Consider the following 115,343-nt stretch of genomic DNA (forward strand, 5'->3'; position numbering starts at 1 on the left):
GGTAATGAGCCCACTATAGTCGTCAAATTCTCGTAATAAAAGTTTCAAAATGGCTGTTTTCCCTGAACCAGTTTTTCCAACGATTCCAAGTGTTTCACCTTGTTTTAAAGAGAAGTGAATATCTTGAAGTGCTGGTTTTGAATCGTCAGGAAATGTAAAGGAATCGATATCTACTTTTAATTCTCCCTTAGGGCGTTCATCGATAGCTTCTTCTACGTCTTGCACTTCTGGATCTACTGACAGTAAATTGCGAATCCGTGTATACGATGCATTTCCTCGCTCGACAATATTAAATAAGAATCCGAAAGCGAGCATCGGCCATGTGAGTAAACCGAGAAATGTACTAAATGCGACCATATCACCGATTGTCATTTCACCAGCTAAAATGAAACGAGTACCGAAGATGAATGAAAGAATGGTAGAGACTGCAAAGATTCCTCCGATTGTCGGATCGAATAATGCATCTACACGTGCGACGCGCATGTTTTTTTCTACAACTTCTTCAGATAGCTGTTGAAAATCCTTAATATCTTCCTCTTGTTGACCAAACGTTTTAATCACTTTTACTCCTGAAATACTTTCTTGCGTCTTATCGTTCATACTTGAAAACGCTTCTTGAGCTGTACGGAAATGTTTACGTAGTAATTTCCCGTAGAATCGTGTCATCACAATCATTAAAGGAATAGGTATGAGTGCAATTAACGTCAGTTTCCAACTGATAGTCAGAGCCATTGTTAAAATAACAAATCCGCCAGTTGAAAGTGAGTCAAACAATGTTAGTACACCCATGCCAGCTGTCTGTTGCACAGCACTTACATCATTGGTTGCATGTGCCATTAAGTCGCCTACGCGTCTTTTTTGATAGAAAGCGGGTGACATTTTTAAAAAGTGGTCATATAATTGCTTTCGAATTGTACGAGCTAATACGATGGATGAACCGTAAATCATGACTCGCCAAATATTTCGGAAGATATACATAAGCACTCCGGAAACAGCTAGAATCACAAGCCATTTCGTTAATTGCTCAGAAGTTAAGCTGCCTGAAGTAACGTCATCTACAATATATCCGATGATTTTTGGCGGCAATACTTGCAGCAGCGCAACAAAAATAAGCGTGACAATCCCGATTATGTACTGCTTTTTTCGTTGTTTGAAAAACCAACCTAGGTCAATGAGTATGTTCAATAATCTCCCCTGCCAATCTTATAGTAGAACTTTGAATAGTTTAGCAGAAATTTCGTCGTTCGGATAGTTATTGACTCGGAGTAATCAGATTTCACATACAATTTCAATATCGGAAAAAGATAGGATGCGTGCTACTCCGTTATGCGTCATCACTCGCAATCGGCTCTTCTCAGGTTCTAAGCAGTGAATATGAAGTTCTTCCGTTTCCGGTTGTCCAGATTGCCAGTGCGTGATTGTAACAGGCTGATGGGTTTCCATCGCAGCAGCAATGATGTAGTTCCACTCTTCCAATTGTTGTTCATCGGGTTCACGACGAACCCTCAACGAATCTTCCGCTTGCCATGAACGCAACCGCTCAACATGTTCGGGCAGCATTAAAGCAGTCCACTTAATCTTGCCGCGATCTTGTAACATGATGTTCCCTCCTCGTATATTTAAATAAGTCTCTCTATTTCACATGCCCCCCAATCAAACTGGCCCGATGGCGTGCTGTTCCTGCATCGGTATACGAAACTGCACGTAAAACGGCAGCAGATCCATATTTACTGCGGAGTTCATCCACCGTCTCGCCCAGCTTTCGTTTCTTCCATTTATGCTGATCAAACAAGCTGAGCTGCATGGAATGCTCTTCCACTAAATTGGATAAGGAGAGTGACAATTGCCGAACCGGCCTGCCGTCATGAAATGTATCAAACAGTTCGGTACAAAGCGCATAGATCTTCATCGTATCGTTCGTTTCTTCCGGGAGTGACTTAGAACGGCTGAAGCCGCCTCCTAGTGCGTTTTTTGAATACCCTACCGATAACTGTACCGTCCTTCCTGCACGGCGTGCTGTACGTGCGCGCATTGCCACGTCTTCACACATTTCAAGGACTACTGCGAGTACATCCTCTCTGCGTTTGTAATCTCTGAACAAAATCTGGCCTTTCCCATAACTGACTTGCCCTTCAATCAGGGGCGCCCCTAATTCAGACAAATCAATGCCATGGGCGTGATGATAAAGCTGATTTCCCATCACACCGAATTTCTCTTCCAATTGGGATAAAGAGGCATGCGCAAGGTCGCCTACGGAGTAAATTCCCAATTCATTTAACGTGTGTTCAGTTCTTCTTCCAATCCCCCACATTTCACTAAGCGGTGCGATTGGCCATAGTTTAGCCGGTACGTCCTCATATCCCCAATAAGCAAAGCCTGTTTTCTTTGCTTCCAGATCGAGCGCGAGCTTAGACAACAGCATGTTAGGCCCCATTCCACAAGCAGAATGCAATTGGAATTGGCTAAGCAGGTCACTTTGAATGCGCGCGACTGTCTCACGGGGCGGCCCCCAGAGTCGCTCAGTTCCTTCCAAATCGACAAAGCTTTCATCGATGCTATACACGTGAATCGCTTCTTTAGGTACATATTGGTTCAACAAATGAGTGATCTCCATAGAGACTTTGATGTAAAATTCCATAGTCGGTTCAATGAGCTGAATGGAAGGATCATCCGGAATTTCAAAAAGCCGCATGCCTGTCTTAATACCGAAACGTTTTTTCAGGGGAGGCGAAGCGGCGAGCACAACACCGCCTTTTCGCTCTTTGTTTCCGATAATTGCAATTGGCGTTTCCATTACGTCCAATCCTTCGATTGCAGCTGCGCAACTGGCATAAAAACTGCGCATATCCAGGCAGATAATTTTACGTTCGGGTAATTGGTCCATTACGTCCCCTCCTAAGAACATTTGTTCCCTTATTATATGTTGAACAAACCCGATATACAACAGCCATTCCTTTCCAATTGCAATGAGACGTTGAGATTCTGCGATGAAATTACTGGAAATTTTTTTGGAAAACGCGTTATCATCGTGATAGGACACGAAAATGCCATGCTTTCCTGCAAAAAACTGTTGACTTGACATACTGATAATGATTATCATTGAGAAAAAGCCGGAAAGTAGGAATTATCATATGAAATCTCATGCCTTACTCACTTCAATGCTCGCTACGGGTCTTATTCTTTCAGGATGTGGCGCTGACAAGACAGCAACTGAGAAAGAATCAGCCGAAGCCGTTGCTCCAACTGATCTTCAACAAGAAACAGATGCATACAAAGAATTTGCAAAAGAACAAATGGACCAATTCGTTGTAGAAACAGAAAAATTTGTCAATGCCGTGAAAGAAGGCAAGATTGACGAAGCTAAAGCGATCTATCCTCTCGCCCGCATGTACTTTGAGCGTTCTGAACCGATTGCCGAAAGCTTCGGAGATCTAGACCCCCGCATTGATGCACGTCTTGCAGATTTGGAAGACGAAGGTCAAGGAGAAGAACAATGGTCTGGTTACCATAAAATTGAATACGGTTTATGGGTCGACAAAACAACAGAAGGCTACGAAGACGTTGCCGATCAGTTGCTAAAAGACGCAAAAGAATTACGCGCACGTGTTGAAACGGTTGAAGTCGGTACAGATTTAATGATTACAGGTGCTGTCGACTTGCTAAACGAAGTTTCGACATCCAAAATTACAGGTGAAGAAGAGATCTTTTCTCACACCGATTTATATGATTTCAAAGCGAACGTGGAAGGTGCAGAAAAGATTTTCAGCATTTTCGAACCGGTCATTAAACAAAAAGATGCTACGCTTTCAACTGATTTAACGAAGAAATTCGGAACGTTAAACACACTTCTTGCTAAGCATGAAGATGGAAACGGCGGGTATATTTCTTACGAGGAATTGACGAAAGAAGATACGAAGGAATTAGCCGATGCAGTAAATCAACTTGGTGAACCATTAAGCATGATGGGCATCGTAATGGAGTGAGAATCTAATGGCAGAAGACAAATTATTTGAGAAGAAGATTTCCCGACGTCAAATGTTGAAGCTGACAGGCGCCGGAGCTGCAGGTGCAGCGATTGGCGTTTCAGGACTTGGCGGGCTTCTTAATGTATTTGGAATGACTGCTGAAGACGACAATCCAGAATCGAAAAACAAGGTTAACTTCTATGGAACTCATCAGTCTGGTATCATCACGCCCGTGCAAACGCACATCTATTTTGCGTCACTTGAAGTACTTGTGAAGTCTCAAGCGGAACTGAAAGAGTTGCTCCAGCAATGGACACCTATGGCCGTTCGTTTAATGAACGGCGAACCTATCGGTGAAGTTTCTTCCAATGGATTCATCCCAGCGAAAGATACGGGAGAAGCAGGCGGACTCGATGCATCAGGCCTTACGCTGACCTTTGGAGTTGGGCCTTCTTTGTTCGATAAAAACGAGTTGGGACTCTCGTCAAAACGTCCCGCTGAACTCAAAGACCTCCCCCACTTCCCGAAGGATCAGCTGGACCCAGCTTACACGGGGGGCGATATCGCCATCCAGGCTTGTGCAGAAGATCCGCAAGTTGCATTTCACGCAGTGCGCAACCTAATTCGTGCCGCTTCAGGGAAAGTACGTTTGAAGTGGTCACAGGCCGGGTTCAACTCCTTCCCTGAAAAAAATAAGAAACGGGAAACACCGCGGAACTTATTTGCGTTCAAAGATGGCACGTCAGGACCGGATGCTGCAAGCAAAAAAGCGATGAATGACGTAGTCTGGGTAGATAAAGGATGGCTGGCTGGTGGAAGCTATATGGCGGTCCGCCGCATTCAGATGCACTTGGAAACATGGGACCGGACAGCACTTAGTGAGCAGGAAGCGACATTCGGCCGTCATCGCGAAACTGGAGCTCCGCTTAGTTTGAAAAACGAACTTGATGAAGTGCCGCTTGACCAAAAAGATGCGTCAGGTGAACCGGTTATCCCTGTAGACTCCCATGTACGGCTTGCAAAAGAAGCGAAAGCACAAATCCATCGGCGCTCGTTCTCCTACTCATCGGGGACAATGGATGCAACAGGTGCTTATGATGCCGGTCTGCTGTTCATCTCTTATCAAAAGGATCCGCAGCAATTCATCGCCATCCAAAAAAGTTTCGGCCGTGCCGATAAGCTGAATGAATACATCACACACCGTGGCAGTGCCTTATTTGCCTGTTTCCCTGGTGTTCAGAAAGGAAGCTATATCGGTGAATCCTTATTCAAAACTTTGTAAGCAGGCACTGCTCATCGCAGTCCTGCTTTTGTCTCTTTTACCTGCCTCCCTTGCGCGCGCAGAGGCACCTTCTTACAGTGACTTGTACATCGCAATCGGCGATGCTATCATGGCGTCCAAGCAAGACGACACGACAGCCTCAGATACGGCATTGGAAGAATTCAAAGCTACATGGCAGCAAAAAGACCATCCCGCAAAAGAAAGCAAGCAAGTTGAAAGTGCGCTGAAAGATGCAGAGCAGGCGAAAGGATCTGCACAGCGTCTGGAAGCGTTAACTGTCCTGTCAAAAGCATTACATGCACTGGAAAAGGCTGAAAACCCTGTGGATGAACAAGCAGAAAGGCTCGCGTTTGAAAAAGCGGTCACTCCGGATCTGGAAAAATTAGGAGATGCTATTCAATCAGGGGATATAGAAGCAGTCCGTACTTCTGAAAAGAAGTTTCTAGCGACGTGGACGCGTAATGAACGTCCAGTGCGCGAACAAAGTATCTCAGCATATGGCACAATCGAAACGCAAATGGCCTTTTTGCGTATTGCATTAGCAGAAGACGCACCAAGTCAGACGGATCTGGAGCAGACGTATACTTCTCTCGAACAGGCAATTACTTCATTTGCAGCAGGCGAAATGGCGCAAGGCGCTGCGCCAGTCACGGACGATTCACTCGATACACTCACTTCCCTTTTAGCGGATAGTCGTGCGGCTCTTGCTGAAGGGGATGCAGATACTGCGGTCGCTGATCTTCGTGAATTCATCATGAGCTGGCCGAATGTCGAAGGTCAAATTCGTACAAAAGATGCGGCACTCTATACAAAGATTGAAAGCCAAATCCCTTTGCTTGCTGGAAAACTTACAAGCCCAAAAGCAGATAGTAAAAAAATATCGAGTGACATTGCCAGTCTGCAGCAGCAGATTGAACTCGTGAAAGAAAGCACATCGTATACGTTTTGGGATTCAGCACTTATTTTACTGCGGGAAGGATTAGAAGCGCTTCTCATCATTATCGGATTGGTGGCATTTCTGAAGAAAGCAGGACAGCCTCAACTTGCTAAATGGATCTATACAGGTTCAGCGGTAGGAATTACAGCAAGTATCGTTGCAGCCGTGCTGATGACAACCATTCTTAACTCCGTAACGATCGGAAGCAGCCGCGAAATTATGGAAGGTGTCATTGGACTCGCAGCAGCTGCCATGATGATCGGAATGGGCGCATGGCTGCATCGTAAATCGTCTGTTACTGCATGGAATGACTACATTGCGCGTCAAATGGGGACCGCGGTTTCTAGTAAAAGCGCTTGGGCAATCGGATTACTCAGTTTCTTGACGGTATTCCGTGAAGGTGCAGAAACCGTCGTGTTCTATGTTGGAATTGCACCGAACATGAACTTGTCCGAGTTTCTACTCGGGATTGCAGTGGCGCTCGTCATATTAGTTGCTGTTGCTGTAGTGCTATTGAAAGCTGGTAACCGAATTCCAATCCACCGATTATTTGCGGTGGCAACAGTTTTCATCTATATACTCGCATTTAAAATTATCGGTGTAAGTATCCATACACTTCAATTGACGGATATCTTCCCTACTTCTATTGTGGACGGACTTCCCGTCGCAGCAGCAATCGGATTTTATCCGACGTGGGAAACCCTTGCAGGACAGCTTGTGCTAGTAGTAACAGTAGTAGCAATGTTTGCTATCAAAAAACGATTGCCTGCTCGAAGTGCCGTTTCCTCTTAAAGGAAGCGGTATTTTCTATCTTCGACAAAATACGAGCATAGAAATTGACTGTAACTTCCAAACTAAGGTACACTTCGCTAAATACGCACTTATTACATAGGAATAGGAGAGAACCGATGTTATCGAAACTATGGCGTGGTTACCGGGATAGTTCATTTGTACTTAAAATGTCCATCGGATTTCTTGCAGGAATTGCAGGCGGTCTTGTATTTGGACAAAAAATGGCTATATTCCAACCACTTGGTACACTATTAATCAACCTATTAAGTCTCGTTGCCATTCCAGTAATATTTTTAACCGTTGTGCTCGCGGTAGATCAGATGAGCATGAAGCAACTTGGCAGAATGGGCTGGAAACTGATTCTCTATTACATGGCCACTACAGCGGCTGCTGTAGGAATTGGCGTCGGACTGGCTTTGCTGTTCCAACCAGGACAGTATTTAACACTTCCCAATACGAAAGTGGATACACCAGCTGCACCAAACTTCTCCGATGTTTTATTGCAAATGGTACCGTCCAATATGTTTGAAGCTTTTTCTGGCGGTAATGTAATGGGTATTATTTTCTTAGCTGTCATAATTGGTCTTGCAATTTCAGCAATGAAGTTTTCTACGGAAACAGAAATGCAGAAACAGGGGCAATTGTTGGACAGAATTATCATCGCATTGAAAGAAATGTTTTCAAAACTCCTTACAGGCGTCTTGCTTTATGCACCAATCGGCGTATTCGCAATTAGTGCAACCGCATTTGGCAGCCAAGGATGGGAAACCTTCAAGTCGCTGCTAACGTTCACAGGGGTATTCTACTTAGGAGTTATTCTGCTGTGGGTATTTGTTTATACTGCATTTCTCCGGTTATCTGGAAACCCAGTGATGAATTTCTTCAAGTCTACGAAAGAAGCTTACACAACTGCTTTTTTCACATCCAGCAGTATTGCATCGCTGCCAATTGCAATCAAGGCCGCGCAAAAAGCCGGCGTGTCTGAAAGAACAGCAAACTTTGCCCTCCCTCTTGGGGCGGTGTTCAATTCAGATGGCGGTGCCCTTCGGATGGGTGTCTCGATTGTCTTCGCAGCAAATATTACAAATTTAGAGCTTTCAGTTTCGAGCTTCTTCCTGATCGTTATTGTCGGAACGCTGCTCTCGATTGGAACGGCAGGTGTCCCTGCAGCTGGTCTTGTAACGCTTGCGGCTGTCTTGACGATGTTTGGTCTGCCTCTTGAAATTGTCGCTCTCATTGCGGGTGTCGATGCGATTATCGGTATGGGCGGAACCGCTTCAAACGTTGTCGGTGACATCGTGGGTGCAGTTGTAGTGGATAGTTCAGAAAAAAAGAAAGTGACGACGTGAATAGTTGAATAGAAACATGAAAACCGCCAATTCAAAGATGAATTGGCGGTTTTCCTTTTAGTTTGGCGGAGCTGTTTTATAAATATCATGAGAGACGTTACCTATCCTATCTTTGAGATAAATAACCGGCAATTGCTTGATTAAGATATTTTGGAATCTTCTCTTCCTTAATATGCGCAATCTGTTCAAACGTGTTCCCTTGTTCCAGGAGTGAATGAACAATTTCCCACCCAGCGTAGTATGCTTCCCGTTCATGACCCGTTGTTCCATTTCCGAATGTGAACTTAGTTACGGTTTCAGAAGAGGAGTCCGTTAGAAATGGAATAATGCCTAAAATGATTTCCCTTTTTTTCTTCGCACAAGACTGTAACCAACCCTTCTTGGATTCAATGTAGCATTCATCCGTTTTTCCAGGAATTACATATTTACTTAGCTGGGCAGCCAGCCCTTCTTGAAGTATTGTAGAAGCAATCGTTCTTTCCCACTCTGCCGTTAGATGAGCAGTACGTGCATGTACGACATGTGTAAGTTCGTGCACTAAAGTAATATCGGAGTCCCCATTTTCAATCGGCAGGCAGAGGGCTAACCTGTCTTCGTCGAAAGGAGCGACAAAAGCATTATTCTCGAAGCCGCCCACGAAGTAAATGACAACCAATTGAATTGGCAAATCATACCCAAGCACTTCTTTGACTTTCGTTAGGTGTGCTTTGACTTTTTCGATATCAGGTGACCACTTTTCTATAACAGACAAGTGCTGACCGTATTCTTTCCATGCATCCTCCAGCAATTGTCTAGCCATTGCCTGCCCCTGATCACCAGGAGGAACAGCGGCAAAATTATAATGCCCTTCCCACAGCTCCCACCTTGCAGTTTCGTCATGATCGGGTTGGTTTGCCAGTTCGTAGAAATTTAAAAAATTAGGCACTAGATTTCTAATTTCGATTTGATCCAATTATTTTCAATCTCCATTCTTATCCTGTTATGAGCCGTGTCCGTCAACCTTTAAAACTGTTTAACACCATTATCCGCCCATAATACGATTCGATCGGGCCAGTCCTTTTTCAGCTGTCGCCATCATTTCATCAAACAGTTCCTGAACGGTCGGAACGTCTTGAATCAGTCCGATGACCTGGCCGCCCCATCCAAAGCCGGCATTGTCATCGCCTTCATAGATGTAAGCCAGGTTCGCTTCCCCGCTGATCATGTCTTTCAGCTCCTCGTAAGCCGCTCCTTCGTTCTCTTTCTTAATAATACTCTCTGTAAAACGAGATTTCAGCACACGTCCCGGCGCACCGAGACTTCTTTTGATAATGACTGTATCCCTCTCGTTCCCTTCTAAAATTGCCTGCTTGTAGACCTCGTTCGCGTGGACACATTCCTGTGTGGCAATGAATCGAGTGCCCATTTCGATGCCTTCAGCTCCTAAAGAAAACGCAGCCAGTAAGCCCCGTCCGTCACCGATGCCGCCGCTTGCGAGGACCGGGATGGAGACAGCGTCAACTACACGCGGAGTCAGGACCACAGTTCCTATATCTTCCCGACCGATATGTCCGCCGCCTTCCTGGCCCACTGCCATCACCATGTCCGCACCGAGTTCTTCGGCTTTTTGAGCTTGCCGGACACCGGAGACAAGGACAAGGGTTTTGATAGACTCCCCTTCAAGCCTTTCGAAAACGGGCTGCGGGTTGCCGCCGGTAATCGAGAGGGCTGGCACTTTCTCTTCAATCGCCACTTCCAGCAGTTCTTTATAGTTGCCGTCATGCCTCGCAATCGCAAAATTGACAGCAAACGGCTTATCTGTCAGTGTGCGGACTTTCCGGATTTCCTCCCGCAGCCGATTCGGCGTCTTCAATGTGGCTGCCGTGATCTGTCCGAGTCCGCCGGCATTCGACACGGCAGCAGCTAGCTCCGCATAAGCCAAGTAGGCAAGGCCTCCTTGAATAATCGGGTAATCGATTCCTAGCATTTCAGTTACTCGTGTTTTCATATGACGAATGCTCCTTTTTTTCGTTTTGGGTATTCGTGTGTTGTGTTTTCAGATACGACATCATCAAAGCGCGTGGCAAACAAGACAAAATGTCCAGTTATCCCTCTTTTCTAGTGACATTGTCATTCTTTAGATTGTTTCGAGTGAAAATACCTAAGATCAAAGCAACTATATTTAAAACGAAAAATATAATGTGATAGGTACTTGGAGACCCCGCAACAAGATAGTATCCGTATCTTAATGTATTAAAGCTCAATACGACAATTAGAAAAACAAACAGCTTATTGCTCATAGTGCATCCCTCCCGCGATATGTATTATTCTGTTTTAACATTGTCCAAATCACTATCAAGAAAAGACTTTTTTTCTGTAGCTTACTCACCAGGAACTTCAGCTGACCGTCTGATGACCCGTCGATTAATACCATTTCAATTATTTTACGCAGGACCTTTTCTTTGGTTCCTGACATCCAAATAAAAATGCAAAATCAAAGAATGCATTCAAAGTTATTGCGGTTGTCTTTCCAGCATACTTGGCGTCACTTCTTCAGTGACAATTAAATAGGGTCTATTTTGAGACCAATTGACCGAAACCGGAACATTGTATGTTTCAGTGACAAGGTCGTTCTGCAAAACTTCTTTTTTAGGACCAGATGCAATGATCTTTCCTTCTTTCAACAGAAGCACATGTGAAATCTCTTTCACCAACTCTTCTACATGATGCGTCACGTAGACAATATGACAACCGTTTATCGCTACTTTTTCCAATGAATTTAAAAATTGTTCACGCGATAAAATATCCAGCCCTGAACACGGCTCATCCAAAATAAGCATATCTGGATTACTCATGAGCGCGCGTGCGATAAGCACCCTTCTTTTTTCTCCTTCAGACAGCAAATGGATCTGTGTCCCCTTTACATACGACAGCCTGAAATCGTTCAACAGCTGATTCGCTTGCTCCCAATCTTTCTCTTCCGTTTCTTCGTAAAGCCCGAAACTTGCATACTTACCGCTCACAATGACGCTTTCAACGGTTTCATTTTGAAAGTATTGGGAGAAACGTTCCAGTGAACTGCTGACAAATCCAATACGTTTACGCAGTTCGGGCAAATTCGTTTGTCCAAACCGGTTGCCAAGCACTGTCGCTTCCCCACTGGAAGGAAAATGATTTCCTGAAATGATATTCAGTAAAGACGTCTTACCTGAACCATTCAAACCAAGGATTGCCCAATGCTCGCCTTTTTGAATGTCCCAGTCGATTTGCTGTAAAATCGTTTTCCCGCCCCGTTCGAAATTCACGTTATGCAATGAAACTATGTAATTCACTTAAACCCCTCCTATTTAAAATCATCACAGTAGTTCAATCTTCATTGGAGCAAAAGCAATGGCTAGTTAACTATCCAACCTACCTAAAAACGTGAGTACCCGCTGCAGCAGCAGATCCGCTGAGTCGGCATCATAGTCTGGCAGACTGTCATCGGCAAAGAAGTGCTGGTCTCCTTTGTATACGAAAAGTTCTGCACATTCAGAAGCAGCGACAATCTCCTGTGCCGCTTCAAGATCTCCTTCTTCAGCGAAGAAAACGTCGTGATCCATGCCGTGGATTTGCACAGGAAGTTCAGACGGCCACGAAGTACCAAAAGCAGATGGCGGCGCGCAAGAAGAGATGAACACCGCCCCGCGTGCTCCTTTACGGTTCATCGCAAGGTTCTGAGCAGCCATGACGCCAAGTGAATATCCGGCATAGACAATTTCGCGCGGCAGCTTACTTGCCGTCTGCTCGGCTCTTTTTTGAAGTGTGTTAAAACCGATGTCTTCCACATAAGCGAACCCTTCTTCTACTGTTGAAAAGGTGCGGCCTTCGAAAAGATCGGCGACATGGACAGTGTGACCTGCCTGTCTAATACGCGCTGCAATGTGATGGATTCCTTCGGTGCAGCCGAGCACATGGTGAAATAAAAGGACTGTTTTCATCTGTTTCCCTCCCGGTTCTGCAAATTATTTCTATAAACAGATTGCCCGAAACTGTACGTTAGTCATTCCGATATTAATCTATTCATTGCGGCATTCTGGACTGACAATACATGAGTAGGCGGTGCCTTATTGATGGTTCTTATCAATTAAAAGGGAGGTCAAGCTGCCAGGAAACACCGAAACGGTCATTCAGCCAACCGAACTTCTTACTGAAACCATAGTCTCCTAAAGGCATGAGCGCTTGCCCGTCTTCGAGCAGCTTTTCATACAGCGTGTCAATTTCCGTTTCGGACTCACATGTGAGGAAAATGGAAATGGAAGGTGTGAACGTAAAAGCATGATTCACATGACTATCAATACACATGAATTCCTGGCCTTTCAGATTGAACAATGCACGGACCACAGTCCCTTCCTCCCCGGCTTCGTTGGCTCCGTAGCGGGTTATGCTCGAAATGCCTGAATCCTCAATGATGGATGTGTAATAGTTCATCGCTTCTTCAGCTTTTCCCTCTTGAAACATTAAAAATGGAGTGACTTTCTTCATTGGTCAACAATCCTTTCGTGTTTTAAGTATGCTTTCTGTTCTTATGGAACAAAATGGTTGTGAAAGTAGACAGATCCGGTACTCATTCCATTGTACTTGAATTATAAGAAAAGTTAGTAAGATATCTATGTTTTTCGTGGAAATTACAGTATTGACTATTCGATTTAATCAGTTATCCGTAACAAACCAAGGAAATTCCCCATGTATTGCCAACTACCTAACATTCACAAGACAAAACTGTAACATTACGCTATCCAGTGTAGAAAAGGAGTAGAGTGGAAACACATCAATTTCCTTGAGGTGCTTAATTATGAACATAAAACGTTTATCCTGGGTGGATGGCGCCAAAGGATTTTTAATGATCCTGGTTGTCATTGGACATTACCCCGGCCAGCTTGATTTCCCGTTAGTTAAATATATTTATTGGTTTCACATGCCTGCTTTCTTTATTTTAAGCGGGCTGTTTTTTAAGCCGGTGATTGAAAAAGGCTTAATGAAAGGCTCGGTTCATAAACGATTTATGCAATTAATTGTACCTTATTTGTTTTTCCTAGGAAGCATTACGCTGATCCGTTATGGGATAGAAATCGGTTCGGGCAACCTGGACATATCGTGGTATGTAAACGATTTTTGGACACTTGTTGTTGGCGGGCGCTTTGCTCGTGGTGCATACGGTGTTTTCTGGTTTGTTACAACGCTATTCTTTACACATTTGTTCTTCTTATGGATGACCAAATACTTTAGCCTTACGAAACAAATTATTATTTTGGCCATCTCCTATACGATTGCACACTATGAAAGCTTTTTTGCGATGAGCGTCATAGGAGGAGCACCAGATACTGCATCCCAAACGGTTCCGATGATTTGGAACATCGACGTTGTACTGATGGCAGTCGTCTATTTTTCGTTAGGTTATTATATGAAGAGTATATGGATGAACGTTTCGAGAAAGTGGTTAATCGTGGCATTAATAAGCAGTGTAACAGCCATTTCGCTAGATAGATTTCATGTAATTGATTATCATTTAAGTATGAAGTTTTTACGGTATGAACATTTCATTTTAGATTTAGTCATTCCGATAACCTTCACACTTGCACTAGTTGGCATATTCCAGTTCATGGCTGCCCAGCTGTCAGTAAAATGGCTGCAAACTATCGAGAAGCATTCCTTAACCATTATGTATTTGCATATCTTTACAGATATTTTGTTAAACGACTATTTCACGTATGGACTTGTTGGGTTCACAGCATTCGGCTTGGTTGTACCAATCGTTCTTTCGATTGTCATACAGAAGTTTATACCGCACGGAAAGCTCCTCCTTGGCGGGTTTAGACAAAAAAAGACTGCGCCCAATCCGGCAATTATGAATTAAAATCACTCAGCGGTATTCGACAGAAGAAACACCCGTGTGAGAAGCGGACTTGAATGTCTGATTCTCACACGGGTGTTTTGTATTTATTTATGATACGTTTTTAAAGGAAGAAATCTTAATGTCCAGTTTAAAAAACGGCTGTTGTTTAACAGTCATCTCCCTAGATTATAATGAAATTTCAAGTCATTTATTTACCGTATAACGTAATTCAACGAATTGATTAAAAGTTCTTGTACCTGCAAAAGTAAGATCCAGCTGATAATTGCCTGCCTTAAATAAAGGAATACCCTCTCCGATAATTGTCGGTGCGACAGTCACAATTAGTTCATCGATTAACTTTTCCATTAAAAATGTATGAAGTATATCACCACCGCCAACTATCCAGATATTTCTCCCATCTTCTTTTTTTAAGTCATTAGTAAAGTTAACGATATCTTCATTTACAAACTTCACTTCGTTTGTATCGTCGGATTGGGATCTGGAAAAAACGTAACAGTCCTTATTTGGATAGGGGAATTGACCTTTTTCTTGTTCCATAATCCAGTCATACGTTCTTTTTCCAATTAATATTGTATCGATTGTCTCGTAAAACTCTGAATAGCCATTATCCCCTTCCCCCTCAACTTTAAATAACCAATCAAGTGAGTCCTCTTTTGTAGCGATGTAACCATCCAAGCTTTGTGCAATATACAATACAATCTTTCGTTCTTTTTTCATGAAAAGTCTCCTAACTCTTTGTTGGCTTATTATTTCCTCATATATACCATGGTACTATATAATCCATCTGGTTTGGTTAGTTCATAATAAAACCATATTACAGACAGAGTATATTGTCTCCTTAACGTATATTAATATTCCTTATGCTATGATAGCGGGGTAAATTAAAACTTATCGGTGTAAGAGGTGAAAATCTCCAACCCGTAAATTAAATATATAAAACAGGAGGAATTCTAAAGTGATTATTCATCCAATCAAAGCTTTTTCTGATAATTATATTTGGTGCATTCAAGAAGAAACAGAGGCAGTTGTGGTTGATCCAGGAGAAGCGGGAGTTGTCCTTGATTACCTTGAAAAAAAGCAGCTTCGTTTGGCGGCCATACTTTTAACTCATATGCATGAAGATCATACCGGCGGGGTACGGGAGATTCTAGAGAGTCATCCGGAAATTCTTGTTTATGGGCCAGAAGAAACGATAGGTATGGTGAATCGTATTGTAAAGGAAGAGGACACCTTCGACTTGCTGGGTCAAACTTTCCAAGTCTACGAAACAGGTGGTCATACGCATGGCCATATCAGTTTTTTAATGGGAAATCATCTATTTTGCGGAGATGCCATGTTTTCAGCAGGATGCGGAAGGGTTTTTACCGGGGATTACGAAGCTCAATATGAAACATTGCAGAAATTTAAGCGCTTGGATGATACAATACATGTATATCCTGGACATGAGTATACCGAAACTAATTTACGTTTTGCATATAACCTATATCCAGAAAATAAAATAATCTCTAAATCATTAGAAGAAATTAAAGGACTGCGTGCAAAAGGACAACCCACACTTCCGACTACGATTGGAAGAGAGAAAGACATTAATCTCTTTTTGCAAGCAGAAACAGTGAAGGACTTTGTCGAATTGCGTACCGCTCGTGATGACTTCTAAAGCGAGTACCTTTATTCAAGCGCATCAAGTGTACTTATATGGTCACTATGATAAGATAAGGTCAATAAAATTACGGAGGATGATACCATGGACCAAGTGCTTGTTGAAATTTGTTTACGTGTGAGAGACATTGATGCTACTTTAGATTTTTATACTGAACTTTTTGATTTTGAAGTAGCCAGTCGCAGAGAATTCCCTGAGGATAAATTTGATTTAATCTATCTAAATGCTCCAGGTTCTTCAGTACAAATTGAACTTACTTATAATTATGATGCAGAGCCATATGTTATAGGAAATGGTTTCAGTCATTTAGGCTTAACAGTTAATGATTTAGAAAAAATGCATGAAATTTGTAAAGCTTCTTCTTATGAAACAGGAGAATTAAAAGGTCTTTCAGGTGGAACACCTTCTTACTTCTTTGTAACTGATCCTGACGGCTATAGAATCGAAGTAAAGCGTAAGCACTAAAACGATCTAAATACACAAATGATTATAAAAAGCCTACCTCTTAACTCTCTAATGTAAAACAGAGAAACGAGGATTAGGCTTTTATTTTATATTGACTATACTTTCCTCATAAAACTTCATTTTCTTCTGCCGCCATCTCGACTGCATTTTTTTGGTGCAAATCATTCAATTTTAGATATGAATTCCTCGATTTAGGTTTGCCTTTTCTCTGAATAGAATTCTTCATGTGTCGACATATGAAAAGTACCAAGTATAAGAACTTTCGCCTTTTGCTGTTACAAAGAAAATCTCCACTCTAACCCCTATTTCTTCTCTAATGTTAGCCTTTTCACTCTCATGTAGGTTATTTTTTCGTTAAAAGGATTAAGTTATAAATTCCACTCAAACCATCGGCCATGACCATCCGTAGCGCCAATTGTCTTTTTGTACTCCACCCCATTTACATAGTAGTCGAGGTGAAGCTGTCGATCCCACATATTGTTGTAAATATGAAAAACGTCTCTTACGCGTCCGATTTTCGTAATACTATCTAACAAGTCAACCTTCGATTCGTTTGGAATTTGGTTTGCGACATGTGTATGAAAGATACAAACTGCGGAATCTTCAGGCAGCGTTTCAATTATGTCTGAGAGTAAAAGTACTCCATCCCCTTCCACCAAATTTAGTGGATTTTCTTTTAGGCACTCAGCGGCACTGTCAAATAACTTCAAGCGTTCTTGGTGTTTTGGCCAAATAAGTGCCTTTAGCCATAAATAATCTTCCGGATTTGATAAATCACTTATGTTGAGATCCAGGCCGACTTTAGATGAAATCGGTGGGGGTTCAGTAGGTAAGAATGGAGCACGCTTCCCTCTGATTTCTGAAGTTACATGTACACTAGCCCCTTCACTGCCATACGTTTTTCCGGTTCCATAAGAATAGCTATAGTGATCCCACAGAAGCTGAAGGCCCGCGCTTGTTCCGATTTCAATAATCGACAAAGGTTTTTCCGCTTTGCTGTAGATCCATGAAAAGACTGGATAGAGATAGCCGCAGCGCCTAACTTCATTTGTTTGGACGAACTTACTCTCTAGTATTGGAACAATTTCATTTCGATATCTGTCACAGAAATCTTTGAAATTGCTGAAGGTCTCGTTGTCTATTTTCCTTTGCGGATTTGTAACACTTCTATAATAGTCTTTTAATGGATGTACAGTTCCTTTTAATAGAAGATAATGAACAGCCCCGAATAATAGATTAGGGACGGGCTGCCCTTTTGGAACTGCCTGGCATAAATCGAGCAGATCATCGTCTTCTGCAATTTTCACAGACAAAAATTCATAGATTTCACTGGAGCCTTTACACTCCATGTTTCCAAAGTTCATAAAGTTTTTGGCCATTTGAGAATCCAACATCAAACTGTCCCTCCCCAAAATTCGTCCATATCAGTGAACGATTCCATTTAAAATGCGATATGCAGATTATCATTGAATATAATTCATTCCAGGATAATTATATCATGTCGTTATCTGACAATACACTGTTCCTGGAAAACTTCGATAATGGACAACCCATCTTCTAATCTGTTCCTACTTAAAAATATAAATTTAAAAAAAGCACTGCTGCGAATCATTTGTAATGATGTGTTTATGTAGCGTTCATATTGCGGGAGTACACTGAAGGTAATCAATAGCGGAGGTGTTTTTCATGCAAATGGCGTGGAAAGAAGTTAAAAAAAGTAAAATGAAATTCCTGATACTCGGTTCAATCATCTTTTTGGTCAGCTTCTTGACTTTCATTATCTCTGGACTTGCAAATGGCTTGTCAGAAGACAATGCGGCTCTTATCAAAAATGTTCCAAACGGACAATTCTACTTAAATGATGATGCGAAACAAACGGTTAATCTTTCGAAAATAGATGTGGACCAGCAAGATCAGCTGCTTGCTGATTATCAAGGTGCAACTGCAATGTCTATTCAAATGGGGTTTGTGAACGATACAGAAGACAAACAGCACAGTGTCGCGTTTGTCACTTCTACTGATAGTGAACTGTTTCCGAATGTCAATGACAACGAAGTCGTGCTGGATGCTTCATTGAAAGACGAAGGGATTAAAGTCGGCGATACGTTGATGAACAACCAATTCAGTGGTGAGTTCAAGGTTACTGGTTTTGTAGATAAGCAAAAATACAGCCATGCTCCTGTCGCTTTCATCAGCATGAAAAACTATCAAGAAATTTATCGTGTAATGGAAATGCAGACAATCTACATTCCAGGGTCGGATGCCCCTGACTCCTTAAAAGGACTTGAATCATTCAACAATAAAGAATTCTTGAATACAATTCCGAGTTATGGCGCAGAACAGATGTCACTTAATATGATTATTTGGTTCCTCGTTGTCATTAGCGGTATGTTGTTTGCGATTTTCTTCTATATGATGAACGTTCAGAAAATCGGATTATATGGAATCTTGAAAGCAATCGGCGTGAAAACCAGTTCATTGTTCAGCATGATGTGGTACCAAATGCTTCTTATTACAGTGGTCTCACTCGTGTTGTCAGTAGCGCTTAGCCAACTGTTCACTATGGTGGCACCTGCAAGCATGCCGTTTAGCTTACCAATCGAGACAACATTGTTGTTGTCAGGTGTATTCTTAGTAATTGGGTTCATCGGTGCGACAGTATCCGGATTCCAAATCAAAAAAGTGGAGCCATTACAGGCGATCCAACAAGGAGAGATGTAAGATGGGGATTTTCACAATTGACGATGTTGAAAAAACATTTAAAACTGGGGATGTCAGTGAGAAAATTTTAAAAGGCGTGGATCTCGAATTGAACGAAGGTGAAATCACTGCACTCGTCGGGCCTTCCGGCTCTGGTAAATCGACAATTCTAACGATAGCTGCCGGATTGCAGAAGGCATCTGGCGGACAGGTGCTGTTCGACGGCAAAGACATGACGCAGATGAATCAGGAAGAAATCCGGAAGATCCGGTCAAGTGAATTCGGATTCGTCTTCCAATCTTCTCATCTTGTTCCCTTTTTAACGGTAGAAGATCAGTTGCTGCTTATGCTTGACGTTGCTGAGACAAGGTTGAATAAAAAACAACAAAAACAAGAAGTCTCAAAAGTACTTGACCTAGTCGGCATGTCACACAGGAAAGATGCGTACCCTTCTTCCTTATCCGGTGGCGAAAAACAACGCGTTGCGATTGCACGTGCAATCATTCATCAGCCGAAAATGCTGTTTGCAGATGAACCAACAGCCAGCCTGGATTCCAAACGTTCTAAAGAAGTGATGGAGATCATTCGAGATTTAACAAAAACACTTAAAATCACAACACTTATGGTGACGCATGATGAAGAAATGCTTCCCTATGCAGATCGTATCGTAACGATGAAAGACGGATTAATCGATTAACACCAATCACCCCTCATTCGAGCGATCTGAATGAGGGGCTTTTTGGGCAAACTAAAAACAAAAGTTGAATTAAAATTCAACACAATTTTACACAATTCTGGTAGGATGGATACAAACATTAGTTGAAAAGGAGGCGACTCGATGCGCAATATCTTTACGATTTTCAAACGGGATGTTCGCAATATCTCAACAAACTGGGTCGCAGCGATATTAATTGGCGGCTTGATTTTTTTGCCTTCATTGTATGCTTGGTTGAACATCTATGCTTCCAGCGATCCGTATGGCAGGACGGACAAATTACCAGTTGCTGTAGTAAATGAAGATGTCGGTGCAGATGTAAAAGATGAGCACATCAATACGGGGAAAGAGATTGTTTCGACCCTGAAAGAAAATCCTTCAATGGAATGGCACTTTGTCTCCCGGAAAAAAGCGCTGGACGGTGTAGAATACGGAGATTATTTTGCTGTCATGGTATTGCCCGATAACTTGTCTGAACAACTCGCTTCTGTAGTTTCAGGCAATCCTCAAAAAGCGGAAATCGATTATTACGTGAACGAAAAGTTAAACTCCATTGCACCTAAAATTACAGAAAAAGGTGCAACGGTCATTGTAGACAAAGTCAGCAGTCAGTTCGTATCGACTGTGAATGGCGTCATATTCGATATGATGAATAGACTCGGACTTGAACTGGAAGCCGACTTGCCTGACGTTCAAAAATTCGAGAACTACGTGTTTGACGCGGAAAAAAGTTTGCCTGAAATCTATAATCTCTTAAACCGTGGATTAGATGATGCAACAGACGCACAGGCCATCATTCATCAAGCGCAAGGCAAACTACCCGAAGCGAAACAAATTACAGATGATGGTCTTGGACAAATTAATCGGACTGTTAGTTATCTGAATGAAGCTGAACAAAAACTTAACGAAATGTCTCCTAAAATCAAGGCGGACTTAAAAAAAGTGAGTGACATTTCAAATGAAGCAAATGATTTCCTGAAACAGCTTCAAGGTGTGCAGTTGGATTTCACTGAACTGGACAAAGCCAAAAAGGCCCTGGACGACCGGGTGACAACGAGTATTGAACGAGTAGATGGGGTGCAGCAAGATCTCACCCGATTGCAGGAGTTAGTCCAGCAAATTCCGAGACCTGATGAAAAACCTTCACCTGGTACAGAAGAAAATCCCGATAATGGTGAAAATGCAGAACAGCGGCCGACCCCTTCCCTGCCCACACCAGATTTGTCAGGGAGATTGAACGATGCAATTACAAAAACGGAAGATCTTAAAAACTTGTTGATAGAAGCACAAACAAATGCAAGAACTGTTAATGCAGTCGTTCAAGGTAAAGCGGAAGAGTTGGATCAAGCTGTTGATGATTTACAAAAAATTGCAGGCAATACTTCAGTTGAATTAGATCGTTTTATGAAGGAATATGTGAATACAATTGAACCAACTGTTCTGAAAGAGATTTCTACAGCGAAAGGAACGTTAGGACAAGCTAAGGGGCTTCTGATAGAAATTCAGTCCACTCTTCCAAAAGTCCAAACAATTCTTGGGAATTCTGATCGAGAATTGACTGAGGGTAAAGGCACCATTGAAAAAGCGGTTGCAGAATATCCGTATGTCTCTGAAAAAGTGAATCAACTTGCGGATAAGATACGCAGCATCCAAGGAGAAACAGATATTAACGAAATCATCAAGCTGCTTCAAAACGATCCGAACGCTGAGAAAAGTTTCTTTGAAGAACCGATTCAATTAAAAGAAAATCGACTCTTCTCAATCGAGAATTACGGAACTGGGATGACACCATTCTATACCGTACTCTCGTTATGGGTTGGCTGTCTCCTTCTAATCTCGCTGCTGTCCACAGATGTCCATGGCGATGAGTTTACAAGACGGCAAGTCTATTTTGGCCGATTGCTGACATTCGGTCTTATCGGATTGCTTCAGACGTTTATTGTCGTCGGCGGAGATCTCTTACTATTAGACGTTCACATACGAGAGCCGCTTTGGTTTATTGTATTTGGTGTAATCATTAGTGTCGTTTTCATGTCGATCGTCTACACGCTCGTTTCAGTATTCGGAGATGTTGGTAAAGCGATGGCGATTGTCATGCTTGTCTTGCAAATCGCAGGCTCAGGCGGAACGTATCCCGTTGTTCTATTACCGGATTTCTTCGGAGCCATTAATCCATTCCTTCCATTTACGTATGCAATCGATGTCATGCGTGAAGCTGTTGGCGGTATAGTATGGGAGCGTGTTGCAAAAGATCTGACTTTCCTTGCGGTTTGTTCGGCTGCATTTATCTTATTTGGCGCGTTATTAAAAGAACGCATTAACAAAGGCACAGACAAACTTCTGAAAAAATCGAAAGAAGCAGGTATTTTCCATTAAACAAAAAGAGCACCTCCTGTTGTCATAGCAGACAACAGGAAGTGCTTTTTTATGTTAGCTGTATAGGTTTCGTCCGCAGTTCTAATTTGAAGAAAATTCCTAGGATTGCCCCGAAGAGAGCATGTCCAATTAGCCAATATAGAAGTGCAATGCCATCTGTGAGTTCAGGTGTACGTTCGGATAATGCAGTAGTTGGAAATAGCGCAATGCCGATTAGTATACTGACCGCTGTGCAAATCCTGATTGCCCGGAGTTTCCAGGATGGACGCAATCGGTACATAACGTAAAAACCAATTGCAACGGCAACTGAAACTACCAGATGGAATACGATTTCGATCCACTCAGGAAATGCGATCGTTCCTATTATGGGTATGTAATCGACGTTCAGCAAGAATGTATAGACTTTCTTGCCAGTGGCGAATTCAATCCATTTAAACAAAAAAGTTAAGATGAAGCCGCCGGCTAGACCATACAGTGAGGATAATGCAAGACTTCTGATACTCAGTTTCATGAGGATCCCTCTTTTTCACCTTTAATTAGGGCATACGCATCGAGTGCGCGTTTACGTGCAGTGGCGTGATCGACAATCGGAAAAGGATACGTTACACCAAGAACAATATCCGCTTCCTCTAAAACCTCTTTTGGTGCTGCCTGGGGTTCATATAAGTGTTTATCGGGCAATGCAGCTAATTCAGGAAGCCATTTCCGTATATACACTCCATGCTCATCGAATTTTTTAGATTGGGTGGTTGGGTTAAAAATCCGGAAATAGGGTGCCGCATCGAATCCAGAACCAGCCACCCACTGCCACCCGAGTGTGTTATTGGCGATATCGTAATCGACAAGAGTTTCTTGAAACCATTGTGCACCGATGCGCCAGTCAATAAGTAAGTGTTTAACTAGAAATGAAGCTGCAACCATCCGAACGCGGTTATGCATCGTACCTGTTTGCCATAGTTCGCGCATCCCTGCATCGACTAGCGGATAGCCCGTTTTTCCTTCTTTCCAAGCAGTCAAACTTTCAGAATCATCACTCCAAGGGAAATTGAGAAATTCTTTACGCAGCGGCTGATTCACAATATCCGGAAAATGAAACAGCTGATAATATGAAAATTCTCGCCATGCCAATTGCCGCAGAAACGGTTCAGGTTGTGCTGCATCTCCTTCCTGCTGAGCACGATACACAGCATGCCAAAGCCCACGAATACTCATGTTGCCTGATGCTAAAAAGCCCGAAAGTTTGGATGTCCCGTCAATTCCAGGATAATCGCGCAACATGACATACTTATTCAATATCTGATCTCTAAAGTGAGCCCATCGTTCAAACGATTCGGTTTCACCAGGCGTCCATGTTTCCTCAATTGTCTTATCCCAGCCCAGTGAAGAACGCAGTCCCGATTTCTCTAAAGGAATCATTTCACTATACTCTGCAATCCAGCATGACAAAGAAGTAGGGGCCGCTATTGGCCAAGGGATCGTCTGTTGCTGAAGTGACTTCCAGAACGCTCCAAAGACTTTGTACGGCTGACCTGCCCCGGTTTTCAAAGTATCGGGATCCAGCAACATATCCGGAGGGAAACGTCGAATATCTAATGAAGTACAGTTCAGGTTTTCAAGTAAAGAGGTTTCGGCCCTTCTAGAAACTGGATCGATTTGTCCGTTAAAAAATAACGCATCTGCATTGGTTTCTTGTGCAATTTTGCATAAGACATCTGCTGGCGACCCCTTTACAACTAAAAGTGAATTGCCTAATTCAGCAAGCTGCTGCTGTAATCCTAAAAGGGATTGAGATAGCCACCAGTCTGCGGCAGTTGGAGATGAATGATCTGGAAGGATGAATACTGGTAATACGTCTCCACACTCAGATGCTTCTTTTAAAGCAGGATGATTATGTAAACGCAAATCTTGTCTGAACCAAACAATCGTTTTCAAGCAATCCCTCCTAAAAAAGGACCGCACAAATTGCGGCCCTTGAATTATTTTCATTATACAGGTGACGGTGACGGCTTTCCAAAAAAGTACCCTTGGAACAACTCATACCCTCTATTTTTAAGCCACACAAAATCTTCTTCATTTTCAATCCCTTCAGCTAAAGGAACCGAACCGCTTTCCTTTGCCTTCATGAGAAATGATTCTGCATTCTCCTGTTTCTTTGCATCCGAGGATACACCATCTACAAAAGATCTATCCAATTTCATATAATGGGGCTGCAATTCAGCTAGCAGTTCTACAGTACTATACCCTTCCCCGACATCATCTAAAGCGTAATGGAAACCTTTTTCACGGTAATAGCGCAATATTGATTTTAAATGCTCTACGTCTTCTACTTCATCCGTTTCTACGACTTCAAAGACAAGTTGGAAAGGATCAATATTGTATTGTGCGGCAACTGCAACAGTGGACTGCAAGCAAAATTCTGGAGAATAGATTGAAGTCGGTATGAAATTGATAAACGCTTTTTTATTAACGAGTGGTGCCGCATGACGCACCGCAGTGATTCGACACAACCGATCCAATGCATAAAGTCTACCTCGTGTCCGTGCTGCATTAAACGCTTCATCTGGATAAATCATCTGGCCGTCAGGGGAGTGGAATCGAGCTAGTAACTCATAACCAAACACTTTACGTTCTCCGTCGACAATTGGCTGGTAATAAGAAATAACACGTTCGTTTTGTATCAGTTCATCTATCCATTCTGTCGAAAATACATTATGTACTTCAGTAAACGGACGCCAATCGACTTCCCCTGCGATACGAAAAGACAACAGGGACTGATCCAAATGATCGGCAGCAAAATCGACTAAGTCCCTGAGCCCAGCTTCTGAAACTGATAATAGTGTGCTCTCCTTCCCATAATCAGCTGTCAATTCATGATTCCGTTTCAACTGACTTACCAACAGTTCTCTTTGACTACTATCCGTGCTCATCACTTCAAACTGTAAATCTGTAATAATACATGCGGATCTACAACCCATTTTAAAGCCTCCGTCCTATTCCTATTACATAAAGTCTTATTTTATAGTATATTCTAATCGATAACTCCTAATAAATGCAATAGTTTACATACAAAGTGCCTATTCCAAAAACAAAACAACAGCATGCCCTTATGAACTAAAGGTAGCATGCTGTCTTAAAGAACCTATGTGAAATTAAGTAGATAACCCTGTTCCAGGAGTATCTGTGTGTTTACGTTCAGGTGGTTCTGTTGTCACTTCTTGTGTTGTATCGACTTCAGATTCAATCGTTTTACCAAGAATATAATATTCCGTTTCTTCTTGAGACAAACTATTATATTTCTTCTGGATGACCAAATAAAAGATCCCACCTAAAACTCCCCAACAAATGAGTAATACATATGAAGGTGTTGTCAATGAAGCTGGTGAGAATGGAACAAGAAGTAATAATAAGAATGCAAAGCTTGCAATCATACCGATTAACGCAAGTCCTTTTTTAACAGGAGCAATTTCACGATTCGCTTCTTCGGATTTCCATGCCAGTACTTTGTAAGCTGCAAAACATGTAAATAGATAAGCGACAGATACGCCTGTAGAAGACATATCGACAATCCAAGATAGCGCCTGACGGCCGAACCATGGAGTTGGCAGTGTGATTAGTGTCACAAACCAAATTCCCCATACTGGCGTTTGGTTCTTTTTAGAAATAGTTCTAAACATGTCTGGCAGTGCACGAGCACGAGCCATTGAAAAGAGCAGTCGGCTGGATGACATATAGAAGCCATTCAGTCCTGTGAAGATTCCCATCATGATTGCAACGGCCATGACGAGTAATCCGCCATATCCGAGTGCGGAGTTAACCACTTCACCCGTCAGCCAAAGACTGCCATCTCCTACATTCGAACCTGTCGGGAATGACCAGGCAGTTAGTCCAATCATAACGGCATAAATCAGGAACGAAGTGAAGAGTGATGCGACAATCAGCATTGTTGCTTTACGCGGGGAAAAGTTAAACTCTTCCGCAGCTTGCGGGACATTGTCGAATCCAACATACGCCCAAGGTGCAATTGCTAAAATGACTAAAATCGAAGTGATGATCGATTGGTTGCCACTAAACAATGGCTTCATATTTTCAAAAGGTGATTCTGTAATACCAAATGTGAAGACTCCAAGTAAAACTACGCCACTCACTAAAAGTACACTAAAGTAAAATTGTATACGTCCAGAGATATCAGTTCCTGTTGTGTTTATCAAAGCAAAGAGCAGAATAATGACAGAAGAAATGATAACTTCCGGCAAGTAGACATCCCATCCAGCTATACTATACAAATAGAATTGTTTCATAAATCCAGGTGCTAAAAACTTCAATAGCAGCGAAAACGCTGAAGCATTAAGTGCCACAATTGATATGTATCCTAAAGATAAAAACCAACCGCATATAAATGCCCATTTCTTCCCTGCTCCTATGAAGGCGTATGTAAAGCCTCCCCCAGAGACTGGGAATTTTTTAATCATTACACCATAGCTTGATGCGATGATCATCATAACAAGCGCTCCAATTAGCAAACCGATCATGGCGCCGAGTGGTCCGGATTCTCCTATCCAATCACCGGGAAGTATGAAAGCTCCCCATCCCACGGATGAGCCGAGTGCAATTGCAAACACCCATGACGGCTTTAGCGTTTTGGTTAATTTTCTGCGCTTCTGATGCGCATCTGTTTGGTCCATATGTAAGTTCCCCCTAAAAAATCTTTCTTGGAATTATTCCCTACTCAAGTAAATTGAAACCTCCATAACTAAAAATAAATTGAAAACGCTTTCAATCATTCTACGAGTAAGGGTTTTTCAAAGCAAGTAAAACGACCAAGTCTTAAAATGTTTCAGAAAAAGTGTCACGGGTATTCTCAAACTAGCAACGAAAACTGCTAACAAACCCTATAGGAGGCGTTTTAACATGGTAAAACGACAAGTAGTAGGCTATTATGACAGTGAAAACGATGCAATTCTAGCAATCGAAGATTTGAAGAGACAAGGTTTCTCATCAGACGAGATTTCAGTTATCAGTAAAGAACGTGAACAAGTAGATACAGTCGTTGAAGAAACAGGAACACATGCAACGGATGGCGCAGCTACAGGTGCCGCAACTGGCGGTGTCCTAGGTGGACTCGGAGGTGTTCTTGCAGGTATTGGTGCTCTCGCTATCCCAGGAATCGGGCCAATTATTGCAGCAGGACCGATTGTAGCAGGTATCACGGGAGCTGCAGCAGGCGCGGGTGTCGGCGGTCTGGCTGGAGCACTTATCGGAATGGGAATTCCTGAAGAGGAAGCGCATCGCTATAACGATCATTTCGATGAAGGTAAAATCTTAGTACTCGTGGATGGAGATTATCCACGCAGAAAAGATCACGATTTGGATGAATACAATCGTACTCTTTTATAATATGACCCCCCTTCCCCTTTTTCATTTGAAAAAGGGGTTTTTATTGTGTACATCGAAAATCAGCGTGACCCGTGTTATACTTAAGCAATGGCATGGAAAGAACGGAGGCGGAATGGAATATGCAATATAACCAACAAAAAATGGCGCAGCTTGTGAAAAGAGAGCCTGAGCTTTCTACACGATTAACTCAGATTATGAAAGAGCACGAGCTGGAGCGTGCTTTCGCGTTGAAAGCTTTGTATCATGCAGAAGTGAAAGATAGCGGAAGGTTTATGAAGCCATATCAAGAGTTATAAGAAGAAAAAAGCACGGACACCCCGTTATTGACGGAGCGTCCGTGCTTTTTCAATGTAGTAATGTTACCCATGTTCGTTAGCATGAGCCTATTCTTAATAGTAGGGAGAGATTAAGAGATAGACCAAAACACCAGTAAAGCTGACATAGAGCCAGATTGGCATTGTGAAGCGGACGATTTTACGATGGCGTTCTATTTCTCCGTTCCATGCACGGGCTACGCTTGTTAATGCAAGTGGCACGATGGCCGCAGCTAGGAGGATGTGCGTAATCAGTATGAAGAAGTAGAATCCTTTCATGAACCCGCTGCCGCCATAGACGGTCGATTCTGCCAAGAAATGATACATTACATAGGTGATCAAGAAGAAGAAGGTGGTCACAAATGCAGCGTAGATGAATCCTTTATGTACTTTGATATTGCGCTTTTTAATGGCGATTAATGCTCCAACTAAAAATAAAAATGTAAATGTGTTAAAGATGGCATTCATCATCGGAAGAATTGTAATATCGAATGCGTCAAAGTTTTTTGCACCTGGGATTCCTGACAGAACTCCGATAGCCCCGATTAAGATAATTGATACAATGATGATGAACGGTTTGTAATTCCGCTTCTTTATAGGCGTTTCAATTGTAGAAGACGCATTTTTCAACGCTACCACTCCATTGCTAGTAAATTGTCGTACTTTGCCAGTTTACCATATGAGCAAAGTACGAGCCACTTCACATCAGCCTAAAGTGCGCGCTAAGAACGCTTTTGTCCGATTTTGTGTCGGATTTGTTAACATCACAGCAGGAATACCTTCTTCGACAATTTGTCCATCTGCCATAAACAGTGCTTTTGTTGCAACATCTTTCGCAAACGACATTTCATGCGTTACGACAATCATCGTCATATTCTCTTCCGCCAATTTTTTCATAACTTCTAGCACTTCCCCAGTCAATTCCGGATCGAGTGCAGATGTCGGTTCATCGAACAAGAGAATTTCCGGTTCCATCATCAGCGCACGCGCGATTGCAACTCGCTGCTTTTGTCCGCCTGACAGATTAGCGGGATAAGCGTCGACTTTGTCTGCAAGACCAACTTTCGACAGAAGCTCTGTAATCCGTGACGCAAGTTTCTCTTTGGCTTCTCCTTTAACAAGTTTCGGAGCAAGCGCCAAGTTCTGTTTCACAGTTAAGTGCGGGAACAAGTTGAAATGCTGAAACACCATCCCAATCCGTCTGCCGATTTTACGGATTTCTGGAGTGCTTGCGTAAACTCCATCTGCTACTAGCGCTTCCCCGTCGATTCGGATGGTTCCGCCTTCAATCTCCTCTAGGTGTGCGAGACTGCGAAGCATCGTACTTTTCCCCGATCCTGAAGGACCAATGACCGCAACCACTTCGTTTTTCTCAACCTGGAAGGTAATCTGTTTCAGGACTTCAATATCTCCAAATGATTTTTTCATATCGACTACATCTATCAATGCCATTGCTCTTCACCTTCCTCATACATAATGGAATCTTCGTTCTAACCACTTGAACACAAGCGTCAATACCGCTGTAATCAGCAAATAGATGAGCCCTGCCATCACAAATGGAACGATCGTAAAGTCTCGGTTAACTGCCGTCTGCGCAAAGTGCAGTAATTCTGGGACAGCGACCGCATACAACAACGCTGTATCTTTTACGAGTGTCACGGATTCATTTGCTAGTGCAGGAAGCGCAATTCGAATCATTTGTGGAATGACAATGCGTGTCGTTGTCTGCCATTTGTTCAGTCCGAGCACTTGTGCTGCTTCATATTGTCCCTTGTCAATTGAGAGTAATCCACCACGGAAAATTTCGGCGAAATACGCTGCATAGTTCAGTACAAAAGCTAGTGCAGCCGCAGCAAAACGATCCATAACTAGGTATTCCCCAATGACCGGGATAAGTGGTAATCCAAACACGAAGAACAATAATTGCAATAAGAGCGGTGTTCCCCTCATGAGGTAGATGTACGTGTTGGCGAGCCACGACAACGGTTTAAACTTACTGTTAACCGCTAGTGTAAGTAAGAAACCGAGCGGGATCGAAGCAACGATTGCGATAACAAACAACAGAATCGTTGCTTTGGCCCCTTCAAGCATTGGTTTTAAAATCGATAATAAATAATCTGGCGACATGAATATCCCTCCAACCTAACTAGAAACCGTGACTTACTTCAGTACTTTGTTTTCACCAAACCACGTTTCGGAAATTTGTGCTGCTGTTCCATCTTCGTTCATTGTATCGAGCGCATCCTGTAATTTTTCCAATAAATCTTCATTACCTTTTTTCACACCAACACCGTATTCTTCAGGAGCAAGTGTTTCGTCAAGTACTTTAAACGTATCATCTTCTTTAGACATGTAATAGTCGATTACGACTTCATCGATAATGACGGCTTGCACTCGCTTACTTTTTAAATCAGACAGTGCCAAAACATTATCCGCAAATTCTGTTTTGTTTTTCACTTTATCCGCAATTGGATTTGCTTCTAACGCATCAGCTGCTGAAGACAATGCTTGAAGACCGACTGTTTTGCCTTCAAGATCTGCTAGGTTCTTAATATCCGAGTCTTTGAGTACAGCGACAACTTGTGCATTACTTAAATAAGGTTTTGTGAAAAGAACTTTCTTTTTCCGGTCTTCTGTAATCGTATACCCATTCCAGATAAGATCGATGCGTCCGCTTGCTAACTCTGTTTCTTTTGCTTTCCAATCGATCGGCTGGAATTTTACTTTCAACCCCATGTGCTGTGCGGCAGCTTTTGCATAATCGATGTCAAATCCGGTAAGCTCATTCGCTTCATCTCGAAATCCCATTGGTGCGAATTTATCATCCACTCCGATTACCAGTTCCTTTTCCCCGCTTGCATCTTCTTTTGAATCCCCACATCCAGCTAACAATGCAATAATTCCTAAACCTGCTAATGCAACTTTCATCTTCTTTATATTCATAATTGGTTCCTCCGCTTCATCGCTTTAGTCTGTTAAAGTAATAATAGAATATCATATAAATTGAAGAATGCAAAGCATAAACTACGTAAATTTCATCTCTTATTATTGAAACCGTTTCCAAACGTAATCGTATATACTTAGTACATAGGAGGTGGGATTATATGGACCCATATGGTAATTCGTTCTTGGGTGGATTCCCTGTATTTTTCGTCATCATTTTTGTAATCATTGCAGGTATGATTATTTTTACGCTCATTAAAGGAGCTGCAGAATGGAGTAAAAACAACAATTCACCACGAGTCACTGTTGCTGCTCATCTCAAAACCAAGCGAACCAAAACATCCGGCGGCAGTGGTGATTCTGCGGCAACTACTTCTTATTATGTGACGTTCGAATACGAAAGTGGTGATCGTCAGGAATTTAGTGTATCAGGGAAACAATATGGAATGCTTGCTGAGGGTGATATTGGCAAGTTAAGTTTTCAAGGTACACGTTTCTTGGAGTTTGAACGAATTCATTCTTAAAAAAACGGCTCTCCATGTGCTGGAGAACCGTTTTTATTATTGAACAGCAGGGCGTTTTGTACGGGCGAACAACAAGTAAAGAATAAGCGCTACGACAATCAGTCCCGCTAGAATCATATACAAGTCACGATAGCCATAAGCAGTTGCCACATTTCCTAAGAAGTATGGCCCGAAACCGAAACCGAAGTCCAAAAAGATATAGAATGTAGAAGTTGCAATTCCAATTCGTTTGATCGGAACGCCAATAAGAGAAATCGCTTGAGCACAGGATTGGAAGTTACCGAATCCTAGACCGATAATGGCACCGGCTACAAGCAAGATGAAACCAGTATGTGTTTGACTAAGAAGTAATAAACCTCCCGCAAACAAAACTAATGATGGCACGACGACAAACGTTCCGCCTTTCCTATCAAGCAATTTTCCTGAAAATGGACGGGAGAACAAAATTGCAAATGCATAAACAAGGAAGAAAAAACTGGCTGCATCGACAAGATCCGCTTCTTTTGCATAAAACGAAATAAACGACAAAACTCCTGAATATCCGATACCCGCAAGCAATGTAATGAAGGCAATCGGTAATGCGGACTTTTCGATATAATTCGCAATTCCTTTTGGTGCGTCTTTTGGTTCGACAACTTCTTGTGGTGCTTCTTCTGGACGTTTTTCGACAAAGAAGAACATTGCCAATCCAATAATACCAAGGACTAAACTGAAGATGAAGATCCATGTGAAGTCTACGTGCTGACTTAAGTAAATTCCAAAAAACGGACCGATTGCAGTTGCCAGAACGGTACTCAAACTGAAATACCCGATTCCCTCGCCCCGTCTAGATGGCGGAATAATTTGGGCAATTACAGTTCCCGTTGCGGTTGAGGCAATGCCGAGTCCAAGCCCGTGTATAAAGCGGACGATTAAAAGAACGGGCAGAGAATGTGCGATGAAATACAATGCAACCCCTACCACTGAAAGAATCAATCCAGCGAGTAAGATCCGACGGCTGCCGACACTTTCAATTACTCTGCCCGTAGCAAGACGGGCTAATAACGTACCAATGATGAATATTCCTGAAACCAATCCTGCCATACTTGCAGAAGCGCTGTATTCTTCAACTGCAAAGGGCGCGATAGTCACCATTAACATATACATGACAAGCATTAAGAAAAAGTTGATGATGGATATAAATATAAAGTCCTTTGTCCATAAGTTTTGTTTCTTTTCCATATAAAGACCCTCTCCGTTAGTTATTTAAATTGTTGTATGCGTGATCGAGCACCTGTTTTGCAGCGTGTATGTCCTTCTCAGGAATGTCTGCTAAAATTTGTTCATAAACCGGAAGAAGTTTTTCTTGAATTTCTTTTGTGATCTTCTGACCATCAATTGACAATTTCAATAACTTCTCGCGCTTATCTTGCCCTTGAGTTACGTCAAGATACCCCATTTCATGAAGTCGTTTCACTACTTTTGTAACAGACGGTTTTTCCATCATCTGTTCTTCAGCAATTTCTGCTGAAGTCATCTCACCTTTTCGTGATAACAAGCTCAGGATTGTCCATTGCGCGTTATACAAGTCGTAATGTAACAACAGCTTATTTAGCTGATTTACCACAGGTCGATACAATTTGACATAGCTCCTGAAAAATTGATGTTCAATATGCATAGTCTCGCCTCATTTCAAGTTTAAATGATTAGTTAGCCTATCTAATTATTTAAGTATACGCCTATATTTTTTGTTTGTAAACGATGTGGATTCAAAATATTTAAGGCATGTACACAAAATAATTTAACGATTCATTAAGCTATAGTATGTGGCCATTTAGGTTAATTAAAAGAAAAAACGACCACCATTAATAGGAAGTCGTTTTTTGTCACTAGATCGATCTTAGTAGGAAGACCAGCCGTTATCTGCCTGCATAATCACACCGTTTACGTAAGAAGATTCATCTGACGCTAAGAATAAAGCGATGTTCGCGATTTCTTCTTTAGTACCTGGGCGGCTTAATTGGATAACACCTTTCATCGCCTGTTCCATACCATGCTTGTCTGGCTGGACTAAGTTATTTGTAATATTCGTCGGAACGGTTGCAGGTGCAATTGCGTTACAGCGGATATTCAAATGAGCGTAATGAGACGCTACGTTTTTCGTCATCCCAGCAACTGCGTGTTTAGAAGCTGTGTATGCAAGTCCCCCGCGCCCGCCAGTCAGTGCAGAAATGGAAGCCATATTGACAATTACGCCAGCTTGTTTTTCTTCAAAAATGGAAAGCGCCTTACGCGTTGCACGCATGACTCCTGTTGTATTAATCGCCAATACTTTGTCCCACACATCATCAGTAATCGTCCCAGCAGAATACATGTTGTCCATAATTCCGGCGTTATTCACTAGAATGTCAAGTGTGCCGAACGTTTCAACAGCTGTATCGATCATGCGCTGTACGTCTTCTTCAACAGTAACATTCGTCATTATTGCAAGTGCTTCCCCGCCTGCTGCTTTAATCGTTTGAACGGTTTCTTCCGCACCATCCATATTCATATCTGCGATAACCACTTTTGCACCTTCACGTGCATACAGTTCTGCAATCTCGCGACCGAGTCCTGATCCTGCACCGGTGACTACTGCTACTTTCTGTTCTAATCGTTTCAACAAAATCGCCCCTTCAATTGTGATTGTATTTATTAGTTCAGTATACACTTTAATACTAAATTATTAAAATAATTGCATTCACCACAAAAAAAGCAGAGAGTGGTTGTCCTAATTGAAAGTTTGACGTATACTAATATAGTTAAATCCCAACTGTCTCAGTAGCTCAGGGGATAGAGCAACAGCCTCCTAAGCTGTGGGTCGCAGGTTCGATTCCTGCCTGGGACGTAAAGTTTCGAGATGCGGTTCCACCTAAATGTCAGTGTGCATCGGTTCGACCAGATTCATAATTAAAAAGCGGCAAAGGAAGACCACCGTCTTCCTTTGCCGCTTTTCTCTATGATTGAATCCATACTAATCTGGGGAAACTGGCTTTATAACTCATTTCCGGTTCCAAAAACGCTGCTGCGCAACGGCTGAGACGAGTTCATCACTAAAATTGGAATTACCAGTATAGAAAACAACTCCAGCCATATTGTTGTTTTCTGATCTTCTTAAATAAGAATTGCCTGTTGAGGCAATACCAATCGGTTTATAATGCTTATATGCAACAGTCAGGTATTCATTCACCTCATAATCGAAAATATCCTGGCGTTTAGCGGTTCCGCCTACAATGTAAAGTGAATCAAGCAGATATGGGCTAGTTGTCAAGAAAGTTTCATCCACTTTTAGTTGTGTTCCGTCACTTCCCGTCACCTTCCCTAATGTTTCACCGACGATGACAACGAACACCCCGTATTCTTCCAAAGTCTTCAATACGCTGGTAACCTCATTGCTGTCAAATCCATTCCCAACAAGGACCCCGACTCTTTGGGAGTAGGCATACTTAGGGGTATTTGTCTGACTAAGGGACGGATAGGCTGTCGAGGCAGGCACTTGGGAACCGCTAGGACGCTCGACGCCGATGTTATCGGCAACAATATACGCCATTTCTTCGTCGACATTCACTAATATATCTACGTTTTGCTGACGAACGGACTCACTTTTTACACTGCCGAGCTGATAACTAAGCGCTCCGATTGTATGCTGTTTTTCAACAGGGCTTAAACTATTCCAAAAGATCCGAGGTTGTGTAAAGAAATCATCAAACGATTTGCTTCTTGCTCGGATAACATGCCCATCCACTTTTTTCGGATAGGATTCATAGCCCCCCTCCTCAGGAGGAGTCGTGTACGGTGTATTATCCGACAGTGAATTCTTGTGATAGTTCGTCTGATCCACGTCAATCCGGTACCTCATAAACCCTTGGCGAGTATTATTATGGAAGGGACAAATCGGTCGGTTAATCGGCAGGTCTTGGAAGTTTGCACTGCCAAGCCGGTGGTATTGAGCACTCTGGTAAGCCATCAATCTGCCCTGGAGGACAGGGTCGTTCGAGAAGTCAATACCTGGCACGACATTTGCAGGATTAAACGCGACTTGTTCTAGTTCTGCAAATTCGTTATCAACGTTCCGGTTCAATGACATTTTACCGATTAATTGCACAGGGATCAGTTCCTCCGGCCAGAACTTCGATGGGTCAAGTATATCGAAGTCGTACTTGAATTCATCCTCCAAAGGGATTAGTTGCACTCCAAGTTCATACTCAGCATAAGCACCGCGGTCTATCGCCTCTCTGAGGTCCCTGCGGTGGAAATCAGGATCGATTCCGCCAATCTTCTGCGCCTCGTCTTGCAACAAAGAATGAACACCCAGGACGGGCTTCCAAACAAATCTAACGAAAGTCGCTGTGCCTTCAGCGTTGACGAAAAGATAGGTGTTGATCGACCAAGATTCCATCATACGGTAACTCCTCAGGATTCCCCGATCCGACATGACCCACAACACCATATGGAGAGCTTCCTGGTTGTTCGCCACATAATCCCAAAAATTATCATGCGCTCCAGCAGCTGTAGGCATCCCTGTACGCGGTTCCGGCTGATAAGCATGCAAGGCATCCGGGAACTTCATGGCATCTTGGTTGATCAGCACCGGCATTGCGATGGTCGTTAAATCATAGTTGCCTTCTTCGGTATAAAATTTCACACCTTTACAACGCAGATCCCTTGCTGTGTCCTTCGAACCCTTGCTGCCTTGTACCGTTGAGAAGCGGACAAAAACCGAGGTTTTCTTCCCTGCTTCCTGCAGAAATCCTGCTTTGGTGAATTCTTTCATCGACTGATAACATTCAAACTCTCCATGAGCCCCGTAACCTCTCGCATGAACTTTCCTTTCGGGAATGGGTTCATGCACAAAGTGAGACATCTTTTCAAAAAATTCAAAGTCCTGTCGTAAGGTTGGTCCTCGTACGCCTGCTTTCAACTGATCCGAATCGTTTGAGAGCTTTTTGGATTGATTGGTCGTCAGAGGTTTTCCCGCATTTCGGACGCGGAATTCCTCCAATTGTTCGTTCTTCTTATTCCCATCTGTCTTTCTATTATTCATAGAAGAGGATTCCACATGCATGCACCTTTCTATTATAAAATTTCTGACCACAACTATAATATGCCTAGATGCGAAGTATATTCATTTAATAGTCATAAAAGAAAAAAACGTCCGCTATGGACGCTCTTTCCAATTGCTCACAGTATAGTGTTAGTTCTTCATTTATGTATTTCAGAAAAACTTTGTCATGAAGACTTGGGAAACTGAAGTGTTTTCGAAACCACTTGCCAATAACGATGAAACGGCATGACCGTTTCCTTTTAAGAAGTTATAAGTTGTGCGTTGAACAGGTTGGTCATATTCCAAAGCGTGTGCCAGGAGTTTGTTGAGGGCGTCTTCATTCCCATTTTCCATCACTTGATATAATGTAATGCTTTCAGTCTTATTGCCAAATTCGCATTTTTTTCGAATTAGACAAGCCCCCTGTATCTCTCCGTCCTTTGAAATCATCATTGCTTCTCCGCCTATTTTTGAGATGCTGCTAGCCTCCGTTTGCCAAGGGACAATAGCTGGAAATAGATTTGAACCGATTAATTGGTCCGCAGGCATTCTTAATATTTCATAATCTTCAAGACTGGGTAACGTACTATGTAAAACATTGTCTCCACGTAAAAAGAGTAAATTATCTTCTACTTTGTAACCACACCGTTCATATAATGCTATAGCTGGTTTGTTTTCTGACAGTGACTCTAGTGTTGCGACTGTAACATTCTGCTCCTTTATGAGTTGTTCAGCTTCCGCCATTAAGGAACCTCCCAATTTCCTGCCTCTGTATTTTGGAATAATTCCAGTTCCGCCATTCCAGGAAATCTTTTGGCCATCCAATTCTTTAATTCCCTGAAGCACAAAACCGATGGGCTCTATTCCGTCATATGCAACGATAGACAATGCCGGAGATAATCCAGTATTCCCAAAACGGCTTACGAAAGCATCAAAAGACAAATTCATCGGAATTATATAGCCCTCAAACCCTCTATTAAATAGGACATGCGCGTCTTCAAAGCTTAATGAAGACATTATTTTATAGGTAATGTTCATATCAACACTCGCTTTCATGTTCATCTTCTATTCCTATCATGTTCATCTTCTATTCCTATTTTGTATATATAGTTCAAGAAAGACAAGCAGCAGTTATCTGCCAAAGTTAAATAATTTCATTTAACTGGTGCGGATATTGGATGTTTAGGTTTACTTGTAAATAAAAAAAGCATCAAGACTTCTGCCAAACTAAGCTGAAGTCTTAATGTTTCTTTATCTACGGTTTCACATTCACTATCGGCAACGACCAGTAACTGTGTTCAATTTGTATTCGCTAAATTACTAGCCGTTATGCTTTCGGAGGTGTCCCTTCAGCGTTTCCTACAACTGCATCTATCTGGATTAATGCGTCGTTAGGTAAAGCCGACACGCCTACTGTTCTTCTTGCAGGAATACCGCCTTGGAAGAATGTTTTGTACACTTCGTCCACAGCATCCATGTCTGTGATATTTTTAACGAAGATATTTACTTTAACGACGTCTTCCAAATTATGGCCGATACTTTCTACAATCGCCTTGATATGCTTTAAGCACTGTTCAGCTTGTTCTTTAACGCCACCCGCTACCAATTCACCCGTTTTTAGATCTAACGGCAATTGAGCTGAAAGATGATTGTAGTGAGAGAATGCTACGGTTTGGGTTGATAAAGAGCACTTTGGTGCATTTTCAGTATTATTTGCCCAGATCACGATTCCGTGTCTGTCTTCAACAGCTTGCGGTGGTGTGCCATCTCCATGAGATACTACTGCTTCCATTTGGACCAAGGCACCCATAGGTAAAGCTGAAGCTTCAACGGTTGTCCGTGCGGGTACATAGGCTACAGCTCGAGCGATTGCTGAAGCCGGGAAGAATGTTTTATACACTTCGTCTACAGCGTCTACATCTTGAATGTCCTTAACAAATACAGTGATTCTCACGATATCACTCATCACATGATCGATGCTTTCTACAATTGCCTGGATATTATTGAAGCATTGTTCAGCTTGTTCTTTTATACCGCCAGCTACTAATTTACCCGTTGTAGGTTCAATCGGTAATTGAGCCGAAAGATTATTGTAATGAGAAAAAGCTACGGTTTGTGAATACAGGCCGTTACCGCTTGGCGCATTTTCAATGTTTTTTGCCGATACTGCGTTGAAATTTGTCATATGAGTATTCTCCTTTAAAATAACTTTAATATACATATGCTGGGGGTATCAGAACATTTGGCACAACTCAAAGAAATAATGAACTTTACTTCTTTGAAAGTTGCTATCGGCTTTTTCACAAAAGTGAAAGTTTAAACAGATTGGTATCCAAAATTCTTCCACACTCTCGTAGCAATATAAGCTTCTATGTATTAAATTACCTTACCATGAACGTTTCTATAATTGTTGGCGTTTACGAAATTGCAAGACTATTCGACCTGATTTTAATGTTTTTAAATCCTATTCTAGAAAGCCTGAAGAATAACTGAAAAAGAATTTCTACAGGTATACAAGTAATCCACAAGTTCAATTTTGTTATATATACAAAGCATTCCTTGTTGTAAGCAAACAAAAAGAACGCCTCAATGGACGTTCCCTGTTAACCCTAATTAAAGGGTGTGTATATTTTTAATGTATTCCATGCCTTTCGCCGTTATGGATAAAACAAGACTATCCGATTCTCCGCCATTGTCTACTGCATATTCCTTTTCAATAAGAGAGTCAATAGCCAACTTACTAGTAGCATCCGCATTTAGCATTGCTTTTGGCAGAATGTAGCTTTCTCCATTATAAGCAAAATGGTAGTCATACAGGCTTTTTAATAACGTATCCGATAGTTTGTTCACTTCTTCATTTGTCATAAGTAACCCCTCCCAATTGAACATTTCGATAAAGAAGGAGCGAATCCTTCTTTCAAAAATAATCCCATATGCCCTATCACTTCATGAATGACGCAATATTTTCTTCTATTTCAAAAATTAAGAAGTCATCATCTTCTTCAACGACTGCTTTTTCATATCTAATTTCTTTGTCTAGTATCATTTCAAAGTAGTTCGTTTCATTATTCAATTCAAAAACTGGGCATTGATCAAATCTAACATCGCCTATAAAGATTGCTCTTATTTTTTTCAATGTCTTTTCCTTTCCATGCTTTGTAACTTGACTAGCCATTTAGCACTATGAATTCACTCATTTGCAGCAAAGTCTAATTCAACTGCCTGGACGCTTGTAACCATTGTTTTTGTTGTCTTTAAGATTTAAAAAAGCATTGTATCCAAAGGAAACCAGTAATCCGCTCCAGAAAATTATAGGTGAAGAGATTACGTTCTCATCCATTAACAAATAAGAAAAATAGTTAATAGCCGAAAACAACATATAGGTGAAAAAACCAAATATGGTCGCTTTTTTACTATTCAATATCTGTTTTTCAGTCATCCGTTTTAAAAAAGTCATTTACCTTCCCCGCTTCACAAAGTTATTATTGCTGAAAAGAAGATATTATACTCTTCACTATATTGTACCAAACCACTTGTGAATTATCAGACCTTATTTCATTCAGGAATCAAATGTCTTATATAGAAAATAACCTATGCTGTAAATGATTTACCGTATCTCATATAAATGACGAAACCCCAAGCCGTGTAAGTAGTTCTACTCGGCATGGGGTTTCATCATGTTAATTTACTTAAGCAGGGATTTGAAAGTCTGAGCACATTTTTTCATGCTATTTCTAGAATCTCATTTAAAGCTAAATCCTTAAGAATAATCATATTGTATCGCGCGGTGTCCAATATCATTTCGCCAAAATACGCCTTTTTTTTCTATCTTCTCTAATTCCTTATAAACGATCTTTTGCGCTTCAAGAAGATTCTTTCCTTTTGCTGAGGCAAGCAACACACGTCCGCCATTCGTCACATATTCTCCATCTTCATTCTTTAAAGTACCCGCGTGAACAAGTTCTACATCTGCACTTATCGTGTCTAAACCAACTAACGGAGTCCCTTTTATATACTCCCCTGGATACCCTTCAGCTGCAATTACTACGCCTAACACAGTTGAATCATCCCATTCAAGTTCGTAAGGTTCCTGTCCAAGAACTGCCTGAAGCGTTTCAGCCAAATCATTTTTCAACCTAGGCAAAACGACTTGAGTTTCGGGATCGCCGAATCGGGCGTTGAACTCGATAACTTTGGGTCCTTTATTCGTCGCGATTACCCCTGCATAGAGAACACCCGTAAACGGACGATCTTCTGCAGCCATCGCATACGCGGCAGTCTCTAAGATTAGTTCACTCGCATCATTGATCATAGCTTGAGAAATTTGCGGCACCGGAGAATAAGCACCCATTCCCCCTGTATTCGGGCCTATGTCGCCGTCAAATGCCCGCTTATGGTCTTGCGCAATCACCATGGGATAGACATTCTTTCCATTTACAAATGCCATTAATGAAAACTCTTCGCCCTCTAAAAATTCTTCCATGATGACAGATGCCGACGCTTTACCAAACTTCGATTGCACGAGCATCTCTCGCAGTGCTCCCACGGCTTCTTCCTTCGTTTGGGCAACGACGACCCCCTTTCCGGCAGCAAGTCCATCGGCTTTTATGACAATCGGAACGCCGACTTCATGTAAATAAGTCATAGCGGATTCTATATCTGTAAAACTTTCGTAGTCAGCAGTAGGGATGTTATACGTCTTCATTAACTCTTTTGCGAAGGTTTTACTTCCTTCAATAATGGCCGCCCGTTTGTCTGGACCAAACACTTGCAGACCAGCTGCTTTGAAATCATCTACAATCCCATTGACCAACGGTGTTTCAGGTCCTATGATCGTCAATGAAACGTTTTGTTCTTTAGCGAACGCGATAAGTTGTTTATGATCATCTTCAGAAATCGGTACGAGTTCCGCTACATCTTCCATACCCGGATTGCCTGGTGCTACAAATATAGTTTGGACATTTTTACTCATCGCTAATTTCTTCGCCAGTGCGTGCTCACGGCCGCCCCTGCCAATCACCAATACGTTCATGGGATCACCTCTAAGTTTAGTAGGAATATGTACGTAAATTTCTTGAAGAACTTAGTGTTTAAAGTGCCGTACGCCTGTAAATACCATTGCAATTCCGTATTCGTCTGCTTTTTTAATGGAATCTTCATCACGTACAGATCCGCCTGGCTGAATAATCGCAGTGATACCCGCTTTCGCTGCAGCTTCAACTGTGTCATCCATCGGGAAAAATGCATCGGATGCAAGTGCGGCGCCAGTTGCTTTCTCACCGGCTTGAGCTAATGCAATATTTGCAGCACCTACCCGGTTCATCTGTCCTGCGCCAATTCCATAAGTCATCTGTTCCCCGCTAACAACAATCGCATTGGATTTCACGTGTTTCACAACCTTCCATCCTAACTTCAATGCATCCCATTCTTTTTCAGAAGGTTCGCGTTTTGTAGGGATTGTAATCGTCGCCTGTTCGAATCCATGAGTATCTAAATCCTGCATCAGCAATCCACCTTGGATCGACGTCGTTTTTCGCTCGTATTTCAGTTCTCCATCAAAATCGACAGTCAATAATCGAATATTTTTTTTAGCTGTTAAGACATCTAACGCATCCTTTGTAAATGACGGCGCAATGATGATTTCTAAAAAGATATTTTTTAACATCGTTGCTGTTTCCAAATCCACTTGACGATTCAAGGCGATAATTCCTCCAAAAATGGAAGTAGAGTCCGCCTCGTATGCTTTTTTAAATGCTTCAGCAAGTGTTTCGCCGACACCTACTCCGCAAGGATTCATATGCTTCACTGCAACTGCTGCGGGTTGTTCAAAATCACGCACGATGAGTAATGCTGCATCAGCGTCATTGATATTGTTGTAGGACAGCTCTTTACCATGTAACTGATTCCCATAGGCTACAGAGAACGTTGAGCCTAATGGCTTTTGATAAAACGAAGCGCGTTGATGCGGATTTTCACCATAACGCAGGGATTGTTTTAAGTTATACGTAAGCGTAACGCTTTCAGGATTCTCTTCTTCTGCAAGTTGTGTCATATACTCGGAAATTACCGCATCATAAGCAGCTGTATGTCGGAATACTTTTGCCGCAAGCTGGCGTTTCTTCTGGCCGGAGACTTGTCCTGTTTCAGAAAGCCCGGCTAGTACGCTGTCGTAATCTGCTGGATCCACGACCACAGTTACGAATTCGTGATTTTTTGCAGCAGAACGAAGCATGGTCGGGCCGCCAATATCGATGTTTTCAATCGCTTCTTCGGGAGTGACGTCAGGTTTTGCAATTGTATGCTGAAACGGATATAAGTTCACGCAAACCAAGTCAATCGGCTGAATCTGATGCTCAGCTAATTGAGCGAGGTGTGCATCATCATTTCTTTTCGCCAATAATCCGCCATGGACATTCGGATGCAAGGTCTTCACTCTGCCATCCATGATTTCAGGGAAATTCGTTACTTCTTCAATTCCAACCACTTCAATTCCATTTTCAGCTAGGGTTTTCTTTGTCCCTCCAGTAGACACAATTTCAAATCCTGCCTCTTTTAGACCAATCGCAAACTCAACAATTCCTGTTTTATCTGAAACACTTAGTAAAGCTCGTTTCATTCGGTTTTTCCTCCCTATTTAAGCGCATGTAGTTCATCTGACTTGTTTTTATTTAAAATCAACGAACAGCATTAACACTATCTTTGGAAAACAGCTCTTGCAGGACTTCTGGGTAGCTGATGTGCTCCGCCTGCTGGATTCGTTTTTGTACGGTATCTCTAGTATCTTCAGACTGGATCTTTATTTCCTTTTGGAAAATGATCGGGCCGGTATCCATTCCTGCATCGACATAATGTATCGTCAAACCGCTTACCTGGACACCGGCTTCTATCGCCTGCCCAATCGCATCCTTTCCAGGAAAAGCAGGCAATAAGGAAGGGTGAATATTGACAATCGATTCGGGAAATTCCTTAAGAATCGTGGATCCGATAATCCGCATATAACCTGCTAATACGATAAATTCGATATCCCGTAATTTAAGCTGTTGGACAATTTCCTTTTCGAAGGCTGTTTTATCAGTGAAATTTTTAGGCGAAATACAATAACTTTCAATGTTGGCTTTTTGAGCCCTTTCCAGAACAGCAGCAGTAGGCTGATCGCAAACTAACAAACGGATATCCGCTTCAAGTGTACTAGCATTCACTGCATCAACTAACGCTTGGAAGTTACTGCCGCTCCCTGATGCAAATACGGCCACTTTCTTCATGATTCACCTATGAACATAACACCGGGTTCATTGACAACTCTCCCAATTCGATAGGCTTGTTCGCCGTGCTTTTCAAAAAAAGCAATTAGTGCATCGACAGCATCTTCTTTTACAACAAGGGCCATTCCAATTCCCATATTAAAGATATTGTACATATCTTCGCGCGGGATACTCCCTTTCTGCTCTAGAAACTTGAATATGGGTGGAATCTCCCAAGTACCTGACTCGATTTCCACGCCTAAACTTTCCGGCATCATCCGAGGGAAGTTTTCGACGAATCCGCCACCCGTGATATGGGCCATTCCTTTAATTTCATAGTCTCTCAATGCAGCTAAAATAGACTTCACGTAGATTTTTGTCGGTTTTAAAAGTTCATCTCCAAGTTTACAGCCAAGCTCTGGGATGAAGTCAAATAAATCCATCTCTGCATCTTCTAACAAAACTTTACGCACAAGTGAGTACCCGTTACTGTGAATGCCGCTGGAGGCCAATCCGATAATGCAGTCGCCTGCTAGAATTGTTTCGCCCGTAATCAGATCCTGTTTTTCACATGCCCCCACAGTAAAACCTGCTAAGTCATACTCTTCATCGCTATAGAGTCCGGGCATTTCAGCAGTTTCGCCGCCGATTAATGCACATCCGGCTTGCACGCATCCATCCGCGATTCCTTTGACAATACTTTCAATTTTTTCAGGCTCCGCTTTACCACACGCAATGTAGTCTAAAAAATAGAGGGGTTCTGCGCCTTGAACAACAATATCGTTTACGCACATGGCAACACAGTCGATGCCGATACTTTCATGCTTATCCATCATCATCGCAAGCAGCAGCTTCGTTCCTACACCATCTGTACCTGACACTAGAACCGGTTCACGTAAATTCAGCCCGGATAAGTCAAACATCCCGCCGAAACCGCCCAGACTGTTAAGTACTTGCGGGCGCATTGTTTTCTGTACATGTTTTTTCATGCGTGAGACGGCTTCGTAGCCTGCTTCAATATCTACTCCTGCCGATTTGTATGCATTAGACATGGTTCAAAATCTCCTTCACTCAGCATTTTATATAATCTATTTCTTGGTCAGAATAGATCTCCGTAGGATACTTGCCGTTAAAGCAAGCCAGACATTGTCCCCGGTTCTCCCCTTCAAACGGTCTGCCTATCGCTTCAACAGTACCTTCAACACTTAAAAAAGTGAGAGAATCCGCTCCAATAAGTTCCCGTATTTCTTCAACTGATTTTTTAGCGGCGATCAATTCATCTTTGTCGGACGTATCAATCCCATAAAAACATGGATTTTTAATAGGCGGCGAGCTGATCAGCACATGGACTTCTTTCGCACCAGCATCTTTCAACATCTGGACAATTCGCTTGCTCGTCGTGCCGCGGACAATGGAATCGTCCACCATAACGACCCGCTTGCCGTCTACAACCCCGCGAACTGGAGAAAGTTTCATTTTCACGCCTTGTTCTCTTAACGATTGAGAAGGCTGGATGAATGTCCGACCGACATATCGATTTTTCAGCAAGCCCATTTCATATGGAATACCGCTAGCTTCGGCATACCCGATTGCTGCGGAATTTCCTGAGTCCGGAACACCCGTGACAACATCGGCGTCAATGTATTTTTCAACCGCAAGCTGCTTGCCTAAGTTTTTACGTGCTGTATGGACATTGATGCCGTCAATATTGCTGTCGGGACGGGAAAAGTACACATACTCCATCGTACACATCGACCGCTGTTTGCAAGCCGCAAATCGTTCACTTACGATTCCTTTGTCATTAATAATCAGCAATTCGCCAGGTTCGATATCCCGTATGAACTCCGCTCCTACGATATCCAGCGCACACGTTTCAGATGCGACAACATAAGCGTCACCTAGTAACCCGAGCGATAACGGCCTGAGTCCGTTCGGATCCATCGCAACAAACAGTTCAGAATCCGTCATGATCAAGTACGCATAAGCGCCTTTTAACGAGTTAAGTCCATCTTTGATACGGCCCTTCAACTCCGCAGAACCGCCTTTTCGTATCAAATGCGCAAGTACTTCAGTGTCAGATGTACTATGGAAGATACTGCCTTGAGATTCCAGTTGAGATTTCAGCTGATCCGCATTTACGATATTTCCGTTGTGGGCCATCGCCATAGATTCACTTTGAAAGTTAAATAACAAAGGCTGGACGTTTTCAAGACCGCCACCGCCCGCTGTTGTATAGCGGACATGACCAATTGCTGCGTTTCCAGACAAGGTTTGCATTTTCTCTGCAGTAAGGACTTCGGTTACCAATCCTTCACCTTTTACGCTGGTCAATTTCTGTTCATTTGCAAGAACCATCCCTGTTCCTTCTTGCCCGCGATGCTGCAGGCTATGCAATCCGTAATAGGTGACTTGTGCAGCATCCGGGTGTCCCCAGATGCCAAACAGGCCACATTCCTCATTAAGTCCTTTTAGTTCAGCAAGCATGGAATCGCACCTTTCCAAGCTTGCTCTAATGACTGCACCGTTGTATCGATTAGAAGTCCGTCTTGTTCATGAGAGATTGTCAAAACACCATTATTTGTGACCGCTCCTATGCAACTTGCATCTCGGACGACTTTTTCAAAAGTTTCTCGGTGTTCAGGTGAAACAGAAACAACAAATCTGGATTGTGTTTCACTGAATAATTCCGTGACGGCTTCCATATCCACGATAATTCTGGCACCTAACTCTGTTCCAAAGAGGGATTCCGACAAAGCAACAGCAAGACCGCCTTCTGATAAATCGTGTGCTGATGCAACACATCCATTTTGAATCGCTTTTAATAACTGCTGCTGCCGTTGCTTTTCTAGTTCAAGATTAATAGACGGAGACTTACCGAAAATTTTTCCTTCTATCATCTTTTGCAATTCGCTGCCGCCAAATTCTGTTTTGGCGTTTCCAATAACAAAAATCAGGTCGCCTGGTTTTTTAAATTGTTGTGTTGTAATATGGCTGAGATTTTTTATAAGACCTACCATTCCAATAACTGGTGTAGGATAAATCGCTTCGCCATTGGTCTCGTTATAGAGTGACACGTTGCCTCCAATAACTGGTGTGCCTAACGTTTTGCACGCTTCACTGATTCCGTCAGCTGCTTTTTCTATCTGCCAGAAGATTTCCGGTTTCTCTGGATTACCGAAGTTCAAGTTATCTGTAACCGCTAGTGGTTCTGCACCCGAACAAATGATATTCCGAGCCGCTTCAGCTACTGCAATTTTGCCCCCAACTTCTGGATCCAAGTGTAAGTAACGTGCATTACAATCTGTTGTCATGGCTAGCGCCTTATTCGTTTCCCGAATTCGTACAACAGCCGCATCAGAACCTGGAGGAACAACGGTATTCGTCCGGACCATCGTGTCAAACTGATTGTAAGCCCATTCTTTGCTTGCAATCGTTGGCTGAGAAAGCAAACCAACTAATGTTTCTTTAAAGTCATCCACAACAGGTGCAACATTCGACATTGCTTGGAAATCACGGAAGTATTTAGGCTCGCTGGAAGGCTTGTAATAAACAGGAGCCTCTTCCACCAATGCATCCACTGGAACATTTGCAACAACTTCACCTTTATGAGTGAGTGTCAGAAGCTTCTCTTCTGTAACCATTCCAACAGCTGCAGCTTCAAGTCCATATTTCGCAAAAAGAGCTGCAATTTCATCTTCGCTTCCCTTTTTAACAACAATGAGCATTCTCTCTTGAGATTCTGAAAGCATCATTTCATACGCAGTCATTCCGGGTTCACGCTGAGGCACGAGGTCAAGATTCATCGTGATCCCCATCCCTGCTTTACACGCCATCTCTGCAGAAGAACTTGCAAGACCCGCTGCGCCCATATCTTGAATTCCAACGAGTGCATCATGCTGAATCAGTTCAAGGCATGCTTCCATCAAAAGTTTTTCCATGAAAGGGTCGCCCACTTGAACGGCTGGTCGATTCCCTTCTGAAGAATCCGTCAATTCTTCCGATGCAAAAGTAGCACCGTGTATGCCGTCACGACCCGTTTTGGCTCCAACGTGCATCACCACATTGCCAGCTCCATGGGCTTGTCCTTTTTGAATATCTTCATGATTGATCAAACCTACGCACATGGCATTGACGAGTGGATTGCCCTCGTAAGAAGGATCGAATTGAATTTCACCGCCAACTGTCGGGATGCCGATACAATTCCCGTATCCGGCTATCCCGGCAACCACTTCTTTGAACAAATACTTTACACGAGCAGTTTCCAATTCGCCGAAACGCAGTGAATTCAAAACAGCAATTGGACGTGCACCCATTGAAAACACATCACGGATAATCCCGCCGACTCCGGTCGCTGCACCTTGATACGGTTCGATTGCAGAAGGGTGATTGTGACTCTCGATTTTGAAAACAACGGCTTGACCATCCCCAATGTCTACAATTCCCGCTCCCTCTCCGGGTCCTTGAAGCACGTTTTCACCGGAAGTTGGAAACTTTTTTAAAATAGGTTTAGAATTTTTATAAGAACAATGTTCTGACCACATGACAGAGAACAAACCGGTTTCCGTATAGTTCGGTGTACGGCCCAACATGTTTTCTACCATTGTAAATTCTTCATCTGTAAGACCCATCGCTGCATATTCACGCTGTGATTTAATGATTTCCGGACTTGGTTCAAGTAGTAACGACATAACTTTCCCTCCAATTTCTTACGATTGATTGAAATAGCTTTAAACCGTCTTCACTTCCAAGTAATCGATCGACGGCACGTTCTGGATGAGGCATCATACCTAATACATTTCCGTTTTCATTTACAATTCCCGCGATATTCTCCAAGCTGCCATTCGGATTATCCGCATGGTACGAAAATGCAATTTGATGGTTTGCTTGTAACTGTGCCAATGTTTCTTCATCACAATAATAATTGCCTTCGCCGTGAGCAATTGGGAGAGTTATCAATTCACCTTTTTCATAGCAGCTCGTAAACATCGTTGTATTATTTTCTACTTTTAACTGTGTTTGTTTACAAATGAACGCGAGATCCCGGTTTTTTCGCATCGCCCCAGGTAACAGGCCAGCCTCCAGCAAAACTTGAAAACCATTACAAACGCCTAATACTGGAACCCCGGCATCTGCGGCTTTTACTACTTCTGGCATTATGGCTGAAAAGCGGGCAATGGCTCCTGTGCGGAGGTAATCACCATAAGAGAATCCACCTGGCAATAGAATACCGTCAAAGCCTTCTAAGCTGTCAGCAGTATGCGGAACGTATTCAACTTCTTCACCTAATTCATCCTGTATGGCATGAAACATATCGATATCACAGTTAGACCCCGGAAATACAATCACAGCAAATTTCACAGCGCGACAACCTCCTCGATTTCATAGCGGTAATCTTCAATAACTGTATTGGCTAAAAGCCGTTCACACATTTCTTTCACTGCATCGTCGATATCCTGGTCGGTCTTTTCAATTGTCAACTCCATGTATTTACCAATTCGCACATCACGAACAGCCTCAAACGACATACTGTGTAAAGCTGATTCCACGGCTGTCCCTTGGGGATCCAAAACATTTTCTCTAAGCGTGATAAATACCTTTACTTTATACATATTGACGCCCTCCCAGTTTTGAATAAATTGTTTTATATCCTTCAACCAAATTCCCCAAGTCACGGCGGAATACATCCTTATCGAGCTTTTCTTCTGTTTCAGCGTCCCACAATCGGCACGTATCCGGAGAAATCTCATCTGCCAGCAGAATTTCACCATCTTCAAGTTTTCCAAACTCTAATTTAAAGTCTATTAAACGAACTCCTATTTCAGCAAAAATACTTGATAAAACTGTATTCACTTCCAAGGCTCTTTGTTTTAAGAGTTGAACATCCTCTACTGACGCAAGGGCTAATTCTTGAATATGAGATCCAGTTAACAAAGGATCGCCAAGCGCATCATCTTTATAGTAAAATTCAACAATTGGTTTTTTTAATGGCTGTCCTTCTTTTATTCCAAGACGTTTTGAAAGACTTCCAGCAACTACATTGCGGGTTACCACCTCAAGAGGAATGATGGTGACTTTCTGGACGAGTTGCTCCGTATCTGAAATCTGTTCAATAAAATGACTCGGAATTCCAGCTTGGTGTAACTTTTTAAATAGAAGACTCGTAATCCCGTTCGTTAATACACCTTTACCTACGATTTCTTCCTTTTTCTCACCATTCAGTGCTGTTGCAGAATCTTTGTACTCTGCCCATACAACGTTCTGATCACCTGTTGCATAAATTCTTTTGGCCTTGCCTTCATATAGCAGTTCACGCTTTTCCATCTGAAGAACCTCCGAATTGAAGAATAATGTAATTTTCAAGATTAATGCGAAACGTCATATTTCAACTGGTGATTCCAAATACCACTTTGTTCAATCTCTGCAAGAGATTGATCTATAGTAGTTCGCAATACATTGACATGCCCCATTTTCCGTTTCACTAACGCATCTTTCTTACCGTATAGGTGAATTTTCCAAGTTACTGCTTCAGGAATCACTTCAAGAAGATCCTGCACATGCTCTCCGAGAATATTGACCATTACAACAGGACTCATCAAGTCCGTATTTCCTAAAGACCAATTGCACACTGCTCGGATATGTTGTTCAAATTGAGATGTTTGGCAGGCTTCCATCGTATAATGACCTGAATTATGGGGCCGCGGTGCCAATTCATTTACGAGAATCTCATCACCTTCAGTTACAAACATTTCAACCGCTAACGTACCGACTAAGTTCAGACGGTCGGCTAATTGTTCCGCTAGCTGAACCGCCTTGTGTGAGATTTCTTCACTAATTCGAGCAGGAACAATACTCGTGTGCAATATATTTTCGTGATGGATATTTTCCGCAACGGGGAAACACTTCATTTCACCAGTTGGTTTTCGAGTGATGATTACAGAAATTTCTTTTGTAAAGGGAATCCACTTTTCGATGACACATGTACCGCTTGCTAGAAGTTCAGAAGCCTGTTCAATGTCAGATTCTGAGTGAATGACAAGTTGTCCCTTTCCGTCGTATCCCCCACGAATCTTTTTCATCACACAGGGGTAACCTAGAGTTTTTACATTTTCATGAATGTCCAATGTGTTCTCCGCAACTCCGTATGGTGCTACGGGTACTCCCACATCGTTAATTGCAGCTTTTTCAGTGATTCGATTCTGAGTGATTTTTAATAGCTCTGCCCCTTGCGGCAAGTAACTATTTTCGTTTAACCACGCGAGTGCTTCAAAACTTACATTCTCGAATTCATACGTAATGACATCGCTCACTTCGGAAAGTTGTCGGATTGCATCTAAGTCATCATAGGCACCATTAATTTCAATATCCGCAACTTGGCCGCATGGACAACCTTTTGTCGGATCTAATACAGCAATACGAAATCCCATCGCTTTTGCAGATAGCGCCATCATTCGGCCCAGCTGACCGCCGCCAATAATTCCAATTGTTTGTCCTGGTAAGATTACTTTAGGTAAGTTGGTCATTACTGTTTAACACCTTTACTTTCGTTTCTTGTCTAAGTGATTCCAATCTTCCGGCAATTTCAGTATCAGAAATGCCAAGAATTTGTGCTGCCAATAACCCTGCATTCGTAGCACCTGCCTTACCGATCGCGACAGTTGCAACAGGCACACCGCCAGGCATCTGAACAATCGATAACAACGAATCCATTCCATTCAACGCTTTCGTTTGAACAGGAATGCCAATCACAGGTAATGTGGTTTTTGCAGCTGTCATACCTGGGAGATGGGCGGCTCCTCCAGCCCCGGCAATAACGACTTTCAACCCGCGGTCTCGTGCAGATTCTGCATACTCAAACACTAATTCAGGTGTTCGATGTGCGGAAACAATTTGCTTTTCATAAGGAATCCCGACTAGATCCAATGCTTCGCAGCAATGTTTCATCGTTTCCCAATCAGAAGCGCTTCCCATAATGACTCCAACTTGTGCGTTCACTGTTTTCCCTCCCACATTTGCATACGTAAATGACTCGTAGAAATAAAAAAACGGGCAGGGAACTTTCTCGAAAAAGAGAAAGTTCCCTGCCCTGGATAAGTAGCCTTTTACAAAAAAGGACAGACTGATCCTAAGTAAAGGGTGCACCTTCTCTCATAGTCCGATAATTTACGGTTATCGGGTAGAAACGTTCGGGCCATATTCCCGGAGATATATGAGAGATATAAGTAAGTTCGTAATCATCTTAACAATCGATTTCCATCACGTCAACAAAAAACCGTACGTTTTTATAAAACGAAATATAATAGTTCGTGTTTAAGCTTTTTTATTGAAGAAAATCCATCTATTCCAAAAGCAGTATTACCTTTATCGTCAAAAATCGACAAAACACGCTGTTCATGATCATCCCGATAAAACACCTTTTTGTGTAACATCGGATTTTTACATAGCCCAATTCCTTTCACAAGAAATATGATATGATTTAGTGATTTGTTATACACGGATTAGAACAGTTCTGCTATACTAATAATAGAACAGTTAGGAGGTGGCCAGTTGTTCATCCAAATCGAACCATCATCAGATATTCCAATTTACACACAATTAGCCAATCAGATCATAGAATTGATCGCACGTGGTCAATTAAATGGAGGCGATACTTTGCCTTCCGTGAGAGCTCTTGCTTCCGATCTCAGTGTGAATATGCACACTGTCAACAAGTCCTATCATGAGCTGGAGCAGAAAGGGATCTTGCGGATTGTGCCTAAATCCGGAGCTGTCATTAATCCTATAGTTCAAGAAGGGATCACACATGAAAACAGCCGCAAAATCATCGGGCAGCTCAAGCCTATTATCGCAGAAGCACTTGTGCTCGGCATGAGTCCTGATGAGATCAGGCAGCACGCTTCATCTATTCTTAATGACTTAAAGGGGGAATAACCATATGCCTTTAGCGATTTTTCTTATCACACTTGCTTTTCTTATTGTTTTGCAATCCGCCATGCCATTTTTGTTGAAACGCACAATTGTCTTTGGAGTTACCATTCCCGAAGAGCATGCAATGGATTCATCACTTGTTTCATTTAGACGCAAATACTCAGCAACGGTTTTAGCTATAGGGACAATTTCACTGATATTTTTAGTACTTTGGTCAGCCAATGCTTCAGTATCTGAGAACCAACTCGTGATCACAGGGTTAGCGATCCAAACTGGCCTTCTATTACTAAGCATGGCTTTGTATCTCTTTTTCCACGCAAAAACGACGAATTTGAAAAAAGTGAATGACTGGAATTCTCGTTTCACACAAATCCGTGTAGCTGATTTGCAAAGTCATGCAAAAGATTCTATACTGCCGAATTTCATGTATGTTCTTCCTATGTTCGTGACGGTCGAGCTTATCGTGTACACAGCGAGCCAATATCATTTACTGCCTGATCAGATTCCGACTCATTGGGGCCCTGGTGGAGAACCCGATGCGTTCAGTAAAAAAACTCCTTTCTCTTCGATTGCCTTATTGCTCATGCTCTTGGTTCTTCAAGCGATGATGCTAGGTATCAATGCAGCAGCTAAACTTTCTGGAGTTAAATTGAATGCCGGCAAAAAGAAATCTTCCCAGTTGCAGCAACTGGCATTCCGCAAGTACACCAGCTGGTTTTTACTGTTAACTACAATCCTTTTGACAATTCTATTTGGATTCCTGCAGCTAACTACCATTCATGGCGCATTACAAAACGATACGCTCATGATGGCACTGCCTCTTGGTTTTCTTGTCCTTATGCTGGCTCTCTCAGCGGTCTATGCGTTTAAAGTCGGCCAAGGCGGTTCACGTATTGCAGTCTCTATTGAGGAGGATGAAACTTCTTCTATTGCTGACGATGATATGGATGATCATTGGAAACTTGGTGTCTTTTATGTCAATAAACAAGATCCTTCTATCTTCGTAGAAAAACGTTTTGGAATTGGCTGGAGCATCAATTTTGGCAATCCAATTGGATATCTCGTCCTATTCGTTCCTATCGTGCTGATCTTGCTCATTGCCTTCTTTGTTTAATAACCATGCTGCGTCCTGGTCTTCCTTAAAAGTAGACGAGGATGTTTTTCTATTTCTATTCGGGCATATCTCGTGGTCGAAGATTGAAACAAGCATTCATAGATAATGATTGGTACTCGATAACAAGGGTATTGAACTATTTAATAGAAATAGTACTCAATCGAATTCTAGGAGTGATTTTATGTGTACAACTATCGGGTTTTCTTATAAGGAAGGTATGGTATTTGGCAGGACGTTAGAGGTTGGAATGCCATTAGACAATCATATTCTATTTGTTCCAAAGAACCTTGAGGGGTTCATTCAGACAATAGAAGGGGACCTCCCTTCAAAATATAGCGTTTTAGGGACTGGATTTTTTAAGCAGCCTTCGTTCGGTGATGGCATTAATGAAATGGGGCTAATGGGCTCGAATAATTTGTATCCAGGATACGCAACGTTTGCCGAGCATCCTGTTGAAGGTAAAATCAATTTAACAATTGCGTCTGCATTCAGTTATTTGTTAAGCCGTTGCAAAAATGTCGAAGAAATAAAAGAGGAGTCAAAAAGTTGGTCATCCTGGCACAAGGAAAATCGAAGGATGATGTTTCCACTCAGCAGCACTTTTTCTTCATGGATGCGGATGGCAATGGAATCGTACTGCAACCGAAAGACGGACTATTGTTAACTCATGACAACCCTTATGGCGTACTGACGAATGCACCTGAATTCCCTTGGCATGTGACCAATTTACGCAATTACATTCACCTGCAGCCTGAAAACGTTGATCAGAACATCATGAATGGCCTTTCGATTTCAAAATTCGGAGAAGGCAGCGGAATGGTTGGGCTCCCCGGTGACTTCACACCCCCTTCCCGCTTCGTTCGTGCGGCTTCGTTTGTATCGGCTACGCCAAAAGATTTGGAGCGCAACGCGGCAATCTTGCAAGGATTCCGGATTCTGTCCCAAGCGGACATTCCTACCGGTGCGGTTATAGACCCTGTTGAGAAACATCGCGATGAAACCCTATATACATCCATCATGGATACGAAGAAAAAAGCATATTTCGTTAAATTTCATGACAATATCAATATTCAGCCGTTCTATTTGGATGATTATAAGGATGAAAAAGAAGTGGTGTTCCTGGACATCCAAAAAACGATGAAACTTTAATTGAAACGGGATAGGTGTATTATGTTGAAAAATTATTACAAAATCACACAAAAAAGAGCCAACAGAACTGGAGTCATTCTGGACATCTGAATCTAACTTTCCGTGTATCATGGTAATTCGAGTGTTCGTTTAATGTCAAAGGAGGTACTGTATGAAGAAAACATTAATTCTTATTATTACGTGCTTAGCGATACTAGTGTCAGGTTGTACATCAAAGGAAGAAGAACAGCAATCACCTGAAAATGCTAATTTGGTTGCTTCCGAAAAGACATTGCCAAACGACTTTGAAAGTACTGCTGCAGTACAAGATCCCAAAAACCATGTTGCTGTTCGTGTCACTTATCAGAAAGACTATGAAGCCGCGTGGCAGCAATTTCAACTTGAAGGCGCGCTTCCTGAAGTCAATTTAAAAGAAAATGATTTGTTATTTATCGGAATGTTCGAGTCTAGCAGCTGTCCATATGAAATTGACACGATGAATGTTGAAGACGGATCAAAAGAACTGACCGTCAACTTTTCACCACTAGCTGAAGCATGTACTGCTGATTTGAGTCCAAGAAATTTTGTAATTGCAGTCCAAAAACAGGTCGCAAGTGAGCTTGGTTCAATTTTGTTAGTCTCCCAGGGACAAAAAACAAAAGTACCAATTCAACCTACTGAAGAAATACTAAAAAAGCCGTAACTCTTTCCACTAAGCAGAAGAAGAGAACACCAATCATGTTGGGTTCTCTTCTTCTTTTTCTATTCGATTTTTCATCTTTGTTGGAGTACTGCGTCTTCTCGTTTCCAAAACATAATAACTTACTCTTTCATTCGCAGATCAGTGTATGCCTACTTTATTTTAATCTCATTTCATATAAAGCATATTCATTTAAGCGTATGCTGTAGAAATTGCTGGACTTTTTCTTTATATTCATTGGGTTCTTTAGCATAGGATTCCCCGTGATTTGCTCCATCGACTAAGAAAAGCTCGGTGCTGCTTGAGGTTTTTTCATACAATTCAATCGCATTTTTAACAGGGACGAATGTGTCCGCTTTTCCATGAATGTAGAGAATTGGGACATCCGTACGCTGCACTTCCTTCAAAGCGCTTGCTTCCCTGAATAGATAACCCGCACGCGCTTTCGTAACAAGGCTCGTGCTGTCGAGCAATGGAAAAGCAGGCAAATGGAACATGCGCTTCATTTGATAGGCGAATAGCTGATAAACGGATCCATATGGACTGTCGGCAACGATTGCTTTCACTTCTTCTGGTAATTCAGATTTCCCGCTTGCCATTAGGACAGTTGCTGCTCCCATGGATAACCCGTGATAGACGACCTCTGTATTCTTCCCTAGTTTCTCAACAAGTAAGTCCGTCCAGTCAATCAAGTCTAAACGGTCTGGCCAGCCGAATCCATAATAATTCCCTTCGCTTTTGCCATGTCCCCTGGCATCAGGCATGAAAATGTTATAACCCAATTCTTGATAGTAAAAAATACCGAATAAGCCCATCTGTTTGGCATTACCAAGATAGCCATGTGTGAGTACAACAAGTTGGTTGGATGGCTTTTCAGCGGGTAAATAGTATCCTGATAATTTCAGACCATCGCGGGATGTCAGTGTAAGTGTTTCAAAGCTCTGCTCCGCAACCCATTTTGTCCAATCCCCATTGATATAAAGATCCATGGTATCGTCCGCCACTTCTAAATCTGCATTGTTTTGTAAAAACTCCTTTGGTCCGCGCTTAATGGCTAAGTCATAGAAAAAGATGCCGCCAATAACTTGAATACTGAAAAACAATATGACTGCTAATATTAAAAGTTTCTTCCAATTAATCTTGGTTTTTTTCATTGTATTACCCTCAGTTCGTTCGACTCGGTTTACTATTAGTATACAGGAGAACGGTTGACTGTATGTATTCGAGATTTTGGAAAAAGAGGGATTTCTTTTGAATGCAGTCAGCAATATGACTATCATATTCTTTTTGAAAAGCTAAAAAGCACTCTCCACAATTCCCGGAAAGTGCTTTTCGTATTGTACGTCGTAATGAAAACCGATTATGTAACTGCGGCACTGCTGGGTAATCCCCAGTCGGAATAGGCTGCGTATTCTTTACCACTTTCTGCCGAAAGTGCCCCAATCGCGGGACAGAGAGGTGCCGCGCCTCTGTGATTACTAGTATATGCGATACTCTATTCACTTATACGAAGTATGAACATTAAATTACTGACATAGATTATATATCTTACAATCATATTTTATTTCGGTTTAAGAACCTTCTTAAAGGGAACTATTCAAAAAAGAGTTTAAATGGAAAGGAAGTAAACGCATGATTCAGACAAAAAAAGCCCTTCTAGTCAAAGAGGATTTTCAAACAAGAAAAGATTTACCTAGCTGGCTATTGAAAGAATATAAAACCTTCCACAATACTGTGACAGATAAGACGTTTCCTTGTTACTTCGGTATGGGCGGTGAATTGAAAGGTGAATTGCGATACGCTTATATCACTCGCGATGACTGGAGTAATCTACCGGCTGCTTTAATAGATTTTCTAGCGTTATTCGATGATCCAAAACATAAACGACACGGTCTTTTTGTATTTGTTGAACCATTTGAAGAAGAAGGAACATTAGAGGAATATCGTCAGCAATTTTGGGATATTCTTCAGTACTTACACGAGCAGGACACTTTAGAATGGCCTGCTGAAAGCCCTCGTGATCCCGATCACTATTTATGGGATTTCAGATTCCATGGCGAACCCATATTTGCCTTCGGTAACACTCCCGCTTACAAGCGGCGGAAAACAAGGGATCTAGGAAATGCTATGGTAATAGGATTCCAGCCACGTAAAATTTTTGAAGGATTGAAAGGTACAGAAAAAGGCGGTGTGATGTCACGTGAAAAAGTAAGGGAGCGAGTCGAAGCATGGGATCACCTGCCGAAACATCCAGATATCAGCCACTTTGGAGATCCGGATCACAATGAGTGGAAACAATTTTTCATTGGCGACGATAGTGAACCAATTAAAGGTAAATGTCCATTCACACATAAAGAAATGTAAAAAAAGCCGTCCTGATAGACGGCTTTTCTATTGGAATTATGCTTGAGTTGTTTTATCTGCTTTAGGAATGTAAATGATTATTGGTGATCTAGAATCTCTTTTAATACTGTTGCTTGGTTATGTTTTTCATCCTTAGCTGCAAATACAAGCGTTAGTTTTTTATTGTGTTGTTTTGTCCATTTTTTCAATTGCTCCAACGCTTCCTTCTGTTCATCGTTACTTTTAAGTTCCTCTTTATACTTTTCTTTAAATTCATCATACTTTTCGGCGTCATGGTCAAACCATTGTCGAAGCTCTTTACTTGGTCCCACTTCTTTTGGCCATTCATCCACTCTCGCATCTTCTTTGCTTACGCCCCTAGGCCATACCCGATCCACTAGAACACGCAAGCCATCATCTTTCTTCGCTTCCTCATACACTCGTTTAATATTTACAGGCATTGCTACTCCCTCCAAATTCGTTGTACCTAATCAATACCCTACTTGGGGTTGAATGTAACAATTTAACAACCAAGAAGCAGCCATATGATGTCTGTCCTGCATTCGAGTTAAGATGGAATTACGTTGCAGTTATTACAAAACTGTTCAGAGAAAGAACGTCATCTTGTGGTTCATTCATTAACTCATAATAACTAAACAAAAATGGTTTCAAATGCGGTGCAGCTTCTACAAATTCCTCTTGGATAGTATTTGCATAATCAATTTCCCATTTCGCGTCCGGCAAAAATGTTGCATCCACTGTCATTTGTTTTTCAATATGGAAGCCCGCTTGCTCAAGAAGCTGCTGGATATGTGTTTTGTTAAATAACGTCTGTACATTCCCCTCATTTTCTACAAACTTCGAGTACAGTGCGAGTATTGATACTGCACAGAAATGTGATCTTTGCGGCATTTCCGTAAAGTGAAGATCCCATTCTGCAAAGCAAATCCGTTTTGTTACAAGGCGCAGTCTTTTGAGAAAACCTAGTAACTCATTGGGATTCTTAAAATACCATGAGGAGTGCGAGAACACAGCAACGTCAAATGGTGTTGAAACTTCAAAATCATTGAAATCCGTTTCTAAGTGAAATGAAATTCTTTTTCCTATAGAAGACTGCAAGATATGATTGGTTGCCTCACCCAGCGTGAATGGCGCACCATAATCCCGGCTGGCATTGTCGATTGCGACTACATTTCCCCCCTCCCCAATCAGGTGTGCGATTGCCATCGTCGTATCCCCTTGGCCGCATCCTATTTCTAAGATTCTACCGCCTTTAGGCAGCTGAAACGCTTCTGCTAGGCTAATTCGATGCTGCAATTGAATTTGTTGAATTTCATCGTTTTCGTATAGTTTGTGCTCGTTTAGGAAACTTGTCGTCTGGTCGTTTAATTGAACCGCTGTCATGGATCTACCTCCAGTATCAAATCTGTTACTGCATTCTATCTATTCACTTCTGAAATAACCTCATTTCAGTTTAGTACAAATAGTATAAAGTATATGAATAGTACCATGTAAGTAAAAGTTCTATTTTCTCTGATATTTTTGTACAACAAGTTTATAGAGTGATAGACTCTAAAAATAGAAAGGCAGGGGTTGAACACATGGAAGAGCTAGTCATTTACCCTAAAAGAGGTAGAATGTTAAAATTGGGACTACTTAGTCTATTGTTTTCAATGTTTGGATTACTATTCATCTTCCTCTTAATTGCCGGGGAGGCTTCGATAGGTACCGGACTAATTGGACTTGTCGCGCTTGTGTTTTTCGGCTTGTGTTCTGTTTACCTTATGAAAAGAGCGATTGTTCATCAACCCGCACTAATTATTTCATCTGAAGGCATTACAGATAACTCCAGTTATATTGGTGCCGGACTTGTTGAATGGAAAGATCTGAAAAAAGTCGACATGATTGAAACGTCCGGACAGCTTTATTTAGCGCTTTATACATATGATCCTAATCTAATCGTAAATCGTTCACATGCTGCGAAGAAAGCCGCCAATAGAGCAAACCGATTCTTAGTTGATTCACAGATCAATATTCCAGTCAATAACTTGGCGTATCCCCTAGACCAACTGCTGGGTAAAGTCATCGAAATAGGCGAACAAGAATTGACAAATTCCAGGGAAAAATAAAGGAGTTGAAGTGTTTGGAGGAGTTAGTCGTCTACCCGAAAAGAGGAAGAATGCTTGGATTAGGAATCTTATGTTTAGTGCTATCTGGATTCGGGTTGTTATTAACCTTGCTTTTAATAATAGGACAAGCACCCTTCTATATAGGTTTAATCGGCATCTTTCTTTTTATTGCATGCGGTTTGAGTGCGGTTTTTTACATTAAAAGAGTTTTAATTCATCAACCTGTACTGATTGTATCTGATGAAGGCATTACCGACAATTCAAGTTATATTGCCGCCGGTTTAGTAGCATGGCACGAGATTGCAAACGTTGAGATAATTGAACAGTCTGGACAGCCTTTTTTAGCAATTTATACTTTTGATCCAGATTTAATTATTAATCGATCGGACACTACGATAAAGGCGGCAAATAAGGTCAACAAATACCTGCTTCCCTCCCAAGTGAACATACCTGTTAACAATTTATCTATTCCAATCAGAGACCTTCTTGAGAAGATTACGGTGTTTTGGGAAAGAAGTGCCGAAAAGATGTCATAAAAGAAAGGAATGTGACACATAACGTGTCTCGCATTCCTTTCTTTATGTTTTCGCAATTTTGTGTACTCTCTATTAGTCCTGCCAGTTTTGAATCTTTTTGGAAAGAGTAGAATCCGTGTTGAATTGACCAAGTTGTATATCCCCGATTTTACCTTCTTTAGTGGAGAATATGACCTTTCCTTCTAACTCATGCAAAGAAGGTTCTTCATCAGGTGAAGAATACTCAACGGTAGCCTTTACGTGATATTGATTACTTGCCGTGTCAATTTCGCTCTGCTTCACGTCCGAATCTATCAGTTTGATCTTACCTTTTGAATCCGGTTCAAATTGATAGTGATAGTGATACATCATATTCGTACTTTGCGCCCTTCTAAAGCCTTCTTCCGTGTAATAGGATAAAAACTTCTCTTTCAAATAACTATCCAGTTTCATTTCATACTCTTTCTGCTTTACACTATCAAATTCATTGCCGCCTATAGCTTCCTCTAACAATTGTATAAATTGTTTATCGGGACCATTCAACTCTTCTTGAAGCACTGCCTCGATCATTTGAATTTCTTTTTCCGGATTCGATATAGTTGCTGTTTCTGTTTTCGTCTCAGCAACTGCTTCAACTTTTTCAGTAGCGGCTCCCTGTTGACTGCATCCTGCACCCAACATACAAACTATAGTCACTGAAGCCAGTAATCCCAAACTCCTCTTATCGAATCTGTTTTTCATCGGGCTCCCTCTTTTCCATTTATGTCTAATACTCATTTATAAAATCATTCCTGTAGTTATATGTACGTATTATTGTAGGATAAGTTTCAATTTTCCGTGTTTTTCATCCAAAAAAAGTCATGTACTGAATTCAGCACATGACTTTTCGTTTACAATCCAATTACCCATGTCACAAAGATGATGACAATGGCTGCTGGAACTATATATCGTACTAACGTTTTCCATAGTTTGTGGAGGGTTGGATTCATATCCAATTCATCTGAAGTGTCTTTTTGGCTAAGTACATACCCAGCAAAAACTGAGACAGCGAGTGCACCAAGCGGCATTGCAATTCGGCTTGTGAGAAGGTCAGCAAAGTCGAATATCGAGCCCCCGAAGATGCTGATTTTACTTAGCACTCCAAAAGATAACGCACTTGGAATGCCTACTAAGAAGATCAAACCGCCGAATATCCATGCTGCCCGTTTACGTCGATCATGTTTTTTCCTGATTCCCGTTGATACAACAATCTCAAGCATAGCAATCGCTGAGGTCAGTGTGGCAAATAGCATCAAAATAAAGAATACAATTAAGAAAAAGCCGCCAGCTGGAATTTCATTAAAAATTGCTGGTAGAACTACAAATATCAGTCCCGGACCTTCAGCAGGCGATTGTCCAAGTGCAAATACTGCTGGAAATATGACAATACCCGCAAGTAAAGAAATGACGATGTTTAATATCGATACATTAAGCGCCGATTGACCAAGCCGCTCCTCTTTTTGCAAATACGAAGCATACGTCATCATTGCGGTGACCCCGACACTGAGTGAGAAAAATGCTTGACCAAGTGCAATAAGAATCGTTTTACCTGTCAAATAACTCCAATCCGGAACAAATAGGAACCGAATACCTTCCATGGCGCCATCTAATGTGAGTGATCGAACAGCCAGCAGGATGAAAAATATAAATAATAGCGGCATCATCCATCGACTTGCACGCTCAATCCCACCTCTGATACCGCTTTGCACAATCCAAATTGTAATGGCTAGAAACGCAGCTTGGGCGATAAGCACTTCCAATGGATCCGCAATAATATCGTTAAATAGCGCGCCATAGTCAGCTCCTGATAATCCTCCGGTTAACGACCGAATGAGGTAGGATAAAATCCAACCTCCAACGACACTGTAAAAGGATAAAATGATAAATGATGCAAGCAGCCCCATCCATCCAACCCAGTTCCACTTCCGGCTTTTCGATAACTTTTCCAGGGAACTTACCGCATCGGATTGCCCCCGCCTGCCAATTACAAATTCCGCAAGTAAGATGGGCAGTCCGATGAGCAGTGTACTTAAAATGAATAACAAAACAAATACACTTCCGCCATTCATTCCCGCCATATAAGGAAATTTCCAAATGGCACCCAGTCCAATAGCACTTCCGGCTGCTGCAAGTATAAATCCTATTTTAGAAGTCCATTGTTCCCGTTCTTTCATCATCCAACCCCGTTTCAAGCAAACTATAAAGTTTACAAATCATTTAGTAGTTTTAGTTCGCCTGTCACGGCATCTATACATTCCTCAGCATCTAACAACCCACAAAGCTTATAAGTTCCAGTTGGTTGATGATATACATATCTCGGTTCAAGAGTTATGTACGAAATCATTTTTTCAAAAGCTTCTTCCTGAGAAACCGTTTCGACACGTGGTTGAGTAAATCCTTCGAAAAGTTGTACCATTTCAATTGAGTCCATGAAATTCATAACTTCATATGTATCCTTATTGAGTACGAAGAACGTCTTCCTACGAAGCGGTCCTGCGATTTCTCCCAATTTGCGGCAAACAACCTCTATAGTTCCCGGCTGCTGCATAATGCGATAGACTTCCCAATCGCCTGATTCTTCCGGTAGCAGTGAAGACAATAATTCAGTTACAGATTGAATGCAGCGTTTAGCCGTGTCATCTGTCAGTTTGTTGTCAGGATGATTCAAAATAGCAAACGCTTCTTCAGAACTTACTTCCCTGTTAAATGGAAGAACACTTAACTTGTCCAACTGCAAGTTGGACGCGGTTTTCCAATGTAAAACCTGGCTTGGAAAATATGCAGACTGTTCCTCAGGATAAAAAGGTAATACCGTTCCGTCTTGCGCAACGAACACTTCATCCATCGCATAGTAATCAGAGAAACGTGCTTCATCCTCAATAGGAAGTCGAATCGCAGTAAGCTGCTGTCGGACGAGCGGTTCAATCGCTTCAAGTGTCATGGAAAAAGGACCTTCTTCAAACGTATTTGTTCCGAGAATCGGCAAAATGCATTCAAGCAGTCTTCCGCTTTCATCCCATTGCAGCTCTAAAAAGCCATCCGTTTGAACCGGAATCTGTTGATGCATGACATCTCCATCAATTCCATTATGTATACGGTTGGTTATTACAATGGTGTTCTCGGTGCATAGTCCAGTCTGTTGTTGCATCCATTTCAAGAATTCTTCTTCACTTGCGGCGATAGGCTCAGCAAAAGATTGCTCACCTTGAGTAGAAACGTTCTGCAATTGCCGAAAACGGAGTGAATACCTCGTAGAAACTGATCCTTCAGGAAGGATATCATCCTCCTCGGGAGCATTGGCTCCAGGCGGAAGCCAGTCTGCAGTCAGCGAGATATCAAATCCGCCAAATGCAGACAGTTCTTTTGAAAGTGAATGTGTGTGAAGTACAAATTGCTTGAGACCAAGCGAAGTTTTTACTTCTTCCAACATCGTTTCAATTCGTTTGTCCAAAATGACCGCCTCCCAGGTATTACTCGAAAAAGACTTTATCGGTGTTATATTTAGCTCGCATTGTGTTAATGATATATGTTTCGTAAATTTCACGTTCCATTGCATCTTCCACAAGAAGGACAGCAATTTTATTCACTTCGTCACGATGTGGCTTCAAAGGAGATACGTTGTCTTCCAAATGCTTTTTGACACGTGGACGGAGTTTTCTTGCTTTCCCGACAAATAGCAATTCATCTTTCTTGTTGTAGAATAAAATGATACCGCCTTTATCGCGAGGTATTTCGTGCAGATCCACAAATCCGTTTATAGGTGTAATGGGTGCTACGTTTGCTGAAACCTTTTGAAGCCGTTGTTCAATCTTTACGTCAATTTCTGGAATGGTAATTGAAATCATAAATGTCACGTCCTATCTAGTTTTGTTATAAATCCTACCACAGTTTACCTCAGAATGCGATTTGTCATTATATTGCGACGAAAAAGCCGTCCCGAAAAGAAGGACGGCTTAGGTAAATCAGTTACTTTTCAAATACTTCATGAAGGATTTTATCGGGCGTAGAGTTGTTCAGATTTTTGTGGATCACACTTTTTGGCTTTTGGTTCATGGCCGATGCAAAGGATTGAGACGACTCTGCCTCACCGATAACATGGATTTCATCCCAATTTCGTTCTTTCTTCATTTTATCAATATCGCCTGCCATCGATTTGTAGAAACGCTCTAAGTTTTCTTTTAGTCGCTGATCTAAATCGTCAACATGACTGCCGCCTGTTCCACGATTGCCTGAAGGGTTCATCCCTTTTTGTTCACGCCATACGTCTAAACCGGAGTCAAAGTAATACACGAGATCATCTGCCACATATCCCATCGCAGTATCCAGGATTCGGACGTTCCCTACACTTGGCATGATCACGCCTGAGTTTGGATACGCTTTTAACATATATTGCAATTCTTCAATGACCGGATGATTCTCCCAGTGAAAACTGGTTTTCACAGCAATTTGGACATAATGGACGGACAACAGTTCAGGTTCACCTGATCAAAAAATAACGACTCCTTTTTTCAAGTCGTTTTGGTTCTTCTCAATTTCTGCAGTAACTTTTTCTTTTGCTTTTTTGAAAGCAGCTAGTTCTTTTTTGTCATCTGAAGCATTTAAATATTCCTCTAGGCGCTTAAATCCTGTTTTCAAATGGATTTTCCACGCGCCCTGCTGCTGATCGGGATCAGCGGGATTGGTATTTAAGTACACACTTAATACACACCGTTCTTCACAATGGAAATCTTTCAGAGTTTGAAGTTCTTCACTTACTGACATTATCGCTTCGACCTCCTCATGATCTACTTCACTTAATGGGATACCCTTCCCCGAAGAAGTTAAACGATATAATTTTGCGAATAATATGGATAATGAAAAACCAATTAACTGTTAAATATGTCTTGTTACGGACCCTCAACATTGGCTGGAAAGGTTGTTTTAGAACTCAAGTGGGTGCTATACTTTTAACAACTTAAATTGAGGTCAGGTGTTGTTTGAATGATGTATGATGTTTTTCTTTTTGACTTAGACGATACACTATTAGAGTTCAACACCAGCGAGCAGAATGCATTTCGAAATGCATTTACTGAAGCTGGCTTAACTGAGGGACTCGATACGTATCGCGCCGAATATAGAGCAATCAGCAAAGTACTATGGAGACAATTAGAAGAAGGCACGACGACTATGGAAGAATTGAACGTCAGCCGTTTCCGTCAATTATTTGAGGCATTCAATATTGGCCTGGATCCTGTAAGTTTTTCTGATACGTATCTTACTCTGCTCGGCAAAGAAGCCCATCTTATCGATGGCGTAATTGAGATGCTGGATCGCTTAGGCGATGTAAAACTTGCGATTGTGACGAATGGTTTCATTAAAGCGCAAATTGCCCGGGTAGCGTGCTCAGCATTAAATAATCGGTTTGAAACAATCGTTTCCTCGGATGAAGCAGGTTATCAAAAACCGCGCCCTGAAATCTTTGAAGAGGCGTTGAGCCGTCTAGGAGTTACAGACAAATCCCGTGTTCTGATGACTGGTGACTCCCTCACTTCGGATATACGGGGTGGATGTAATTATGGAATCGATACGTGTTGGTATAACCCGAATGGTTTAGAAAATACTACAGATAACACACCGACTTATGAAATTAGTAATTGGGAAGAATTTATGGTTAGAGAAAAAACAATCCATTAAAATTCAAAAAGCTGCAGGATGTCAGAACTTCGACATCCTGCAGCTTTCTCTTGTTGTGTGCCGAAATTGGTTCAGCAGTATGAATTAGTCTATTCCCGCACTGCCGCACAAAAAACTCACCCCCTTTGGAGTGAGTTTTTGTACTTAAACATTTGTTTTCATTTTTGCGTACTCGATAATTCCGTTATAATATCGGTTCAACGAAGACGGAGAAACTTCGAATTCGTCTGCGATTGCTTTGACTGTGAGCTCAAGTGTTTCAAATAAGTTGTATTCTTGACCGTAGCGGATTGCGCCTGCTGCAATGGCGACATCTTTACGAGCGTTTGGCTGCTCTTCCACTAAATAGTCTTCGATCAGTTCTAATAATTGGTTGCTTTCTCGATCATTCGCTTCTAGGAATGTTGCAACTCGGGCTAGCACGCCTTGCTCAAAATCAGTAAATTCCTCGCCTTCATACCCGTTTGCAGCGAGTTTTTCCCATAAGTCCACAGCATGATTTTTCATGTATTCCTCAGAATCTTTATCTACATTTGCAAACTCTGTGACGAATTCATCGAATACAGCGCTTTGGTCCACTGGGAAAAAGATGAGCGTGGAAACTGCAAGAAGCGTATCTGGATCTTCGGCTCCATCTGGCAAAGTAAAGCACCAGAGATGCACGTCTACTGGAACCGGTTTTTCAGACTCTCTTCGTAAACGTACTGTCCGATTATTTAAACGATCATATACCGTTAAATAAGAAGATTCTGCTTCAACCACTTGCCCAAGAAGCGTTTGCGGGGTTGACCATTTCTCTAACACGCTAATAACCGATGGCCTTACCGTTTTCTTCAGTTGTTTACGAACAAAGTCTTCCCATATATCTGTTCGCTCATGAAAGAAGAATTCGTCAAGCGCTATCGCTTCGATCATTTCCTCTGAATAACTTGATGACAGGGGGAGTTTCCACTGTGTCGCAAACTGTCTGTAATCTCCAAAGTCTTTTTGCTTTGGATATTCATCGTAAAACGATTGTAAGATGCGTTCTAACTCTTCCGCTTGAACGATTTCAACTGTCGGTTGTTCCTTGCCTGCACAACATTTCTTGTACTTCTTACCGCTGCCGCATGGGCACGGATCATTTCTGCCTATCATCCATTGCACCTACTTCTTTGTAAACTGTTGTTCAGTTTATCACTATTTTCAGCTGCATGGAAGTTGATTTATATCGTGACATTCCTTTTATTTGCATTGACCACTCTATTTCGACCTGTTTCTTTGGCTTCGTACAGACATTCATCCGCGATTTCAATTAGCCGTAAGAGATGCTGGGAGTGTCTGGGCATTTCAGCTATTCCTGCAGAAAAAGTGATGGATTCGCCTACAGGGCTTTCTTTTTCAGCAACAGTTATACGTAATTTGTTGACGATATCAGTAGCTAATTCGACACTTGTGATGGGCAGGAGAATAACAAATTCCTCTCCTCCGAAACGATAGCAAGTGCCCAAGTCACCGATTTCCTTTTTTATTTGTTGCGCCAAGAATTTTAGTACTTCATCACCCATAGAATGTCCGAATGTATCATTGACCCGCTTGAACCGATCGATGTCAAGAATGACAAGCGAAAACGACACGTTTTGCTCCACCAGAATGTGCGCTCTCTCATTCAACGCCCTGCGATTCAACAATCTCGTTAATGGATCAGTTGTAGATTCTGTTATAAAATAGTCGACTTCGTTTTGAAATCGTATAAAGCTGTCTGATAATGCACGATCTAGTTCAATCGCTTCGTGATACCAAGCACCACTTTCCATTGGAGCATGAATATTTCTGTCTGTAGCATAGTCCGCTAGACGTTCTAAAGGTTTAGCTATACGAGAAGTGAAAATTATAATCAGGATAGCTGATAGAAGAATAAACGGAAGAGATTTTACGATCATCTCAAAAACTACATGCTTTGAAGTGGCCAATGCTATTTCAGTTGGGCGTTGTGTCACAACGCCCCAATTCGTTAAAGGGATGGAGGCATAACCAGCGAGCATATCGACATTCTTCGTATTAAAAAGCTGCATACTTCCGCTCTCGCCTTTTTTAAGCGCATCAATCACTGGATTTCCCTCAACAACTTCACCTACACGACTGCGGTCAATGTGATACATAATCATTCCTTTGCTGTCGATAACGTAAACATAAGACCCATCTTCATAAAAATGCTGTCCTAATAAGTTGTTCAATACGTTCTCTTCTTCAAGATAAATACTTCCGCCAATTAAACCGATAACGTTTCCGGAACGATCATGAATAGGCGTGGAGATGAAGACTATCAATTTACCCGTTTGCGATTGATACGGTGTACTGATCTCAGGAACAGCTGAAATTAGCGGAAGCTGCCCATTTGCGTCCGTTATGGGATTTCCGACTAATTCCTGAATAGCACTTGAAGCGCCAAGAATCCTACCCCTCCGATTAGTGATTACAACGGAACTTAACGATTCCGATTGTCCAACTAACCGCTCTGCTTCTTTGTTCAAGTGCTCAACGTTATCTTCTAAAACATCGCCGGATAAATTGGAAGCAGAGTAGGATAAGATCCTTTCTGTTCTGAGCAAATAATCTTCTGTAATTTTAGCTAACTTTTGAGCATACGCAAGATTGGTTTCAAGCGTGATTTCTTTTAGTGTTTCCTGATCCGCTTTATATCCAGCATAGAGACTGCTGGCGAGTGTTAGGCTGATAGATAGAAAAGCAATGGTTACTAGCAAATGCTTAATAGATATCCTCATACAAAACACCGCCTCTCTATGAAAATAGTTACTTTTTCTCAAGACTATTATACCATTAATGCAATAATTTCAAAGTAGTATTAGTAAATTCAAACTTTTTGCGTAAAGAAGCTATTTATATTTACAGGTGCTTGCTGCCATTGCCTCAGAAATTGCTTAGCAGCAGTTTCACCGTTCGTAACTAACTTTAGCTTCTGTTCATCACTTAAATCGAACTGGACTGCGGAAATTCCATCTGTCGGTATAAAGAGAACGTCTTTTTCAAGTCGTTTCGATACGTGTTTTTCATCATGTGCATCTTTCATAGTCGTAAAGAGCGCTTCATAAAGACCCAGTCCATTTCGAATAACTGCTTTTTTCTTTTCTTCTGGATTATGGCTCAGTTTCATCCCTATAATAGGCCGGTTCTTTCCGGTCTCAGGTTCGTTAAATACCCACAACGGAAAGTTACTAAGAACACCGCCGTCAACCGCCACTGCATCCCCCGCCACGGAATGCATAATGACGGGCTCAAAAAAGAAAGGTATACTTGTGCTCATCCTTAACGCTCTTGCAATAGGAAAAAAATCAGGCCGAAGCCCATATTCTTCAAGGTCATCAGGTAGTACAACAAGTTTTCCATTGGTTAAATCAGACACAATAATCCTAAGCGATCCTTCTGGTATGTCCATGAAGGTGTAAATTCCTTTTTCAGCAAGAATATCACTGAACCAATTTTCAAGTTTTGTTCCCTGATACAGACCCATTCTCCAATAGAGCTGCAGCCATTTCATGAATGGCAGCGGTAAAAACGTTTTTCTTGCATCCAGAAGTTCAGGGAAATTTTGTTTCTGCATAATCTCTTCCATTTCCTTTGAGGTGTAGCCTGCAGCAATCATGGCAGCGACAATCGCTCCAGCACTTGTTCCAACAGTTCGCTTAAATATATAGCCGTTCTCTTCAAAGACTTTACACGCACCGACTAACGCCAGACCTTTAAGTCCGCCACCCGAAAAAACTCCATCTATCTCCAACGGTTCTCCACCTCTCTTTATCCTTTACTAGTTACTGTAAGATGAGAGGAATGGATTTAGAACAAAGCAAACGGATTGCAAAAGATTTCATTGACTTATAAAATTCACCGTGATATAATTAACAAGTTATAACACGTTAGCTGATTCTTGAATACTGGCATTCTGCTGAATGTTTACCCATTATACGTATTCAAACTGGCGCGACTATAGGGTCGCAAGGACGCAAAAGTAGGTAGGGTTTGCGTTGCTTATGTTAGGAAACACTTGCTGAACAACGACCGCGGCAATGATCGTTGTCAAAGAGAACACATTTTCTTGATAATCTTGATAATCATAAAGAACGAACTATTTCATGATATTCAATAATCGGCTATACAAAAAAACAAAGGGATGCCCCAACCGGGCATCCCTTTTCCAATTGAATTTATCATTCCTTATCACCTATCAAAACAGCTAATATCATCATACCGACAAATAGCATCCCAAATAATGTAATTGTAACGTGATGGTTTTCCGTTATATCGTAAAGTGATCCAATTACAAGGGGCAGAGTTCCACCAATGATATACCCTCCGGTTTGCATCATCGCCGTCCATGTATTCGTTTCTACTGCATTTACAGTTTCGTCTAAAGGCAATACAAGTGCAATTGGGAACATTCCCCCTAACGGTACACCCATTAATAATGCCCCGACCCACAATAAAGCTGTATTTCCTGTCCAAAATAGACCTATGGCTACTAATCCAACTGTCAAGATGAATAGCAACCACATTTTACGACCTGGATATCGTTCCATCATTAAAGGAATCGTAATATTTAGGAGGATCTGAACGATAGTCATCATACTAACGAGTGTACCGGCTTGAACGATAGTGAACCCTTTTGAAACGGCAATCGGCGCGAGCCAAATGACAATAGAGAAAAATGCAGCTGACTGCAGACCGAAGAATAATAAGAATAACCATGCTTTTCTGGTTTTCCAAGGAGAACGTACAGCGATAGCAGCATTCTGCTCTGTTATACTTTTATGATGCTGAACGATAAGCTGATCACTGGAAGAAGTGAGCCACAAAGCAACACCTAAAAACGCAAGAACTGCCCAAATACTGAGTGCAAATGGATAAGATCCAGTCTGTTGGTACATGAATGCAGATAATCCAGTACTAAGTGTCGCGCCCGTTCCAAGTCCAAATGAGTAGATGCCAATGACTGCACCCGCACGATGCGGGAAATTTTGTTTGATCATTGCGGACAATAATGGTCCGGCTACTGCAATTGCGATACCGATTGCAATGGAGGAAACGATGAGCATGGAATAGGTAGGTACAAATTCTCGTACGGCTGTCATAATACCGATAATAGAAATCATTGCAATCATCGTTGCGTTTAACCCGATATACCGATTCAATACAGGTGCAAGTGAAGCAAACACACCCATACAAATGATTGGAAGTGCTGTTAACAGGCTAACTTGTGCATTTGACAATTCTAAGTCGATTCGGATTGTATCGAGTAATGGACCAATTGACGTTACCGCAGGGCGCATATTCAAAGAGACTGCAAAGATAGCAACTATTAATAGATAAGTCTTTTTACTGCTGAGAGAATTAGTAGTCATAAATTATCCTTTCTAGTAAACAAGTAAGCAATCATCGAACTTGCGTTTGCATTCTAGCCAACGTATAATTTTCTGTGAAAGGATGACGTGCATGAAAATCAACCATTGGTCTTATACACGGAAGTATCAAATTAAATGTGTATTTGACTTGTTTCCTGACACCGTTGTAGTTTTCCGGAAAATTAATGGCTATTATTTTATTAACTCAATGAAAGGTCTCGATCCCCTTTCTTTACCTACTAGAAAAAGCTATGTACAAATGGAATACCTGATCAATAAAGAATTAGATACACTGCCAGCGTATAAAAATAGAAGAGCACTGCAGGATAAACGAAGCTCATAAACATTTTTAACTATGCTTCTTATTTGTATTGTAAGCCTGAAAATTGAAATATGCTACTGTAAATTCCCCCACCCCGCCGGCAATCCGTGCTATAATGGGCAAAGTGTGAATTTTAGGAGGTCAATTATGTTAGCAGTAAGTAATGTAAGTCTTCGATTCGGAGATCGCAAACTTTTTGAAGATGTTAATATACAGTTTAACCCTGGAAATTGTTATGGGTTAATCGGTGCAAATGGTGCTGGTAAATCAACATTCATCAAAATTCTTTCCGGTGAAATCGAACCGCAAACAGGAAATGTCATCTTGAACAATGACGATAGATTAGCTGTATTGAAACAGGATCACTTCGAATTTGAAGATGTGGAAGTATTAGAGACTGTAATTATGGGACACAAACGTCTCTACGATATTATGTCTGAAAAAAATGCAATCTATATGAAAGAAGATTTTTCAGATGAAGACGGCATGCGCGCAGCTGAGCTTGAAGGTGAATTTGGGGAGCTGAACGGTTGGGAAGCTGAATCTGAAGCAGCTATTCTTTTGCAAGGTCTAGGAATTTCTGAGAAATTGCATACTATGAAAATGGCTGAACTCACAGGTTCTGACAAAGTTAAAGTCCTTCTTGCACAAGCGTTATTCGGAAAACCAGATGTTTTGCTGCTGGATGAGCCTACTAACCACTTGGATCTTAAAGCGATTCAATGGCTGGAAGAGTTCTTGATTAACTTTGAAAACACTGTCATTGTCGTATCCCACGACCGACATTTTTTGAACAAAGTATGTACACACATTGCAGATTTGGATTTCAGTAAGATTCAAATTTACGCAGGTAACTATGACTTTTGGTATGAGTCCAGCCAATTAGCACTTAAACTTTCTCAAGAACAAAACAAGAAAAAAGAAGAGAAAGTAAAGGAGTTGCAGGCCTTTATTGCACGATTCAGTGCGAATGCTTCTAAATCGAAACAAGCGACTTCACGTAAGAAAACGTTGGATAAGATCGACTTGGACGATATTAAGCCTTCTTCACGACGCTATCCTTATGTCAATTTCCAAATGGCACGCGAAATTGGAAATGACGTATTAATGGTACGTGATCTTTCTAAATCACAAGAAGGTGTGCAGCTTCTTAAAGATGCATCATTTACTCTTAACAAAGAGGATAAAGTTATCCTAATCGGTAACCCTTTAGCGAAAACAGCGTTACTTGAATTGCTGGCTGAAGAGGAAGAACCCGATGCTGGTTCTATTAAATGGGGCGTTACAACGTCACGCGCTTACTTCCCTATTGATAACAACGAATTTTTCCAAGGAAACGAAAAATCACTTGTTGAGTGGTTACGTCCTTACTCACCTGAAGATGAAACTGAAACATTTTTACGCGGGTTCTTAGGAAGAATGCTATTCTCTGGTGAAGAAGTTAATAAAAAGCCTTCTGTCCTTTCCGGCGGAGAAAAAGTTCGTTGCATGCTTTCTAAAATGATGTTGACTCATTCCAACGTATTGTTAATGGATGAGCCTACTAACCACTTGGATCTTGAATCGATTCAAGCACTAAATAACGGCTTGATTTCATATAAGGGCGTTATTCTCTTTACTTCTCATGACCATCAGTTTATCCAAACAATTGCAAATCGCGTTATTGAAATTAACGAAGACGGAACAATTTTCGATAAAATGATGAACTATGACGAGTATTTAGAGTGGAAAGAAACTCAGCCTGCTGCAAAATGATAAACAATCCTAAAACAAGCAATTGCGAAATCCGCAATTGCTTGTTTTTCATTTAAATTATTTTCGACTTCCCTGATTTCCTGTACATATATTCTTTAAAAACGGTAATACTATTAGAAAAGGAGTGGTGGACAATGAAGCGTTTTAACTTTGTCTTTTTGTTACTCATTAGTCTCCTCGTCATCTCAGCCTGTTCTAAACTGAACGGTGAAGACGTCACTGCACCTGACAACTCCGGCAATAGTGGAGAACAGAGTCCTTTAGATGATAAGAAGCCAGATGCGGGCGGTAAAATCGAAGATAAGGACAAAGACGATGACGGTGTAGAGGAGTTGGATGACCCTACAGGCGAAATTAAGGATCCAGCGATGCTTGACTATTTACTTCCAGACAGTTCAAAAGCTCATTACGAAGGACAAGGAAATGAATTTGCAGAACTCGACGTTCAAGTCTATCATCCATACGAAAACTATGTCATGATCTATGAGAACAATGGCGGTGTCCTGCTGCGAAAACTTTACAAAGTGGAAAAGGACAAAATTTTAAAATTGGATGAAAGTCCTGTAGATACTGAAGACAATGCGCCGCCTGTCGCGGAACTCGAAAAAATGGAAGTAAAAGGAGTCTACTTGCAAAAGCCATTTGAAAAAGGTGCTTCTTTTGAAAAATGGACAATCGTAGACACCGATGCAACGGTCGAAACTCCCTATAAAAAATTCGAACATGCCATCGTGATTGAAGAAAAGGATGAGGCTTTCACGAATCGGAAGTACTTTGTAGAAGGCTACGGCGAAGTAAAACGGGAATCCGTTATGACACAAGAAGGTAAAGAAGATTTCATCGTCACGTCATCAATGGAGTCCGTGACCAAACCGTAACCATGAAAAAGAGGACCCTCGCTAGCGAGGGTCCTCTTTTGTTAGTTATCAGAGTTTAATAACGTTTGCTGCTTGTAGACCGCGGTTACCTTCAACGATTTCGAACTCAACCTGCTGGCCTTCGTCCAAAGATTTGAAGCCTTCACCTTGGATAGCTGAGAAGTGTACGAATACGTCGTCTTCTCCGTCAACCTCGATGAAACCAAAACCTTTTTCTGCGTTGAACCACTTAACTGTACCTTGTTTCATAAGTAAAAACCTCCAAATAATAATTGCTAATACATGAACCTGCTAGAAAAAAGAAAATTCACGTATTACAAAAAGTACCGACGTCGCCGATCACTTTTTGCAATAGGTGAATACGTTTTTCGTCGCGAGCCTTGTTATTAACGTTACTAATACTATAACATACCTGTTTAAAATGTCAATAAAACCTAATGAAATATTCTAATTATTATTCATTTAAGAAAATAATTGGTTCTAAATCCTTAAGAAGGAAAACTCCGTGGTATAGTTGCATATCCTCATCGCATCCATCACAATATGTCCTCTCACCTGGATTCCAAAATGCGATGAAAGATCCTTTTTTAGACTTTTCTTTAGCAAAACAGTTTCTCATTTCATTTATGATTGAATTCGCATACATGACAGCCTCTTCCAACTCGTCATAGTTCTTTCTTATTCTGACCATCTCTTCCCAATCTTCAAACATCCACCATGGCTCATAATCCGCTTTCATATAGATCACTTCGTACATGTTGAAACCTCTCTTCCTATTCAGTTGAACATTATACAAAGCGAAGTCATTTTTTCCAAGCAAACTGTCCTGCATATCGTGTCAAATGTTCGTCTGAACGATTGGAATGCGGTATACTATGTAGAGAATCACTTACAGATGAAACTTTTGTATCTATTAAAACGTATTAAAGATATCTACCTAAACGATAAGGAGGGCTAACCGAAGATGAAAACAGCAAAACAGTTTTTTATGAGGCACTTCATCGTGGCGCCCGTTAGTTTCGGAACCTATTTTTTCTTGTTGCTTGCTACAGGCATGGGACCTTTTGCAGCTACCGGTGTATTAATTGCAATGTACCTTGGTGGTACTTTTACAATAAAGCAGCTCCAATTACATTCTACGGTGAAACAGCTCGGTATGACGCGATCTGAATATCAGCATATCCAACTGCAACTGCAAGAAGCTAAACAAAAAATAAAGAAATTGAATAGTCTATATGGACAGGTTCGCTCTGTCCAAGCATTCCGACAAGTATATGAATTAAGCAACATATCCAGAAAAGTTATAACAATTGTTCGTAATGACCCAAAGAAATTTTACCAAACTGAACAATTCTTTTATGCGCATCTGGATTCAGCCGTAGAACTGACTTCGAAATATGCGTTGCTTGCAAACCAGCAATTAAAAGAAAAAGAAGTCCGTATCGCACTTCAGCATACAAGAGAAACCATCACTGACGTCACCCAGCAATTAGAAAGCGATCTGCAGGATGCCCTTTCCACTGATCTTGCGGCCTTACAGATGGAGCTTGATTACGTTGACGTGACGATGGCTAGAAAGAAAAAGTTACTGAACTCGAAGGAGGAACCACTTGATGACCGAAAACAAGCCAATGAATAATGATATGAAGTCAATTGATGATTTACTAAGCAGTCCTTTCGACAAAAGTGAACCCATGCTGCCTAAAGAAATGCAAACGGAGCAAGCTAAAGATACAGCGTCCGTTCAATTATTGGATCGTCTTACAGTTGAAGAGCAACAAAAAGCCAGAGAACTTGCAGAACAAATTCCCGTTGGAGATTATGAAGCTATTTTGACATACGGTGCTAACGCACAAAACGAACTGTCAAATTTCTCCCATAAGATGCTGGATCATGTCCAAAGTAAAGACATCGGTCCTGTTGGCGACGTCTTAAATGATTTGATGAGCAAGTTATCCGAAATCGATCCAGATGATTTGTCAGAAAAGAAAAAGACAGGTTTGAGCCGTCTCTTTAACAAAGCTTCTCGTTCCATTCAAGAAATGATGACCAAATACCAGAAGCTAAGCACTCAAATTGACCGGATTGGGGTTCAGCTGGAACACTCTAAACGAGGCTTAATCGAGGACGTGCACATGCTTGATAACTTATACGAGCAAAACAAGACGTATTTCCAAGCTCTTAATGTGTACATTGCTGCTGCAGAGTTAAAACGGGATGAACTCGCTACTATCACAATCCCGCAAATGCGCGCTGAAGCACAGGCTGCGAATGATCAAATGGCGATTCAAGAAGTCAATGATATGAGTCAGTTCTTAGATCGTTTAGAAAAACGACTTTATGATTTGCAGCTTTCCCGTCAGCTTACCATACAAAGCGCCCCTCAGATTCGGATGATTCAACAGACGAACCAGACACTTGCTGAAAAAATCCAATCATCGATTATGACTTCTATTCCTTTGTGGAAAAACCAAATTGCGATTGCGTTAACACTTAATCGACAAAAGAAGGCTGTTGAGTCCCAGCGACTGGTTACTAAGACAACAAATGATTTACTGCTTCGTAATTCAGAAATGCTGAAGTTGAATTCAATTGAAACTGCTAAAGAAAACGAACGCGGAATTATTGAAATCGATACACTTAAAAAGACTCAAGAAAACCTTATTCAAACGATTGAAGAAACACTTGTTATCCAAGCTGATGGCCGAGTGAAACGTAAAGAGGCAGAGCGTGAGATTGGCAGAATGGAAGAAGAACTGAAACAACGGCTTTTAAATATTCATGAAAAAACACAAAACCGCCCATTATAAGGGAGGTTTTGTGTTTTTTATTGAACTGCGATTGCTAGCAGCTTCCTAAGTATACGAAGCGTTTGACTTGCGAATTCTTCTACTGAGTCCGATGAAGCTGTTTTGTTGCCAAACATCGTGGCAAACAATTCTCTTTGGTCTTCCGTCGGCTGTTGTGAAGACAAAAACAAATGAACGACAGAAATTCCTCGTTTCTCCGTTTCCCAAACAGCTTCTGCCGTATCAATTATGCCATTTCGATCATATCCGAATGCAGAAGGCTCCCCATCAGAAAATACAAGCAGAAACTTATGATGTTCTGGTCGATTTCCTAATTGATTGGCCATCCACCGAATAGCAAATCCATCCCGGTTGTCCTCGTGTGCTTCGAAATTCATAATAGCAGGGCCACTGTCTACACGGTTTTCATCGAACGAATGCATCACTTCAAAGAAGTTGGGCTGCTGCTCTTTGGATGCTTCAAATGTGTCTTCATAATACGAGGCAATTTCGTGAGTCACATTCAGTTCTCGCAAAACATCATGAAACAGCACGACCGCTTCTTTCGTTTCTGCTAGTTTGTCAATCATCGATGCAGAACCGTCCACCAGCAATCCAAACACAGCATCCAACTCTGGTGAAGGTGCCTGTTTTCTGTAAAACGGTTTAGGCCGTTCGTCTGTCAACATTGTTGTTAACTTTGATGACAATCTCCCTTTTGTTAAATTTTCACGTTTGTATTGTCTTTTTCGTTCCAGACGTTTTTTCATTTCTGTCACAAGAGCTCGAACAATAGGTAAATGATTGATCCGCCACGCGGAAAGTGTTGATAAAGATGAGGTGTCCGTCTTATTCGCCACTTCCATGACTTTAAACGTAACTTGAGTATGCGCATGACCATAATCAGATCCTGCTTGTAAAGTTGGCTCAACTGACTGGTCTTGCTGCTGCTCTATTTCAGGTTGCGCTCCAATTTCTTTTTCGTTTCCCTCTGAGCGTCCCGTTCCGAATGACTGAACTTCCGCATCTTCATTACCCGGTTTGGAATCTGAAGCATCAGAAGCTCCTTCAGTTCCGTGTTGTAAGTCGAATTCCAGATGCATGCCTTTTTCCTCTTCAGTTTCACGATGCCATGTGCGGAATTCTTCTTCAATCGTTTCTTTGACATCTGATTCTCCCTGTTCTTCACTTTCCATCGCTTTTGAAGACTGTTTCATCGGTTTCCCATCTTCAAATGCTTCACCAAAAGTGTAAAGCGGGAGAACGATATCGCCTGTTAAAAACTCTTCAACGAGAGCTATGATTTGAAAAGCTAAAGAAGCACTTTGTGAAGTCGTTTCCGTTTCAAAGATCCGTTGTGCAACTTGACGAACCCGGTCTATAGGCAGCCGGTCAAATACGTCATGAGGCGAAGAGGTCATTCCTATATGAATGTCTAAATATAATTGATTAATGAGTGCGTCCGCAAGAAACCCCCGTTGTGCATTTGATAGAAGCCGATCCCTATGGAACTCCGCATAGATATCCCGCCGCACTTTAAATGCACGCTGTGTACCTGCTCTACTCTTCTGGATAGATTCCATCATTCGGAATTCTTCGAGAAGCATCAGCAGCTGCCTGGCTAATTTTGGATAAGAATGCGGCTTAATATCAGTAGTAAAGGTGCGCCATGCTGTTAAGTCAAATTGACGATAAAATCCGGCAGAAAGGAGATAGATATCCGAAAGACGGCCTAAATTGGTCACTTCTTCAGTGCGATGTCTCCAAAACACACTGATAGCAAGCGTCGCTTCTTTCGGTTGGTATTCAATCAATTGACGCTCTGTGACTTTCATATAAGGGGTATTCGATAGCGCTTGCGCAATTCGTTCATATAAAAGCAATTTGCGCGTTTCAACGGATTCGTCATTGAATTGTATGAAGCGGTTGACTTTATCCATCTCAATCCCTCATTTCACCCAAGTAGCTGTCAATTCGTTCACCAGGTCCCGCTCCATCTTATCTTCCAACAGTTCTGCAATTGCATAAGATACTGCTCTTTCTACTGGCATGTGCACAGACAACTGCAAGGCATCGATCAGACTGCGGACGGATGCAGCCTCATCCGCTAATAATCCGTTCGTCGCTTGTTTTCTAAGGTCATTGGCTAAGTGCATAATTGTATCCAAAACAGATGAATTTGCTTCCCGTACTGTGTTCACTAAAACCTCTCGAAGTTGCTCTGCTTCGAGATAAGGTATGGAGAACGAGATGAAACGGTTCTTAAGTGCCTCGTTCATCGGCGATGTTCCGATATAACCTTCGTTAATAGCCGAGACCACGGAAAAGTCTTCATGTGCTTGGATAACTTCCCCCGTAAATGGATTTGTCAACATTCTGCGGTGATCCAAAATGCTATGCAGAATCGGCAACGTTTCGGGCTTGGCCATATTGATTTCATCGATATATAGAATATGTCCTTTTTTCATAGCTGTCACAACGGGACCATCTACAAAATCTATGATACTTTGCCCTTCTTTCGTGACGATTGTCTTAAATCCAAGTAATGCTTCAGCATCTAAATCTACAGAGCAGTTCACACTTTGCATAGGCTGATGAAATAGTGCTGAGATACTTTGGGCGAGACGAGTTTTCCCACTGCCTGACGGTCCTTTGAGCAATATCGGCTTTTGCAAGGAAATACCGATTAATACATCTTCAAACAAATGTTCAGAAGGACTTACATATCCTCCTTCTTGAATTAGGAGCTGTTCTTCTGTTGTATATAATCGACCGAGACGTCTAGCTTGAACTTTTTCAATAAGTGCATTCATCATTAGTACCCCTCTCTAAACAAAACGGCCTGATGCGAAAGTTAGCATCAGGCCGTTTTGTAGTTCACTAGTTTGTTAAGACTAGCAATTCACTCGAAATAAGTTTTATAATATCCGCCGACTTTACCTGTGTTGTCAACGACGAACAGAAATTCTTCTGTTTCGTTTTTTACATCATATGTTTTACCTGGTGTAAGTACATTGGTGACCAAATATTTTTCAGCATCTGCATGCTTACATACGACTTGCCGGATTGCCGGAGCTTGAAGCCAATCTTTAAACGATGACATGACAGAGTCCCGCCTTTCCATTCCAAAGTGTTAGAAAACCAATCGTCCGCAACTAGCGGACGATTAACTCAATCTATTATGATCCAAGAAGAAGGTCTTCTGGATTTTCGATCAATTCTTTGATCATCTTCAAGAAACCAACTGAATCTTTACCGTCAATAACACGGTGGTCATATGAAAGTGCCACATACATCATTGGACGAATTTCAACGTTGTTTCCAACGGCGATTGGGCGTTTCTGGATTGTGTGCATTCCAAGAATACCTACTTGAGTACCGTTCAAAATCGGTGTAGATAGTAGTGAACCGAATACACCGCCGTTTGTGATTGTGAAAGAACCGCCTGACATATCTGCAAGTGTCAACTTGTTGTCACGTGCTTTTTTCGCAAGTTCTCCAATTGTTGCTTCGATTTCCGCAAAGTTCTTACGATCTGCATCGACAACGTTTGGTACAACAAGTCCGCCGTCTGTTGAAACAGCAATACCGATATCAAAATAGTTTTTCATGATCAAATCATCGCCATCAAGCTCTGAATTGACTTTAGGATATTTCTTAAGAGCAGCTACAACCGCTTTAGTGAAGAATGACATGAAGCCAAGACGCACGTCGTTCTTATCGAAGAACTCATCTTTTTTGCGCTTACGAAGTTCCATAACATTCGTCATGTCAATTTCATTGAAAGTAGTCAGCATCGCCGTGTTTTGTTTCACTTCTAGCAAACGTTTAGCAATTGTTTGACGACGACGGCTCATTTTCACGCGTTCTACGCGACCATCGTCAACTTTTGCTTCTTGTTTAGGTGCTGCTGGTGCTGCTGGCTGTGATTTAGGAGCAGTTCCATGTGCTTCCACGTCGTGTACGCGCACGCGTCCCATAGGATCTACAGGTGTAATCTCAGCTAAGTCAATTCCCTTTTCACGAGCAAGTTTACGTGCTGCAGGACTTGCAATCGTACGGTCTCCAGATACCGCTTCTTCAGCAGGTGCTGCTTGCGCTGCTACTGGCGCTGCCGATTGTGCTGGTTGTTGTGCTGCCGGTTCAGCAGGAGCAGCTGGCTGCTGTGCTGGTGCACCTGAACCCGCTCCCACGATTGCGATTACTTGGCCAACTTCAACTGTATCGCCTTCAGCTGCCATAAGTTCTTGTACAGTTCCAGCTTCTTCTGAAATTACCTCTACGTTTACTTTGTCAGTCTCAAGTTCAACGATGAATTCACCTTTGTCTACTGTTTCACCAGGTTGTTTAAGCCATTTTGCAATGGTTCCTTCTGTAATCGATTCTGCTAGTTCAGGTACTCGGATCTCTGCCACAATAATTTCCTCCTCTAATATCGTTCAATCGTCATTATGAGTGTGTCTTTAGTTTTTTAGTGCTTCGTCAATAATACGCTGTTGTTCTAATTTATGCATCGTGCCATTTCCTTCTGAAGGGCTTGCGCGATGGATACGGCCTACATAATTTACTTGCAGACCTTGAGAAATCTCGTTTAAGTATTGACGTGCAAATATCCAAGATCCCATATTCTTCGGTTCCTCTTGAACCCAGACAATTTCTTCTGCGTTCGGGAAACGTTTAATGATTTCTTCAAGTTTGTCAGATGGGAATGGATACAGCTGCTCGACGCGAGCAATGTGTAAGTGATCAAAGCCTTCACCATCTTTAACTTTCTCAGCAAGGTCAATCGCCATTTTACCGCTCGTCATAATCACTTTTTTGACGCTTTCTACTTTTTTACCTGTATTTGGTTCTTCAAGTACAGTTTCAAAGTGACCTTCTGTAAGATCTTTTAGATCAGCACCTACGAGTGGGTGTCTCAATAATGATTTTGGTGTTGCGATAACAAGCGGACGCTCAGCTTCATCCCCTAGGATGGCAGCTTGTCTGCGAAGAACGTGGAAGTAGTTCGCTGCGCTCGAAATATTAGTTACTGTCCAGTTGTTTTCAGCACATAATTGTAAATAGCGTTCGATTCTGCTGCTCGAGTGTTCTGGACCTTGCCCTTCATAACCGTGTGGCAACATCATGATCAGTCCGGATTGTTGGCCCCATTTCGCATTACTAGAAGAAATGAATTGGTCATACATGACCTGTGCCATATTTGAAAAGTCTCCATATTGCGCTTCCCATACCGTGACTGTTTTCTCTTCTTCCAAGTTGTAGCCGAATTCGAAGCCAACAACTCCTGCTTCAGTCAATGGGCTGTTGTACGCAACGAAGGAAGCATTTGAATCACTAATATGATGTAGCGGAACAAACTCTTCACCTGATTTTTCATCGTGCAACACTAAATGACGATGTGCAAACGTACCACGCTGGATATCTTGACCTGACATACGAATCGGCTTACCATCTTGAAGAATTGAACCAAATGCAAGCTGTTCTGCATGTGCCCAATCAATTTTGCCTTTTCCGTTAAAAGGATCTTGGCGGCGTTTCAAAATACGATCCAGTTTGCCAAACACATGGAAACTCTCTGGATAGGAAAGTAATTCCTCGTTCATGCGGCGCAGACGCTCTTCAGAAACTCCCGTTTGCAAGTCACGCGGATATCCTTTAAGAACTGCCTCAGGAGTTGCGTTTGATGGCGTTGATGCATCTGCAGAAGACTCTTTAACTTTGTCATGTGCACGCTGCATTTCTGCGAACACATCTGCATCTAACGATTCAACTTCAGCAGCTGTTAAGATTCCTTCGTTTACCAATGATTCACCATATAATTGGCGTGCTGTTGGATGATTGTGTACATCATGATACATCATTGGATTGGTTACCATTGGCTCATCCATTTCGTTATGACCATAACGGCGGTAGCCGATTAGATCGATAAGAATGTCTTTGCCAAATTTTTGACGATAGTTGAATGCAAATAATGCTGCGCCAATTACTGCTTCAGGGCTGTCTGCATTCACGTGCACGATCGGAACTTCAAATCCTTTAGCCATATCAGATGAATAATGGGTAGAACGGGAATCAAAATACTCAGTAGTGAAACCAATCATGTTGTTGGCAATCACGTGAATCGACCCACCCGTTTGGAAACCACGGACACGACTGAAGTTAAATGTTTCTTGCGTGATTCCTTCTCCAGGGAAAGCCGCATCCCCGTGTACCATGACTGCATAAGCAGCATTCGTGTCTTGAACAGGAATTCCAGGGTGGTCTGTATTCTCTTGTGCTGCACGAGTTTGACCGGCGATAACTGGATTCACGACTTCTAAATGAGATGGGTTATAAGCTAAAAAGCGATCCATACCCGTTTGACCTTTATAGAGTGCCCCAAGGTGATACTTCACATCACCAAACCAACCGCGTGTTACTTCAACTGATCCATCTTCAGGTAAGAATGGTTCTGAAGGTACGCCTGCAAATTCTGCAAACATCATTTCGTATGGTTTGTTCAAAATATGTGTGAGTACGTTTAATCGTCCCCTGTGGGCCATTCCGATCAACATTTTCTTCGTTTTTGCCTCTTCTGAACGGCGAACTAATTCATCCAGGAAGACGACTAGTGTATCTAGACCTTCAATTGAGAATCGTTTCGCTCCAACAAACGTTCTGTGGATGAACTTCTCGAATCCTTCAATTCTAGTTAAACGGTCTAACAGCTGCTTTTTGTCATCTGCAGAAAGTGAAACAGCTAATTGACCAGATTCAATACTATTTTGAATCCACTGCTTCTCCTCTTCTTCAATCAAATGAGCGAATTCATAAGCGATTTTACCTGTATAAAGTGATTTCAAATAGTTCACTGCATCGAGTGCATTTTCCACTTGAGCTGGAACTTCCGTTAAAAATAACGATGCTGGCATCGCTTCTAGATCACGTTCAGAGAGACCGTAAGCTGAAAGCTCAATTCGCGTCGCATCTTTAGGACGGTCATTCAGCGGGTAAATATCAGCGTTTAAGTGTCCATATGCCCGAATCGCATCCATTAGTTTGTATGCGGAAAGTACTTTCAGGAAATCTCCAGGATTTCCTCCAGTTCCTTCTGAAGTAGCTGTGCTTGAGAAGAAGTCTCCTCCTGTTTCAGGGGCACCGTTCCGCTTAAAAAATTCGGCAAGTTCCGGATCGATGGATTCTGGTGCATTTTTGTAAAGTTCATACATCTCCATTACATAGCCAAGGTTCGGACCTGAAAAAGCTGCATACGGTGAACGCTCGGAACCAACACTGTTCGACATGAATTATTACCTCCACATTTGCCCTTAGGCATGTTGCGTAAATTTTTATATCCTATTCTATGTTACCATGCAAACACCGGAACTGAAAGGGTTTCGTTCTAGTAAAAACATGTTTAATCCGCGGACTAGTTTACACCTTGCAGCTCTCTCTTGCAAGAGATAATGAATTGCAAGTGTCCATTTTGTGAATGAGCAAGTTTCTATTAGTTTCGACACGAAAGAATAAGGTTCGTCATTTCTTCCGGTCTTTTTGTTGCATCTGTCTGTTCCATAGCATTTACTATCGTTGCTTTTTCATCATATAACTCTACTAATCCTGTCAATAGTGTATCTTTAGTAACCTCTTCTTCTGTTAGCACATTGGCAAATCCAAGTTTTTTAAAGTGCTTTGCATTCAATATCTGGTCTCCCCTGCTCTTTTCAGCAGATAACGGAACAAGCAGCATGGGAATACGAATTGCTAACAATTCGAAGATCGCATTCGATCCCGCTCTTGATAACGCAATATCAGACGCCGCCATTAGATGCGGCAGTCCTTCTGTCACGTACTCGAATTGTACATATCCGTCAGTTTGTTCCAGACTTTCATCCACATTACCTTTTCCGCAAAGATGAATGACTTGGAAATGTTTAAGAACTTCTGTCAGGTTTCCGCGCAGCGCATCGTTCAACACAGCAGATCCTTGACTGCCGCCCATGACGATAACCACTGGCTTTCCCTCTGCTAATCCCGAAATACGTAAGCCTGTTTTCGAATCGCCTTCGAACAGTTCAGGGCGAATTATTGCTCCTGAGCAAGAAGAACGTTCAGCAGGCACGTATGCAAGAGTTTCTTCAAACACTGTAAAAATGTGTTTAACGAAAGGAAGTGCAATTTTATTTGCAAGGCCCGGTGATACATCCGATTCGTGTGCAACAACTGGCACCCGGGCAAGTTTTGCCGCAAGAACGACTGGTACGGAAACAAATCCACCTTTTGAAAAGATAATTTCAGGTTTCAGCTTTCTTAAAATCGAAAATGCCTGCAAGACCCCTGCACCTACACGAAATGGATCTGTGAAATTTTTCATTGAAAAGTACCTTCTTAACTTCCCACTATCAATTGCATGGTAAGTCACCTCAGGATGACCTGTTCCGATTAAATCTCTTTCAATACCTTCATGAGAACCGATATAATGGATCTCATATCCTTTTTCTAAAAACGAAGGAATAATAGCTTCATTGACAGAAACATGCCCTGCCGTTCCCCCGCCTGTCAATACGATTACTGGCCGTTTCATAAGGGCCGTTCACCTCTTCTATTCATTTAAAAATAAAGTTCATTTGAACTGTTTCATTTGTTAGTATACCAAAATAAGCATGATACAATAAGGGTTGAGAGAAAAAAAGGGGGGGAATCAATGGAATCTTCTCTTCGAACAGAAAGAAAATCATTCCGTTTCGTCAAAATTGTTATGCCTATTTTAATCACTCAAGTAGCGCTCTATATGGTGACCTTCTTTGATATCCTTATGACCGGGAGGTACGATACATACCATTTGGCAGGTGTAACGATCGGTTCTTCGTTTTGGGTGCCAGTCTATACGGGCTTAGCTGGAATTCTGATGTCACTCACTCCAATCATTGCGCAACATATCGGAGGACGCAGAAAAGCAGAGGTCAGACCTTCTGTCCAACAGGGAATCTATGTCTCGATCGCATTAGCTGCGGTTGTTTTTGCCTTGATACTCTTCATCTTCTTCCCGATTATCCGCTCCATGTCATTGGAAGCGCCTGTACGGGCAGTGTCGATTGACTACTTAAAAGGGATGAGTGTCGGATTAGCACCATTATTTGCGTATACGGTGCTGAGATCTTTCTTCGACGCGCTCGGTTCCACACGAGTGTCTATGTTCATCATTCTGATATCAGCTCCTATTAATATCTTGCTGAATTATTTATTGATTTACGGTCATTTCGGCTTCCCTGAACTTGGCGGCGCTGGTGCCGGATATGCGTCAGGTTTCACTTATTGGATTGTATTTGGAATTGCGGCAGCAGTTGCACTTTCAGGTAAACCTTATCGGCAATACGAATTGCTGAGGCATTGGCAGCTCCCGCGCTGGACATATTGGAAAGAGACTTTGTTCATCGGTGTTCCAATTGGCATGTCGATTTTCATTGAGACTAGTATTTTTTCAGTTGTGACGCTTCTGATGAGTTCTTATTCGACTGAAACCATTTCAGCACACCAAGTTGCGCTGAACTTCACTTCGCTTATGTACATGATTCCTTTAAGCATTTCTATGGGGGCGACAATTCTAGTTGGTCAATCAATAGGTGCGAATCTGTCCAGTGATGCGAAGCAGTATAGTAGGCTCGGTATCCTATTTGCAATTGGTTTTAGTGTCGTTGCAATTGTTGTCCTGCTCGTATTTAGAGAACCTATCGCGAGTCTCTACACAGTAGATCCAGCGATAATCGTACTCGCTTCACAGTTCTTTATATTTGGCGCACTATTTCAGTTATCTGACGCAGTTCAAGCTCCCATCCAGGGTGCTTTACGCGGATATAAAGACGTCAATACTACTTTTATTGTAGGATTTCTATCGTTATGGGTGATTGGTTTGCCAATCGGCTATTTAACAGCAACGTTTACGAATTTAGGTCCGTTTGGTTATTGGATCGGACTGATCGCCGGTTTAACTATTGGTGCAATCACGTTAAGCTTTAGATTGCGTGCTGTCCAAAAAAGAATTGAACGAGAACTTCTATAAAAAAATGCCAACTTTGTATTCATCACAAAGTTGGCGTTTTTTCTTATTTTTGAATGAACTGTTGTGTCCAATACTTTCCATTGGCATCATAACCGATACCAATATGCGTAAATCCTGGTGTTAAGATGTTCTCACGATGTCCTGGTGAATTCATCCATCCTTTTACAACTTCTTCAGCACTTCTTTGTCCCATTGCGATGTTTTCCGCAGCTGCACGATATGTGATTCCATTCGCTTTCATCTGGTCAAACGGAGAACCGTATGTTGGGCTCGTGTGAGAAAAGTAATTCTTAGATGCCATATCTGCTGATTTTTGACGAGCGCTTTGCATTAATTTAGCATCCATTTTAAGAGGATTCAAACCTGCTTTTTGACGCTCTGCATTCGTAAGTGTAAAAACTGCTTGTTCAATTTCACTTGCAGATACTTGTCCTTGGTCCGCTGGCTGATCCGGCTTTTCTTGTGGTGCCGGTTTAGCTGGCGGCGTTGGAACTGGTGTTACATCCGGTTTTTGCTCTGGCTGAGGAGTTGGCGCCGGTGTTTGAGTAGCTGGCGGTGTCGGTTTTTCGATCGGCTTTGCAGGTTTCTCCTCAGGTGTTGGCGTTGGGTCTGGTTTCTCTACTGGTGTATCTGGTTTTTGTTCTGGTTTTTGTACTGGTTTTTCTTGAGGTTTTACATAGTGACTCATAAACCATTTGTAAAACTCACTATATGAAGCTTGTAACTCCTCTTGGTTATTTGGAAGCTGTGCCGAGAGATTATGTAAGTTACTCTCAACCGTAATTGTTCGTACTGCTGTTTTTGTTTGAACAGAGTCAAATGTGGATGCCTCTGCGTGGCTAGCGGTTGGCAATATGAGTGCCGAACCAAGTAAGATGACTGACATCGATTTTTTCATCTTGTTCGCCCCCCTTCGAAACTATCATATATGAAGGGGGCGAAAGAAAAACCGGAAAAGTTTGGATAGTTCACCACTTCTCGTATCTAACCTTTTGCTATAAGAGCTAAAAAACGTTTGACTGGATATCTATGGATACGGGATAGATTATTGGAAACAAAAACGGCTTGACACCCCTATCAATTGGAGCTATCAGTCTTTCCATTCAATCTCTCCGATACCCTCACCGATCATTACAAGTCTTTCAGGCATCTTGACATACTCAGGCATCCAATTGACCATCCCATACGCGTACTGGAACAGCATGGGGTTCTTAACACCTACAATTGGAATGTATCCCTTCATTCGATAGACTGTATCGGGTAACGACTTCGTCCACTCCTCCACTTCTTCTTGCTGAACAGGCCGGGAAAAGGAAATGACTTTCGATGAAAGAGGCAAATGTTTACCCGATATGATTGGCTGTTGGGCCGCTTTTTCCTGGGATAATGTTTTTTCAATAAAAGAAAAATCTAATTTACCTTGAACCGTTTGGACAATTGGAGCTGATGGATTCAGATTGGCAAGTTCCATGGAGATCGTAGCTAATTGAGAGTCCGTCACCAGATCACTTTTATTTAATGCAATAACATGGGCATGTCTAATTTGCTCCAACAACAAGGCATGAATCCTCGGTGATAGCTCCTCACGGTGAACGAAACGCAATGCATCCGCCACGGTGACGATCCCTTTAACTTGGAGGCGATCCGCAAAGAATGGTGAATAAACAGCGTCTAGTGCCTCAACAGGGTGTGCAGCGCCTGTCGTTTCGATTAAGATGACGTCGATATCATCGTAATCTTCTAGCAGCGCCTGCAACTGGGCCTCTGTTTTCTCAGAACCTGTGCAACAAATACATCCACTTAATAACTCTTTTAACGGGACGTCACCTGACTCTGTAACAGTATCTGAATCAATAGGCAGTTCTCCAAATTCATTCATCAAGACAGCAGGTTTCTTTCCAGCTGCTTTTAGTTGGGCAATGGTATGCAGCAACAGTGATGTTTTTCCACTTCCTAAAAACCCACTATATAGATAGACATCAATCATTTAAATCCTCCTTAGTAGAGAAGGCGCCCAATCCGGTTGGATTGGGCGCCTTCTGCTCACTTACCGATTTTTTCGAGCACAACTTCTTTAGCTTTTAACAGTTGCGGATCGTCTTTTTCGATTTTTTCACGCAGTTTGTTCATAAGTCCGATAGTTGTATCTCCAGTAAGAACTCCAGTTTCTTCAAGCTTGAGATCTTTTTGAAGTTTTTTTACGGCTTCGATTGTTTTTTCGTCGTAAAGACCATCGATTTTACCTGGATCATACCCGACTGCTTTTAACATTTCTTTCGCAGGTTGAGTATTTGAGGATACGTTTCCATCTTTAAGCTCTTCTGAAGGATCTAAAAACGGAAGCATTGCATAGGATGGATAATCGACTTTCACGTCCGGTTCAATTCCTTTTTTGTGGATCCAGTTACCGTCCGGTGTTAACCATTTTGCAGTTGTAATCTTCAGATTGGAACCATCTTTTAAGTCTTTAGGTGATTGAACGGTGCCTTTACCAAATGTCTTAATACCGACAATTGGGATATCTGAAGACTCTTTTAATGCGCCAGCAAGGATTTCTGAAGCAGAAGCACTGCCATCATCCACTACTAGAGCAACAGGTACTTCAACTTTTCTACCGCCTGAAGCCGGATAGAGAATCGCTTTTTTCCCTTTTTCTTCAGTTTGAAGAACTGTTTTCCCTTTTTCAACAAAGAGGTCAGAGATTTTCATCGCGCCGTCAAGTACACCGCCTGGATTTTGACGAACATCCAATACGAGTCCTTTCATGCCTTTAGCTTCCATATCATCCAATGCCGTTAATAACTCGTCGTAAGTATGCTCGGAGAAAGTAGTCATTCGGATGTGGGCAATACCGCCATCCAGCATTTCAGCATAAACAGTTTCTATTGGAATATCGTCACGCTTAATCTTCACTTGGAAAGGTTCGGCTTTTTCTCCACGCTTAATTGTCAACGTGACAGTCGTCCCCTTTTCGCCGCGAATCAGCATAACTGCTTCGGAAGAAGACATTCCTTGAATGCTCTTGCCATCCACTTCTTGAATCAAGTCGTTTGGCAATAGGCCTTCTTTTTCAGCTGGTGAATTTTTAATAGGAGAAACTACTTTAATATAACCATCCGCTTCTTGAATCTCTGCTCCGATTCCTTGGAAACTAGAAGAGATATTCTCCATTAGATTTTCAGTTTCTTCCGTATTCAAATAATCGGAGTATGGGTCATCCAAGGAGTCGACCATACCATTTATTGCTCCGTCTAATACAGCTTTATCGTCGATGTCTTCAAAGTAATTTTTCTTAATTTCATCATAAGCATCATATAACTTTTGGAATTCTTGACGTTCTGTTTTTTGCGGGCTTACGACTTCGACGACTTTGTCATCACCAAACGTGAGTGCAAAAAAAGTAATTCCAGCTGTAAGAATGACTAATGTGAAAATCAGCATGACGAATGAGAAAGGCTTTATTCTAAAATATCGATTGTGTGAAGGCTGACGTTCAGGTTCTGGTGAACGATTTTGCCCATTTTGTTCATTTTCGTCCATTCGCGATCCCACTTTCTGCTTCGTATTACGTAGATAGTCGAAAAAGGGCCGCTAATTAGGTGGCGGCCCTAAATCGTTATTATTCCTGAATGGCAGCCTCTAAAGCTACTTCAATCATTTCGTTGAATGTAGTTTGGCGTTCCTCAGATGTTGTTGCTTCACCAGTCAAGATATGATCACTAACAGTTAATACAGAAAGTGCCTGGCAATCATGTTTTGCAGCAAGTGTATACAAAGCAGCAGTTTCCATTTCAACTGCAAGAACTCCATACGATGCTAGCTTCTCATGTTCTGCGTGTTCGTTATAGAAGAAATCTTCAGTGAAGACATTTCCTACTTGTAGATGAAGACCCTTTTCTTTACCAGCGTTATACGCTTTCAACAGCAAGTCAAAGTTTGCAGTAGGTGCATAATCAACGTCGTTGAAGAATGTACGGTTAATAGGGGAGTTCGTCGTTGCACTTTGTGCAAGAATTACGTCACGCACTTTCACGTCTTTTTGGATAGCTCCACAAGTTCCAACGCGTATAAGTTTCTTTACACCAAATTCTTGCATAAGTTCAGTCGTATAGATAGAAATTGAAGGAACGCCCATTCCAGTTCCTTGAACTGAAATACGATGCCCTTTATAAGTTCCAGTATAACCGAACATGTTACGTACTTCGTTGTATTGAACAACATCTTCTAAAAATGTTTCTGCAATATACTTCGCGCGGAGAGGATCTCCCGGAAGTAGGATCGTATCGGCGACATCGCCTTTTTTCGCATTGATATGTATACTCATCTCTACAAGCACCTCTTTTTCTCGATTTCTTTTCTAATCATACAATTAAACAGGCGGGTTTGCAACGAAACCATCGCCTGTTTATAGGAAACGATCCTCGTAATGCCGATACAATTCATCAAATAGAATAGATGACATTAAAGGATCTGCTTTTTCTTCAATATAGCGTGACAACGTATCAAATGATCGTTCATCCTTTGGAAAACTAAGATCTTTAAACATCGTCTCAGCAAACACACTGTGCGGATCATTTTTTTCGCCGCCACGGTAGGATAATGCAAACTGATAAAAAGAGCGATCCATCCGCGGTCCCCCTTCCTAGGTCACTGGAATTGTGCTTTATAAGCACTTAATCCTTCTTCCTCAAACTTTTCTACGGGTACAAACCTTAGTGCAGCGGAGTTGATGCAATAACGTGTTCCTGCTTCACCTGGACCATCCGGAAAGACATGTCCTAAATGGGAATCTGCAGTTTTGCTCCGCACTTCTGTTCTTCGCATTCCGTGTGTTGTGTCAAAATGCTCAGTAACTTCCTCTTTTTCAATCGGTTTTGTGAAGCTTGGCCATCCGCATCCAGCATCGTACTTATCTTTTGAACTAAACAACGGTTCACCAGATACAACATCTACGTATACACCATCTTCGTAATGGTTATCAAATTCGTTACGAAATGGAGGCTCTGTACCTTTTTCTTGAGTTACGTGGTACTGCATTTCAGTTAAGCGATTTTTCAAATCCTCTTTCATGATTACTCACTCCAATTCTCTGATTTAAATCGTTCTCGTCCAGACCCAACGGAATAACGCTTATAATGTCCTGGGTTTTTCTTATAATAATCCTGATGTCCTTCTTCTGCCAAATAAAACGGTTTGGCAGGTAATATTTCAGTAGCGATTGGTTTGTTGAATTTCTGAGAAGCCTCTAATTCCATTTTGTTTTTTTCTGCTTCTTGTTGTTGTTCCGGACTATGGTAATAAATTGCTGTTTGGTAGGATTCACCTCTATCAAAGAATTGCCCTCCGCTATCTGTTGGGTCAATTTGACGCCAAAAAATATCCAGCAATTCTCTATAAGAAATGACTTCATCGTCGAATTCAATTTGAACAGCTTCACGATGTCCCGTTGTTTCAGAACACACTAGCTCATACGACGGGTTTGGCACATCGCCGCCTGTATATCCAGATACGACGGAATGCACACCCTCGTACTTATCAAACGGCTTCACCATGCACCAAAAACATCCTCCTGCAAATGTAGCATATTGCTTCATATGTACCCCACTCCTTATTTTTTTAAGATGGATACTTCAAGTAAGATTTCGTCCTTATCTAGGTTGAACGACTTTGCACGTACCGATACATCTTTTGACACTGGAACTTTTGATAAATCGATAAAGAGTTCTTCTTCCTTAGGTCTCACAATCATCCATGAAGGCAATTTAACTGAATCACGTAATACTTTCAATACAGTAGATGGGGGGATATTCAGCTGTCCTAACTCCATCGAAGATTGTTTTAGTATTAAATTGCCATCTTCTCTAACTATCGGATCAAAGTGCATGACTACTGGAAGCGTGAAAGAAAACACGGTTAGTTCAGAATAAAGGATTACATCATCTTTCACTTTCATTTGTACGGGCAGCTTTTCACCTTTCATCGCTTCACGAATATACGTGTTTGCGATTCCCTCAAAGTCTTTCTTAGTAGTGCGCACTGTGAGGATATTAGCATCCCCAGCCTCGATCACTTCAGTTGACGGCAGAGGCTGGGAATTCCCGGATGAACCAACGAGAAATAGAACTCCGGCAAATCCAGCCGCTACCAATCCTGATAATGTAAAAAAAGCTATTTTCCATCCGTTCAAACAATCATCTCCTACCTATCCAATTCACCTTGGAGAATTTCCGGCATTCCGCAAGCTTCCAAGTATTTCAAGTACCGTTCTTCCATTAAATCATAACCTTGTGCATTTGGATGGAAAAAGTCTGTATGATAGACGACATTCGCATTTTCTTCAAACAAATCTTTAACTGGAACAAAACAGCTATTCCCGTCAAGCGCAACTGTTGTTTCAATCGCCTGATTCCAATCTGTGATAATCGTTTCAAACTCTTTCACTTCATCTGTAATAATCAGCATTGGATTATAAAGTCCCGACATTACGATGGGTGCATCTGGATTCAGCGCTCGTACGGTTCCAAAAATTTCGTTAAGCCGTTTTTCATAACCATCTAGTTCTTTGTAGAACGGCTCAGTTTTCAGCTTAAAGAGATTGGCTTTTAAAACTTTCATAATGTCATTTCCGCCAATTGTCATGAAAATAAGATCTGCATCTTTTATAGACGCCTGTATCTCTGGTTCTTCCAACTGTTTAACAAGCTGATCACTTCGTCGTCCGCGTTTTGCTAGGTTTTCAGTTTCTACGAAAGAAATTCCTTCCCATTCAGTCAGATCTGAAGCCACTCGCTCAAAATAACCACCTTTTTTAAGTTCGTCTCCTACCCCTTGTGTCAAGGAATCCCCTAGTCCAACAACATGTAAATTCATCGGCAAAAAGTCAGGAGGAACTTCCCAATCATTAAATTGTACATCTCTTCTTTCAGTAAAAGGTTCTGCGTTATTTCTGAACACTTGATCACATCCTGTCAATACCAATGAGAAGGCGAGAAAAACCACCCATGCTCTTCTTCCCATTATTTCATTTTCCCCATTTCCATTAATTTATGCATCTGTTTTATAATTAATAGCAGCTATTGGCTGTTTATAATTACTCTGTATAATACATGAAGCCAATTGCACCTTCTCCGGTATGTGTGCTAACGACTGGAGAAGTAAATGAAAAACGAATATCAGTAATCCCACTTTCTTCAATCAACCTTTTTAATGGATCGGCCATCGCGAGCCCATGAGCATGAGAAATACCTACACCTTTAACTATTTTCCCTGCTGTATCTTCTTTAAACGAAGAAAATAACTGAGCTGCAACTTGCTTATGGCTGCGGGCCTTCCCAACTGGTGTATAGACACCATCTTGTAAGGAGGCAATTGGTTTTATATTCAATAACGAGCCTAAAATCGCTTTACCTTTGCCGATTCGACCGCCCTTTACGAGGTTATCTAATTTGTCTACTACTACAAAAAGCATGGTCTTCTTCCGGACATCCTCTACATGTTCAACAATTTCTGACATCGTTTTTCCTTGTTTCGCCATTTTCGCCGCTTCAATCACTTGGAATGTTAATGCATGTGAAATGTATCTGGAGTCTAATACTGTAACAACTGTATCTGTCATATCTGCTGCGGCTTCCGCAGACTTCACAGTACCGCTCATTCCACCTGTCATATGGATGGAAATCACTTCGCTGCCATCTTTCCCTAGTTCATCATAAACTTGAGAAAAAGTGCCTGCTGATGGCTGAGAACTTTTAGGGAGCTCATGTGAAACAGCCATTTTTTCTAAAAATTCTACAGGTTGAATATCGACTAAGTCGGTATAAACCTCCCCATCAATATGTATAGATAGCGGAACGATTGTAATTCCATACTCTTCAATTTCTTCTTTTGTAAGATCCGCTGTAGAATCTGTCACAACTTTAATTTTGCTCATTCCATTCTCTCCTCTGTCAGTGGAAACTATGTTTCTATTTCAGTATAATGTGTAAAAAAGGAGGCTTTCCTTATGACTAGCGCATTTGACTATAAAACTCAAAATGAAGAACGGTGGAATGCCATTACACACGGCTTTGGATTGCTGTTAAGTATTCCCGCACTTGTGTTACTCATTTTAAAAGGGTTAAAGCAAGATAGCACGCTAGCGCTCGTCAGTTATATTATCTTTGGGGCCTCGATGATTATGCTCTACTTAATGAGCACATTACTTCACAGTGTTCCGTGGAAATATAAAAAGCTATTTTCAATTTTCGACCATTCCGCAATATATTTTCTCATCGCTGGTACATATACCCCGTTTGTACTGTTAGGCATAGGTGGTGCTCTTGGTTGGTCGTTATTCGGAATTGTATGGGGTCTCACATTGTTTGGGACATTGTTTAAAGTTTTTTTCATTCATCGATTTGAAGTCGTGTCGCTTATCCTGTACGTTGTCATGGGCTGGCTGATCGTTATTGCTATAAAACCATTATACGCTTCACTAACTGGAACTGGTATTGCCCTGCTCATAGTAGGCGGCATGTTGTATACACTTGGTGCTCTAGTCTATGCTTGGCGAAAGTTACCTTACAACCATGCGATTTGGCATTTGTTTGTACTCGCCGGCAGCGCTTCCATGTACTTCAGTATATTGTTTTTCTTATAGAATAAGGACAGCCGATAATCATCGGCTGTCTTTTTTATGCTGCATCTTCTCTTTCGTAAATATGATAGGAATAAGCCAAGCCGTCTTTTGTATGGTGATCCTCTGTTTGGGCAACTAGTTTCCAACCTCTGTCATACTCAGGAAAGAAAGTATCTCCTTTGTACGCATGACGGATAACGGTTGTATATAGTCGGTCCGCGTATGGCATGGCCATCTCAAAGACCTGAGCACCACCGATGATCATAACTTCTTCAGCAAAACTTTCTGCGCGGGCAATCGCTTCTTCCAAAGAATGTACAACAACGGCACCTTCTGCTTGATAACTTTCATCTCGCGTCAGAACGATGTTCAGTCTTCCAGGCAACGCTTTTCCAATCGATTCAAAAGTTTTACGTCCCATAATCATGGCTTTGCCCATCGTCTTTTCCTTAAAGTACTTCAACTCTTCGGGAATATGCCAAGGCATTTTGTTATCGACGCCGATTACACGGTTTTCATCATGAGCAGCTAGTAATGAAATCATATGTTTCTCCTCCCTCACACAGCAATAGGTGCTTTGATTTTTGGATGCGGATCATAATTTTCCAAAACAATATCTTGAGTTGTTAAGTCAAAAATCGATTTGCCTTCTGCGTTAATACGTAATGTTGGCAATGGTCTAGGTTCTCTCGTCAATTGTTCGTTTACTTGATTGATATGGTTCGAGTAGATATGGGCATCCCCTAATGTGTGGATGAATTCTCCTGGAATCAGTCCTGTTTCCAATGCGATTAAGTGTACAAGCAGTGCATAGGACGCAATATTGAACGGAACTCCTATGAAAATATCTGCACTTCGCTGATACAGTTGACATGACAACTTACCATCGGCAACATAAAACTGGAACAATGCATGACAAGGCGGCAATGCCATATCTTCTATCTCAGAAGGATTCCATGCTGTCACAATGTGCCTTCTGGAATCGGGGTTGTTTTTCAATCCTTCAATAAGCTGCGCAATTTGGTCAATCGGCTGTTTTTCTGATTGTGCAGAACCTGTATGCCAGCTCCGCCATTGCTTCCCATAAACCGGACCAAGATCCCCGTAGGTTTCAGCAAAAGATGAATCATCTAGCAGCCGCTTTTTAAAGTGCGCCATTTCGACTTCATACTTTGAGCGGAATTCTTCGTCCAAAGGGGCGCGTCTACCGAAGTCCGTCATATCCGGTCCAGTGTACTCTTCACTGTTGACCCATTTCTCAAACGCCCACTCGTCCCATATCGGATTCTTCTCTTCAACCAACGTCCGGACGTTCGTGTCTCCTTTTAAAAACCAAAGAAGTTCAGAAACGATCAAACGGAAAGCAGTTTTTTTTGTAGTCATTAATGGAAATCCTTTTTGAAGATCGTAACGCATCTGATAGCCGAATACACTTAATGTACCTGTTCCAGTGCGGTCCCCTTTTTGGCTGCCTGTCTCTAAGACATGCTTGCAAAGATCTAAATATTGTTTCATGGTCTAGCCCTCCTGTAACTCTATAGTCTTACTATACCAAGGGAAGTGTCCCTATTACAAATTCTTAGAAGTCAACAAAAAACCACCAAGGCAGCTGTTAGGACAGCCACTTCGGTGGTGTGTTTTTTGACCAATATACATCACCAAGCGCATGGTGGGTCTGGTAGTTGTCTTCTGCAAGGTGATAATGGAAGTTAAAGAAGTACCCATCTTGAGGACGTTTTTCAGTTCGTACATGAACAAGTAATAAATTTTTATCCGCATCCACATCTTTAATATTAAAGATTTTTTCCGCAGTACCGCCTGAGGGGCTTTCTGAAATTGCTAATTTACGATTCATTTGCACTTGTTCGCCAAGTGTTTCACGGATAACTTGTTCGATTTGAGGGAAAATCACTTCGTCAAACTCGTTGCCAATAACAGGTCCTATTTTAGTTCCGAACTTTGTGAAAGCGAGTGTTCGGGCACCTTCTACCAGATCATTTTCTGAAAGAAAGTCGTCCGCATCATCAAGTCTATCTAAAAACGGATCGTCGAAATGAACAGCATATTGTGACGAGCCTTGCGGATGTTCAGCTGCTTTTACATCTTCCTTTTCATGAAGCGTCGACCAGATTTCATGACTCGGTGAAATCACACCCAATGTCACGAAGGCGACTGATATAATCATCAGTTGCTGTAACCACTTTTTCACAATTGATCACCTACACTTATGTATTTTAAACTGCCGCTTTCTGAACAGTACGAAAAATAACCGAAAAGGTTCCCTCTTTGCTAATTTCATTGTACAATAAATTATAGGGAACGTGTATGTTTTTTTAAGGAGGTTTCTCAGATGGATGTTCAATTGATTGCCGGTATCGGTATGCTCGTCTTTGTACTTTACTTAAGCTCACTTAATTTCACGCATTAATTCAAAAAAACACCGATCGGTTTCTTTCGAAGCCGATCGGTGTTTTACTTTTCAATTATACCAAAATGAAATTTAGTATTCGGTCTTCGAATTCTTTGGAAGCCGAATTCGTCAAAGACACTATCTAAATAATGTGCTTTTACGACTACACGTCTTTTAGCAACTCGTACCGCTTCTTCAACCCACTCATGTGTAAGCGAGCCGTGTACACCCGCTTGTCGCAGTGGCGCAAAGCTGGAAGACTCCTCGATGAGGTGTGAAAACATTGGATCCATATACACTACATCATAGATGTCATCGGCTGATTGTTTTAAATAGGTAATTGAGGATTCCTGTATGACATTAATTCTACGCATCGCTTCTTGTAATTCTGGAAACTTCGCTTCGAATTCCGTTAAACCCATTTTTGTTAAGAATGCGACGTTACGATCTATTTCAATCCCAGTAATGCTCCCCGTTGACCCAACTGCATAGGCAGCTACAAGACTATCTGTCGCAAGTCCAAGTGTTGTATCTAAAAACGAATCGCCTAATTTTAAATCGCATGCCTCTACTAACGGATCATGTTGACCATTCATTAGACGCTTCAAGCGAAACGCCGCCGTGTCTGGATGAAAGAAAAACGGACCATCCATAGTCTTTTGATAGAACTCATAACGTTGTTTTCCGGCCACGATGACGTCACATCCATACACTTCCATTAGCTGCGGTATAGAACGTTTGTGACGTGTGACTTGTTTAACCCCCAATGCTTGGGCAGCCGCCAAAGCACGCTGTTCTGTAACTTCATCCGGCCGCCCAGCAGTGGTGACAATCACATGACTCATGATGCAGTGACTTGGTTAAGCGCACCCGTCAAGTGATCACGTACTTGTTCCATTTCGAATCCTTCAATCTGCTCGCGTGGTATGAAGTAAGCCAGTTCACCGTTCTTAATAATAGCAATTGAGGGTGAGCTTGGAGGCACTTCTGGGAAAACGTTGCGCATTGCTGCTGTCGCTTCTTTTTCCTGACCTGCAAAAACAGTGAGCAACTGATCCGGTTGGTTGTCCGTCTGACTAAGAGCTTCACGAACAGCAGGACGCGCAAGACCTGCAGCACATCCGCAAACTGAATTGATGACAACTACTGCAGTCCCTTTGTGATCTGTCATCGCTGCAGTTACGTCTTCTTCAGTAAGTAACTCTGTAAAGCCGCTGCCCACCAATTCTTGTCTCATCGGCTGTACAATCCCCTGCATATATTCTTCATAAGCATTCATAGTAAATAGCCCCCTTAAATAATCTGAGGTGTAAAGATTCTACACTCTTCTTTCTATTCTACATGGAAACAGCTCGAAAGAAAATGAACGGCATTTTAATCCAGAAACCGTCATCCTATGATACACTTACATACAGACTTTACGAGCAAGGAGAATCATGATGGATAGAAAACAACAACAAGTGATTACTTATTATTATGAGCAATTTAAGAAAAGAGCGTTTGACGAGAAAGACGTTCTTGGATTTTTAACTATGAGTGGCAATAATCCTGAATTTGAGGTCTTATACTCTTTAAGCGCGTTCGTCATTTCACGTGATGCAGATCAGCAGCAGGTTAAACCCTATTTCGATCGTGCCCATGACATAATCGGCCGTATTGGCACTGGTGGTCCAAAAGAAAAAATCGAACTGCTTTATACATTTAAAGAACTTCGCAACGGATTGAATCATTATTTTACAGCTCACGGATTTTCCAAGTTAGAAACCGGTGCAGTGAGTGACTTCCTGCTTTGCGTGATTTCGTTACTGCAGGGGATTTCTCTTCGGACCGGAAAGAACCGCAGAGTCGCAGGCAGTCTATGTTTCGGTGCTTCTCACAAAGAACTTCAACTGATGGGTACCATTAAGACCATGGTTCACGGGCGCTCAGTTCCCGTCACGTTCCCCGTGTTAGCAGTGAAGAACGATTATGAAAAAGTTCAGAAACAAGATGAGGCTGATAGCCCATACCTATTCGAAACAACAGTGGCGGAAATGGTATCCAGTGAAGGCAAACTCCTCGTTACATTTCCTGAAATCATTAAACAAACTTAAAAGAAGCGTCTACTGATCAATCAGTAGACGCTTCTTTTTACAATTATACGTTTGTCGCCTGCTGCTCAGCAATCAGGTCTTGAGGAGTTTTTTGTTCTGTCGTCCTAGCAATATCTCTTGGAATTTACAATTATTTTAGTACACTCCGGACTTCGGTCATTTGCTTCCAAATGGACCCTTTTGCATCTTCGCCTTCTTCAATACGCTCAATTGCCATATTAATTTGCAATTTCACTTCAAACTCCGGGTCATTTGCAGCTTCTTTAAGAGCAGGCAATGATTTTTCTGTGCCAGTTTCATATAAAAACATTGCCGCTCGCCAGCGAACAAGTTTGTTTTTGTCTTGCAATAAATTCATTGCAGCGGGTTCGAATTCCGGGAAACCTAAATCACTCATGCAGTCGCCAGCTGTTCGACGTACTGCCCAGCTTTTATCCTCCAGTGCTTTTTTAATATAGGGAACTACTGTTTCTGATTCAATCATTCCAAGATAGACAGCGGCCAACCTGCGGATTGACATTTTTTCGTCAGATAATGCTTTGTCTAATAATGGAAGATCATCCAGTGTCGGATCTGCCATTTGGTCGAGCAAGCGGAATCGTGTCTCCCACTCGTTCGTCTGGAAATCCTCTAACGAAACACGTTGCTTCTGCTGGCTTGTGTGCTGTGTACCTTCAAGCGTATTGGTTACAATGGCAGACAACCGTTCCTCTGGATAGGCTGCTTCCACTTCTTTAACAACGGTTTCTCCGATTTCTTTCTTGCTGCCATAACGAATTCCGTAATCTGCCCATTTACGCAACAATATATAATTCTCGACTTCTGCGCTATGAACCTGTTCCATAGCTGAAACGAAACGATCACTTAGCGCAAACCGCTGTTCGTTTTCACTGTCGAACACTTTGACTTGTAAAGGAATCTCTTTATAGGTCTGGACATGTACATACACTTCGCCGAAGTGATCATCTGCTCCCAGCTCAGTTTCTGTCTGTTCGATTGTCTCTTCGTTAAAGACATTTCGAACTTCCGCTAAAATCGTTTCCCATTGTACATTCCCTACCCGTTCAACTGCCATGAAATTCATGACGTGGTAAATCCCTTTAATGCCTTTGATTTGCAAAAGTTGGGATACAAGTTCCGGCGCAGTTGTAGCATCTTCTTTTTTGTAATTGTGGGCTTCTAAATTCGGCAGTTCAGTATCCAGTACAATCTTCATGGAATTCGGACTCGGTGTCGGTTCAATCGTAACAATATTCATCTCGACGTACCTCCTCTAATTTTTCATAATTTCTTCAAGCTCGCTCCAGCGTTCAATTAGTTGTTCATATTTCGCGTTTAATGCATCCAATTTTTGTGTAAGCTCATTTAGTCGTTCATAATCTGCGCTGCATGTCGTCATTTCGATTTCCGTTGTACTGATTGCTGTTTCTGTATCTTCAATGTCTTTTTCTATCGTTTCCCAATCACGTTTTTCTTTGTAGGTTGGCTTCTTTTTTACAGGTGTCCCTACGGCGGGTTCAGGCTCTTTAGGTTCAGTAACAGGAGTCGCAGTTTTCATCGGCTCTTTTATACGTTCAGTTTCTAAAAAGTCCGTGTAGCTCATTAATAACGTCTCTATTCCGCCAGCACCATCGAGTACCCACAGTTTCGTTGAAGTTCGATCCAAGAAAAAACGATCGTGAGATATCGTCAGAACGACGCCTGGGAACGTGTCGATAAACGATTCAAGTACTGAAAGCGTCTCTAAATCCAAGTCGTTGGTCGGCTCATCCAGCAGTAAAACATTGGGTTGTTCCATTAGCAATTTCAGTAAATACAAACGTTTGCGCTCGCCGCCTGATAACTTACCTATCGGTGTGCCATGGGCAGATGCAGGGAATAAAAAGCGTTCAAGCATTTGAGACGCTGAAATACGATTCCCTTCCCCGTCTTCAATATCATTGGATGTTTCACGAATGTATTCGATAATTCGCTGGGTTTCTTTCATCTCAGGTAAATGTTGTTTGAAGTAGGCGATTTTTACAGTTGTCCCACGTTCAATCACGCCTTCGTCAGGCTCAAGAATTCCGTCAAACATATTGACCAACGTCGTTTTCCCAGCACCATTCGGTCCGACAACTGCAATTCGATCACCTGATTGAAGAATTGTTGAGAACTGATTAATGACTGTCTTACCATTAAATGATTTGGAAATCTCTTTTGCTTCTATTACTTTCTTCCCTAAGCGTGAAGTCTTAAGCGCGGCATCCATCTCTTCCTTCTGTACACCGCTTTTAACTTGCTGCTCCAAATCTTCAAATCTGCCAATTCGGGCTTTTTGTTTCGTTGAGCGTGCCTTTGCACCGCGCCGAATCCATTTCAACTCGGCACGGTATCGGTTTTTCAATTTGTCTTCTGTTGCGGCGTTCATCTCTTCACGTAACGCCCTAGCTTCTATAAAGTCACCATAATTTCCCTTATGAGCATAAAGCCTTTGGTCCGCCAGCTCAAATATGGATGTGGCAATCGCATCTAAGAAATAACGATCGTGTGTCACAAATAATACGGCACCAGATAAGTTTTTGATGAAGTCTTGAAGCCAAGTAATCGATCCGACATCCAAGTGGTTCGTCGGCTCATCTAACAGTAGTAAATCAGCCGGCTCAATTAAAGTCTTCGCCAGCATAACCCGCTTTCGCTGACCTCCAGATAATTCACCAATTTTTTTATCATAGGTTTCAATTCCTAATTTCGAAAGAATTGTCCGTGCCTGAGTGTTGATATCCCAAGCATTTTGCTCGTCCATCTGGTTTTGGTATTTCGCAAAGCGGGCCTGATTTTCTTCAACTTCAGGAGAATCAGTAAGCGCCTGTAACGCATGTTCATAATCTAAGTTCAGTCGAATAACTGGTGCATCACTTTGAAACACTGCTTCCAATACAGTTAATGATGGATTGACGATTGGATCTTGTGGTAAATAGGCAATCCGATAATTATTAGGATGATCTTTTGAAATCGTATCCGCTTCTTCTTGACCAGATATTATGGAGAGCAGCGTGGATTTACCCGTTCCGTTTATACCAAGCAGGCCGGTTTTTTCTCCCGACGTGATGGTGAAATCGATTGCGCGAAATAATGTTTTGTCGCCAACCGTTTTAGTTAAATTTTCAATAATTAATTGACTCATGACTACACTTCCATTCTATAACCTGCTAACTTCATGATACCTTATATTCCATGCTTTTTGTAGGAATAGCCCTATCCTTCTAGTGTTACAACTTGAAAAGAAAAGGGTACATACAGATGAAGACGTGACTCCAACAGGATTGTTATCCCCGAATAACTATATTTATAAATTTGCCCTATTCAAACAAACATAAAAGTCATTTAAGTCAGCATAATAAGACTTATTTTATTTTAGAATAAATTATTTTCAGACTACCTCTTTAAGTGGTACTATATTCTTCATAGGTAAAAGGAGGATTTATCATGTCACAGTTGTCAAAACAGGAGATCGTTGATAGTGTCCCGCAAAAAGGCTTTTTCGGTCATCCAAAAGGACTGTTCTCGTTATTCTTCACTGAATTTTGGGAGCGCTTTTCTTACTACGGGATGCGGGCTCTTCTCGTCTACTATATGTACTACGAAGTTTCAAAAGGTGGACTGGGTCTTAGCGAAGGGACAGCGCTTGCGATTGTTTCCTTATATGGATCACTCGTCTACATGTCAGGAATTATTGGTGGTTGGTTAGCTGACCGAGTCTTTGGTACGTCCCGTTCTGTCTTCTTCGGCGGAATATTCATAATGCTTGGTCATATCGTTTTAGCGTTCCCAGGCAACCTCAGCATGTTCTTCGTTTCCATGGCTTTGATCGTCATTGGTACAGGTTTACTTAAACCAAACGTTTCAAGTATGGTCGGAGATATTTACGCACATGGCGATAACCGTCAAGATGCCGGATTCAGTATTTTCTACATGGGTATCAACCTTGGTAGTTTCATCGCACCGTTAACGGTCGGTACACTTGGAATGAAGTATAACTTCCACTTAGGTTTCGGTTTAGCCGCAGTTGGTATGTTCTTCGGATTGTTATTGTTCGTCATTACTAAAAAGAAAAATCTTGGCCTTGCAGGTACATATGTAGCAAACCCTTTATCTCCTGCAGAGAAAAAGAAAACGATCAAAATTGTCGGAATTGTGGTTGTAATCTTAGCAATTCTAATTGCTATTGCGATTCCTACCGGTTATTTAACGTTAAATTCTTTCACTGCATTAATTGGTATTCTCGGTTTTGCAATCCCTGCAGCATACTTCTTCATTATGTATCGCAGTCCTAAAACGACATCTGATGAAAAGTCTCGCGTGCTCGCATACATTCCGCTGTTCTTAACAGCTGTTATGTTTTGGTCCATTGCAGAACAAGGTTCCACAATTTTAGCGTTATATGCGGATAAACGAACAAATTTAGATTTCTTAGGAATTCATATTTCTCCAGCATGGTTCCAATCTCTAAATCCGCTGTTCATTATCGTGTTCGCACCAGTCTTTGCATGGCTTTGGGTTAAACTTGGCGATCGTCAGCCATCGATTCCTCATAAGTTCTCGCTTGGTTTGCTGTTTGCCGGTATTTCATTCATCGTCATCTTGCTTCCTGGTCTAATGGGAGGAACTGATCAATTGGTTAGCCCGCTTTGGTTAGCATTGAGTATCTTCACACTTGTTCTTGGCGAGTTGTGTATCTCTCCTGTTGGACTGTCAGCGACAACTAAACTTGCACCTGCTGCTTTTACTGCACAAACTATGAGCCTTTGGTTCTTATCTAATGCTGCAGCACAAGCACTGAATGCACAGTTAGTTAAGCTCTATTCCGCGGATACTGAATTCCTTTACTTTGGAATTATCGGCGGCGTGGCAATTGTTCTCTCCATTATTGTGTTCTTCATATCACCAATCATTTCACGTTATATGAAAGGTGTACATTAAGAAATTAGTAAAAACGGTTTCCTTAGGGAGACCGTTTTTTTGTGTGCTGTTATTTAACAAAACGACTCTGCATAAACTAAGATTAGATTCGTTCTGTTAAGTGAGGGATTATTTATGACATTACTATTGCTCATGTTGTTAGGCGCCGTCCTGCTCGGTCCATTCATCTGGTCATTTGCAGAGCGCCAGCTGGAAGTGTATTTGTTTGTCTTAGGGTGTGTCGCTGTTTTTGCAGCAAACAGCTGGAATATCGAACTATTCCATACAGTGATGACAGATCCATTAGGCATCACATTGGCAGTATTTCTCGCAGGGTGCCTATTCCGTATATTTCAAAAATCTTTCAATGAAACCATCGCTTTTGCAGATCGTTTAATCCCTTCTCGTCTTTTTGTCGCACTCATTGTAATTTGTATCGGATTGGTCTCAAGCATAATTACTGCAATCATCGCTGCTATTTTGTTAGTTTCAATTATTAGTGTCCTGAACTTTGACAGACGCACTCAAATCCGTCTTGTCATTCTTTCGTGTTATTCTATCGGATTAGGTGCCGTTCTGACACCGCTTGGGGAGCCTTTATCGACAATTGCAACGAGCCGATTGAACGAATCTTTTTTCTACTTGTTCAATTTGCTAGGGTCTGATGTCATCATCGCTATTTTTGCTCTTGGGATTCTCGCAGGGTTGGTGATTTCTCCACACCCCCATAAGCGCAACAAGAAAAAGATTTCACAAAGAGAAACTTGGAATGCTATTATCACAAGGAGTTTAAAAGTCTACTTATTCGTTATGGCACTCACACTGCTAGGGTCAGGATTTGAACCGTTACTCAGTCCCCTCCTTGAAGGCAAAAGTCCGGCGTTCCTTTATTGGGCCAATACAATATCCGCCGTTCTCGATAACGCCACACTTGCTTCAATCGAAATCAGCCCTTCTATGGACGAATCGACGATCCGCGCAATTCTGATGGGGCTGCTTATCAGTGGCGGGATGCTGATCCCAGGCAATATCCCGAATATTATTGCAGCAGGAAAACTATCCATTACTAGTAAAGAGTGGGCACGTTTCGGATTTCCATTCGGATTGCTTGTCATGGTAATCTATTTTTTCGTTTTCGTAATTTAGGATTTTCAAAAATAAAAAGGCTGCTAAGAAAATCAGTTTCCACTGAACTTCCTTAGCAGCCTTTATTCTCGTTATTACTTATTGCGTTTTGTCAAACGGCCGAGTGCAAATGCTCCTGCTCCTAGACCAATGAGTGTATTTGTTTTTTTGTTAAATACTTGTTTAACTATCAAATTCATGTTTTGCGGACGTTCTGCAAGACGACGCATGAAATAGCCATACCAGTCTTCGCCAAACGGCACATACGTAGTGAAATTATAGCCTTCTTTTGCAAGTTCTAACTGCATATCCTTACGGAAACCGTAAAGCATTTGGAATTCAAACTTGTCATAAGAAATGTTGTTGTCTTTGACGAATTTTTTCACATGATTAATGACATGATGATCGTGTGTCGCAATTGAAGTGAATTTACCATTCAATAAATGCCATTCAATCAACTTTACAAAGTTTTCATCGATATCTGCTTTGTCCTGATAAGCAACTGCAGGAGATTCTTTGTATGCGCCTTTTACAATACGCAGACGGAAATCTTTATGCTCTTTCATATAGTCTTCTGCTTCAAAGAAATACGCTTGAATAACAGTTCCTACGTTTTTATAAGTAGTAGATAAATGATCCAATAACTCAAATGAAGGCTTTAGACGACCATAGTCTTCCATATCGAAGTTAACAAAGATATCGTATTCGCTCGCTTTGCTAACAATCTCACGAAGATTCTCTTCACAGAAGTCTTGGTCAATATCTAGTCCAAGTTGAGATGGCTTAAGAGAAATGGAAGCATCGACACCGTTTTCATGAATCGCTTCAATTACACCCAAAATTTGAGTTTTAGCAGCAGTTGCCTCTTCACGGTTGAAAACGAACTCGCCAAGATTGTCGACAGTACATGAAATACCGTGCGCATTCAGTTCTTTAATACTTTCAATTGTCTCTGGGATATTTGTTCCCGCTACTACGTTTTGAGCCCCCAATTTTAAACCATATTTTTTTGCTGCACTATTCAGTGTCTGGTTTTGGGATAGTCCCATAAATAAGTCTTTTAGCATGTCGATAACTCCTCAGAACAAAATTTTTTCACATATAAATTATATCACATATTGTGTGAATCCGACATATTCTGATTCGTTAAAAACTATTTCCAGCATGGTTTTTTATAAGTTTTGAAAAGCGTCCAAATTAGTCAGTCGGAACGTTTCGACACTAGCACTTAAATCCGCTGCAAGTCGTTTCATCTCTTCTGATTGGTCAGCAACTTCTGTAATTGTAGCGGATGTCTCTTCGCCTGAAGCCGAGATATTAGATGTCATTTCCTCCAATGCACGTATTGCATCTGCCAATAATCGTATATGCTGATCAACCAATTCTGATTTTTGCGCTTCGCTTCTAAGACTTTCTGAAATCGATGTCACTTCTGCTACATTGTCTTCTACAGCCGATGAGATATTGCCTAACGTTTGGGCTGTTTGGTGAACCGTGGCAGAACCATTTTCTATCAGCTTCCCGCTTTCTTCAGTGGACTGGACAACTTCAGCAATGCTAGAAGAAATATCTTTAATGAGCTTGTCTACTTCTTGAACGTCTTGGTTAGACTGCTCAGCCAGCCTTCTTACTTCATCTGCAACTACCGCAAAGCCTTTTCCGTGCTCGCCTGCTCTGGCTGCTTCGATTGAAGCATTCAATGCCAACAAATTTGTTTGAGCGGCTATATCAGAAATTGATTCAGTAATCAGTTGAATTTTCTTAGCGGAATCAATCAACCCATGAATGGCCTCCTTAGTGCTCGTAGAAGAATATGAAATTTTCTCCATATCCTCACTTAACGAAACCGCCCGCTCTCTTCCTTCCTCAGCTAATATCATTGTATTTGAGGAAATGCGAGCAGCTTTTTCAGCACGCTTATCTGCCTGATGAAGGTCCTGTGCCAATTCCTGAATAAGTTGTGCGACTTGATCTACACTGGCAGTACCGTCCGCAACTGAGTCCGCAGCTTCGTTGATGCTCTCAGAAATCATCCTTGTTGCGGCTTGCATTTCTCTTAACGAGTCAGCCGTCTGGAATGTACTCGCTGATAAGTGTTCGGAACTAGCTTTCACAGTGCCGATCATTGTCCGTAAATTTACTGCAAGTGTATTTAAAGTTGCCCCTAAGTCCCCGACCTCATCTTTACTGGTCACATGTACATCTGGAATCGCTAAGTTACCAGCCGCCAATTGTTTAGAGTGCTCGATTAAGTCTGAAATTGGTTTCGTTTTCTTGCGCAATAAATAGAGCGTTAACAACGCAGCAAGAATGAGCGGAACAATGCTAAGCAAAATTCCATTGCGGACAACACTCCACGTTCTTGAAGTGACAATACTGGCGTCAAAATCTATGACGCTAACAGCAATCACTTCTTTTGAAGGATCTTGATCCTTAAAAATTGGTGCATATCCTGAAAGTCTTTTTAGCCCAGCGAATGTGTAAGCATCTGAATATGTAGGATGTCCCATTTTTTTCAGCATCGCGATAGCATCTTTGTCAATTTTAAACTGATCTCCCGGCTCAAATCCTTGTGCTTTTAAATTATCATCTACCGCGACCAGCTTTCCGTCCAAATCCACAATGTATTGCGTCTCAAAAATATCTTTATGAGCAGTTGTCCAATTAAGCTGTTCACCTACTGTTTTTTGTACTGTCTTATCACCTGCCAACGCAGCGTCGATATCTTCAGGTACGATTAAACCAGTTGTGATATTTGCACAACCATATGCTTCAATTCCTGCAGCTTCAAACAGTCTGTCATATGCTGTTTTATACGTCGCAATCGACGTAATCGCAATCATGACGATAAGAATTCCAATTAGCAGGCTGCCTAGTTGGAATGTTAAAGAGCGAGTGGTTTTCATGATTCATTAGACCTCTTCCTCAAAATAGTATGTATGACTTATCTCTTCATTACTGTAACTTACAAAATGGTGTAAAACTATATCTAAATTTCACTTTCACACAATGTTCCTTGTTAATCCCACTATATATATCGGTTGTATTTTCAATTTTAGAAGTCGCCGCTCTCTATTTTTTATTTTTTTTGAGGTATGATAGGTAAGATAAAAAATACAGTTAAGAAATTGTTATGCATTACACATTTTCACAACCAACGGAGGTATATCATGACAAATCAAAATATATTCGAATTAGTTCATACTATGGAAAAAGTTAGCTACCAATTGGTTTTACAGTGGCAGCGTCGCTCTGATAATGATTTAGGAATATCTCATATTTTAGTCTTACAAGAGCTTCTCAATGAAGGGGAAAGCCGGCCATCAGATATCGCAAAAACGTTAAACTTCACTCCCGCTTCTTTGACCCACCTTTCTACAAAACTTACTAAGCAAGGATTGATAGTCAGAAGACAAGATGAAAACGATAAACGTACGAAGTACTTGTCGATTACAGATGCTGGTAAAGAACTTGTGTCGAAAGCCTACAATGATGGATTAGAAGTGCGTCGTGAGTTATTTTCTAATATTTCTTTAGAAGAGCAACAAGCTCTATTGGAGATCTATAAGAAATTAGAAGATTCTTTTGCAAAGTCTTCGGAAGAATGACTGGTGCCGAGAGTAATGTATGCGATTATTGTTAATCCGTCATCTGGCCGAGGAAAAGGTGTTCAGCTTTTTCGTCAAGTTGAACAGGAGCTATGTATTGCTAATATCGCCTATAGGACATTGCTAAGCGATACTAAAGAAACCTCCGTACTTTTTGTTGAAAAACTTATGAAAACTGAGAATCTTAAAGGTATTGTTGTAATTGGCGGGGATGGTACTGCGGGTTCCATTGTGGGGGTCGCCTCACGATGGAATCTGCCGGTTGCAATTTTGCCTGCTGGATCTGGTAATGATACAGCTCGAGCATTTAACCTTACCCATGATCCCACAAAGTTCGTTAAGCAATTAATCGAAGCTCATACTCGTAAAATCGATTTATTGAACGTTGACGGACAAAAAGGAATTACAATTGCGGCTGCTGGTGTAGACGCTGAAATAGGAGAAAAAGCAAACCATTCTTTTTACAAATCATTGTTAAACAAATTCGGTTTAGGCGGTCTCGCTTATCCGATTGCGGCGATTCACACATTACTGGTCTTTACTCCTTTTGAAATGACACTAACAATCGACGGTGAATCATTAATGGCATGGCCATGTACGTGGCTAATCGCAGCTGGCAATACGTCATCTTACGGCGGTGGGCTGCAGGTGTGTCCGCAAGCTTTACCAAATGACCAGATCATGAACATTACAATTGCACATTCGGCAAGCCGCCTATCGCTGCTATTTCGTTTGTTTCCAAGACTGCTTCAAGGAAATGCGATTGTCAGCCCATCCATCTCCTATTTAACTGCTAAAGCGATGACAATTCGCGCGGATCGAAGCGTATTACTCATATTGGACGGTGAACCTATACACAGCTCGACCTTTACAATTCAATTGAATCCAGAAGCGCTAACACTCATCCAAACTATTGAATAACTTCTATATTCATAAAGAAAACGCTTACATAAAAATCTACAGTTTAAATGTTCAAACTATTTGGACTTAACTATTGTAATTGCGGCAACTCTCGTGGTAGTATTGAAAAATGCTAGTGTTGAGGAGGTCGACCCATTGACAAATGTTCAAGAAGTAGAAAAGAAAAAATTATGTATTGAAGATATTTTAATCGCGAATCAGGTGTTAAAAGATATAGTGGCTCATACTCCTCTTCAAAAAAATGAACGGTTGTCTGAAGAATACGGATGTAGTGTTTATATCAAACGAGAGGACTTACAACACGTTCGCTCCTTTAAACTGCGAGGTGCTTTTTACAAAATCCAGCGTATTGCTGCTGAAGCTTTGGAAAAAGGAATTGTCTGTGCTAGTGCAGGGAATCACGCGCAAGGAGTTGCATTCGCATGCGCTCAACTTGGAATCGATGCCAAGATTTTCATGCCATTGACTACCCCTAAACAAAAAGTTGACCAAGTGGAGATGTTTGGAAAAGGACACGTGGAAATTGTATTAACCGGTGATACTTTTGACGATTCATTTGAAGATGCAATGATTTGCACGGAACAAGAAGACCGAATTTTCATTCATCCTTTCGATGATTTCGACATTATTGCAGGTCAAGCTACGGTGGCTGTTGAGATTATGAATGATATCGAGGAACCGATTGATTATGTTTTCTCAAGTATTGGCGGAGGCGGACTCATGTCAGGAATGAGCACGTACATTAAGAATTTGTCGCCCTTAACACGAATGATCGGAGTCGAGCCCGCAGGAGCGGCGAGTATGAAAGCTTCTATTGAGAATGCGGAACGCACTTCGTTGCCTGCGATTGATAAGTTTGTTGACGGGGCTGCTGTTAAGTGTCCTGGACAAAAGACTTTCGATATTTGTTTTGAGCTAGTAGATGAAGTGGTCGCTGTACCTGAGGGTAAAGTGTGCACAGCTATTCTTGATCTTTACAATAAACATGCGATTATCGCAGAGCCTGCAGGAGCGCTCCCGATTGCTGCGTTAGATGCGTACAAAGAGGAAATTAAAGGCAAATGTATTGTCCTCGTCATTAGCGGTGGAAATAATGACATTGGAAGAATGCAGGAAATTAAAGAAAAATCGTTGATTCATCAAGGTCTATTGTATTACTTCATCGTGAACTTCCCTCAGCGGGCTGGCGCATTACGTCAATTTTTAGATAACGTGTTAGGACCGGATGATGATATCACCACGTTTGAATATACGAAAAAGAATAATAAGGAAAACGGACCCGGACTCGTCGGGATTGAGTTGAAACGTCCTCAAGACTATGAAGGCTTGTTGGATCGCATGCGCATTAATGGTTTTGCGTTCACAGAAGTGAATAACGACAGTACGTTATTTGAATTATTAATTTAGCAAGAAAAGGTGAAGCCAGAGTGGGCTTCACCTTTTCTCGTTATTACATCCCTACGGAAATATATTTCACTTCGATGAACTCATCGATTCCTTGGTGGCCGCCTTCTCGTCCTAAACCACTCTGTTTGAAACCTCCAAAAGGTGCTTGCGGTGCGGATGGATTTCCATCATTTAATCCAACAATTCCGTACTCCAGTTGCTCACTCATACGAATTCCTCTGCTGAGATTTTCTGTAAATAGATAGGCAGCCAGTCCATAAATTGTGTCATTTGCGCGTTGAATGGCCTCTTCTTCTGTTTTAAACGTTGAAATTGGCGCAACAGGGCCAAACGTTTCTTCGTTCATGCAAAGCATGTCTTCTGTTACGTTTGTTAAAACAGTAGGCTCGTATAGGAGTCCTTCTAGCTTTTTACCTCCAGTTGCTACTTTCGCACCTTTATCCAGGGCATCCTGTACATGACGTTCTACTTTTTCAATTGCATTTTCATCAATCAGCGGCCCTATTTTAGTACCTTCCGCCAGACCATCACCAGTCTTCAATGCTTTTACTTTTTCAGTGAAGATTTTTGTGAATTCTTCTACTACAGATTCTTGGACATACACACGGTTCGCACAGACGCATGTCTGCCCTGCATTTCTGAATTTCGTAGCAATGACTCCTTCTGCCGCTTTTTCCAAATCACTGTCTTCCATGACAATTGCAGGTGCAAGTCCGCCAAGTTCCAATGAAATCTTTTTCACGGTATCAGATGCTTTCTTCATTAGTCCTCGTCCAACTTCGGTCGATCCTGTGAACGTTATTTTCTTTACACGCTCATCTGAGAGCCAAGCGTCACTAATCGCTTTTGAGTCTCCTGTTACGATATTGACGACACCTTCAGGAATCCCTGCTTCTAAGGCTAGACGTCCCAGTTTAATCGCTGTAAGCGGTGTAAGCCGCGATGGCTTAATGACTACGGTGCACCCTACTGCGAGCGCTGGAGCGACTTTCCGTGTAATCATAGCGGCCGGGAAGTTCCATGGAGTAATTGCAGCGACGACACCAACTGGCTGTTTATGGACATACATGCGCTTATTTTGCTGTGTAGCTGGAATCGATTCCCCGTAAACGCGTTTCGCTTCTTCTGCATACCATTTATTGAACCCATTCGCATAGCCGATTTCTCCAGCTGCTTCTTGCGTCGGCTTGCCTTGTTCAAGCGTCATCGTTTTCGCTAAATCATCAGTATCCCGCACAATAAGTTCGTGCCACTTCATAATAAGTTCGCTTCTTTCATACGCAGAGAGCGCTGCCCATTCAGGGAATGCTTTGTGCGCTTCATCCACTGCACGGACCGCTTCTTTTTCTCCACCATTCGGTACTTCTGCTAATTTCTCTTGTGTAAATGGATTGACAACAGAAATCGTTTCTAGTTTTTCACCAAAATCAGCTTTCCCAATAATCATTTCATATTTTTCCATTAAAAATTCCTCCTTGAACAGTATGTTGCTGGTACTAAGTGATGCTGCTGTATAAGAAAATATGCTTCCAATTTGTCGACAGTTGTCGTATTTCGAACGCCCTACACCAAGTTATGTCTTGTTTTGTGATAAACTGAACGATAGCAAGCTTTTTCGGCTTACTGAACAATACAAGAATTGTGAGGCGAGGTAAACATGGAAACAACCGTTAAACTAACCACATTGACTAAAAAAGGCGGATGTGGATGCAAAATCGGACCCGCAGATTTAGCTGAAGTGCTGCGCACACTTCCTCAACAGGCTTCGAATCCTAACTTGTTAGTTGGATTAGACACAAGCGACGATGCTGGTGTTTACAAGTTAACAGACGATCTTGCAATCGTGCAGACATTGGATTTCTTCACACCAATCGTTGACGATCCTTATGACTTCGGGCAAATTGCAGCTACAAACGCAATCAGTGATGTCTATGCTATGGGTGGAACGCCAATAACAGCCCTTAATATAGTTGCATTCCCTATTGCGGCGTTAGATAAAACAATTTTAACAGAGATTCTTCGCGGAGCTGGTGACAAATTGAAAGAAGCCGGCGTCGCATTAGTCGGCGGTCACTCGATTGACGACCAAGAACCGAAGTTTGGGCTGGCTGTTACAGGAACTGTTCATCCAGACAAAATCCGTCCGAATGCAGGTGCACTGCCGGGAGACGTGCTCCTTCTTACTAAACCAATTGGTGTCGGAATTTACACGACTTCATTGAAACATGGCGAGTTATCTGATGAAGAAATCAAACACGTAACCTCTGTCATGACGACTTTGAATAAGACTGCAGCAGAAACTATGGCAGACTTCGATGTGCATGCGGTTACTGACGTGACTGGATTCGGGCTGCTTGGGCATACTTCTGAGATGGCCAAAGGAAGTAAAGCAGGTATTACAATACAAGCGGACGCCGTCCCTGTTCTTCCGCGCGCCAAAGAATTGGCTGAAGGCGGTCACGTTCCTGGTGGAACTAAGAATAACTTTGCTCACTTAGAAAATGACGTGACATTTGCAAGTCACTTGAACCAAGTCGATCAGTGGATTTTGTGTGACGCTGTCACATCAGGCGGATTGCTCATAGCCGTTTCTGCTAATGAAGCGGAAGAATTACTGACTTCCCTTCAGAAAAACGGAGTCGATGCAAAACAAATAGGTACAGTAACGTCTGACAATCCTGGGCACATTACTGTCCAATAAGAAGGTGCATGTATGTTTCGTGATATAACACTGCGGGACCTTATGGCGCTCCATGCGAAAGAACCACATACGATGGTAGACGTCCGATCCCCAAAAGAATTTAAAGAAGCGAGTATTCCAGGTGCTCTTAACATTCCTGTTTTTAATGATGAAGAACGCGCTGAAGTTGGCACAATCT

At 41.8% G+C, this 115,343-nt stretch carries 112 protein-coding genes, 1 tRNA gene, 2 pseudogenes and 1 riboswitch (2 of these 116 cut by a window edge); of the genes and pseudogenes, 36 read left to right on the top strand and 79 right to left on the bottom strand.

The window, feature by feature from the left end; all coding sequences use genetic code 11:
* From QT716_RS05470 to QT716_RS05480, 3 genes are all read right to left on the bottom strand, one after another.
* Window positions 1-1,185 carry the 5' portion of an ABC transporter ATP-binding protein gene (locus QT716_RS05470; RefSeq protein ID WP_317935038.1) on the bottom strand. Its footprint begins 570 nt before the window's first position, so 1,185 of the gene's 1,755 nt are visible here — the first part of the coding sequence; it begins with the start codon at window positions 1,183-1,185; its stop codon lies off the left edge, out of view.
* Between the two features lie 84 nt (window positions 1,186-1,269).
* Window positions 1,270-1,599: a YolD-like family protein gene (locus QT716_RS05475; protein WP_317935039.1), complete on the bottom strand. Its 330-nt coding sequence runs from the start codon at window positions 1,597-1,599 to the stop codon at window positions 1,270-1,272.
* Window positions 1,600-1,633: 34 nt separating this feature from the next.
* On the bottom strand, window positions 1,634-2,884 hold the full coding sequence (locus QT716_RS05480; RefSeq protein ID WP_317935040.1) for a Y-family DNA polymerase: 1,251 nt from the start codon (window positions 2,882-2,884) through the stop codon (window positions 1,634-1,636).
* Between the two features lie 247 nt (window positions 2,885-3,131).
* Between QT716_RS05480 and efeO the strand changes: the two genes are divergently transcribed.
* The 4 genes from efeO to QT716_RS05500 all read left to right on the top strand — a co-directional run bounded on the left by efeO (window position 3,132) and on the right by QT716_RS05500 (window position 8,325).
* Window positions 3,132-3,983, top strand: a complete 852-nt coding sequence (efeO, locus tag QT716_RS05485) for an iron uptake system protein EfeO (protein WP_317935041.1) — start codon at window positions 3,132-3,134, stop codon at window positions 3,981-3,983.
* A gap of 7 nt (window positions 3,984-3,990) precedes the next feature.
* Entirely contained in the window at window positions 3,991-5,247 is a 1,257-nt protein-coding gene (gene efeB / locus QT716_RS05490; RefSeq protein WP_317935042.1) for an iron uptake transporter deferrochelatase/peroxidase subunit, read from the top strand.
* Entirely contained in the window at window positions 5,222-6,976 is a 1,755-nt protein-coding gene (locus QT716_RS05495; protein ID WP_317935043.1) for an FTR1 family iron permease, read from the top strand. Before efeB ends, QT716_RS05495 begins: the two co-directional genes overlap by 26 nt.
* Window positions 6,977-7,092: 116 nt before the next feature.
* On the top strand, window positions 7,093-8,325 hold the full coding sequence (locus QT716_RS05500; protein ID WP_317935044.1) for a dicarboxylate/amino acid:cation symporter: 1,233 nt from the start codon (window positions 7,093-7,095) through the stop codon (window positions 8,323-8,325).
* A gap of 106 nt (window positions 8,326-8,431) precedes the next feature.
* Here QT716_RS05500 and QT716_RS05505 read toward each other — a convergent pair whose 3' ends face one another.
* The 5 genes and pseudogenes from QT716_RS05505 to QT716_RS05525 form a co-directional block, all read right to left on the bottom strand.
* Window positions 8,432-9,250 carry a DUF2268 domain-containing putative Zn-dependent protease gene (locus tag QT716_RS05505; protein WP_317935045.1) on the bottom strand — a complete coding sequence of 273 codons (819 nt, stop codon included), beginning with the start codon at window positions 9,248-9,250 and terminating at the stop codon, window positions 8,432-8,434.
* A gap of 96 nt (window positions 9,251-9,346) precedes the next feature.
* The gene (locus QT716_RS05510; RefSeq protein ID WP_317935046.1) at window positions 9,347-10,312 is read right to left on the bottom strand and encodes an NAD(P)H-dependent flavin oxidoreductase; all 966 of its coding nucleotides are present in this window, start codon (window positions 10,310-10,312) and stop codon (window positions 9,347-9,349) included.
* A gap of 505 nt (window positions 10,313-10,817) precedes the next feature.
* A complete protein-coding gene (locus QT716_RS05515) occupies window positions 10,818-11,636 on the bottom strand; it encodes an ABC transporter ATP-binding protein (protein ID WP_317935047.1) in 819 nt (272 codons plus the stop codon).
* A 66-nt stretch (window positions 11,637-11,702) separates the two neighbouring features.
* A pseudogene (locus tag QT716_RS05520) lies at window positions 11,703-12,293 on the bottom strand (dienelactone hydrolase family protein); the annotation flags it as partial.
* Between the two features lie 133 nt (window positions 12,294-12,426).
* A complete protein-coding gene (locus QT716_RS05525; protein WP_317935048.1) occupies window positions 12,427-12,828 on the bottom strand; it encodes a VOC family protein in 402 nt (133 codons plus the stop codon).
* 310 nt (window positions 12,829-13,138) lie between these two features.
* On the opposite strand from QT716_RS05525, the gene QT716_RS05530 reads away from it, so the two are divergent.
* A complete protein-coding gene (locus QT716_RS05530) occupies window positions 13,139-14,200 on the top strand; it encodes an acyltransferase family protein (protein ID WP_317935049.1) in 1,062 nt (353 codons plus the stop codon).
* A gap of 183 nt (window positions 14,201-14,383) precedes the next feature.
* Here the strand turns inward: QT716_RS05530 and QT716_RS05535 are convergent, their stop codons facing one another.
* Entirely contained in the window at window positions 14,384-14,917 is a 534-nt protein-coding gene (locus QT716_RS05535) for a dihydrofolate reductase family protein (RefSeq protein WP_317935050.1), read from the bottom strand.
* A 238-nt stretch (window positions 14,918-15,155) separates the two neighbouring features.
* Between QT716_RS05535 and gloB the strand changes: the two genes are divergently transcribed.
* Both gloB and gloA read left to right on the top strand, forming a co-directional pair.
* Window positions 15,156-15,857 (top strand): hydroxyacylglutathione hydrolase, encoded by a 702-nt coding sequence (gene gloB, locus QT716_RS05540; RefSeq protein ID WP_317935051.1) that lies wholly within the window; start codon window positions 15,156-15,158, stop codon window positions 15,855-15,857.
* 87 nt (window positions 15,858-15,944) lie between these two features.
* Complete coding sequence (gene gloA / locus QT716_RS05545; protein ID WP_317935052.1) at window positions 15,945-16,325, top strand: lactoylglutathione lyase; 381 nt, start codon at window positions 15,945-15,947, stop codon at window positions 16,323-16,325.
* A 368-nt stretch (window positions 16,326-16,693) separates the two neighbouring features.
* On the opposite strand, the gene QT716_RS05550 is transcribed toward gloA, so the two are convergent.
* Window positions 16,694-17,722: a DUF2332 domain-containing protein gene (locus QT716_RS05550; protein WP_398292516.1), complete on the bottom strand. Its 1,029-nt coding sequence runs from the start codon at window positions 17,720-17,722 to the stop codon at window positions 16,694-16,696.
* Window positions 17,723-18,011: 289 nt separating this feature from the next.
* Here QT716_RS05550 and QT716_RS05555 point away from each other — a divergent pair, with 289 nt between their 5' ends.
* From QT716_RS05555 to QT716_RS05565, 3 genes are all read left to right on the top strand, one after another.
* Window positions 18,012-19,046, top strand: coding sequence for an ABC transporter permease (locus QT716_RS05555; protein WP_317935054.1), 1,035 nt, complete (start codon window positions 18,012-18,014; stop codon window positions 19,044-19,046).
* A 1-nt stretch (window position 19,047) separates the two neighbouring features.
* A complete protein-coding gene (locus QT716_RS05560; protein WP_317935055.1) occupies window positions 19,048-19,722 on the top strand; it encodes an ABC transporter ATP-binding protein in 675 nt (224 codons plus the stop codon).
* Window positions 19,723-19,863: 141 nt separating this feature from the next.
* The gene (locus QT716_RS05565) at window positions 19,864-22,116 is read left to right on the top strand and encodes a YhgE/Pip domain-containing protein (RefSeq protein ID WP_317935056.1); all 2,253 of its coding nucleotides are present in this window, start codon (window positions 19,864-19,866) and stop codon (window positions 22,114-22,116) included.
* Window positions 22,117-22,165: 49 nt separating this feature from the next.
* Here QT716_RS05565 and QT716_RS05570 read toward each other — a convergent pair whose 3' ends face one another.
* The 4 genes from QT716_RS05570 to QT716_RS05585 form a co-directional block, all read right to left on the bottom strand.
* Entirely contained in the window at window positions 22,166-22,627 is a 462-nt protein-coding gene (locus QT716_RS05570; protein ID WP_317935057.1) for a hypothetical protein, read from the bottom strand.
* A complete protein-coding gene (locus QT716_RS05575) occupies window positions 22,624-24,048 on the bottom strand; it encodes a cryptochrome/photolyase family protein (protein WP_317935058.1) in 1,425 nt (474 codons plus the stop codon). The genes QT716_RS05570 and QT716_RS05575 overlap by 4 nt, the downstream gene beginning before the upstream one ends.
* Window positions 24,049-24,101: 53 nt before the next feature.
* On the bottom strand, window positions 24,102-25,091 hold the full coding sequence (locus QT716_RS05580) for an EAL domain-containing protein (protein ID WP_317935059.1): 990 nt from the start codon (window positions 25,089-25,091) through the stop codon (window positions 24,102-24,104).
* 174 nt (window positions 25,092-25,265) lie between these two features.
* Window positions 25,266-26,798, bottom strand: coding sequence for an APC family permease (locus tag QT716_RS05585; RefSeq protein ID WP_317935060.1), 1,533 nt, complete (start codon window positions 26,796-26,798; stop codon window positions 25,266-25,268).
* Window positions 26,799-27,024: 226 nt separating this feature from the next.
* Between QT716_RS05585 and QT716_RS05590 the strand changes: the two genes are divergently transcribed.
* Together QT716_RS05590 and QT716_RS05595 are read left to right on the top strand one after the other, a co-directional pair.
* On the top strand, window positions 27,025-27,510 hold the full coding sequence (locus tag QT716_RS05590) for a general stress protein (protein WP_317935061.1): 486 nt from the start codon (window positions 27,025-27,027) through the stop codon (window positions 27,508-27,510).
* 92 nt (window positions 27,511-27,602) lie between these two features.
* Complete coding sequence (locus QT716_RS05595; protein ID WP_398292524.1) at window positions 27,603-27,806, top strand: hypothetical protein; 204 nt, start codon at window positions 27,603-27,605, stop codon at window positions 27,804-27,806.
* Between the two features lie 93 nt (window positions 27,807-27,899).
* Here the strand turns inward: QT716_RS05595 and QT716_RS05600 are convergent, their stop codons facing one another.
* The 4 genes from QT716_RS05600 to QT716_RS05615 all read right to left on the bottom strand — a co-directional run bounded on the left by QT716_RS05600 (window position 27,900) and on the right by QT716_RS05615 (window position 30,767).
* A complete protein-coding gene (locus QT716_RS05600; protein WP_317935062.1) occupies window positions 27,900-28,454 on the bottom strand; it encodes a DUF420 domain-containing protein in 555 nt (184 codons plus the stop codon).
* Between the two features lie 75 nt (window positions 28,455-28,529).
* Window positions 28,530-29,276 (bottom strand): amino acid ABC transporter ATP-binding protein, encoded by a 747-nt coding sequence (locus tag QT716_RS05605; RefSeq protein ID WP_317935063.1) that lies wholly within the window; start codon window positions 29,274-29,276, stop codon window positions 28,530-28,532.
* A 15-nt stretch (window positions 29,277-29,291) separates the two neighbouring features.
* Window positions 29,292-29,951, bottom strand: coding sequence for an amino acid ABC transporter permease (locus tag QT716_RS05610; protein ID WP_317935064.1), 660 nt, complete (start codon window positions 29,949-29,951; stop codon window positions 29,292-29,294).
* Between the two features lie 33 nt (window positions 29,952-29,984).
* Window positions 29,985-30,767: an amino acid ABC transporter substrate-binding protein gene (locus QT716_RS05615; RefSeq protein ID WP_398292529.1), complete on the bottom strand. Its 783-nt coding sequence runs from the start codon at window positions 30,765-30,767 to the stop codon at window positions 29,985-29,987.
* A 161-nt stretch (window positions 30,768-30,928) separates the two neighbouring features.
* Here QT716_RS05615 and QT716_RS05620 point away from each other — a divergent pair, with 161 nt between their 5' ends.
* The gene (locus QT716_RS05620; protein WP_317935065.1) at window positions 30,929-31,291 is read left to right on the top strand and encodes a DUF2500 domain-containing protein; all 363 of its coding nucleotides are present in this window, start codon (window positions 30,929-30,931) and stop codon (window positions 31,289-31,291) included.
* A 36-nt stretch (window positions 31,292-31,327) separates the two neighbouring features.
* On the opposite strand, the gene QT716_RS05625 is transcribed toward QT716_RS05620, so the two are convergent.
* The 3 genes from QT716_RS05625 to QT716_RS05635 form a co-directional block, all read right to left on the bottom strand.
* Window positions 31,328-32,512, bottom strand: a complete 1,185-nt coding sequence (locus tag QT716_RS05625) for an MFS transporter (RefSeq protein ID WP_317935066.1) — start codon at window positions 32,510-32,512, stop codon at window positions 31,328-31,330.
* A 16-nt stretch (window positions 32,513-32,528) separates the two neighbouring features.
* Window positions 32,529-32,948, bottom strand: coding sequence for a MarR family winged helix-turn-helix transcriptional regulator (locus QT716_RS05630; protein WP_317935067.1), 420 nt, complete (start codon window positions 32,946-32,948; stop codon window positions 32,529-32,531).
* A 222-nt stretch (window positions 32,949-33,170) separates the two neighbouring features.
* Window positions 33,171-33,932, bottom strand: a complete 762-nt coding sequence (locus tag QT716_RS05635) for a glucose 1-dehydrogenase (protein ID WP_317935068.1) — start codon at window positions 33,930-33,932, stop codon at window positions 33,171-33,173.
* A 152-nt stretch (window positions 33,933-34,084) separates the two neighbouring features.
* Here QT716_RS05635 and QT716_RS05640 point away from each other — a divergent pair.
* Window positions 34,085-34,157: transfer RNA gene (locus QT716_RS05640), tRNA-Arg, on the top strand.
* Window positions 34,158-34,310: 153 nt separating this feature from the next.
* On the opposite strand, the gene QT716_RS05645 is transcribed toward QT716_RS05640, so the two are convergent.
* The 17 genes from QT716_RS05645 to purE all read right to left on the bottom strand — a co-directional run bounded on the left by QT716_RS05645 (window position 34,311) and on the right by purE (window position 51,586).
* Entirely contained in the window at window positions 34,311-36,353 is a 2,043-nt protein-coding gene (locus tag QT716_RS05645) for a catalase (protein WP_317935069.1), read from the bottom strand.
* 171 nt (window positions 36,354-36,524) lie between these two features.
* Complete coding sequence (locus QT716_RS05650; RefSeq protein ID WP_317935070.1) at window positions 36,525-37,409, bottom strand: GNAT family N-acetyltransferase; 885 nt, start codon at window positions 37,407-37,409, stop codon at window positions 36,525-36,527.
* A gap of 271 nt (window positions 37,410-37,680) precedes the next feature.
* Complete coding sequence (locus QT716_RS05655) at window positions 37,681-38,538, bottom strand: RidA family protein (RefSeq protein WP_317935071.1); 858 nt, start codon at window positions 38,536-38,538, stop codon at window positions 37,681-37,683.
* 428 nt (window positions 38,539-38,966) lie between these two features.
* The gene (locus QT716_RS05660; RefSeq protein WP_317935072.1) at window positions 38,967-39,218 is read right to left on the bottom strand and encodes a hypothetical protein; all 252 of its coding nucleotides are present in this window, start codon (window positions 39,216-39,218) and stop codon (window positions 38,967-38,969) included.
* A gap of 76 nt (window positions 39,219-39,294) precedes the next feature.
* Window positions 39,295-39,528, bottom strand: a complete 234-nt coding sequence (locus QT716_RS05665; RefSeq protein WP_317935073.1) for a hypothetical protein — start codon at window positions 39,526-39,528, stop codon at window positions 39,295-39,297.
* 39 nt (window positions 39,529-39,567) lie between these two features.
* A complete protein-coding gene (locus tag QT716_RS05670) occupies window positions 39,568-39,792 on the bottom strand; it encodes a hypothetical protein (RefSeq protein ID WP_317935074.1) in 225 nt (74 codons plus the stop codon).
* A 321-nt stretch (window positions 39,793-40,113) separates the two neighbouring features.
* The gene (gene purD / locus QT716_RS05675) at window positions 40,114-41,385 is read right to left on the bottom strand and encodes a phosphoribosylamine--glycine ligase (RefSeq protein WP_317935075.1); all 1,272 of its coding nucleotides are present in this window, start codon (window positions 41,383-41,385) and stop codon (window positions 40,114-40,116) included.
* Window positions 41,386-41,436: 51 nt separating this feature from the next.
* Entirely contained in the window at window positions 41,437-42,969 is a 1,533-nt protein-coding gene (gene purH, locus QT716_RS05680; RefSeq protein ID WP_317935076.1) for a bifunctional phosphoribosylaminoimidazolecarboxamide formyltransferase/IMP cyclohydrolase, read from the bottom strand.
* A 58-nt stretch (window positions 42,970-43,027) separates the two neighbouring features.
* Complete coding sequence (purN, locus tag QT716_RS05685) at window positions 43,028-43,615, bottom strand: phosphoribosylglycinamide formyltransferase (protein WP_317935077.1); 588 nt, start codon at window positions 43,613-43,615, stop codon at window positions 43,028-43,030.
* Window positions 43,612-44,646 (bottom strand): phosphoribosylformylglycinamidine cyclo-ligase, encoded by a 1,035-nt coding sequence (gene purM / locus QT716_RS05690; RefSeq protein WP_317935078.1) that lies wholly within the window; start codon window positions 44,644-44,646, stop codon window positions 43,612-43,614. Before purM ends, purN begins: the two co-directional genes overlap by 4 nt.
* A gap of 19 nt (window positions 44,647-44,665) precedes the next feature.
* Window positions 44,666-46,078, bottom strand: a complete 1,413-nt coding sequence (gene purF / locus QT716_RS05695; protein ID WP_317935079.1) for an amidophosphoribosyltransferase — start codon at window positions 46,076-46,078, stop codon at window positions 44,666-44,668.
* Window positions 46,063-48,282, bottom strand: a complete 2,220-nt coding sequence (gene purL, locus QT716_RS05700; protein ID WP_317935081.1) for a phosphoribosylformylglycinamidine synthase subunit PurL — start codon at window positions 48,280-48,282, stop codon at window positions 46,063-46,065. Before purL ends, purF begins: the two co-directional genes overlap by 16 nt.
* Window positions 48,266-48,952 (bottom strand): phosphoribosylformylglycinamidine synthase subunit PurQ, encoded by a 687-nt coding sequence (gene purQ, locus QT716_RS05705; protein WP_317935083.1) that lies wholly within the window; start codon window positions 48,950-48,952, stop codon window positions 48,266-48,268. The genes purL and purQ overlap by 17 nt, the downstream gene beginning before the upstream one ends.
* Window positions 48,949-49,203: a phosphoribosylformylglycinamidine synthase subunit PurS gene (gene purS / locus QT716_RS05710; protein WP_317935084.1), complete on the bottom strand. Its 255-nt coding sequence runs from the start codon at window positions 49,201-49,203 to the stop codon at window positions 48,949-48,951. Before purS ends, purQ begins: the two co-directional genes overlap by 4 nt.
* Window positions 49,196-49,915, bottom strand: a complete 720-nt coding sequence (gene purC, locus QT716_RS05715; protein WP_317935085.1) for a phosphoribosylaminoimidazolesuccinocarboxamide synthase — start codon at window positions 49,913-49,915, stop codon at window positions 49,196-49,198. Before purC ends, purS begins: the two co-directional genes overlap by 8 nt.
* Window positions 49,916-49,956: 41 nt before the next feature.
* Window positions 49,957-51,114, bottom strand: a complete 1,158-nt coding sequence (gene purK, locus QT716_RS05720; protein WP_317935086.1) for a 5-(carboxyamino)imidazole ribonucleotide synthase — start codon at window positions 51,112-51,114, stop codon at window positions 49,957-49,959.
* Window positions 51,098-51,586: a 5-(carboxyamino)imidazole ribonucleotide mutase gene (gene purE, locus QT716_RS05725; RefSeq protein ID WP_317935087.1), complete on the bottom strand. Its 489-nt coding sequence runs from the start codon at window positions 51,584-51,586 to the stop codon at window positions 51,098-51,100. Before purE ends, purK begins: the two co-directional genes overlap by 17 nt.
* A 136-nt stretch (window positions 51,587-51,722) precedes the next feature.
* A riboswitch (purine riboswitch) is annotated at window positions 51,723-51,824 on the bottom strand.
* Between the two features lie 314 nt (window positions 51,825-52,138).
* On the opposite strand from purE, the gene QT716_RS05730 reads away from it, so the two are divergent.
* The 4 genes and pseudogenes from QT716_RS05730 (at window position 52,139) to QT716_RS05745 (ending at window position 55,464) form a co-directional block, all read left to right on the top strand.
* The gene (locus QT716_RS05730) at window positions 52,139-52,522 is read left to right on the top strand and encodes a GntR family transcriptional regulator (RefSeq protein ID WP_317935088.1); all 384 of its coding nucleotides are present in this window, start codon (window positions 52,139-52,141) and stop codon (window positions 52,520-52,522) included.
* Window positions 52,523-52,526: 4 nt separating this feature from the next.
* The gene (locus QT716_RS05735) at window positions 52,527-53,633 is read left to right on the top strand and encodes a DUF1648 domain-containing protein (protein ID WP_317935089.1); all 1,107 of its coding nucleotides are present in this window, start codon (window positions 52,527-52,529) and stop codon (window positions 53,631-53,633) included.
* Between the two features lie 217 nt (window positions 53,634-53,850).
* A pseudogene (locus QT716_RS05740) lies at window positions 53,851-54,782 on the top strand (linear amide C-N hydrolase).
* A gap of 151 nt (window positions 54,783-54,933) precedes the next feature.
* Entirely contained in the window at window positions 54,934-55,464 is a 531-nt protein-coding gene (locus QT716_RS05745; RefSeq protein WP_317935090.1) for a hypothetical protein, read from the top strand.
* A gap of 185 nt (window positions 55,465-55,649) precedes the next feature.
* On the opposite strand, the gene QT716_RS05750 is transcribed toward QT716_RS05745, so the two are convergent.
* Window positions 55,650-56,615 carry an alpha/beta hydrolase gene (locus tag QT716_RS05750; RefSeq protein WP_317935091.1) on the bottom strand — a complete coding sequence of 322 codons (966 nt, stop codon included), beginning with the start codon at window positions 56,613-56,615 and terminating at the stop codon, window positions 55,650-55,652.
* 478 nt (window positions 56,616-57,093) lie between these two features.
* On the opposite strand from QT716_RS05750, the gene QT716_RS05755 reads away from it, so the two are divergent.
* A complete protein-coding gene (locus QT716_RS05755; RefSeq protein ID WP_317935092.1) occupies window positions 57,094-57,825 on the top strand; it encodes a YqcI/YcgG family protein in 732 nt (243 codons plus the stop codon).
* A gap of 77 nt (window positions 57,826-57,902) precedes the next feature.
* Here the strand turns inward: QT716_RS05755 and QT716_RS05760 are convergent, their stop codons facing one another.
* Both QT716_RS05760 and QT716_RS05765 read right to left on the bottom strand, forming a co-directional pair.
* A complete protein-coding gene (locus tag QT716_RS05760; RefSeq protein ID WP_317935093.1) occupies window positions 57,903-58,265 on the bottom strand; it encodes a DUF488 domain-containing protein in 363 nt (120 codons plus the stop codon).
* A 118-nt stretch (window positions 58,266-58,383) separates the two neighbouring features.
* Window positions 58,384-59,208 carry a class I SAM-dependent methyltransferase gene (locus tag QT716_RS05765; protein ID WP_317935094.1) on the bottom strand — a complete coding sequence of 275 codons (825 nt, stop codon included), beginning with the start codon at window positions 59,206-59,208 and terminating at the stop codon, window positions 58,384-58,386.
* A 197-nt stretch (window positions 59,209-59,405) separates the two neighbouring features.
* On the opposite strand from QT716_RS05765, the gene QT716_RS05770 reads away from it, so the two are divergent.
* Together QT716_RS05770 and QT716_RS05775 are read left to right on the top strand one after the other, a co-directional pair.
* Window positions 59,406-59,933 carry an STM3941 family protein gene (locus QT716_RS05770; RefSeq protein ID WP_317935095.1) on the top strand — a complete coding sequence of 176 codons (528 nt, stop codon included), beginning with the start codon at window positions 59,406-59,408 and terminating at the stop codon, window positions 59,931-59,933.
* A gap of 14 nt (window positions 59,934-59,947) precedes the next feature.
* Window positions 59,948-60,469, top strand: coding sequence for an STM3941 family protein (locus QT716_RS05775; RefSeq protein WP_317935096.1), 522 nt, complete (start codon window positions 59,948-59,950; stop codon window positions 60,467-60,469).
* Between the two features lie 72 nt (window positions 60,470-60,541).
* Here the strand turns inward: QT716_RS05775 and QT716_RS05780 are convergent, their stop codons facing one another.
* From QT716_RS05780 to QT716_RS05805, 6 genes are all read right to left on the bottom strand, one after another.
* Window positions 60,542-61,189, bottom strand: coding sequence for a hypothetical protein (locus tag QT716_RS05780; RefSeq protein ID WP_317935097.1), 648 nt, complete (start codon window positions 61,187-61,189; stop codon window positions 60,542-60,544).
* A gap of 149 nt (window positions 61,190-61,338) precedes the next feature.
* Window positions 61,339-62,661, bottom strand: coding sequence for a sodium-dependent transporter (locus QT716_RS05785; protein ID WP_317935368.1), 1,323 nt, complete (start codon window positions 62,659-62,661; stop codon window positions 61,339-61,341).
* A 32-nt stretch (window positions 62,662-62,693) separates the two neighbouring features.
* Window positions 62,694-63,938: a hypothetical protein gene (locus QT716_RS05790; RefSeq protein WP_317935098.1), complete on the bottom strand. Its 1,245-nt coding sequence runs from the start codon at window positions 63,936-63,938 to the stop codon at window positions 62,694-62,696.
* Between the two features lie 19 nt (window positions 63,939-63,957).
* Window positions 63,958-64,332: a nucleotide excision repair endonuclease gene (locus tag QT716_RS05795; RefSeq protein WP_317935099.1), complete on the bottom strand. Its 375-nt coding sequence runs from the start codon at window positions 64,330-64,332 to the stop codon at window positions 63,958-63,960.
* 121 nt (window positions 64,333-64,453) lie between these two features.
* The gene (locus QT716_RS05800) at window positions 64,454-64,927 is read right to left on the bottom strand and encodes a VLRF1 family aeRF1-type release factor (protein ID WP_317935100.1); all 474 of its coding nucleotides are present in this window, start codon (window positions 64,925-64,927) and stop codon (window positions 64,454-64,456) included.
* Between the two features lie 45 nt (window positions 64,928-64,972).
* Window positions 64,973-65,248, bottom strand: a complete 276-nt coding sequence (locus QT716_RS05805) for a hypothetical protein (protein ID WP_317935101.1) — start codon at window positions 65,246-65,248, stop codon at window positions 64,973-64,975.
* 219 nt (window positions 65,249-65,467) lie between these two features.
* On the opposite strand from QT716_RS05805, the gene QT716_RS05810 reads away from it, so the two are divergent.
* The gene (locus QT716_RS05810) at window positions 65,468-66,160 is read left to right on the top strand and encodes a YjjG family noncanonical pyrimidine nucleotidase (RefSeq protein WP_317935102.1); all 693 of its coding nucleotides are present in this window, start codon (window positions 65,468-65,470) and stop codon (window positions 66,158-66,160) included.
* A gap of 144 nt (window positions 66,161-66,304) precedes the next feature.
* Here the strand turns inward: QT716_RS05810 and QT716_RS05815 are convergent, their stop codons facing one another.
* From QT716_RS05815 to QT716_RS05830, 4 genes are all read right to left on the bottom strand, one after another.
* Entirely contained in the window at window positions 66,305-67,297 is a 993-nt protein-coding gene (locus QT716_RS05815) for a YecA family protein (RefSeq protein ID WP_317935103.1), read from the bottom strand.
* Between the two features lie 68 nt (window positions 67,298-67,365).
* On the bottom strand, window positions 67,366-68,925 hold the full coding sequence (locus QT716_RS05820; RefSeq protein WP_317935104.1) for a sensor domain-containing diguanylate cyclase: 1,560 nt from the start codon (window positions 68,923-68,925) through the stop codon (window positions 67,366-67,368).
* An 89-nt stretch (window positions 68,926-69,014) separates the two neighbouring features.
* Window positions 69,015-69,938 carry a patatin-like phospholipase family protein gene (locus QT716_RS05825; RefSeq protein WP_317935105.1) on the bottom strand — a complete coding sequence of 308 codons (924 nt, stop codon included), beginning with the start codon at window positions 69,936-69,938 and terminating at the stop codon, window positions 69,015-69,017.
* A gap of 427 nt (window positions 69,939-70,365) precedes the next feature.
* Window positions 70,366-71,556, bottom strand: coding sequence for an MFS transporter (locus QT716_RS05830; RefSeq protein ID WP_317935106.1), 1,191 nt, complete (start codon window positions 71,554-71,556; stop codon window positions 70,366-70,368).
* A gap of 469 nt (window positions 71,557-72,025) precedes the next feature.
* Between QT716_RS05830 and QT716_RS05835 the strand changes: the two genes are divergently transcribed.
* Both QT716_RS05835 and QT716_RS05840 read left to right on the top strand, forming a co-directional pair.
* Window positions 72,026-73,633 carry an ABC-F family ATP-binding cassette domain-containing protein gene (locus tag QT716_RS05835; protein ID WP_317935107.1) on the top strand — a complete coding sequence of 536 codons (1,608 nt, stop codon included), beginning with the start codon at window positions 72,026-72,028 and terminating at the stop codon, window positions 73,631-73,633.
* A 134-nt stretch (window positions 73,634-73,767) separates the two neighbouring features.
* Window positions 73,768-74,511, top strand: coding sequence for a hypothetical protein (locus QT716_RS05840; protein ID WP_317935108.1), 744 nt, complete (start codon window positions 73,768-73,770; stop codon window positions 74,509-74,511).
* A gap of 48 nt (window positions 74,512-74,559) precedes the next feature.
* Here the strand turns inward: QT716_RS05840 and QT716_RS05845 are convergent, their stop codons facing one another.
* Together QT716_RS05845 and QT716_RS05850 are read right to left on the bottom strand one after the other, a co-directional pair.
* Complete coding sequence (locus QT716_RS05845; protein WP_040286426.1) at window positions 74,560-74,760, bottom strand: cold-shock protein; 201 nt, start codon at window positions 74,758-74,760, stop codon at window positions 74,560-74,562.
* 205 nt (window positions 74,761-74,965) lie between these two features.
* Window positions 74,966-75,268 (bottom strand): DUF1033 family protein, encoded by a 303-nt coding sequence (locus tag QT716_RS05850; protein ID WP_317935109.1) that lies wholly within the window; start codon window positions 75,266-75,268, stop codon window positions 74,966-74,968.
* A gap of 207 nt (window positions 75,269-75,475) precedes the next feature.
* Here QT716_RS05850 and QT716_RS05855 point away from each other — a divergent pair, with 207 nt between their 5' ends.
* Entirely contained in the window at window positions 75,476-76,150 is a 675-nt protein-coding gene (locus tag QT716_RS05855) for a 5-bromo-4-chloroindolyl phosphate hydrolysis family protein (RefSeq protein WP_317935110.1), read from the top strand.
* Window positions 76,125-77,321, top strand: a complete 1,197-nt coding sequence (locus QT716_RS05860) for a toxic anion resistance protein (protein ID WP_317935111.1) — start codon at window positions 76,125-76,127, stop codon at window positions 77,319-77,321. Before QT716_RS05855 ends, QT716_RS05860 begins: the two co-directional genes overlap by 26 nt.
* 17 nt (window positions 77,322-77,338) lie before the next feature.
* Here the strand turns inward: QT716_RS05860 and QT716_RS05865 are convergent, their stop codons facing one another.
* The 6 genes from QT716_RS05865 to QT716_RS05890 all read right to left on the bottom strand — a co-directional run bounded on the left by QT716_RS05865 (window position 77,339) and on the right by QT716_RS05890 (window position 85,866).
* Window positions 77,339-79,240, bottom strand: coding sequence for a vWA domain-containing protein (locus tag QT716_RS05865; RefSeq protein WP_317935112.1), 1,902 nt, complete (start codon window positions 79,238-79,240; stop codon window positions 77,339-77,341).
* Between the two features lie 9 nt (window positions 79,241-79,249).
* Window positions 79,250-80,113, bottom strand: coding sequence for an ATP-binding protein (locus tag QT716_RS05870; RefSeq protein ID WP_317935369.1), 864 nt, complete (start codon window positions 80,111-80,113; stop codon window positions 79,250-79,252).
* Between the two features lie 89 nt (window positions 80,114-80,202).
* Window positions 80,203-80,403: a DUF6501 family protein gene (locus QT716_RS05875; protein WP_317935113.1), complete on the bottom strand. Its 201-nt coding sequence runs from the start codon at window positions 80,401-80,403 to the stop codon at window positions 80,203-80,205.
* Between the two features lie 76 nt (window positions 80,404-80,479).
* Entirely contained in the window at window positions 80,480-81,715 is a 1,236-nt protein-coding gene (odhB, locus tag QT716_RS05880) for a 2-oxoglutarate dehydrogenase complex dihydrolipoyllysine-residue succinyltransferase (protein WP_317935114.1), read from the bottom strand.
* 48 nt (window positions 81,716-81,763) lie between these two features.
* On the bottom strand, window positions 81,764-84,586 hold the full coding sequence (locus QT716_RS05885; protein WP_317935115.1) for a 2-oxoglutarate dehydrogenase E1 component: 2,823 nt from the start codon (window positions 84,584-84,586) through the stop codon (window positions 81,764-81,766).
* 203 nt (window positions 84,587-84,789) lie between these two features.
* The gene (locus QT716_RS05890) at window positions 84,790-85,866 is read right to left on the bottom strand and encodes an undecaprenyldiphospho-muramoylpentapeptide beta-N-acetylglucosaminyltransferase (RefSeq protein WP_317935116.1); all 1,077 of its coding nucleotides are present in this window, start codon (window positions 85,864-85,866) and stop codon (window positions 84,790-84,792) included.
* A 120-nt stretch (window positions 85,867-85,986) separates the two neighbouring features.
* On the opposite strand from QT716_RS05890, the gene QT716_RS05895 reads away from it, so the two are divergent.
* Window positions 85,987-87,342 (top strand): MATE family efflux transporter, encoded by a 1,356-nt coding sequence (locus QT716_RS05895; protein WP_317935117.1) that lies wholly within the window; start codon window positions 85,987-85,989, stop codon window positions 87,340-87,342.
* Window positions 87,343-87,385: 43 nt separating this feature from the next.
* Here QT716_RS05895 and QT716_RS05900 read toward each other — a convergent pair whose 3' ends face one another.
* The 10 genes from QT716_RS05900 to QT716_RS05945 form a co-directional block, all read right to left on the bottom strand.
* Window positions 87,386-88,240 (bottom strand): CAP domain-containing protein, encoded by an 855-nt coding sequence (locus QT716_RS05900; protein WP_317935118.1) that lies wholly within the window; start codon window positions 88,238-88,240, stop codon window positions 87,386-87,388.
* A 192-nt stretch (window positions 88,241-88,432) separates the two neighbouring features.
* A complete protein-coding gene (locus QT716_RS05905; protein ID WP_317935119.1) occupies window positions 88,433-89,329 on the bottom strand; it encodes a CobW family GTP-binding protein in 897 nt (298 codons plus the stop codon).
* A 56-nt stretch (window positions 89,330-89,385) separates the two neighbouring features.
* Window positions 89,386-90,882, bottom strand: coding sequence for a lmo1851 family serine protease (locus QT716_RS05910; protein ID WP_317935120.1), 1,497 nt, complete (start codon window positions 90,880-90,882; stop codon window positions 89,386-89,388).
* A 79-nt stretch (window positions 90,883-90,961) separates the two neighbouring features.
* Entirely contained in the window at window positions 90,962-91,666 is a 705-nt protein-coding gene (gene deoD, locus QT716_RS05915) for a purine-nucleoside phosphorylase (protein ID WP_317935121.1), read from the bottom strand.
* A gap of 81 nt (window positions 91,667-91,747) precedes the next feature.
* Window positions 91,748-91,969: a YozE family protein gene (locus QT716_RS05920; protein ID WP_317935122.1), complete on the bottom strand. Its 222-nt coding sequence runs from the start codon at window positions 91,967-91,969 to the stop codon at window positions 91,748-91,750.
* A gap of 20 nt (window positions 91,970-91,989) precedes the next feature.
* Complete coding sequence (gene msrB / locus QT716_RS05925; protein ID WP_317935123.1) at window positions 91,990-92,412, bottom strand: peptide-methionine (R)-S-oxide reductase MsrB; 423 nt, start codon at window positions 92,410-92,412, stop codon at window positions 91,990-91,992.
* Window positions 92,413-92,414: 2 nt separating this feature from the next.
* A complete protein-coding gene (gene msrA, locus QT716_RS05930; RefSeq protein WP_317935124.1) occupies window positions 92,415-92,936 on the bottom strand; it encodes a peptide-methionine (S)-S-oxide reductase MsrA in 522 nt (173 codons plus the stop codon).
* A gap of 14 nt (window positions 92,937-92,950) precedes the next feature.
* Window positions 92,951-93,529, bottom strand: a complete 579-nt coding sequence (locus tag QT716_RS05935; protein WP_317935125.1) for a YpmS family protein — start codon at window positions 93,527-93,529, stop codon at window positions 92,951-92,953.
* Window positions 93,530-93,540: 11 nt separating this feature from the next.
* Complete coding sequence (locus QT716_RS05940) at window positions 93,541-94,314, bottom strand: SGNH/GDSL hydrolase family protein (protein WP_317935126.1); 774 nt, start codon at window positions 94,312-94,314, stop codon at window positions 93,541-93,543.
* Between the two features lie 118 nt (window positions 94,315-94,432).
* Entirely contained in the window at window positions 94,433-95,272 is an 840-nt protein-coding gene (locus tag QT716_RS05945; protein WP_317935128.1) for a DegV family protein, read from the bottom strand.
* Between the two features lie 72 nt (window positions 95,273-95,344).
* Between QT716_RS05945 and trhA the strand changes: the two genes are divergently transcribed.
* Window positions 95,345-95,980: a PAQR family membrane homeostasis protein TrhA gene (gene trhA / locus QT716_RS05950; protein WP_317935129.1), complete on the top strand. Its 636-nt coding sequence runs from the start codon at window positions 95,345-95,347 to the stop codon at window positions 95,978-95,980.
* 34 nt (window positions 95,981-96,014) lie between these two features.
* On the opposite strand, the gene QT716_RS05955 is transcribed toward trhA, so the two are convergent.
* From QT716_RS05955 to QT716_RS05975, 5 genes are all read right to left on the bottom strand, one after another.
* Window positions 96,015-96,503: a dihydrofolate reductase gene (locus QT716_RS05955; RefSeq protein WP_317935130.1), complete on the bottom strand. Its 489-nt coding sequence runs from the start codon at window positions 96,501-96,503 to the stop codon at window positions 96,015-96,017.
* Between the two features lie 14 nt (window positions 96,504-96,517).
* Window positions 96,518-97,474 carry a thymidylate synthase gene (locus QT716_RS05960; protein WP_317935131.1) on the bottom strand — a complete coding sequence of 319 codons (957 nt, stop codon included), beginning with the start codon at window positions 97,472-97,474 and terminating at the stop codon, window positions 96,518-96,520.
* A 97-nt stretch (window positions 97,475-97,571) separates the two neighbouring features.
* The gene (locus tag QT716_RS05965; RefSeq protein WP_317935132.1) at window positions 97,572-98,168 is read right to left on the bottom strand and encodes a YpjP family protein; all 597 of its coding nucleotides are present in this window, start codon (window positions 98,166-98,168) and stop codon (window positions 97,572-97,574) included.
* A gap of 263 nt (window positions 98,169-98,431) precedes the next feature.
* The gene (locus tag QT716_RS05970) at window positions 98,432-99,214 is read right to left on the bottom strand and encodes a class I SAM-dependent methyltransferase (protein WP_317935133.1); all 783 of its coding nucleotides are present in this window, start codon (window positions 99,212-99,214) and stop codon (window positions 98,432-98,434) included.
* On the bottom strand, window positions 99,211-99,648 hold the full coding sequence (locus tag QT716_RS05975; RefSeq protein ID WP_317935134.1) for a BrxA/BrxB family bacilliredoxin: 438 nt from the start codon (window positions 99,646-99,648) through the stop codon (window positions 99,211-99,213). Before QT716_RS05975 ends, QT716_RS05970 begins: the two co-directional genes overlap by 4 nt.
* A 160-nt stretch (window positions 99,649-99,808) precedes the next feature.
* On the opposite strand from QT716_RS05975, the gene QT716_RS05980 reads away from it, so the two are divergent.
* Complete coding sequence (locus QT716_RS05980) at window positions 99,809-100,462, top strand: hypothetical protein (protein WP_317935135.1); 654 nt, start codon at window positions 99,809-99,811, stop codon at window positions 100,460-100,462.
* 130 nt (window positions 100,463-100,592) lie between these two features.
* Here QT716_RS05980 and QT716_RS05985 read toward each other — a convergent pair whose 3' ends face one another.
* Together QT716_RS05985 and QT716_RS05990 are read right to left on the bottom strand one after the other, a co-directional pair.
* Complete coding sequence (locus QT716_RS05985; protein WP_317935136.1) at window positions 100,593-101,720, bottom strand: virulence factor; 1,128 nt, start codon at window positions 101,718-101,720, stop codon at window positions 100,593-100,595.
* Between the two features lie 15 nt (window positions 101,721-101,735).
* On the bottom strand, window positions 101,736-103,628 hold the full coding sequence (locus tag QT716_RS05990) for an ABC-F family ATP-binding cassette domain-containing protein (RefSeq protein ID WP_317935137.1): 1,893 nt from the start codon (window positions 103,626-103,628) through the stop codon (window positions 101,736-101,738).
* A 302-nt stretch (window positions 103,629-103,930) separates the two neighbouring features.
* Here QT716_RS05990 and QT716_RS05995 point away from each other — a divergent pair, with 302 nt between their 5' ends.
* Both QT716_RS05995 and QT716_RS06000 read left to right on the top strand, forming a co-directional pair.
* Window positions 103,931-105,424 (top strand): peptide MFS transporter, encoded by a 1,494-nt coding sequence (locus tag QT716_RS05995; RefSeq protein ID WP_317935138.1) that lies wholly within the window; start codon window positions 103,931-103,933, stop codon window positions 105,422-105,424.
* Between the two features lie 114 nt (window positions 105,425-105,538).
* A complete protein-coding gene (locus tag QT716_RS06000) occupies window positions 105,539-106,549 on the top strand; it encodes a DUF1646 family protein (protein ID WP_317935139.1) in 1,011 nt (336 codons plus the stop codon).
* A 74-nt stretch (window positions 106,550-106,623) separates the two neighbouring features.
* Here QT716_RS06000 and QT716_RS06005 read toward each other — a convergent pair whose 3' ends face one another.
* Window positions 106,624-107,595 carry a proline dehydrogenase family protein gene (locus QT716_RS06005; RefSeq protein WP_317935140.1) on the bottom strand — a complete coding sequence of 324 codons (972 nt, stop codon included), beginning with the start codon at window positions 107,593-107,595 and terminating at the stop codon, window positions 106,624-106,626.
* A 105-nt stretch (window positions 107,596-107,700) separates the two neighbouring features.
* Window positions 107,701-109,434, bottom strand: coding sequence for a methyl-accepting chemotaxis protein (locus QT716_RS06010; RefSeq protein ID WP_317935141.1), 1,734 nt, complete (start codon window positions 109,432-109,434; stop codon window positions 107,701-107,703).
* 264 nt (window positions 109,435-109,698) lie between these two features.
* Here QT716_RS06010 and QT716_RS06015 point away from each other — a divergent pair, with 264 nt between their 5' ends.
* The 3 genes from QT716_RS06015 (at window position 109,699) to ilvA (ending at window position 112,464) form a co-directional block, all read left to right on the top strand.
* On the top strand, window positions 109,699-110,136 hold the full coding sequence (locus QT716_RS06015) for a MarR family winged helix-turn-helix transcriptional regulator (RefSeq protein WP_317935143.1): 438 nt from the start codon (window positions 109,699-109,701) through the stop codon (window positions 110,134-110,136).
* A gap of 15 nt (window positions 110,137-110,151) precedes the next feature.
* Window positions 110,152-111,057: a diacylglycerol/lipid kinase family protein gene (locus QT716_RS06020; protein WP_317935145.1), complete on the top strand. Its 906-nt coding sequence runs from the start codon at window positions 110,152-110,154 to the stop codon at window positions 111,055-111,057.
* A gap of 135 nt (window positions 111,058-111,192) precedes the next feature.
* Window positions 111,193-112,464, top strand: a complete 1,272-nt coding sequence (gene ilvA / locus QT716_RS06025; protein WP_317935146.1) for a threonine ammonia-lyase IlvA — start codon at window positions 111,193-111,195, stop codon at window positions 112,462-112,464.
* A gap of 43 nt (window positions 112,465-112,507) precedes the next feature.
* Here ilvA and QT716_RS06030 read toward each other — a convergent pair whose 3' ends face one another.
* Window positions 112,508-113,926, bottom strand: a complete 1,419-nt coding sequence (locus QT716_RS06030; protein WP_317935147.1) for an NAD-dependent succinate-semialdehyde dehydrogenase — start codon at window positions 113,924-113,926, stop codon at window positions 112,508-112,510.
* 195 nt (window positions 113,927-114,121) lie between these two features.
* Here QT716_RS06030 and selD point away from each other — a divergent pair, with 195 nt between their 5' ends.
* Window positions 114,122-115,165: a selenide, water dikinase SelD gene (gene selD, locus QT716_RS06035; RefSeq protein WP_317935148.1), complete on the top strand. Its 1,044-nt coding sequence runs from the start codon at window positions 114,122-114,124 to the stop codon at window positions 115,163-115,165.
* A gap of 12 nt (window positions 115,166-115,177) precedes the next feature.
* A protein-coding gene (gene mnmH, locus QT716_RS06040) for a tRNA 2-selenouridine(34) synthase MnmH (protein WP_317935149.1) crosses the window boundary here: on the top strand, window positions 115,178-115,343 show its 5' portion. It continues 878 nt past the right edge of the window; the window shows 166 of its 1,044 coding nt (coding positions 1-166); the start codon lies at window positions 115,178-115,180; its stop codon lies beyond the right edge, outside the window.

Origin of the sequence: Sporosarcina aquimarina (assembly GCF_033253705.1) — a bacterium.
GTDB lineage: Bacteria > Bacillota > Bacilli > Bacillales_A > Planococcaceae > Sporosarcina > Sporosarcina aquimarina.

Excerpts from the sequence above, each read along its gene's own strand:
- QT716_RS05785 (WP_317935368.1), bottom strand. The coding sequence starts at position 62,661 with ATGAAAGAACGGGAACAATGGACTTCTAAAATAGGATTTATACTTGCA.
- QT716_RS05580 (WP_317935059.1), bottom strand. The coding sequence starts at position 25,091 with ATGGGTTGTAGATCCGCATGTATTATTACAGATTTACAGTTTGAAGTG.
- QT716_RS05945 (WP_317935128.1), bottom strand. The coding sequence starts at position 95,272 with ATGAGCAAAATTAAAGTTGTGACAGATTCTACAGCGGATCTTACAAAA.
- QT716_RS05890 (WP_317935116.1), bottom strand. The coding sequence starts at position 85,866 with ATGAAACGGCCAGTAATCGTATTGACAGGCGGGGGAACGGCAGGGCAT.
- QT716_RS05875 (WP_317935113.1), bottom strand. The coding sequence starts at position 80,403 with ATGTCATCGTTTAAAGATTGGCTTCAAGCTCCGGCAATCCGGCAAGTC.
- purH (WP_317935076.1), bottom strand. The coding sequence starts at position 42,969 with ATGAAACGAGCTTTACTAAGTGTTTCAGATAAAACAGGAATTGTTGAG.
- QT716_RS05510 (WP_317935046.1), bottom strand. The coding sequence starts at position 10,312 with ATGAAAACACGAGTAACTGAAATGCTAGGAATCGATTACCCGATTATT.
- purC (WP_317935085.1), bottom strand. The coding sequence starts at position 49,915 with ATGGAAAAGCGTGAACTGCTATATGAAGGCAAGGCCAAAAGAATTTAT.
- QT716_RS05585 (WP_317935060.1), bottom strand. The coding sequence starts at position 26,798 with ATGGACCAAACAGATGCGCATCAGAAGCGCAGAAAATTAACCAAAACG.
- QT716_RS05990 (WP_317935137.1), bottom strand. The coding sequence starts at position 103,628 with ATGAGTCAATTAATTATTGAAAATTTAACTAAAACGGTTGGCGACAAA.
- QT716_RS05960 (WP_317935131.1), bottom strand. The coding sequence starts at position 97,474 with ATGAAACAATATTTAGATCTTTGCAAGCATGTCTTAGAGACAGGCAGC.
- QT716_RS05795 (WP_317935099.1), bottom strand. The coding sequence starts at position 64,332 with ATGATTTCAATTACCATTCCAGAAATTGACGTAAAGATTGAACAACGG.
- gloA (WP_317935052.1), top strand. The coding sequence starts at position 15,945 with ATGGACCAAGTGCTTGTTGAAATTTGTTTACGTGTGAGAGACATTGAT.
- QT716_RS06010 (WP_317935141.1), bottom strand. The coding sequence starts at position 109,434 with ATGAAAACCACTCGCTCTTTAACATTCCAACTAGGCAGCCTGCTAATT.
- QT716_RS05985 (WP_317935136.1), bottom strand. The coding sequence starts at position 101,720 with ATGAATATTGTTACGATTGAACCGACACCGAGTCCGAATTCCATGAAG.
- QT716_RS05975 (WP_317935134.1), bottom strand. The coding sequence starts at position 99,648 with ATGAATGCTTATGAAGAATATATGCAGGGGATTGTACAGCCGATGAGA.
- QT716_RS06020 (WP_317935145.1), top strand. The coding sequence starts at position 110,152 with ATGTATGCGATTATTGTTAATCCGTCATCTGGCCGAGGAAAAGGTGTT.
- QT716_RS06030 (WP_317935147.1), bottom strand. The coding sequence starts at position 113,926 with ATGGAAAAATATGAAATGATTATTGGGAAAGCTGATTTTGGTGAAAAA.
- QT716_RS05605 (WP_317935063.1), bottom strand. The coding sequence starts at position 29,276 with ATGGCATTGATAGATGTAGTCGATATGAAAAAATCATTTGGAGATATT.
- QT716_RS05830 (WP_317935106.1), bottom strand. The coding sequence starts at position 71,556 with ATGACTACTAATTCTCTCAGCAGTAAAAAGACTTATCTATTAATAGTT.
- QT716_RS05590 (WP_317935061.1), top strand. The coding sequence starts at position 27,025 with ATGGTAAAACGACAAGTAGTAGGCTATTATGACAGTGAAAACGATGCA.
- QT716_RS05530 (WP_317935049.1), top strand. The coding sequence starts at position 13,139 with ATGAACATAAAACGTTTATCCTGGGTGGATGGCGCCAAAGGATTTTTA.
- QT716_RS05755 (WP_317935092.1), top strand. The coding sequence starts at position 57,094 with ATGATTCAGACAAAAAAAGCCCTTCTAGTCAAAGAGGATTTTCAAACA.
- QT716_RS05475 (WP_317935039.1), bottom strand. The coding sequence starts at position 1,599 with ATGTTACAAGATCGCGGCAAGATTAAGTGGACTGCTTTAATGCTGCCC.
- QT716_RS05595 (WP_398292524.1), top strand. The coding sequence starts at position 27,603 with ATGGAAAGAACGGAGGCGGAATGGAATATGCAATATAACCAACAAAAA.
- QT716_RS06000 (WP_317935139.1), top strand. The coding sequence starts at position 105,539 with ATGACATTACTATTGCTCATGTTGTTAGGCGCCGTCCTGCTCGGTCCA.
- QT716_RS05900 (WP_317935118.1), bottom strand. The coding sequence starts at position 88,240 with ATGAAAAAATCGATGTCAGTCATCTTACTTGGTTCGGCACTCATATTG.
- QT716_RS05885 (WP_317935115.1), bottom strand. The coding sequence starts at position 84,586 with ATGTCGAACAGTGTTGGTTCCGAGCGTTCACCGTATGCAGCTTTTTCA.
- QT716_RS05760 (WP_317935093.1), bottom strand. The coding sequence starts at position 58,265 with ATGCCTGTAAATATTAAACGAGTGTATGAGGAAGCGAAGAAAGATGAT.
- QT716_RS05560 (WP_317935055.1), top strand. The coding sequence starts at position 19,048 with ATGGGGATTTTCACAATTGACGATGTTGAAAAAACATTTAAAACTGGG.
- QT716_RS05625 (WP_317935066.1), bottom strand. The coding sequence starts at position 32,512 with ATGGAAAAGAAACAAAACTTATGGACAAAGGACTTTATATTTATATCC.
- QT716_RS05665 (WP_317935073.1), bottom strand. The coding sequence starts at position 39,528 with ATGGCTAGTCAAGTTACAAAGCATGGAAAGGAAAAGACATTGAAAAAA.
- QT716_RS05655 (WP_317935071.1), bottom strand. The coding sequence starts at position 38,538 with ATGACAAATTTCAACGCAGTATCGGCAAAAAACATTGAAAATGCGCCA.
- QT716_RS06005 (WP_317935140.1), bottom strand. The coding sequence starts at position 107,595 with ATGCTAAAAGACTTATTTATGGGACTATCCCAAAACCAGACACTGAAT.
- QT716_RS05970 (WP_317935133.1), bottom strand. The coding sequence starts at position 99,214 with ATGAGTCATGTGATTGTCACCACTGCTGGGCGGCCGGATGAAGTTACA.
- purS (WP_317935084.1), bottom strand. The coding sequence starts at position 49,203 with ATGTATAAAGTAAAGGTATTTATCACGCTTAGAGAAAATGTTTTGGAT.
- QT716_RS05670 (WP_317935074.1), bottom strand. The coding sequence starts at position 39,792 with ATGACTGAAAAACAGATATTGAATAGTAAAAAAGCGACCATATTTGGT.
- QT716_RS05865 (WP_317935112.1), bottom strand. The coding sequence starts at position 79,240 with ATGGATAAAGTCAACCGCTTCATACAATTCAATGACGAATCCGTTGAA.
- QT716_RS05765 (WP_317935094.1), bottom strand. The coding sequence starts at position 59,208 with ATGACAGCGGTTCAATTAAACGACCAGACGACAAGTTTCCTAAACGAG.
- purD (WP_317935075.1), bottom strand. The coding sequence starts at position 41,385 with ATGAACGTATTGGTGATTGGCAGGGGCGGCCGTGAGCACGCACTGGCG.
- QT716_RS05610 (WP_317935064.1), bottom strand. The coding sequence starts at position 29,951 with ATGTCGCCAGATTATTTATTATCGATTTTAAAACCAATGCTTGAAGGG.
- QT716_RS05480 (WP_317935040.1), bottom strand. The coding sequence starts at position 2,884 with ATGGACCAATTACCCGAACGTAAAATTATCTGCCTGGATATGCGCAGT.
- trhA (WP_317935129.1), top strand. The coding sequence starts at position 95,345 with ATGACTAGCGCATTTGACTATAAAACTCAAAATGAAGAACGGTGGAAT.
- QT716_RS05650 (WP_317935070.1), bottom strand. The coding sequence starts at position 37,409 with ATGAAAGCGAGTGTTGATATGAACATTACCTATAAAATAATGTCTTCA.
- selD (WP_317935148.1), top strand. The coding sequence starts at position 114,122 with ATGGAAACAACCGTTAAACTAACCACATTGACTAAAAAAGGCGGATGT.
- QT716_RS05845 (WP_040286426.1), bottom strand. The coding sequence starts at position 74,760 with ATGAAACAAGGTACAGTTAAGTGGTTCAACGCAGAAAAAGGTTTTGGT.
- purM (WP_317935078.1), bottom strand. The coding sequence starts at position 44,646 with ATGTCTAATGCATACAAATCGGCAGGAGTAGATATTGAAGCAGGCTAC.
- QT716_RS05905 (WP_317935119.1), bottom strand. The coding sequence starts at position 89,329 with ATGATTGATGTCTATCTATATAGTGGGTTTTTAGGAAGTGGAAAAACA.
- QT716_RS05910 (WP_317935120.1), bottom strand. The coding sequence starts at position 90,882 with ATGGACGAAAATGAACAAAATGGGCAAAATCGTTCACCAGAACCTGAA.
- QT716_RS05780 (WP_317935097.1), bottom strand. The coding sequence starts at position 61,189 with ATGAAAAACAGATTCGATAAGAGGAGTTTGGGATTACTGGCTTCAGTG.
- QT716_RS05565 (WP_317935056.1), top strand. The coding sequence starts at position 19,864 with ATGCGCAATATCTTTACGATTTTCAAACGGGATGTTCGCAATATCTCA.
- efeO (WP_317935041.1), top strand. The coding sequence starts at position 3,132 with ATGAAATCTCATGCCTTACTCACTTCAATGCTCGCTACGGGTCTTATT.
- QT716_RS05955 (WP_317935130.1), bottom strand. The coding sequence starts at position 96,503 with ATGATTTCATTACTAGCTGCTCATGATGAAAACCGTGTAATCGGCGTC.
- QT716_RS05840 (WP_317935108.1), top strand. The coding sequence starts at position 73,768 with ATGAAGCGTTTTAACTTTGTCTTTTTGTTACTCATTAGTCTCCTCGTC.
- QT716_RS05810 (WP_317935102.1), top strand. The coding sequence starts at position 65,468 with ATGATGTATGATGTTTTTCTTTTTGACTTAGACGATACACTATTAGAG.
- efeB (WP_317935042.1), top strand. The coding sequence starts at position 3,991 with ATGGCAGAAGACAAATTATTTGAGAAGAAGATTTCCCGACGTCAAATG.
- purK (WP_317935086.1), bottom strand. The coding sequence starts at position 51,114 with ATGACCAACTTACCTAAAGTAATCTTACCAGGACAAACAATTGGAATT.
- deoD (WP_317935121.1), bottom strand. The coding sequence starts at position 91,666 with ATGAGTATACATATCAATGCGAAAAAAGGCGATGTCGCCGATACGATC.
- purN (WP_317935077.1), bottom strand. The coding sequence starts at position 43,615 with ATGAAGAAAGTGGCCGTATTTGCATCAGGGAGCGGCAGTAACTTCCAA.
- QT716_RS05815 (WP_317935103.1), bottom strand. The coding sequence starts at position 67,297 with ATGATAGGCAGAAATGATCCGTGCCCATGCGGCAGCGGTAAGAAGTAC.
- QT716_RS06015 (WP_317935143.1), top strand. The coding sequence starts at position 109,699 with ATGACAAATCAAAATATATTCGAATTAGTTCATACTATGGAAAAAGTT.
- msrA (WP_317935124.1), bottom strand. The coding sequence starts at position 92,936 with ATGAAGCAATATGCTACATTTGCAGGAGGATGTTTTTGGTGCATGGTG.
- QT716_RS05525 (WP_317935048.1), bottom strand. The coding sequence starts at position 12,828 with ATGAAGAAAGTCACTCCATTTTTAATGTTTCAAGAGGGAAAAGCTGAA.
- QT716_RS05995 (WP_317935138.1), top strand. The coding sequence starts at position 103,931 with ATGTCACAGTTGTCAAAACAGGAGATCGTTGATAGTGTCCCGCAAAAA.
- QT716_RS05835 (WP_317935107.1), top strand. The coding sequence starts at position 72,026 with ATGTTAGCAGTAAGTAATGTAAGTCTTCGATTCGGAGATCGCAAACTT.
- QT716_RS05855 (WP_317935110.1), top strand. The coding sequence starts at position 75,476 with ATGAAAACAGCAAAACAGTTTTTTATGAGGCACTTCATCGTGGCGCCC.
- QT716_RS05770 (WP_317935095.1), top strand. The coding sequence starts at position 59,406 with ATGGAAGAGCTAGTCATTTACCCTAAAAGAGGTAGAATGTTAAAATTG.
- QT716_RS05535 (WP_317935050.1), bottom strand. The coding sequence starts at position 14,917 with ATGAAAAAAGAACGAAAGATTGTATTGTATATTGCACAAAGCTTGGAT.
- QT716_RS05920 (WP_317935122.1), bottom strand. The coding sequence starts at position 91,969 with ATGGATCGCTCTTTTTATCAGTTTGCATTATCCTACCGTGGCGGCGAA.
- QT716_RS05615 (WP_398292529.1), bottom strand. The coding sequence starts at position 30,767 with ATGAATATAAAGAAGATGAAAGTTGCATTAGCAGGTTTAGGAATTATT.
- purF (WP_317935079.1), bottom strand. The coding sequence starts at position 46,078 with ATGCTTGCTGAACTAAAAGGACTTAATGAGGAATGTGGCCTGTTTGGC.
- QT716_RS05850 (WP_317935109.1), bottom strand. The coding sequence starts at position 75,268 with ATGTACGAAGTGATCTATATGAAAGCGGATTATGAGCCATGGTGGATG.
- QT716_RS05735 (WP_317935089.1), top strand. The coding sequence starts at position 52,527 with ATGCCTTTAGCGATTTTTCTTATCACACTTGCTTTTCTTATTGTTTTG.
- QT716_RS05980 (WP_317935135.1), top strand. The coding sequence starts at position 99,809 with ATGGATAGAAAACAACAACAAGTGATTACTTATTATTATGAGCAATTT.
- msrB (WP_317935123.1), bottom strand. The coding sequence starts at position 92,412 with ATGAAAGAGGATTTGAAAAATCGCTTAACTGAAATGCAGTACCACGTA.
- QT716_RS05745 (WP_317935090.1), top strand. The coding sequence starts at position 54,934 with ATGAAGAAAACATTAATTCTTATTATTACGTGCTTAGCGATACTAGTG.
- QT716_RS05620 (WP_317935065.1), top strand. The coding sequence starts at position 30,929 with ATGGACCCATATGGTAATTCGTTCTTGGGTGGATTCCCTGTATTTTTC.
- QT716_RS05870 (WP_317935369.1), bottom strand. The coding sequence starts at position 80,113 with ATGAATGCACTTATTGAAAAAGTTCAAGCTAGACGTCTCGGTCGATTA.
- QT716_RS05895 (WP_317935117.1), top strand. The coding sequence starts at position 85,987 with ATGGAATCTTCTCTTCGAACAGAAAGAAAATCATTCCGTTTCGTCAAA.
- QT716_RS05750 (WP_317935091.1), bottom strand. The coding sequence starts at position 56,615 with ATGAAAAAAACCAAGATTAATTGGAAGAAACTTTTAATATTAGCAGTC.
- QT716_RS05820 (WP_317935104.1), bottom strand. The coding sequence starts at position 68,925 with ATGAGGATATCTATTAAGCATTTGCTAGTAACCATTGCTTTTCTATCT.
- QT716_RS05805 (WP_317935101.1), bottom strand. The coding sequence starts at position 65,248 with ATGTCAGTAAGTGAAGAACTTCAAACTCTGAAAGATTTCCATTGTGAA.
- QT716_RS05645 (WP_317935069.1), bottom strand. The coding sequence starts at position 36,353 with ATGAATAATAGAAAGACAGATGGGAATAAGAAGAACGAACAATTGGAG.
- QT716_RS05630 (WP_317935067.1), bottom strand. The coding sequence starts at position 32,948 with ATGCATATTGAACATCAATTTTTCAGGAGCTATGTCAAATTGTATCGA.
- QT716_RS05555 (WP_317935054.1), top strand. The coding sequence starts at position 18,012 with ATGCAAATGGCGTGGAAAGAAGTTAAAAAAAGTAAAATGAAATTCCTG.
- QT716_RS05500 (WP_317935044.1), top strand. The coding sequence starts at position 7,093 with ATGTTATCGAAACTATGGCGTGGTTACCGGGATAGTTCATTTGTACTT.
- purL (WP_317935081.1), bottom strand. The coding sequence starts at position 48,282 with ATGTCGTTACTACTTGAACCAAGTCCGGAAATCATTAAATCACAGCGT.
- QT716_RS05660 (WP_317935072.1), bottom strand. The coding sequence starts at position 39,218 with ATGACAAATGAAGAAGTGAACAAACTATCGGATACGTTATTAAAAAGC.
- QT716_RS05570 (WP_317935057.1), bottom strand. The coding sequence starts at position 22,627 with ATGAAACTGAGTATCAGAAGTCTTGCATTATCCTCACTGTATGGTCTA.
- QT716_RS05860 (WP_317935111.1), top strand. The coding sequence starts at position 76,125 with ATGACCGAAAACAAGCCAATGAATAATGATATGAAGTCAATTGATGAT.